General features: G+C 67.4%; 95 protein-coding genes and 1 pseudogene. 45 read left to right on the forward strand and 51 right to left on the reverse strand.

Annotation, left to right across the window (positions count from 1 at the left end):
• Window positions 1-196 precede the first annotated feature (196 nt).
• The 7 genes from AC1Q6P_RS03430 to AC1Q6P_RS03460 form a co-directional block, all read right to left on the reverse strand.
• Entirely contained in the window at window positions 197-1000 is an 804-nt protein-coding gene (locus tag AC1Q6P_RS03430) for a substrate-binding periplasmic protein (protein WP_492663249.1), read from the reverse strand.
• A gap of 199 nt (window positions 1001-1199) precedes the next feature.
• The gene (dacB, locus tag AC1Q6P_RS03435) at window positions 1200-2717 is read right to left on the reverse strand and encodes a D-alanyl-D-alanine carboxypeptidase/D-alanyl-D-alanine endopeptidase (protein ID WP_492663250.1); all 1518 of its coding nucleotides are present in this window, start codon (window positions 2715-2717) and stop codon (window positions 1200-1202) included.
• Between the two features lies 1 nt (window position 2718).
• Window positions 2719-3693 carry an alpha/beta hydrolase gene (locus AC1Q6P_RS03440; RefSeq protein ID WP_492663251.1) on the reverse strand — a complete coding sequence of 325 codons (975 nt, stop codon included), beginning with the start codon at window positions 3691-3693 and terminating at the stop codon, window positions 2719-2721.
• The gene (locus AC1Q6P_RS03445) at window positions 3690-4883 is read right to left on the reverse strand and encodes an amino acid aminotransferase (protein ID WP_492663252.1); all 1194 of its coding nucleotides are present in this window, start codon (window positions 4881-4883) and stop codon (window positions 3690-3692) included. The genes AC1Q6P_RS03440 and AC1Q6P_RS03445 overlap by 4 nt, the downstream gene beginning before the upstream one ends.
• A gap of 129 nt (window positions 4884-5012) precedes the next feature.
• The gene (locus tag AC1Q6P_RS03450; protein ID WP_271007564.1) at window positions 5013-5744 is read right to left on the reverse strand and encodes a substrate-binding periplasmic protein; all 732 of its coding nucleotides are present in this window, start codon (window positions 5742-5744) and stop codon (window positions 5013-5015) included.
• 159 nt (window positions 5745-5903) lie between these two features.
• Window positions 5904-6983, reverse strand: coding sequence for a tRNA preQ1(34) S-adenosylmethionine ribosyltransferase-isomerase QueA (gene queA / locus AC1Q6P_RS03455; RefSeq protein ID WP_492663253.1), 1080 nt, complete (start codon window positions 6981-6983; stop codon window positions 5904-5906).
• Window positions 6984-7140: 157 nt separating this feature from the next.
• Entirely contained in the window at window positions 7141-9507 is a 2367-nt protein-coding gene (locus tag AC1Q6P_RS03460; RefSeq protein ID WP_492663254.1) for a YCF48-related protein, read from the reverse strand.
• A gap of 247 nt (window positions 9508-9754) precedes the next feature.
• Between AC1Q6P_RS03460 and AC1Q6P_RS03465 the strand changes: the two genes are divergently transcribed.
• The 3 genes from AC1Q6P_RS03465 to AC1Q6P_RS03475 all read left to right on the forward strand — a co-directional run bounded on the left by AC1Q6P_RS03465 (window position 9755) and on the right by AC1Q6P_RS03475 (window position 11619).
• Entirely contained in the window at window positions 9755-10150 is a 396-nt protein-coding gene (locus AC1Q6P_RS03465; RefSeq protein WP_492663255.1) for a TraR/DksA family transcriptional regulator, read from the forward strand.
• 180 nt (window positions 10151-10330) lie between these two features.
• A complete protein-coding gene (locus AC1Q6P_RS03470) occupies window positions 10331-10735 on the forward strand; it encodes a hypothetical protein (RefSeq protein WP_492663256.1) in 405 nt (134 codons plus the stop codon).
• Window positions 10736-10845: 110 nt separating this feature from the next.
• Window positions 10846-11619, forward strand: coding sequence for a substrate-binding periplasmic protein (locus tag AC1Q6P_RS03475; protein ID WP_492663257.1), 774 nt, complete (start codon window positions 10846-10848; stop codon window positions 11617-11619).
• A 31-nt stretch (window positions 11620-11650) separates the two neighbouring features.
• Here the strand turns inward: AC1Q6P_RS03475 and AC1Q6P_RS03480 are convergent, their stop codons facing one another.
• The 3 genes from AC1Q6P_RS03480 to AC1Q6P_RS03490 all read right to left on the reverse strand — a co-directional run bounded on the left by AC1Q6P_RS03480 (window position 11651) and on the right by AC1Q6P_RS03490 (window position 14863).
• A complete protein-coding gene (locus AC1Q6P_RS03480; RefSeq protein WP_492663258.1) occupies window positions 11651-12358 on the reverse strand; it encodes an oxygenase MpaB family protein in 708 nt (235 codons plus the stop codon).
• Between the two features lies 1 nt (window position 12359).
• On the reverse strand, window positions 12360-14087 hold the full coding sequence (locus AC1Q6P_RS03485; protein ID WP_492663259.1) for an amidohydrolase: 1728 nt from the start codon (window positions 14085-14087) through the stop codon (window positions 12360-12362).
• Window positions 14088-14173: 86 nt separating this feature from the next.
• Window positions 14174-14863 carry a YitT family protein gene (locus tag AC1Q6P_RS03490; RefSeq protein ID WP_492663260.1) on the reverse strand — a complete coding sequence of 230 codons (690 nt, stop codon included), beginning with the start codon at window positions 14861-14863 and terminating at the stop codon, window positions 14174-14176.
• Between the two features lie 132 nt (window positions 14864-14995).
• Here AC1Q6P_RS03490 and AC1Q6P_RS03495 point away from each other — a divergent pair, with 132 nt between their 5' ends.
• Window positions 14996-16165, forward strand: coding sequence for a diguanylate cyclase domain-containing protein (locus AC1Q6P_RS03495; RefSeq protein ID WP_492663261.1), 1170 nt, complete (start codon window positions 14996-14998; stop codon window positions 16163-16165).
• Here AC1Q6P_RS03495 and AC1Q6P_RS03500 read toward each other — a convergent pair.
• Both AC1Q6P_RS03500 and AC1Q6P_RS03505 read right to left on the reverse strand, forming a co-directional pair.
• The gene (locus AC1Q6P_RS03500; RefSeq protein WP_492663262.1) at window positions 16156-16878 is read right to left on the reverse strand and encodes a class I SAM-dependent methyltransferase; all 723 of its coding nucleotides are present in this window, start codon (window positions 16876-16878) and stop codon (window positions 16156-16158) included. The genes AC1Q6P_RS03495 and AC1Q6P_RS03500 overlap by 10 nt on opposite strands.
• 73 nt (window positions 16879-16951) lie before the next feature.
• Window positions 16952-18331, reverse strand: a complete 1380-nt coding sequence (locus AC1Q6P_RS03505; RefSeq protein WP_492663263.1) for an APC family permease — start codon at window positions 18329-18331, stop codon at window positions 16952-16954.
• 157 nt (window positions 18332-18488) lie between these two features.
• On the opposite strand from AC1Q6P_RS03505, the gene AC1Q6P_RS03510 reads away from it, so the two are divergent.
• The gene (locus AC1Q6P_RS03510) at window positions 18489-19373 is read left to right on the forward strand and encodes a polysaccharide deacetylase family protein (protein ID WP_492663264.1); all 885 of its coding nucleotides are present in this window, start codon (window positions 18489-18491) and stop codon (window positions 19371-19373) included.
• On the opposite strand, the gene AC1Q6P_RS03515 is transcribed toward AC1Q6P_RS03510, so the two are convergent.
• The 3 genes from AC1Q6P_RS03515 to AC1Q6P_RS03525 are packed head-to-tail and all read right to left on the reverse strand — an operon-like array spanning window position 19356 to window position 21146.
• Window positions 19356-19934 (reverse strand): GNAT family N-acetyltransferase, encoded by a 579-nt coding sequence (locus AC1Q6P_RS03515; RefSeq protein WP_492663265.1) that lies wholly within the window; start codon window positions 19932-19934, stop codon window positions 19356-19358. The two genes, AC1Q6P_RS03510 and AC1Q6P_RS03515, sit on opposite strands and share 18 nt — an antisense overlap.
• A 10-nt stretch (window positions 19935-19944) precedes the next feature.
• Window positions 19945-20523: a hypothetical protein gene (locus AC1Q6P_RS03520; RefSeq protein ID WP_492663266.1), complete on the reverse strand. Its 579-nt coding sequence runs from the start codon at window positions 20521-20523 to the stop codon at window positions 19945-19947.
• On the reverse strand, window positions 20520-21146 hold the full coding sequence (locus tag AC1Q6P_RS03525) for a nucleotidyltransferase family protein (protein WP_492663267.1): 627 nt from the start codon (window positions 21144-21146) through the stop codon (window positions 20520-20522). Before AC1Q6P_RS03525 ends, AC1Q6P_RS03520 begins: the two co-directional genes overlap by 4 nt.
• Before the next feature lie 250 nt (window positions 21147-21396).
• Here AC1Q6P_RS03525 and recG point away from each other — a divergent pair, with 250 nt between their 5' ends.
• Window positions 21397-23472 (forward strand): ATP-dependent DNA helicase RecG, encoded by a 2076-nt coding sequence (gene recG, locus AC1Q6P_RS03530; protein ID WP_492663268.1) that lies wholly within the window; start codon window positions 21397-21399, stop codon window positions 23470-23472.
• 56 nt (window positions 23473-23528) lie between these two features.
• Here recG and AC1Q6P_RS03535 read toward each other — a convergent pair whose 3' ends face one another.
• The 3 genes from AC1Q6P_RS03535 to AC1Q6P_RS03545 all read right to left on the reverse strand — a co-directional run bounded on the left by AC1Q6P_RS03535 (window position 23529) and on the right by AC1Q6P_RS03545 (window position 26828).
• A complete protein-coding gene (locus AC1Q6P_RS03535) occupies window positions 23529-23699 on the reverse strand; it encodes a hypothetical protein (RefSeq protein WP_492663269.1) in 171 nt (56 codons plus the stop codon).
• A 310-nt stretch (window positions 23700-24009) separates the two neighbouring features.
• Window positions 24010-25389, reverse strand: a complete 1380-nt coding sequence (locus tag AC1Q6P_RS03540) for an NAD(P)/FAD-dependent oxidoreductase (RefSeq protein WP_492663270.1) — start codon at window positions 25387-25389, stop codon at window positions 24010-24012.
• A 140-nt stretch (window positions 25390-25529) separates the two neighbouring features.
• Window positions 25530-26828, reverse strand: a complete 1299-nt coding sequence (locus tag AC1Q6P_RS03545; protein ID WP_492663271.1) for a cytochrome-c peroxidase — start codon at window positions 26826-26828, stop codon at window positions 25530-25532.
• Between the two features lie 170 nt (window positions 26829-26998).
• On the opposite strand from AC1Q6P_RS03545, the gene AC1Q6P_RS03550 reads away from it, so the two are divergent.
• Entirely contained in the window at window positions 26999-28720 is a 1722-nt protein-coding gene (locus AC1Q6P_RS03550) for an SMP-30/gluconolactonase/LRE family protein (protein ID WP_492663272.1), read from the forward strand.
• Window positions 28721-28842: 122 nt separating this feature from the next.
• On the opposite strand, the gene trhP is transcribed toward AC1Q6P_RS03550, so the two are convergent.
• The 7 genes from trhP to panB all read right to left on the reverse strand — a co-directional run bounded on the left by trhP (window position 28843) and on the right by panB (window position 35476).
• On the reverse strand, window positions 28843-30222 hold the full coding sequence (trhP, locus tag AC1Q6P_RS03555; RefSeq protein WP_492663273.1) for a prephenate-dependent tRNA uridine(34) hydroxylase TrhP: 1380 nt from the start codon (window positions 30220-30222) through the stop codon (window positions 28843-28845).
• Between the two features lie 83 nt (window positions 30223-30305).
• On the reverse strand, window positions 30306-30950 hold the full coding sequence (locus AC1Q6P_RS03560) for an ABC transporter ATP-binding protein (RefSeq protein ID WP_492663274.1): 645 nt from the start codon (window positions 30948-30950) through the stop codon (window positions 30306-30308).
• Window positions 30951-30954: 4 nt separating this feature from the next.
• Window positions 30955-32064, reverse strand: a complete 1110-nt coding sequence (locus AC1Q6P_RS03565) for a hypothetical protein (RefSeq protein WP_492663275.1) — start codon at window positions 32062-32064, stop codon at window positions 30955-30957.
• Window positions 32043-32732: a peptidylprolyl isomerase gene (locus tag AC1Q6P_RS03570; RefSeq protein ID WP_223696624.1), complete on the reverse strand. Its 690-nt coding sequence runs from the start codon at window positions 32730-32732 to the stop codon at window positions 32043-32045. Before AC1Q6P_RS03570 ends, AC1Q6P_RS03565 begins: the two co-directional genes overlap by 22 nt.
• Window positions 32733-32829: 97 nt before the next feature.
• Window positions 32830-33543 (reverse strand): peptidylprolyl isomerase, encoded by a 714-nt coding sequence (locus AC1Q6P_RS03575; protein WP_243392837.1) that lies wholly within the window; start codon window positions 33541-33543, stop codon window positions 32830-32832.
• 261 nt (window positions 33544-33804) lie between these two features.
• A complete protein-coding gene (gene panC / locus AC1Q6P_RS03580; RefSeq protein ID WP_492663276.1) occupies window positions 33805-34638 on the reverse strand; it encodes a pantoate--beta-alanine ligase in 834 nt (277 codons plus the stop codon).
• A 31-nt stretch (window positions 34639-34669) separates the two neighbouring features.
• The gene (gene panB, locus AC1Q6P_RS03585) at window positions 34670-35476 is read right to left on the reverse strand and encodes a 3-methyl-2-oxobutanoate hydroxymethyltransferase (RefSeq protein ID WP_492663277.1); all 807 of its coding nucleotides are present in this window, start codon (window positions 35474-35476) and stop codon (window positions 34670-34672) included.
• 145 nt (window positions 35477-35621) lie between these two features.
• Between panB and AC1Q6P_RS03590 the strand changes: the two genes are divergently transcribed.
• The 8 genes from AC1Q6P_RS03590 to AC1Q6P_RS03625 all read left to right on the forward strand — a co-directional run bounded on the left by AC1Q6P_RS03590 (window position 35622) and on the right by AC1Q6P_RS03625 (window position 47947).
• Entirely contained in the window at window positions 35622-36542 is a 921-nt protein-coding gene (locus tag AC1Q6P_RS03590) for a hydrogen peroxide-inducible genes activator (protein ID WP_102769705.1), read from the forward strand.
• Window positions 36539-39418, forward strand: coding sequence for an ATP-binding protein (locus AC1Q6P_RS03595; RefSeq protein WP_492663278.1), 2880 nt, complete (start codon window positions 36539-36541; stop codon window positions 39416-39418). Before AC1Q6P_RS03590 ends, AC1Q6P_RS03595 begins: the two co-directional genes overlap by 4 nt.
• Window positions 39419-39483: 65 nt before the next feature.
• Window positions 39484-40350: a methylated-DNA--[protein]-cysteine S-methyltransferase gene (locus AC1Q6P_RS03600; protein WP_492663279.1), complete on the forward strand. Its 867-nt coding sequence runs from the start codon at window positions 39484-39486 to the stop codon at window positions 40348-40350.
• A 262-nt stretch (window positions 40351-40612) separates the two neighbouring features.
• Entirely contained in the window at window positions 40613-42775 is a 2163-nt protein-coding gene (gene katG, locus AC1Q6P_RS03605; RefSeq protein WP_492663280.1) for a catalase/peroxidase HPI, read from the forward strand.
• 235 nt (window positions 42776-43010) lie between these two features.
• Window positions 43011-45878 carry a diguanylate cyclase gene (locus tag AC1Q6P_RS03610; protein ID WP_492663281.1) on the forward strand — a complete coding sequence of 956 codons (2868 nt, stop codon included), beginning with the start codon at window positions 43011-43013 and terminating at the stop codon, window positions 45876-45878.
• Window positions 45879-45891: 13 nt separating this feature from the next.
• Complete coding sequence (locus tag AC1Q6P_RS03615; RefSeq protein WP_492663282.1) at window positions 45892-46359, forward strand: hypothetical protein; 468 nt, start codon at window positions 45892-45894, stop codon at window positions 46357-46359.
• A 143-nt stretch (window positions 46360-46502) separates the two neighbouring features.
• Complete coding sequence (locus tag AC1Q6P_RS03620; protein ID WP_271007591.1) at window positions 46503-47012, forward strand: Dps family protein; 510 nt, start codon at window positions 46503-46505, stop codon at window positions 47010-47012.
• 47 nt (window positions 47013-47059) lie between these two features.
• Complete coding sequence (locus AC1Q6P_RS03625; protein WP_492663283.1) at window positions 47060-47947, forward strand: DUF3667 domain-containing protein; 888 nt, start codon at window positions 47060-47062, stop codon at window positions 47945-47947.
• A 55-nt stretch (window positions 47948-48002) separates the two neighbouring features.
• Here the strand turns inward: AC1Q6P_RS03625 and AC1Q6P_RS03630 are convergent, their stop codons facing one another.
• The 3 genes from AC1Q6P_RS03630 to AC1Q6P_RS03640 form a co-directional block, all read right to left on the reverse strand.
• Window positions 48003-49457, reverse strand: a complete 1455-nt coding sequence (locus tag AC1Q6P_RS03630; protein ID WP_492663284.1) for an MBL fold metallo-hydrolase — start codon at window positions 49455-49457, stop codon at window positions 48003-48005.
• 113 nt (window positions 49458-49570) lie between these two features.
• Complete coding sequence (locus AC1Q6P_RS03635) at window positions 49571-49990, reverse strand: tetratricopeptide repeat protein (RefSeq protein WP_492663285.1); 420 nt, start codon at window positions 49988-49990, stop codon at window positions 49571-49573.
• Window positions 49991-49996: 6 nt separating this feature from the next.
• Window positions 49997-51817, reverse strand: a complete 1821-nt coding sequence (locus AC1Q6P_RS03640; RefSeq protein ID WP_223696621.1) for an OPT/YSL family transporter — start codon at window positions 51815-51817, stop codon at window positions 49997-49999.
• 107 nt (window positions 51818-51924) lie between these two features.
• Between AC1Q6P_RS03640 and AC1Q6P_RS03645 the strand changes: the two genes are divergently transcribed.
• On the forward strand, window positions 51925-52587 hold the full coding sequence (locus AC1Q6P_RS03645; protein ID WP_492663286.1) for a type 1 glutamine amidotransferase family protein: 663 nt from the start codon (window positions 51925-51927) through the stop codon (window positions 52585-52587).
• Window positions 52587-53390: a substrate-binding periplasmic protein gene (locus AC1Q6P_RS03650; RefSeq protein ID WP_492663287.1), complete on the forward strand. Its 804-nt coding sequence runs from the start codon at window positions 52587-52589 to the stop codon at window positions 53388-53390. The genes AC1Q6P_RS03645 and AC1Q6P_RS03650 overlap by 1 nt, the downstream gene beginning before the upstream one ends.
• A 27-nt stretch (window positions 53391-53417) precedes the next feature.
• Here the strand turns inward: AC1Q6P_RS03650 and AC1Q6P_RS03655 are convergent, their stop codons facing one another.
• Window positions 53418-55439, reverse strand: a complete 2022-nt coding sequence (locus AC1Q6P_RS03655) for an alpha/beta hydrolase family protein (protein ID WP_492663288.1) — start codon at window positions 55437-55439, stop codon at window positions 53418-53420.
• A gap of 282 nt (window positions 55440-55721) precedes the next feature.
• Here AC1Q6P_RS03655 and AC1Q6P_RS03660 point away from each other — a divergent pair, with 282 nt between their 5' ends.
• The 4 genes from AC1Q6P_RS03660 (at window position 55722) to AC1Q6P_RS03675 (ending at window position 58940) form a co-directional block, all read left to right on the forward strand.
• Entirely contained in the window at window positions 55722-56309 is a 588-nt protein-coding gene (locus AC1Q6P_RS03660) for a TIGR02466 family protein (RefSeq protein ID WP_492663289.1), read from the forward strand.
• A 197-nt stretch (window positions 56310-56506) separates the two neighbouring features.
• Entirely contained in the window at window positions 56507-57100 is a 594-nt protein-coding gene (locus AC1Q6P_RS03665; protein WP_171826581.1) for a hypothetical protein, read from the forward strand.
• Window positions 57097-58203 carry a sensor histidine kinase gene (locus tag AC1Q6P_RS03670; RefSeq protein WP_492663290.1) on the forward strand — a complete coding sequence of 369 codons (1107 nt, stop codon included), beginning with the start codon at window positions 57097-57099 and terminating at the stop codon, window positions 58201-58203. Before AC1Q6P_RS03665 ends, AC1Q6P_RS03670 begins: the two co-directional genes overlap by 4 nt.
• Window positions 58200-58940: a LytR/AlgR family response regulator transcription factor gene (locus AC1Q6P_RS03675; RefSeq protein ID WP_492663291.1), complete on the forward strand. Its 741-nt coding sequence runs from the start codon at window positions 58200-58202 to the stop codon at window positions 58938-58940. Before AC1Q6P_RS03670 ends, AC1Q6P_RS03675 begins: the two co-directional genes overlap by 4 nt.
• Before the next feature lie 33 nt (window positions 58941-58973).
• Here AC1Q6P_RS03675 and AC1Q6P_RS03680 read toward each other — a convergent pair whose 3' ends face one another.
• On the reverse strand, window positions 58974-59483 hold the full coding sequence (locus AC1Q6P_RS03680) for a DUF1203 domain-containing protein (protein WP_492663292.1): 510 nt from the start codon (window positions 59481-59483) through the stop codon (window positions 58974-58976).
• Between the two features lie 166 nt (window positions 59484-59649).
• On the opposite strand from AC1Q6P_RS03680, the gene AC1Q6P_RS03685 reads away from it, so the two are divergent.
• Complete coding sequence (locus tag AC1Q6P_RS03685; RefSeq protein WP_102768946.1) at window positions 59650-60777, forward strand: porin family protein; 1128 nt, start codon at window positions 59650-59652, stop codon at window positions 60775-60777.
• 11 nt (window positions 60778-60788) lie between these two features.
• On the forward strand, window positions 60789-61217 hold the full coding sequence (locus AC1Q6P_RS03690; RefSeq protein ID WP_171826576.1) for a phosphate ABC transporter substrate-binding protein: 429 nt from the start codon (window positions 60789-60791) through the stop codon (window positions 61215-61217).
• A gap of 39 nt (window positions 61218-61256) precedes the next feature.
• On the opposite strand, the gene AC1Q6P_RS03695 is transcribed toward AC1Q6P_RS03690, so the two are convergent.
• Window positions 61257-63158, reverse strand: a complete 1902-nt coding sequence (locus AC1Q6P_RS03695; RefSeq protein ID WP_492663293.1) for a serine hydrolase domain-containing protein — start codon at window positions 63156-63158, stop codon at window positions 61257-61259.
• Window positions 63159-63360: 202 nt separating this feature from the next.
• Between AC1Q6P_RS03695 and AC1Q6P_RS03700 the strand changes: the two genes are divergently transcribed.
• From AC1Q6P_RS03700 to AC1Q6P_RS03710, 3 genes are all read left to right on the forward strand, one after another.
• The gene (locus tag AC1Q6P_RS03700) at window positions 63361-65013 is read left to right on the forward strand and encodes a peptide chain release factor 3 (RefSeq protein WP_102768943.1); all 1653 of its coding nucleotides are present in this window, start codon (window positions 63361-63363) and stop codon (window positions 65011-65013) included.
• Window positions 65014-65368: 355 nt separating this feature from the next.
• The gene (locus AC1Q6P_RS03705) at window positions 65369-65560 is read left to right on the forward strand and encodes a hypothetical protein (RefSeq protein ID WP_102768942.1); all 192 of its coding nucleotides are present in this window, start codon (window positions 65369-65371) and stop codon (window positions 65558-65560) included.
• 140 nt (window positions 65561-65700) lie between these two features.
• Window positions 65701-66339 carry an NAD(P)H-dependent oxidoreductase gene (locus tag AC1Q6P_RS03710; RefSeq protein WP_492663294.1) on the forward strand — a complete coding sequence of 213 codons (639 nt, stop codon included), beginning with the start codon at window positions 65701-65703 and terminating at the stop codon, window positions 66337-66339.
• 21 nt (window positions 66340-66360) lie between these two features.
• Here the strand turns inward: AC1Q6P_RS03710 and AC1Q6P_RS03715 are convergent, their stop codons facing one another.
• Window positions 66361-67179 carry a helix-turn-helix transcriptional regulator gene (locus AC1Q6P_RS03715; protein ID WP_492663295.1) on the reverse strand — a complete coding sequence of 273 codons (819 nt, stop codon included), beginning with the start codon at window positions 67177-67179 and terminating at the stop codon, window positions 66361-66363.
• A gap of 207 nt (window positions 67180-67386) precedes the next feature.
• Between AC1Q6P_RS03715 and AC1Q6P_RS03720 the strand changes: the two genes are divergently transcribed.
• Window positions 67387-68331, forward strand: coding sequence for an amino acid ABC transporter substrate-binding protein (locus AC1Q6P_RS03720; protein WP_492663296.1), 945 nt, complete (start codon window positions 67387-67389; stop codon window positions 68329-68331).
• A 48-nt stretch (window positions 68332-68379) separates the two neighbouring features.
• On the opposite strand, the gene AC1Q6P_RS03725 is transcribed toward AC1Q6P_RS03720, so the two are convergent.
• The 3 genes from AC1Q6P_RS03725 to AC1Q6P_RS03735 all read right to left on the reverse strand — a co-directional run bounded on the left by AC1Q6P_RS03725 (window position 68380) and on the right by AC1Q6P_RS03735 (window position 71787).
• Window positions 68380-69390, reverse strand: a complete 1011-nt coding sequence (locus AC1Q6P_RS03725) for a PEP-CTERM sorting domain-containing protein (RefSeq protein WP_492663297.1) — start codon at window positions 69388-69390, stop codon at window positions 68380-68382.
• Window positions 69391-69459: 69 nt separating this feature from the next.
• A complete protein-coding gene (locus AC1Q6P_RS03730; RefSeq protein WP_492663298.1) occupies window positions 69460-70482 on the reverse strand; it encodes a hypothetical protein in 1023 nt (340 codons plus the stop codon).
• Window positions 70483-70815: 333 nt separating this feature from the next.
• On the reverse strand, window positions 70816-71787 hold the full coding sequence (locus AC1Q6P_RS03735) for an MBL fold metallo-hydrolase (RefSeq protein WP_171826570.1): 972 nt from the start codon (window positions 71785-71787) through the stop codon (window positions 70816-70818).
• A 179-nt stretch (window positions 71788-71966) separates the two neighbouring features.
• On the opposite strand from AC1Q6P_RS03735, the gene AC1Q6P_RS03740 reads away from it, so the two are divergent.
• From AC1Q6P_RS03740 to AC1Q6P_RS03765, 6 genes are all read left to right on the forward strand, one after another.
• Window positions 71967-72347, forward strand: a complete 381-nt coding sequence (locus AC1Q6P_RS03740; protein WP_102768934.1) for a SirB2 family protein — start codon at window positions 71967-71969, stop codon at window positions 72345-72347.
• Between the two features lie 28 nt (window positions 72348-72375).
• Window positions 72376-73362, forward strand: a complete 987-nt coding sequence (locus tag AC1Q6P_RS03745) for a helix-turn-helix transcriptional regulator (RefSeq protein WP_492663299.1) — start codon at window positions 72376-72378, stop codon at window positions 73360-73362.
• A gap of 97 nt (window positions 73363-73459) precedes the next feature.
• A complete protein-coding gene (locus tag AC1Q6P_RS03750; RefSeq protein WP_492663300.1) occupies window positions 73460-74095 on the forward strand; it encodes a hypothetical protein in 636 nt (211 codons plus the stop codon).
• 141 nt (window positions 74096-74236) lie between these two features.
• A complete protein-coding gene (gene gbpA, locus AC1Q6P_RS03755) occupies window positions 74237-75643 on the forward strand; it encodes an N-acetylglucosamine-binding protein GbpA (protein ID WP_492663301.1) in 1407 nt (468 codons plus the stop codon).
• Window positions 75644-75772: 129 nt separating this feature from the next.
• Window positions 75773-77479 carry a phosphoethanolamine transferase gene (locus AC1Q6P_RS03760; RefSeq protein WP_492663302.1) on the forward strand — a complete coding sequence of 569 codons (1707 nt, stop codon included), beginning with the start codon at window positions 75773-75775 and terminating at the stop codon, window positions 77477-77479.
• Complete coding sequence (locus tag AC1Q6P_RS03765; protein ID WP_492663303.1) at window positions 77476-78183, forward strand: phosphatase PAP2 family protein; 708 nt, start codon at window positions 77476-77478, stop codon at window positions 78181-78183. The genes AC1Q6P_RS03760 and AC1Q6P_RS03765 overlap by 4 nt, the downstream gene beginning before the upstream one ends.
• Before the next feature lie 7 nt (window positions 78184-78190).
• On the opposite strand, the gene AC1Q6P_RS03770 is transcribed toward AC1Q6P_RS03765, so the two are convergent.
• Both AC1Q6P_RS03770 and AC1Q6P_RS03775 read right to left on the reverse strand, forming a co-directional pair.
• Entirely contained in the window at window positions 78191-79318 is a 1128-nt protein-coding gene (locus AC1Q6P_RS03770; RefSeq protein WP_492663304.1) for an HD-GYP domain-containing protein, read from the reverse strand.
• A 75-nt stretch (window positions 79319-79393) separates the two neighbouring features.
• Window positions 79394-80308 carry a DMT family transporter gene (locus AC1Q6P_RS03775; RefSeq protein ID WP_492663305.1) on the reverse strand — a complete coding sequence of 305 codons (915 nt, stop codon included), beginning with the start codon at window positions 80306-80308 and terminating at the stop codon, window positions 79394-79396.
• 123 nt (window positions 80309-80431) lie between these two features.
• On the opposite strand from AC1Q6P_RS03775, the gene AC1Q6P_RS03780 reads away from it, so the two are divergent.
• The 3 genes from AC1Q6P_RS03780 (at window position 80432) to AC1Q6P_RS03790 (ending at window position 84658) form a co-directional block, all read left to right on the forward strand.
• On the forward strand, window positions 80432-81388 hold the full coding sequence (locus tag AC1Q6P_RS03780) for a helix-turn-helix transcriptional regulator (protein WP_492663306.1): 957 nt from the start codon (window positions 80432-80434) through the stop codon (window positions 81386-81388).
• Between the two features lie 112 nt (window positions 81389-81500).
• The gene (locus tag AC1Q6P_RS03785; protein ID WP_492663307.1) at window positions 81501-82202 is read left to right on the forward strand and encodes a hypothetical protein; all 702 of its coding nucleotides are present in this window, start codon (window positions 81501-81503) and stop codon (window positions 82200-82202) included.
• Window positions 82203-82615: 413 nt separating this feature from the next.
• Window positions 82616-84658: an alpha/beta hydrolase family protein gene (locus tag AC1Q6P_RS03790; protein ID WP_492663308.1), complete on the forward strand. Its 2043-nt coding sequence runs from the start codon at window positions 82616-82618 to the stop codon at window positions 84656-84658.
• A gap of 59 nt (window positions 84659-84717) precedes the next feature.
• Here the strand turns inward: AC1Q6P_RS03790 and AC1Q6P_RS03795 are convergent.
• Window positions 84718-85178, reverse strand: a pseudogene (locus AC1Q6P_RS03795) (transposase); the annotation flags it as partial.
• A 254-nt stretch (window positions 85179-85432) separates the two neighbouring features.
• Between AC1Q6P_RS03795 and AC1Q6P_RS03800 the strand changes: the two are divergent.
• The 3 genes from AC1Q6P_RS03800 to AC1Q6P_RS03810 all read left to right on the forward strand — a co-directional run bounded on the left by AC1Q6P_RS03800 (window position 85433) and on the right by AC1Q6P_RS03810 (window position 90982).
• On the forward strand, window positions 85433-87904 hold the full coding sequence (locus AC1Q6P_RS03800) for an Ig-like domain-containing protein (protein ID WP_492703056.1): 2472 nt from the start codon (window positions 85433-85435) through the stop codon (window positions 87902-87904).
• Between the two features lie 472 nt (window positions 87905-88376).
• The gene (locus AC1Q6P_RS03805; protein ID WP_492663310.1) at window positions 88377-90038 is read left to right on the forward strand and encodes a hypothetical protein; all 1662 of its coding nucleotides are present in this window, start codon (window positions 88377-88379) and stop codon (window positions 90036-90038) included.
• Window positions 90039-90115: 77 nt separating this feature from the next.
• Window positions 90116-90982: a hypothetical protein gene (locus tag AC1Q6P_RS03810; protein ID WP_492663311.1), complete on the forward strand. Its 867-nt coding sequence runs from the start codon at window positions 90116-90118 to the stop codon at window positions 90980-90982.
• A 116-nt stretch (window positions 90983-91098) separates the two neighbouring features.
• On the opposite strand, the gene AC1Q6P_RS03815 is transcribed toward AC1Q6P_RS03810, so the two are convergent.
• Entirely contained in the window at window positions 91099-91629 is a 531-nt protein-coding gene (locus AC1Q6P_RS03815; RefSeq protein ID WP_492663312.1) for an outer membrane beta-barrel protein, read from the reverse strand.
• 102 nt (window positions 91630-91731) lie between these two features.
• Window positions 91732-92604 (reverse strand): helix-turn-helix domain-containing protein, encoded by an 873-nt coding sequence (locus AC1Q6P_RS03820; protein WP_171826555.1) that lies wholly within the window; start codon window positions 92602-92604, stop codon window positions 91732-91734.
• 107 nt (window positions 92605-92711) lie between these two features.
• Between AC1Q6P_RS03820 and AC1Q6P_RS03825 the strand changes: the two genes are divergently transcribed.
• Window positions 92712-94169, forward strand: coding sequence for a cytochrome P450 (locus tag AC1Q6P_RS03825; protein WP_492663313.1), 1458 nt, complete (start codon window positions 92712-92714; stop codon window positions 94167-94169).
• 33 nt (window positions 94170-94202) lie between these two features.
• Here the strand turns inward: AC1Q6P_RS03825 and AC1Q6P_RS03830 are convergent, their stop codons facing one another.
• The 9 genes from AC1Q6P_RS03830 to AC1Q6P_RS03870 all read right to left on the reverse strand — a co-directional run bounded on the left by AC1Q6P_RS03830 (window position 94203) and on the right by AC1Q6P_RS03870 (window position 102145).
• Window positions 94203-96008 (reverse strand): serine hydrolase, encoded by a 1806-nt coding sequence (locus tag AC1Q6P_RS03830; RefSeq protein WP_492663314.1) that lies wholly within the window; start codon window positions 96006-96008, stop codon window positions 94203-94205.
• A gap of 3 nt (window positions 96009-96011) precedes the next feature.
• Window positions 96012-96488 (reverse strand): hypothetical protein, encoded by a 477-nt coding sequence (locus AC1Q6P_RS03835; protein WP_492663315.1) that lies wholly within the window; start codon window positions 96486-96488, stop codon window positions 96012-96014.
• A gap of 61 nt (window positions 96489-96549) precedes the next feature.
• Window positions 96550-97698, reverse strand: coding sequence for a metallophosphoesterase (locus tag AC1Q6P_RS03840; RefSeq protein ID WP_492663316.1), 1149 nt, complete (start codon window positions 97696-97698; stop codon window positions 96550-96552).
• 192 nt (window positions 97699-97890) lie between these two features.
• Window positions 97891-98445: an HAAS signaling domain-containing protein gene (locus AC1Q6P_RS03845; RefSeq protein ID WP_492663317.1), complete on the reverse strand. Its 555-nt coding sequence runs from the start codon at window positions 98443-98445 to the stop codon at window positions 97891-97893.
• Window position 98446: 1 nt separating this feature from the next.
• On the reverse strand, window positions 98447-98821 hold the full coding sequence (locus AC1Q6P_RS03850) for a PadR family transcriptional regulator (protein ID WP_223696618.1): 375 nt from the start codon (window positions 98819-98821) through the stop codon (window positions 98447-98449).
• Between the two features lie 173 nt (window positions 98822-98994).
• A complete protein-coding gene (locus AC1Q6P_RS03855; RefSeq protein WP_492663318.1) occupies window positions 98995-100419 on the reverse strand; it encodes a GGDEF domain-containing protein in 1425 nt (474 codons plus the stop codon).
• Window positions 100420-100626: 207 nt separating this feature from the next.
• Window positions 100627-100878 (reverse strand): DUF2798 domain-containing protein, encoded by a 252-nt coding sequence (locus AC1Q6P_RS03860; RefSeq protein ID WP_492663319.1) that lies wholly within the window; start codon window positions 100876-100878, stop codon window positions 100627-100629.
• Window positions 100879-100892: 14 nt separating this feature from the next.
• A complete protein-coding gene (locus AC1Q6P_RS03865) occupies window positions 100893-101504 on the reverse strand; it encodes a flavodoxin family protein (RefSeq protein ID WP_492663320.1) in 612 nt (203 codons plus the stop codon).
• 119 nt (window positions 101505-101623) lie between these two features.
• A complete protein-coding gene (locus AC1Q6P_RS03870; protein ID WP_492663321.1) occupies window positions 101624-102145 on the reverse strand; it encodes a DUF2938 family protein in 522 nt (173 codons plus the stop codon).
• Window positions 102146-102251: 106 nt separating this feature from the next.
• On the opposite strand from AC1Q6P_RS03870, the gene AC1Q6P_RS03875 reads away from it, so the two are divergent.
• Window positions 102252-102704 carry a helix-turn-helix domain-containing protein gene (locus AC1Q6P_RS03875; protein ID WP_492663490.1) on the forward strand — a complete coding sequence of 151 codons (453 nt, stop codon included), beginning with the start codon at window positions 102252-102254 and terminating at the stop codon, window positions 102702-102704.
• 6 nt (window positions 102705-102710) lie between these two features.
• Here AC1Q6P_RS03875 and AC1Q6P_RS03880 read toward each other — a convergent pair whose 3' ends face one another.
• On the reverse strand, window positions 102711-103646 hold the full coding sequence (locus AC1Q6P_RS03880; RefSeq protein WP_492663322.1) for an alpha/beta hydrolase: 936 nt from the start codon (window positions 103644-103646) through the stop codon (window positions 102711-102713).
• A gap of 248 nt (window positions 103647-103894) precedes the next feature.
• Here AC1Q6P_RS03880 and AC1Q6P_RS03885 point away from each other — a divergent pair, with 248 nt between their 5' ends.
• Window positions 103895-105178, forward strand: coding sequence for an anthrax toxin-like adenylyl cyclase domain-containing protein (locus tag AC1Q6P_RS03885; protein WP_492663323.1), 1284 nt, complete (start codon window positions 103895-103897; stop codon window positions 105176-105178).
• 45 nt (window positions 105179-105223) lie between these two features.
• On the opposite strand, the gene AC1Q6P_RS03890 is transcribed toward AC1Q6P_RS03885, so the two are convergent.
• Window positions 105224-105982 carry an Lcl domain-containing protein gene (locus AC1Q6P_RS03890; RefSeq protein ID WP_492663324.1) on the reverse strand — a complete coding sequence of 253 codons (759 nt, stop codon included), beginning with the start codon at window positions 105980-105982 and terminating at the stop codon, window positions 105224-105226.
• A gap of 684 nt (window positions 105983-106666) precedes the next feature.
• Here AC1Q6P_RS03890 and AC1Q6P_RS03895 point away from each other — a divergent pair.
• The 3 genes from AC1Q6P_RS03895 (at window position 106667) to AC1Q6P_RS03905 (ending at window position 112249) form a co-directional block, all read left to right on the forward strand.
• Window positions 106667-108925, forward strand: coding sequence for a TonB-dependent receptor (locus tag AC1Q6P_RS03895; RefSeq protein ID WP_492663325.1), 2259 nt, complete (start codon window positions 106667-106669; stop codon window positions 108923-108925).
• Between the two features lie 195 nt (window positions 108926-109120).
• Complete coding sequence (locus AC1Q6P_RS03900) at window positions 109121-110641, forward strand: sigma-54 interaction domain-containing protein (protein ID WP_492663491.1); 1521 nt, start codon at window positions 109121-109123, stop codon at window positions 110639-110641.
• A gap of 357 nt (window positions 110642-110998) precedes the next feature.
• The gene (locus AC1Q6P_RS03905; RefSeq protein ID WP_492663326.1) at window positions 110999-112249 is read left to right on the forward strand and encodes a substrate-binding domain-containing protein; all 1251 of its coding nucleotides are present in this window, start codon (window positions 110999-111001) and stop codon (window positions 112247-112249) included.
• Window positions 112250-112287: the final 38 nt, after the last annotated feature.

Consider the following 112287-nt stretch of genomic DNA (forward strand, 5'->3'; position numbering starts at 1 on the left):
CGCCACTGTTTGACCACAGTGAGCGCAGCGAACGGAGGGAGTTTGGCGCCGCTGAGCCGCGGAGTGAGCAGCGAGGGAAGTCGGCTCTCAGTGCCGACCCGCGAACCATGAGCCTGGCGGCGGGACGAGACACCGCAGCGAGAGCGATCAAGACAGCGGAGGTCCGCAATGTGCCGATGGCTGAACGATGCGACGCTCACTTGGCGCAGGGCGAGGCCGGCAAAGCGTAGGGCCGGATCAGCTCGGCCGTGCGGCCGCGGCGGCAGAGCTCGTCCAGGGCCTTGTTGAAGCGGCGGAACTCGCGTTTGCTGATGCGTTGGCGGCTGAGGCCGAAGCTGTAGCTGAACTGCTTGGCCACGCCGGCGGCTTGCAGGCCGTTGAGGCCGTTCTCGCGCAGCAGCCACAGGGCCACGCTTTCATTCATGAAGGCCAGGCCGTCCTCGCCGTAGCGGCCGCTGACCAGCTTGCGCAGCACGGTCAGGTTGTCGGGCTCCAGCACCAGCTGGGCGGCGTCGGCGCTGGGCAGGGTGTCGATCAGGGCGCGCAGGCTGATGGAGCTGCCCGAGGGGCCGTAGACGCCGATCTGCCGCCCGGTCAGCGAGGCCGCACCGGTGTAGGAGAAGGCCTGGCCAGCCCGTGCAAACAAGGTGTAACGCCCATCAAGCACCGGCGAAGACGCGCGAAACAGCTCGCGTCGCTCCGGCGTATCGAGCAGGGTGAACAAACCATCGGCCTGGCCGCGCTCCGCCATGGCCAGGGCGCGGCGCCAGGGCAAGACCTCGATGCGGCAGCTCCAGCCCAGCTGGATGCAGACCTCCTGCAGCACATCGACCATGGGTCCGGCGGCCTGGCCTGCCTGCATGAAGGTGTAGGGCGGAAAGGCTTCGGTGACAAAGAAGCGAGGCGTCATGGCCCCGCTGTCCTTGCCCGCGGCCCGGGCGCCCGTGGCGGCCAACCCGGCCACCAGCAGCGCCAGGCAGGCGCGGACTGACGTGGTCATCAGCATTTGCATCGACAAGTCCTGCGTTGGGCGGGCGGGTACATGGGGGAAGCACAACTCCTGATCCTGGGCGGCGCCAGCATAGCGCGCCCAGCCCTGCGGCCCGCTGACAGCCGGGCGGACTCGCGCCTGTCAGCGCACAGCCATGGTCACGAAACGAAACAGGCCAGGCCAGGCCAGGCCTCAGGCCGCGGACGGTTCACGGCGATTGCCGCGCCACCCAATCCGCCACGGCGTCCAGCACCGGCCGGCCGCGGCGGCCGGCCTGCTCGTGGTTGACAAAGGCCACCAGCACCCAGGGGCGGCCCTGGCGGTCGGGCACATAGCCGGCCAGGGCCACGGCTTCATTCAAACTGCCGGTCTTGAGGCGGGCGCGGCCCGCGGCCGGGCTGGCCTTGAGGCGGCGGCGCAGGGTGCCGTCCACCCCGGCCAGGGGCAGGCCGCTCTGCAGCTCGGGCGCCAGCGGCAGACGGGCGGCGCGGGCCAGCACGGCGGCCAGCAGCTCGGGCCGGATGCGCTCGCGCCGCGACAGGCCGGAGCCGTTCTCCAGCACCAGGCCCTGTGCGTCCAGGCCTTGCTCGGCCAGCCACTCGCGCACCGCACGGTCCGCCGCAGCCAAGGTCTCCTCGCCGGGGCGGGCGACGGAAGCACCGAGGCGCAGATAGACCAGGCGGGTCAGCGGGTTGTCCGAGCTTTTCAGCGCGCCGCGCAGCAGCTCGCCCAGCGGCCGATCCTGGTGCTGGGCCAGCAGCTGCGCGCCCGCGGGCGTGACGGCCTCTTGCACGGTCGGGCCCAGGCTGCCACCCAGCTCCTCCCAGAGCGAGCGCAGCACCAGGGGCACGAGGGCCTGGCGGTCGACCAGGCTCATGTCCTGGCGCTGCTGGCACTGGCGCGGAAAACTGCCCTGCAGGCGCAGCCGCCAACCCTGGCCCTCGGGTGCAGGCAGCAGCTGCGGGCGACCGAAATCCAGCTCCCAGTCGGCGCAGGGGCGTTCGCTCCAGGCCAGGGCGCTGAGGTCCAGTTGCAGGCCGCGCCAGGCGGGGCTGAGGCGTCCGCGCAGGGTCTGGCCGTCGGACTCCAGGCTCAGGCCGAGCAGATTGCCGTTGAGCAGCAAAGCATCGGGCACCACGTTGTAGGCCGACTCGGGATATTCGTCGAAGGGCGGCAGCGTGGGCTCGGGCCGCGCGGGGCGGAACAGGCTGCGGTCCAGCACCAGGCCGGCCGGCACCTCGCGCACGCCCTGCTCGCGCGCCTGGCGCAGCATCAGCCAGAGGGCGCCCCAGTCCAGCTGGGCATCGGCACCGCCGCGCAGGTAGAGCGGGCCGGCCAGGCGGCCCTCGGCATCGGGCGGGCCCTCGGTCAAAAGCTCGGTGCGGCCGCGTGAGGCGGCGCCCAGGCGATCGAGGGCGACCACGGCAGTCAGTATCTTGATGGATGAGCTGGGCGCCATCGCCTGCTCGGCCTGCCAGCGCAGGGCGGCTGTGCGGCGGTGCATCATCTTGCCGCCGGCTCGCGCGCCTTCATCGGGCAAAGGGAAGGCCACCACGCCCAGCGCCGTGGCGGGCAGGCCGGCCTGCTCGAGCGCAGCCTGCACCGGGGCGGGCAAATCGGTGGTGGCCTGGACAGCCGGGGCGGCCTGGGCCCACGCCGCCCACAGCGCCAGCAGTGCGCTCAGCAGCCAGCCGGCCCGATGGTGGAGCTGGGCGCCGCCGCTCACGTCACTTCAGCGTGCGGACAAACTCCAGCACCTGGGCCACCATGGGCGCATTGGACTGGGGCGACTCGATGTCACCAGCCAGCACATGCTGGTTGGGGCTCTGGCTGTAGTCCACCTCGACCAGGCGCTTGCCTGGGTGGCTGAAGCGCTCAAAAGCCTGGCGTGCGGCCTGCACGTCGATGACCTGGTCGCGCGGCGAGAGCATCATCAGCAAGGGTGCCTTGATGTTCTCGAGCATGCTGTCGCGCACGCGGGCCACCAGGGCCATCATGGGGAACAGGGCCGAGGTCGGGTACTCGTGCGTCCAGTAGCGGGCCTTGGCCGGGCTGTTGGGCGTCCAGCGGCTGGTTTCGCCGTGGATCCAGCGGGCCAGCACCCGGCCCCAGGGCCAGTTGATGACCGAGGCCCAGGCGTTCTTGGGCCCGAAATTGGGCGAGACCATGACCCAGCCGGCCACATCCTTGGCCTCGGGCCGCAAGGCCAGCCAGGCCGACAAGGTGGCGCCGGTCGAGGTGCCCATGACCAGCACACGCTCGCCCAGCTGATGGCCAATGGCCAGGGCTTCCAGCGCGTCGGCCTTCCACTCGCTGACCGTCATCTGGCCCATGGCCGCGCCGGGGCGGCCGTGGCCGGACAGGCGGGCGTAGTAGACATGGCCACCCAGCTCCTTGGCGATCAGCTCGGGCACCGGGGCCAGCTCTTGGCGCGTGGCGCTGAAGCCATGCAGATAGACCACCACCCAGGGCGCGCGCTGGCGGCCGGCCGGGCCCCAGACGATGTGCTTCTCGGCGCCCGGCGTGACGTCGCCCAGGCGCGCCTCGGCGGCGGCCAGGTGGGCGTCGAACTGGTCCAGCCGCGAAGGCAGCGGCGCCACCGTGTCCGGCGGCAACCAGGCTTGGTCGGCGTTGCGCGGCCCCATCAGCAGCACAGCGCCCAGCAGGGCAGCGACAAAGAGGACCGGGCCTTTGGACTTCAAGCCAGCACAGCGGCCATGGCGCTGGCCGTGGCCTCGACATTGCGGTTGTTCAGGCCGGCCACGCACATGCGGCCCGAGCGCACCAGGTAGACGCCGAACTCGTCTTTCAGGCGGTCCACCTGGGCGGCGGTCAGGCCGGTGTAGCTGAACATGCCGCGCTGGGTCAGGAAGTAGTCGAAGTTGCGGCCCGGCAGTTTGGCCGTCAGCACCTCGTACAAGGCGTTGCGCATGGCGTGGATGCGCTCACGCATCTCGGTCACTTCGCCTTCCCAGAGGCTGCGCAGCTGCGGGTCGCTGAGCACGCGGGCGACGATCTGGCCACCGTGCAGCGGCGGGTTGGAGTAGTTGCGGCGGATCATGAACTTCATCTGACCCAGCACCAGGGCGGCCTGGGCCGCATCGGGGCAGACCACGCTGAGCGCGCCGCAGCGCTCGCCGTACAGACTCATGCTCTTGGAGAAGCTGTTGGCCACGAAGAAGGACAGGCCGGCGTCCAGCATGGCGCGGATGGCAAAGGCGTCTTCGTCGATGCCGTCGCCATAGCCCTGGTAGGCCAGGTCCAGGAAGGGCAGCAGCTCGCGCTCTTTCAGCACCGGGATCAGCTCGTCCCACTGCATGGGGCTCAGGTCCACGCCGGTCGGGTTGTGGCAGCAGGCGTGCAGCAGCACCACGCTCTTGGCCGGCAGGGCGCGGATGGCTTCCAGCATGTCCGCAAAGCGCACGCCGCCAGTGGCCGCGTCGTAGTACGGGTAGGTCTTGACCTCGATGCCCGAGCCTTCGAACACCGCGCGGTGGTTGTCCCAGGTCGGGTCGGACACATAGATGGCGCTGGCCGGGAAGTAGCGCTTGATGAAATCGGCGCCGACTTTGAGGCCACCGCTGGAGCCCACGCTCTGGATGGTGACGATGCGGCCTTCGGCGCGGGCCGGGTGGTTTTCACCGAAGAGCAGGCCTTGCACGGCGTTGCGGAAATTGGCCGCGCCTTCCATCGGCAGGTAGGGGCGGGCGCCGGCATCGGCCACCACGGCCAGCTCGGCCTTGCGGACCGAATCCAGCATGGGGATGCGGCCTTCGTCGTCGAAATAGATGCCGATGGACAGATTGATCTTGCCCGGGCGGCTGTCCTTCTGGAACGCCTCGTTGAGGCTCAGGATGGGGTCGCCGGCGTAGGCGTCAACGTGCTTGAACATGGTGGGAGGCTCCGAGCTGAGAAGAATCTGACTCCCCGCATTATCGACCGGCTTGGCCTCAAAACCGGCACCGGGCGAGCGTCCGCAGGTGATTGTCTGCGCGGTCCACAGCCGCGCCCCCAGGGGTGCTCAGCGATAGGCCGCCACCAGACGCTGCCAGCTGCCATCGTCCCGCATGGCCTGAAATGCGTGCTCCAACTGCGCCTGGCGGGCCAGCCAAGGCGAACGGCGCGACAGCACGAGGTAGGCGGTTTCGCCCTCCAGCCGCAGGGCCAGCTTGCGCAGGTCCAGCTGCCGCTGACGCAGCAGGAGGTCGCCCTGGCGTTCGGGTACCACGGCCAGGTCCACGCGGCCCAGGGCCACCATGTCGAGCGCGACGCGGTAGTCGTTGACCTCTTGCAAGCGCAGCCCCGGCAGCGCGTCGAATGCTGCGCCATAGCGCTTGCCGCGGTGGACTGCGATCATTCGCCCTTCCAGATCCGCCAGTCGGCGCAGGGGCGGTGCATCCGGCCGGCCATAAAACACCTTGTCCTCGGCAGGCAAAAGAACCTGGGTGTAGCTCAGAAACCGCTGGCGCTCGGGGGTCAGCAAAGGCCCCAGCATGAGGTCGGCCTCGCCGTTTTCCATCATCTTGAAGGCCCGCGCCGAGGGCACCTCGATGAAACTCACGGGCCAAGCCAGACGCCTCGCCGCCTCGCGCATGAGATCAAAGTAGAGGCCTGAGGGGCCGTCGGCACCGAACACCCGATACGGTGGATCGGCACTGCCGACCACCCGCAAGGCGGACTCCTGCGCCCGCAAACCGCGCCCGCCGGCGCCGCCGAATCCCAGTCCGGCCAGGGCCAGCAGCTGGAGCAGCACGCGTCGACATGCTCGCGGTGAACCGCAAGCGCTGGCATCGCCCCATGAGCGGTCCCGCATCGACAGCCTCCTTGCAGCTCGCAGCACGCTGAAGCTGGATCTTAGACGCCGGCCCGCCACCCGCGGGCCGAACATCATTCAATTCAGTCCGTCATTCACTCAGTCGCCTGCGCGCTGCAGCAGCATGGCATCGCCGTAGCTGAAGAAGCGGTAGCGCTGCGCGATCGCGTGGCGGTAGAGCGCCATCACCCGCCCATGGCCGGCCAGGGCGCTGACCAACATCATCAAGGTGCTCTTGGGCAGGTGGAAATTGGTGACCAGGCTGTCGACCACGCGGAAGTTGAAGCCCGGGGTGATGAAGATCTCGGTCTCGCGCGCCCCGGCCACCAGCTCGCCGCCCTGTGCGGCGGATTCCAGCGCGCGCAATGTGGTCGTGCCCACGGCCACCACCCGGCCGCCGCGCGCCCGGCAGGCGGCCACGGCGGCCACCGTCTCGGCCGGCACCTCGAACCACTCGCTGTGCATCTTGTGCTCGCTCAACTGCTCGACGCGCACCGGCTGGAAGGTGCCGGCGCCCACGTGCAAGGTGACATGGGCCGTGGCCACGCCGCGCTCGCTCATGCGGGCCAGCAGGGCTTCGTCGAAATGCAGGGCGGCAGTCGGCGCGGCCACCGCGCCGGGCTCACGGGCAAACACGGTCTGGTAGCGGCGCACATCGTCGGCCTCGTCGGCATGCTCGATGTAGGGCGGCAGCGGTACATGGCCGTGCTGCTCCAGCAGGGCAAAGGGGTCGCCAGGAAAGCGCAGATGGAACAGGCCGCCATCGGGCCCGCAGCGGCCCAGCACCTCGGCATCAAACGCCCCGTTGAAGCGGATCAGCGCTCCGGGCTTGGGCGATTTGCTGGCCCGCACATGGGCCCAGACCTCCTGCGTGCCGGGCAACACCCGCTCGATCAGCGCCTCGACCGAGCCACCGGTGGCCTTGGCGCCGTACATGCGGGCCTTGATCACCTTGGTGTTGTTGAAGACCAGCAGGTCACCGGGGTTGAGCAGATCGGGCAGCTCGCGGAACACACGGTCCACCGGAACCTCGCCGCGGCCATCGAGCAGGCGCGAGCCGCTGCGCTCGGCCGCCGGATGCTGGGCAATCAGCTCGGGCGGCAACTCGAAATCGAAATCGCTGACGGTGTACTGGGGCGGGACGGAAGAGGCAGACGAAGAAGAAGGAGATGAAGACATGGGATTTGAGGGCCGGACAGACCCGTGCCAAAGACTGCAGAGGAGCCGGATTTTCCCACGCAGGCGCAAGCCCGGCCGCAGCCAGAAAGCACAAAGGCCGGGGCGCCTTGCAGCACCCCGGCCTTGAGCTCGAGCGAGCCGGCTCAGGAAACCCGGCTCAGTTGCCGCCCGATCCGGTGGCCAGCAAAGTGCCTTCAGCGCCGACGATCCAGCCGGTGCGGATGTCCACGATCTGCACCGAGTACAGCGACTTGCGCGTGCCCGAGGCCTGCGGGGTCCAGGTCTTGCCACCGTCGCGGCTCACCAGGATGGTGCCTTGCTCACCGACGATCCAGCCGTTCTTGGCGTCCAGGAACTGGATGTCGAGCAGCGCGGCTTGCGAGGGCACAGGCACCAGCTGCTTGGTCCAGCTCACGCCGGCGTCGTCGGAGCGCAGCACGGTGCCGGCGGCGCCAAGGGCCCAGTAAGTCTTGGCATCCAGGGTGTAGATCTTGTACAGCGTCTCGCCGATACCGGTGTAGCGCTGCGACCAGGTCTTGCCGCCATCGCTGCTCTGGGCAATGCCGCCGCTCGCCCCCACCGCGATCAGGCCGCTCTCACCTTCGACGCGCACATCGTTGGGCACGAAGCTGGGCGAGGTCATGGGCGCAAAGCTGTTGCTGCCATCGCGCGTGATCCAGAACTTGCCGTCGTCGGACCGAGCCCAGCCCTTGCTGTCGTCCGTGAAGGCCATGGTCGTCCACAAGGTGCTTCCAAGGCTCGAGCTCCAGGTTTCGCCCGCGTCGGTGGTCTTGTAGAGACGACGATCCAGGCTCAGCAGGTAGCCGGTCTTGGCGCTGGTGAACTGCAAACGGCCGTAGGCATAGGGATTGAAACTGGCGGCCAGGTCGCTGCGCTTCAGCTTCCAGGTCTTGCCGCCGTCGGCGCTCAGATACAGCTCGCCTCGGACATTGACCAGGGCGCCATTCTTGGCATCGCGGAAAGCCACCGAATGCGGCGAACCGCTGGAACTGCTGTCACCGGGGCGCAGCACCTCCCAAGTGGCACCCTCGTCGAGGCTGATGTAGGAGCCCAGCTGCGCATCGATCAGCATCAAGGCCGCCCCCACCAAACGAAGCTCGGTCGAGTTGTAGAGGCCGATGTTCTTGAGGCTGGCGGGCAGCGACAGCGACTTCCAAGTGCGGCCCAGGTCCTCGCTGACCTTGGGAAGGCCGGCCATCATGGCGTACACCTTCGATCCGACGACGGTCAGATTGCGCAGCGAGTACACCGTGCCGGGCGTGGCGGCGGCCCAGCTGGCTCCACCGTCTTCGGAACGGAAGAGACGCAGTCCGGACTGTGCAATCAGCTTGGTGGCACCGGCATCCAGAGCCCGAACCTGCAGCGAATCGGTCGAACTTTCGAGACCGGTGGCGGCCTGACGCGTCCAGGTCTGGCCGGCATCGTCGCTGCGCCACAGGCTCGAACGGTAGACGTACTGGTAGGTCGTGTAGTCGTAGCGCCCCCAGTCGCGGGCATGGACCAGGACGGTCTTCTCGCCCACCACATTGATGGAGCTGTTGTACCCGTTCAGGTTGGAGCCATCCACGTCCTTCATCTGCAGCACCGCCACCGGCGCGGCCTTGAGGGTGCTGTAGCGGGACACCGTGTCCGAGTTGATGCTCAGGAAAGCCTCGCCACCGGTGCTCACCAATCCGTAGGCGTTGCCGGACGTCCAGCTCTTGCCGGCGTCGGTGCTCAGGTGGTTGATGTTGTAGTCGCTGTACAGCAAGCCGCCCTTGGGCAGAACCGAAAGCCTCTGCACATCAGTGTCACCTTGCCATGGGGCCACGGCAGGCTTCCAGCTGCTGCCGCCATCCGTGGTGCTCAGCAAGGTGCTGTTGGCCCCGCGGACCCAGCCGGTCTTGTCATCGGCAAACACGACTTCGTACAGATCGACATTGACGCCGCTGGGCTGGCGAGTCCAGCTCTTGCCGGCATCGACCGTCTTGAAGATCTCGCCATATGCACCCACGCGCCAACCGGTGGTGGCGTTGGCGAACGTCACCGACTTGTACACATGGCCGGTCGGCCGCGGCGCCTGCCAGCACCAGCCGGTTTCCTGGGCGCCCGTGCACTCCAGGCCGCGCACGGCCGCCTGGTTATTGACCGAGATGGTGGTCTTGACTTCCTTGAACTGGCCCGCCTCGTTGCTGACGCGCAGCTTCACTTCATAGTCGCCCGGCTTAGCAAACTGGTGCTTGGGCGCGGCCTCGGTGCTGGCGGCCGTGCCGTCGCCGAAGTCCCAGCTGTAGGACAGCTTGCTGACTGTGGCGGCGCTGTTGCCGAAGGCGGTGGGCTCGGCGATGTCACCGACCGTGGGGGCGGTGATGCTCAAGGTCTCGGGCACCGGCGTGGGTGGCACCGGCGGGGGCGCCGGGGGTTCCGAACTGCCACCGCCACCGCAGGCGGTCAGCACCAGCGCCAGGCCCGGCGCCAAAGCCCAGCGCGTCACGCGCTCGGCCATGCGAGATGGTTTCACCATGGATTGTTTCCCTCGTTGAGTCGTTGTTCTTGACAAGGCTCCGCAGCGGATGGCCCGCGCGCGCACCTCGGCTCGTTACTACTTTTTACAAACGGGCGCGATGGTACGAGATGCCATGCGCACAGCGACTCCCTCTTTTGGGGGAGTCTGGCCGCCCCGGGGGTCGAAGCCAGGCGCCTGCACATGGCTTGAGCCAGGTCAACACCGCCGGCCTCCAGGCTGCCAAGATGGCATCAAGGAGATCGCCATGACGCCACGCCTCAACGCCACCCAGATTCAACAGCTGCGCGAGGAATTGCTGCGCCGGCAGCGCGAGCTGGAACGTGAACTCGACGGACAGCTGGGCGCGCTGAGCCGGGTCGAACATGCGCGCGAGGCCTTGCTACAGGACGGCGATGGCAACAGCCAGCGTGAGCCGGCGCTGGATGCCAGCCGCGAAGTCGATCTGGCGCGCAGCGACCAGACCCTGCAATCGCTGCGCGAGCTGATCGCCGCCCTGGGGGCACTGGATCACGAGGACTTCGGTCTTTGCCAGGACTGCGGCGAGGCGATTGCGTTCGCCCGCCTCCAGGCCAGCCCCAGCAGCCGGCGCTGCCTGCAGTGCCAAGCCCAGCATGAAGGTGCGCAACCCCATCTGCACTGAAGCAGCGGATGCCCGGCTGCGCCAGGGCCACCAGCCTCGACCAGCCCCCCCAGTGCGCGAGCAGACAGACAGGTCGCCGGAATGCCACCAAGGTCTGCAAGCACCGCTGTACCGCTCGACGTTTTGTTCGCCCCCTTCTTTCTTTTCTCGAAACCCCGTTCATTCACAAGGACCGCAAGCATGAGCTCCACACCCACCTCGCACACCACCACCTTCCACGCCGTCGTCTGGCTCGACCATCAGCAAGCCAAGGTCCTGCAGTTCGACGCCGAGCATGTGCAGGCCGAGAAGATCAAGGCCCACAGCCACCACACCAAGCAACACGGCAGCGCCGTGCGCAGCGAGCATGAGTTCTTCGGCGAAGTCTGCGAGGCGCTGAAAGGCATCGAGGAAGTGCTGGTGGTCGGATCGAGCACCGCACAAAGCGACTTCAAGCACTACGCCGACAAGCACCGCCCGCAGATCGCCAAGCACATCGTGGCCTACGAAACCGTGGACCACCCGACCGAGGCGCAGCTGGTGGCCAAGGCGCGCCAGTTCTTCGTCAGATATGACCGCATGGCCGGCACGCCGTCGCCGATGTGAGCGGCATTCCGGCCGGCCGATGCCCCTAGACTTTGCGCTTTGCAGTACAGGGGCCAAGCACATGGATCCATCGATGGCGTGCCCGTCCGGGCCTTCACGGCTGAGCCGCCATGCGGCGCCGTGAGTGGGCCCTGGCCGGCCTGGCCGCCGGTTTCAGCCCCTGGGCCTTGGCCAAGCCGGGCCTTGCTGGGCCCTTGATGGCGTTCACCGAGCATTTGCCGCCACTGAACTTTCAGGACGCGGCGGGCCAGCCCGCCGGCTTCAGCAGCGAGCTGCTGCAACTGATGGCCGCACAGGCTCAGCTGAGCCTGGACATCCAGGTCCAGCCCTGGCGCCGCGCCGTTCAGGCCGCAGCGGCGCAAAACAACAGCATCCTGTTCTCCCTGACACGCCTGCCCGAGCGCGAGCGGCAGTACCGCTGGGTTGGGCCGATCAGCGAGCGCCGCATCATGGTCTACGGCCTGCGCCAGCGCAAGGACCTGCCGGAGCTCAAGCAGGTCAGCGATCTGCGCCACCTGCAGCAGGGTATGAAGGTGGGCGTGGTGCGAGAGTCCGCCGCGGCACGGCGGCTGCAGGAAGAAGGTTTGCTCGCGGGCGAGACACTGGAGCTGGCGCTCGACGACGGCAGCAATCTGCGCAAGCTGCTGGCGCGCCGCATGGACCTGATGGTGATGCTGGACTGGGCTGCCGCCTGGCAGCTGCACCAGCTGCGGCTGGACTATCGAACCCTGCGCCCTTTGCTGGAGCTGGACACCCGCCACAGCTACTGGTACGGCCTGCATCCAGACAGCGACGATCGCGTGGTGCTCGCCTTGCAGGCGGCGCTCGATCAGCTGCGCCGCGACGGCCGCTATGCGCGGCTGCGCCAGCGTTACTTCAGCTGACGCCCGATTCAGACGGGCTCAGCTCGGCCATTCAAGGCGTGGTCCAGCGCAGCCAGCCGCGCAAGGCCCAAGCCGCCGGCCCTTGCGGCGCCGGCAGCTGCAGCAGCGCCGTCAAAGCCGGGTCCATGCTGACCCGCATCAGCTGCCGGAACAAGGACCGGCTACCGCGCGGCAGGGACAAGGTCACCACCTCCTGCAAACAAGCGGACGCCAGGCGCTGGCCCTCGGGCGTGAAGCGCCAGTGCCGCGCCTCGTAACGCTGCTGAAAGTCCAGCCACTGCGCCGGGCTCAGGCGGACCTCGGGAATGCCCATGGCCTCGCCCACCTGGGCCCAGAAATCCAGCAGCAGGGTCTGCTCGGCCTCGCTCAGCGGCGTGCCGCCGTGGGCGGCGTTCCAGCGCAGGGGCTCCAGCATGAAGAGCGCCAGCACATAGCGGAAATCGTCGGCTTCGGCCCGCACCGGCGCATGGGCGGCGCGCAAGCGCTGCAGCGCCGCCTGGCCTTGCGGCGAGCCCAGGCCATGGCAGATCAGCTCGCGCAAGGTGTTGCGCGTACGGGCCAGGCGCGCCTGGGTGCGCGGCACCAGCTCGCTGTGGCTGTAGAACACCTGCACCAGCTCGCCCACCGCCATGGCCCGGATCAAGGCCAGATAGGTGCCGATGCGGAACATGCGGCGCCGCCGGGCGCCGTAGTACAGCGCCTGGACGGTGGCCGCCTCGGGATGGCGATCCGCGCGCAAGTCAGCGGGCCGCCGGAGCGCGGTAAATGCTGCGGCCGGCCTTGATGGTCTCGCGCACCTGGATGCTGCGCAGCTGGGCCGGCGGCACGGTCAGCGGGTTCTTGGACAGCACCACCAGATCGGCCAGCTTGCCCACCTCCAGCGAGCCCTTGCTCGCCTCCTCGAAATGCTGCCAGGCGGCCCACAAGGTGATGGACTTGAGCGCCACCTCGACCGGCAGGCGCTGGTCCGGGCCCAGGATGTCGCCGCTGCGGGTGCGGCGGTTGACCACCGCGTCGAGGATGGCGATGGCGTCGGGGAAGGCCACCGGCGCATCGTGGTGCTGGGTGAAGATCATCTGGCGGCGCAGCGCCGATTGCGCCGGCGAGATGCGGTCGCCGCGCACCGGGCCCAGGGTCTCGTCGCGGTGCCAATCGCCCCAGTAGTAAGCATGCATGCCGAAGAAACTCGGCGTCACGGCCAGGCGCTTCATGGCGTCCAGCTGGTCCTCGCGCACGGTCTGGGCATGGATCATCACCGTGCGCCGGTCGGCCGCGCCGTACTTGGCCGTGGCTGCGTCGACGGCGCGCAGCATCTGGTCGGACGCCGCATCGCCATTGGTGTGCACCAGCAGCTGCCAGCCCTTGGCATAGGCTTGATCCACCGCCTGCTGGGTGGCCTCATCGCTGAGCGCTGGGTAGCCGCGGTAGTCGTCGGCCTTGCCGGCCGGCGGGTGGTGATAGGGGTGGGTCAGGAAGGCCGTCTTGCCCTGGGGCGAGCCATCGAGGCTCAGCTTGACGCCGCCGATGCGGAAACCGCCCTTGTACTCGCGGCCCCAAAAGCCGCCCGGCTGGTCCATCAGGCCCGCAGTGAAGGGCAAGGTGATGTCGGGGTAGGAGACCAGGTCGATCAGCATCTTGCCGCCTTGCGACAGCGTCACCCAGGTCTTGTTGCTGGCCTCGTCCGAGCGGCCGTCCTGGCCGGTGGTGAAGCCAAATTTGGCGTACAGCTTCTGGCCCTCCAGCAGCATGGCGGCATAGTCCTGCGGCGAGGGCTGGACCAAGCCCATGCCGGCACTGAACCAAGCGGTTTCTTCCAGCACGCCGTTGGGCGTCTTGCCATCGGCCTCGCGCTGGATGTGGCCGCCTTCGGGGTCCTTGGTTTCCGCGTTCAGGCCGGCCAGCTGCAAAGCCTTGCTGTTGAGCACGCCCAGATGCCCGCTCTGATGAATGATGATCACGGGCAAGTCTTTGGACACCGCGTCCAGCTCCTGGCGGGTGGGCGCCCGGCGCTCTTTCAACTGCGCCTCGTCATAGCCGAAGCCAAGGATGATCTTGTGGCTGCGCGCCACCGGGCCCTTGGCGTAATCGCGCAGCAGGCCCTGAATGGCGGCCACGCTGCTGCCCTTGCCATCGGGCGGCGGCAGCAGATTGGCCGACACGGCCTGCAATCCCGTCAGCGAGACATGGCCATGGGCGTCGACAAAGCCCGGCAGCAAGGCCTGACCCTTGAGGTCCACCACCCGGGTCTTGGCGCCTTGCAGGGCGCGCACCTCGGCCTCGCTGCCCACCGCCTGGATGCGGCCGGCACGCACGGCCAGGGCCTGGGCGCTGGGCTGGCCATCGTTCATGGTGACCACATCACCGTGCAGGTAGATGGTGTCGGCCGGCAGCGGCGCTGCGGCTTGCAGGTTCAGGCTGAAGGCCAAAGCGCTCAAGACCAGAGCACGCGGAAGATCGACAGGACGCATGGGCAAGGCTCCCGGGGCAGCGTGCCCCAATCGAGGAAGCGCCAAGAATACTTGAAGGCCGTGACCCCAGCCCGGCCCGCAGCCCGTCAAAGCACGGCGTAACGACCCGGCTTGTGATTGACGGCGATGAAGAGGTTCATCACCACCGCCGCCAACACCGAATAGGCCACGCGGGTCGGGTCCACCACGGTCAGCGCGCACAGCACGATCACGCAGTCGATGCCCATCTGCACCTTGCCGGCCCGCCAGCCTTTGGCATGCTGGAGGTAGAGCGACACGATGGTGGCGCCGCCCAGGCTGGCGCGATGCCGGGCCAGAAACAGGCAGCCCGAACCGAGCAGCAAGCCGCCCAGCACGGCGGCATAGGCCGGGTGCAGGCGCTCGATGGCGAAGAGCTTGGGCGACCACTCGGTCAGTGCCGACAGCCAGGCGATGGCGATGAAGGTCTTGAGTGTGAACTCGCGCCCCATGCGCTGCCAGGCAAACCAGTAAAAGGGGATGTTGATGATGAAGAACAGCTTGCCCAGGCTGATGCCGGTGGCGTAATGCAGCACGAAAGCGGCGCCTGCCGTGCCGCCGGTCAGCAGGCCGACCTGGGCAAACAGGATCAGGGCCAGGGAGACGAAGAGCACGCCGGTGAAGATGGCCTGGGCATCTTCAAACGCGGTGTGGGCATGAATGCTGGGATCGAAATACGGCGCGCTGGCGCGGGACGGGCCGGCGGCGGGAGCCGGCGCGGCAGGAGCGGGAACAACAACTTCTTCTTCGGAACGCATGCGCGCAGTGTGCATGAAGCGCCACAGTGAGGAAAGAGCGCCACGCCCTCCACTGAGGGGCGAGCACATTCCCTCTGCACCTTGGCGAGCTCCGGCGCTAGCATGGCCCGGACCACCCCGAGGAGTGCATCCATGCGCTGGCTGAGAGCCCTGCTTCCCGCCACCCCCACCCAGGCCGCCGAGCTGGACGAGGTCCACGCCGCCCTGATCGAGAACATCTGGCAAGGCGGGCTGTGGATCACCTTGATCGGCGTGCCGGCCTCGCTCACCCGCGCCTTCAGCACCGGCTGGCTGCCCCTCTACAGCCTGTTCCTGGCCATCGGTCTGGGCTACCTGGCGCTGCACTCGCAGCGCCATCGGCTGAGCTGGCGCCTCAAGGGCCTGATCCTCAACAGCATCTTCTGGTGCGTGGGCATGGCGGCCCTGGTGTCACTGGGCTTGCTGGGCACCGGCCTGCTCTGGCTGCTGGTCAGCTGCATGCTGATGGCCCTGATCTACCCGCCCCGGGTCGCCCTGCTCGGCGTGCTGGCCGCGGTGCTGCTGATGAGCGGGGTCGGAGCCGGCTTTTCCAGCGGCATGCTGCGCCTGTCCTTCGACCCGCAGCACTATATGGTCACGCCCAGCGCCTGGCTGGCCACCCTGCTCACCACCATGGCCGTGGTAGCCCTGGTGCTGACGGCCCTGGTCTCCTTCCGCCAAGCCTTGCTGGGCATGCTGGCCGAGTTGCAGCGGCAGCGCGATCTGATCGCCCAGCAAGCCATCCACGACCCCCTGACCGGCCTGCCCAACCTCAGCCTGGCCACCGATCGGCTGAACATGGCGCTGCACGCCGCGGCCCGCAGCCGGGCCCGCGTCGGCCTGCTCTTCATCGACCTGGACGGATTCAAAGACGCCAACGATCGCCACGGCCACGCCGCCGGCGATGCGGTGCTGAAAGAGGTGGCGCGGCGGCTGCAGCAAGCCCTGCGCGCGCGCGACACCGCGGCCCGCATCGGCGGCGATGAGTTTCTCGTGGTGCTGAGTGAGCTGAGCGACGCGCAGGCCGCCACCGCCGTGGCCGAGAAGCTGGTCCAGTCACTGGCCGCCCCCATCGACACGGCCGAGGCCCAGCTGCACATCGGTTGCAGCATCGGCATCAGCCTGTACCCCGACCATGGCGACAACAGCGGCCTGCTGCGCCGACGCGCCGACCTGGCCATGTACACCGTCAAGCGCAACGGAAAAGGCGGCTGCGCCCTGTTCGACGCAGCCTACATGGAGACCAACGCCGCGCCCCGACCCTCAGACCCGGCTCAGACCTGAGGCTTGCGCGCCCGCATGACCCACAAACACTCGGCGCCGAACAGCGCGCTGCCCGGGGCCTGGGCACGCATGGGCCGCAGGCATTCAATGTCAAACGTGGCGCCCCAGAAGCCGCGCAGCTGATCCTCGTCGTAGCCCAGCCCGCCTCCCAAGGTGCCGCGCTCGTAGACCTCGGCATCGCTGAGGCCGCTGCCACCCTCGGGCCGGAAGCAGCACAGCGCCAGCACACCGCCCGGGCGCAGCCAGGCCAGCAGCCGGTCCCGGTACAGCGCGCGCCGATGGGGTGGCAGGTTGTGAAAGCAACCGGAATCACAGACCAGGGCGTAGTGACCCAAGGGCCGCTGCAAATCAAAGACCGAACAGGCCGTCAAAGGCAGTCTGGGCAGGCCGGCCTCTTGGGCGCGCTGGCCCGCCCAGGCGATGGCCTCGCTGGCGTAGTCCACACCCTCGGCGGCGAAGCCGGCCTGGGCCAGGTAGACCGTGTTGCGGCCGTTGCCGCAGCCCAGATCGAGGGCGGGGCCGGGCTGGATGTCTCCGGCCTCCACCCAGGCCGCCAGGCTCTCATCAGGCGCGCGCCCAAAGAAGGGCACCGACCGGCCTGCGCGCCGGGCATAGAACGCATCCCACCATGCGCTCTGGCGCTCGCTGAGCACCTGGTCCAGACGCTCGATTTCGGCTGCAGCCGGGGGCTCAGGAAACAGCAGGTCTTTCATACCCCAAGGCTAAGCCGGCTCTGCACCTGCAGCAGCCCGGTCAAACCCTTTCAAAATCCGTGTGAATTCGATGCTAGGCCGACGCAGGACCACGGCGCCACACCAGCAAGGGCAGGCCCAGGGCCAGGACCAGCAGGCCCACCAGGGCGCCGGCCTTGACGTAGAGCACGCTGGCACCGAACAAATAGAGGCTGCTGGCCGCAAACACCAGGGGCAGCCAGGGATAGAGCGGCACCCGGAAGGGCCGCGGCGCCAGTGGCTCGCGCCGGCGCAGCACGATCAGCGCCAGGGCGCTCAAGCTCATGAAGGCCCAGTAGACGGGCGAGAGGTAGTCCACCAGGGTCGAGAAGCCGTCGCGCGTCAGCGCGCCCATGCCCACCAGGGCCAGGGCCACGGCGCCGGTGGCCAGCACGGCGGCGGTGGGTGTGCCGCGCTGGGGGTCCCAGCGGGCCAGCTGCAGCTCGGCCGCCAGATCCCGGGCGGCGGCGTAGGTGGTGCGCGGGCTGGCGATGAAGATGGCGTTCATCACCGACAGCGCCGTCAGACTGACCAGGGCCACCATCAGGAACTCGCCCGGCGCACCGAAGGCCGCTCGCATCAGATCGGCCGCTGGCGCCTCGCTGCGCGCCAGGCCCTCCAGGCCCAGCACCTGCAGATAGGCCCAGTTGGCCAGCAGGTAGAGGCCGGTGACCAGACCCAGACCCCAAAGCAGGGCACGCACGATGCCGCGCTGCGGGTCGCGCATCTCGGCCGAGAGCGTGGCCGCATCGCTCCAGCCGCCATAGGCCAGGAACACAAAGACCAGGGCCATGCCCCAATCGTGGCGGGTCGCCTGGCCCGGCAAGGCGGGCGCCTGCGCGGCCTGCCCCGCCAGGATCTGGCTGCCGGCACCGAGGGCCAGCGCCAGCAGGGCCACGATCACCACGGCCAGCAGCCCCAGCTGCGTGCCCAGGCCCACTCGCACGCCGCGCAGGTTCAGCACCGTCAGCAGCACGATCAGCCCGGCCGCCAGCGCCGCACTGGCGTGGTGGCCCAACCAAGGGCTGAGATCCAGCACCTGGGCCAGATAGTCGCCAAAGACAAAAGCCAGCAAGGCCATGGAGCCGGTGTGAATGACGGCAAAGCGCGACCAGGCGAACAGAAAGCCCAGGCGGTGCCCATAGGCCCGGCGCAGGAAGTGGTAATCGCCACCGGGGTCGGGGAAAGCCGCCGCCAGCTCGGCAAAACACAGGGCGCCGATGAAGGACAGCAGGCCGCCCAAGCCCCAGGCGGCCAGCAAGGCCGCGTCCCCCGACAAGGCCTGGGCCACCATGGGCGAGGTCTTGAAGATGCCCGCCCCCACCACCATGCCCACACACAAGGCCACGGCGTGGCGGACATCGAGCTGGCGCATCGGCAACGGTGCGCGCAGCTCGGGCGTGTCGACAGAGTTGGCTTGGGGGCGCGGAGTCATGAGAGGAAGGGCGGCGTCCAGGTCAAGGTTTTGCAAAGCGTGAAGGCACGACAAGGCGGCAGGGGCCAGGCCCTGCGTATCATCGCCGCGCTGAGCCCGGCTGCCCGTCGGGTGCGACCCACCCTCCCGCGATCGGATGCGCATGATGATGAAGCCCATGAAGACCCCGTCTCACCAGGCCCTCGTCCCGGCCCGGCTGCGCACCCTGCTGCTGACGGCCTGTTTACTCGGCAGCAGTGCCGGTAGCTGGGCCCAGGCACTCAGCCCGGCTTTCAGCTGGCCCGGCGGCGCCCGGGCGGCGGTCAGCCTGTCCTACGACGACGCCCTGGACAGCCAGCTCGACCACGCCATCCCGGCGCTGAACGCGCTGGGCCTCAAAGCCACTTTCTACCTGACCCTGGCCAGCCCGGTCGTCCGGCAACGCCTGCCGGAATGGCGACGTGCCGCGGCCGCGGGCCATGAACTGGGCAACCACACCCTGTTCCACCCCTGCTCCCGCTCGGCGCCCGGCCGCGATTGGGTGGCGCCGCACCGCAATCTCGACAAGATCAGCGTGGCCCAGATGCTGGAAGAGGTGCAGCTGGCCAATGCCTACTTGCATGCCATCGACGGCCAGACCCAGCGCACCTACACCGCCCCCTGCACGGATCCACTGGCCGGCGGCAAGCCCTACCTCCCAGCCGTGGCGGGGGAGTTTCTGGCCATGAAGACTCGCGTGGGCGGGGTCGTTCCCTCACTGGCCACGCTGGACCTGGCCGATGTGCCCACGGCCGGCCCCGTGGGCAGCAGCGGTGCCGAGCTGATCGCCATCGTCGAGCAGGCCGCCGCTCAGGGCACGCTGGCCAGCCTCACCTTCCACGGCATCGGCGGCGACCATCTGAGTGTCTCCAAGGAAGCCCACCAGGCCTTGCTCCAGCATCTGGCGGCCCACCCGGAACGCTTCTGGGTGGACAGTTTTGTCAACATCGCCCGGCATCTGCGGGCGCAGCGCGCGGGGCTCAAGCCCGAAGCGGCGGCCGGCTCCTCAAGCAGCGGGCGCTGAGAGCGCGTCCGCAGTCCAGACGTACTCCTCGTCGTCGTGCATGACGCCGTCGATGCAGTCGTTGTCATTCAGGATGCGATCGAAAGCGAAGCCAGCCTTTTGCAGCACCCGTGCCGAGGCCAGATTGCCCACGGTCACCGTGCTGACGACGCGCCGCACGCCGCGCTCGCCCAGCGACGCCGTGGTGGCTTGCACCGCCTCGCTGGCATAACCCTGGCCCCAGGCGGGGCGCAGCAGGTAGTAGCCGAGATTGGGTGCGTTCAGCTGCGCATCGATCTCGGCATCCAGCCGACCCAGGCAACGCCCATCGGCCTTGCGCCGCGAGGCCCAGATCGGCCAGGCGAACTGGCCGTCGGGTGAACGTCGGCCCTCCAGCATTCGCCAATGGGCGGCCAGGTCCTCCACGCTTTCGGGCTTGTCCATGGAAATCCAGCGGTAGAGCTCGGGCTCCTGCAAGCCATCAAACAGCTCGGCCGCGTGGGTGGCACGCAGGGGCTCCAGCCACAGGCGGGGGGATTCGATGGGTGCGGCCAGGCGGGCCAGCAGGTCGTCCGAGATCATGAGGGGCCGCTCAAGCCCGATCGCGCAACTGCGCCAAAAGCGCCAACGCCTCGCGCGTGGTGGCCTGCCTCGGGTCCTGCAGCTGCACACGCAAGGCGAGGGCCTCGTGGAAGCGCGATTCCGCCTCGTCGAAGCGCCCCTGCTCCACCAGGCTGCGGCCCCAATGCTGCAGTGCCATGGCACGCAAGCGCGCCCAGCCGCCGGCCTCGCACAAGACCACGGTGCGGGCGAAGATGGGCTCCGCCTCGGCACGCTGGCCCAGGTACTGCAAGGCGGTGGCGTAGGCACACCAGAACCAGCCCAGGGCCTCGTGCAGCACGGGCGAGGCGTGGCTCGCGGCCTCGGCCAGGGCCTCATGCGCCTGCAGAAGTTGCAAGGCTTCGTCCTCGTGGCGGGCCGTGATCAAGAGTCCGGCCAGATCGGCCACCACCTCCAACAAGCTCATCTCATCCACGGCCCCACCGGCCTCGGCACGGGCCTGCAGAAGCGCCAGCTGCTCGCGCAAGGCGGCGAGGCTGCGCGCATGGGCCTCAGGGTCAGGCGCGGTGAAGCGCAGGAACTCGGTCATGGAATGCTGAAGCGGGCTCATTCCGCATCCTCGATCTGCACCCGTGGCCACCGTTGCGCGTACTGCTTCTGCGCGACCCGCTGGCGAAAGGTTCCGACACTGACCCGCGCCGGGTTGCGGCGAATGCGCATGGCAAAAAGGTCGTCCAATCCGTAGGGAGCGATCACGGTCAGCGTATCGTCGACCTCCAGGCGCACGGCCACCGCGGTCGCGAACTCGGGCCAGGAGGCGACCGCGTCCTGAAGCGAGCGCAGCGGTGCCACGGCATGGCCGAAGCAGGACTCGAACCAGAGATGCACATGGGCCTGGTTCGTCAGCTCCCAGGGCAGATCCGGACAGGCGCGCGCCAGGGCCGCCTGATGCCTCGCCTCCAAGCCCGGCGGCTCCTCGGGATCGAAATAGACCAGGTCCACGTCGGCCAGACGCGAAGGCTCGGTGTGGCCATGCAGATGGTCCCAGACCCGATTGCGCAGCGCCCCGGCGCCGATGCACCACTGGGGCAGGCCCAGATCGCGGGCGGCACGGAGCGCCCGCATCAGCCAAGGCGAACTGCGCACGATGGCCTGCAGCTCGTCCTGGCGATCGGGGTGTCTGGCGTTCACCCGGAGCGCCTCATGGCCGAGCGCGCGGCCGCGCTCTTGCAAGCATCCTGGCTGCGGCACATCGGGCTGACGATCTTGCTGATAAACTGGATTTTCATACAGTATTCGAACCGCACGCCGAGCACAGGGGCCCCAGGGCCGAAAGGCAGCCCGTGGCACCGAACGAAAACACCATTATGTTGCCGGTCATGAGCTCCGAAGAGGCTTGATGAACATGCAGATGCCAGCGCCCCGCAGCAGCCCAACGCCCCGGCCGGGTTTCGAACTCTGCCCGCAGGGCAAAATCCCGCCCATGCCTGCTTCGGCCCCTCCTCGTCCCTCGCCTGCCGCTGCCGCCGCCGCCAAGCCCAAGTCCGCGCCGCAGAAGGCCATGGAGAAGCTGGGCCTGTTGCGCGACATCGACCTGGCCCTGCACCTGCCGCTGCGCTACGAGGACGAGACCCAGATCACGCCCATCGGCCGCACGCGCGAAGGCGACACCGTGCAATGCGAAGGCGAGGTGATCGAGTGCCGCATCGAGACGCGCGGCCGGCGCGTGCTGCTGGTGCGGCTGGAAGACGAAACCGGCGATCTGCTGCTGCGCTTCATCCACTTTTACCCCTCGCACCAGAAAAGCATGGCCGTGGGCCAGCGCATCCGCGTGCGCGGCGAGCTGCGCCACGGCTTCTTCGGCCGCGAGATGGTGCACCCGACCTTCAAGGCCGTGCAGCCCGACACCCCGCTGGCCGAGGCGCTGACGCCCGTCTACCCGGCCAGCGCCGGCCTGCCGCAGACCTACCTGCGCCGCGCCATCGCCTCGGGCCTGCAGCGCGCCGATCTGCGCGAGCTGCTGCCCCAGGGCACGGTGCCCAGCAGCCTGCCGCCGCTGCGCGACGCGCTGAACTTTCTGCACCACCCGCCGCCGCAGGCCCGCCTGGGCACACTGGAAGACCACAGCCACCCGGCCTGGCAGCGGCTCAAGTTCGAGGAGCTGCTGGCCCAGCAAATCAGCCAGATGCAGGCCCAGCGCGAGCGCGCCCTGCTGAAGGCACCGGCCCTGCGCGCCAAGCCGGGCGGCCTGGTCGAGCGCCTGCTGGCCGTGCTGCCCTTCGGCCTGACCGGGGCGCAGCAGCGGGTCAGCGAAGAGATCGCGCAAGACCTGGCCCTGGGCCAGCCGATGCACCGCTTGCTGCAAGGCGATGTGGGCTCGGGCAAGACCGTGGTGGCGGCCCTGGCGGCCGCCGTGGCCATCGATGCCGGCTGGCAATGCGCGCTGATGGCGCCGACCGAAATCCTGGCCGAGCAGCATTTCAAGAAGCTGATCGGCTGGCTGGAGCCCCTGGGCCTGCAAGTGGCCTGGCTGACCGGCAGCGTAAAAGGCAAGGCGCGCCAAAAGATGCTGGACGCCGCGGCCAGCGGCGCGGCCCAGCTGGTGATCGGCACCCATGCGGTGATCGAAGACAAGGTCACGTTCGCCCGCCTGGGCCTGGCCATCATTGACGAGCAGCACCGATTCGGCGTGGCGCAGCGCCTGGCTTTGCGGCGCAAGCTCGCTGCGATGGACCTCGAACCCCATATGCTGATGATGAGCGCCACGCCCATCCCGCGGACTTTGGCCATGACCTACTTCGCCGACCTGGCGGTCAGCACGATTGACGAGTTACCCCCGGGCCGCACGCCCATCGTCACCAAGGTCTTCGCCGATGGCAAACGCCAGGACGTGATCGAGAAGATCGCCCAGGAGGTGGCCGGTGGTGCCCAGGTCTACTGGGTCTGCCCGCTGATCGAAGAGAGCGAAGCCCTGGACCTGAACAATGCGACCGAGACCCATGCGGAGCTGGTCGACGCGCTGCCGGGCTTCGAGGTGGGCCTGCTGCATGGCCGCATGCCGCCGGCCGAGAAGGCCGCCGTGATGGCGCGCTTTTCGGGCGGCGAGATGAGCGTGCTGGTCGCCACCACCGTGATCGAGGTCGGCGTGGACGTGCCCAATGCCAGTCTGATGGTGATCGAGCATGCCGAGCGCTTCGGCCTCTCGCAGCTGCACCAGCTGCGCGGCCGGGTGGGCCGCGGGGCGGTGGCCAGCGTCTGCGTGCTGCTCTACACCGGCCCGCTGTCCGACACCGGCAAATCGCGCCTGCGCGCCATGGCCGAAACCAACGACGGCTTCGAGATCGCCCGCCGCGACCTGGACATCCGCGGCCCCGGCGAGTTCATGGGCGCCCGCCAGAGCGGCGCCGAGCTGCTGCGCTTTGCCGACCTGCAGGAAGACTCCCTGCTGCTGCAAGCCGCCCGCCGCCTGGCGCCCCAGCTGCTGGACAAATACCCCGAGGCCGCGCAGCGCCAGGTGGCACGCTGGCTGGGCTCGAAGGCGGAGTTCCTCAAGGCTTGATCGAGGGCGGCGCGCAGCCATGTGGCTGCCGCATTGGCATGTTCGGCCGAACTGACTCAGTCCTTGCTGGCAGCCAGCAGGCAGGCATCGCGCCGCTTGTCGAACACCTCGTTCATCATCAAGAAATCCCGGGTCAATCGGCTGGCGCAATTCCCTGTGCCCCAGCCTGCGGTCTCGTACAGGAACTGCTCGCCCTGCTCGCCGAGGTAGCCCAAGGTGCTCTTCATCTGCCGACTACACACCTCCATCTGGGCCTGATAACTGGTCTGAAGCTCCGCCCGAGACTCGCTTCTGTCGCGTTCGCAGGCAGCCTGGCGAGCGGACTTGGCCCCCGCTTCCTGAGCTTGCACGAGCGAACTCCCCATCCAACAGGCCAGGAGCAGGGCACTGGAAACTCGCTTCACGGCTGCGTTTGAACTTCGCATACACCCCATCCACGTTTCAAGGGCGGCACCATCACCGCCATGTCAGCCAGGATTCTCGGGGACTGAAACGGCCGTGCCGCTTCCGCTGCACATCGCCGTGCGCCCTGCAGATTCAGCCACCGGCCTTCTGCACCGCATCCACTGGCTCCGCCACCACACGCGCATAGCGCTGGAAACTCCAGTAGGCCCAGGCCCAGTCCATCAGCACGACCAGGCGGTTGCGGAAGCCGATCAAAAAGTAGATGTGGACGAACAACCAGAACAGCCAGGCGAAGTAGCCCGAGAACTGAAGGAATCCCAGATCGGCCACGGCCGCCTTGCGGCCGATGGTGGCCAGGGCGCCGTAGTCGCGGTAGCGAAATGCGCCGGGCGCATCGGCCGGCAAGGGCGGCAAAACCTGAGCCTGTGGCGCCTGCAGTGGATGCAGCGATTGCAGGATCTGCGCTGCCGCGTAAGCCCCCATCTGCTTGGCCGCCGGGCTGACGCCGGGCACGGGCTTGAGCGTGCGGCCATCGGACTGCCGGCTTTGGGCGGCGGCCAGGTCGCCGATGACAAAGACTTCCGGATGGCCGGGGATGTTGAGCCGGCCGTCAACGACCACACGACCTGCGCGGTCCAGCGGCACGTCCAGCATGCGGCCCAGGGGCGAGGCGGCCACGCCGGCCGCCCAGACCACGGTGCGGGCGGCGATGCGCTCTGTTGCAGCCACCGCGCCCTCCCCCGTCTGCACCTCCACCCCGCCCGCATCGATGCCAACCACGCGGCAGCCGGTGCGCACCTCGACACCCAGGGCTCGCAGCTGCGCCTCCGCCTTGGCCGAGAGCTCGGGCGGCAAGGCCTGCAGCACCCGCGGTGAACCCTCCAGCAGCAGCACACGGGCGCTGGCCGGGTCGATGCGGCGGAACTCGTTCTTGAGCGTGTGGCGGGCGATCTCGGCCAGGGTACCGGCCATTTCGACCCCGGTGGGGCCGGCGCCGATGACCACAAAGCTCAGGCAGGCGCGCTGCTGCGCCGGGTCGGGTGAACTCTCGGCCTGCTCGAAGGCCTTGAGCACGCGGGCGCGCAGGGCAAAAGCGTCTTGCAGCGTCTTGAGCCCCGGCGCATGGGCGGCCCACTCGTCCCGGCCGAAATAGCTGTGCGTGGCGCCGGCGGCGACGATCAGGTAGTCATAGCCCAGGCTCTGGCCATCGGTCAGGTGGACCTGGCGCTGCTGGCGATCGATGCCGCAGACCTCGGCCATCAGCACGGTCACATTGCGCTGGCCGCGCAGCATGTGGCGGATGGGCGCGGCAATCGAGGGCGCCGACAGGCCGGCCGTGGCCACCTGGTAGAGCAAGGGCTGAAACAGGTGGTGGTTGCTGCGGTCGATCACCGTGATGTCCACCGGCGCGCCGGCCAGGGCGCGGGTGGCGGCGAGGCCGCCAAAGCCGCAACCGATGATCAAGACCCGGGGCCGCGCGGCGGACTGGCCCGTGCTGTTGCTGATGTTCATGCGGCGATTCTGGCTGCCGCGCCGGTTCAGCGGCGGCGCCATACGCAATGCGAATGACTTGCAGCGCTGCCCGGCATGGCGGCCCGCGGCACTCGGCCGATCGATCAAGCCATCAGCTGCTGCCGATCAATTGCAGCCGATCAACTGCAGCCGGGAGAAGGCGGTGTGGCCGGCCCGGTGTAGCCGTCGCTGAGGGTGCGAAGAAAACACAGGATGTCGGCGATGTCGGCATCGCTCATCGTCCGCCGCGGGCCGAAGGGCGCGTTGCGCTCGACATTGGCGTGCAAGTGGAGCGGCAGATCGTCGTAGAGCTGCACCTGGCCGGCCACGCTCGGGTACCACTGCGCCGGGTCGGTGTCGCGGGTGGCGTAAAAGCGCAGCACCTGCTCCAGGCTGGTGAAGCTGCCGTTATGAAAAAACACCGGGCGGTGCTCGACATTGCGCAAGCCCGGGGTTCGGAAGAAGCCACAGGTCTCGTTGCGCCCCTTGACGGCGGCATGGGGTGATTGGCACAGGCCCAGATCGAAGGCCGTCGCATCGGCCGTGCTTTGCAGCGCCCGGTTGCGCGGCACGGCCAGGGCCGCGTAAGCAAAATTGGTGAAATGGATGGGCTGATTGTTCAGGCTGAACGAGGGATGGCAGCTGGCGCAATGGCCGCGCTGGGTGTCGTTGAAGGCACGCAGGCCGCGCGCTTCGGCATTGCTGAACTGCGCCCGCCCCTGCTGCACCCAATCGAACTTGGAGTCGTAGGGGTGGAAGCGCGGATCTTCGATCTGAAAGCTCTGCAGGGCCTGGCTGGCCTGGGTGACCAGGCTGTCGTCGTCCGGGGCCGAGGCGCCGGCGGCCGGCGGAAAGGCGCGGCCGAAGTCACTGGCGTAGGCGGCAGCGCGCAGCTTGCGCGCCAAGGTGGCGGCATCGCCGTTGTCCATCTCGCGCGGATTGAACCAGGGCAGCTTGGCCTGGGCGGCCAGGCTGTCGGCCCGGCCGTCGGCCATCAATCCGCCGCGCAGATCGGCCACCAGGGTTTGCGGCGTGCCGTTGAAGGCCGGCAAGGTCTCCAGATAGCGCAGCGAAGGCGCGGCACGAGTGCCGAACTCCGTCTCGAAGGCGCCACCCACCTGCACCGGCAGCGTGTTCGGCGGCCCGTGGAAGAAGGCCGGGTCGTGGCAGGTGGCGCAGGACATGCGGCCAGAGCCGCTGAGGTTGCGGTCGTGAAAAATCTTCTCGCCCAGCTGGGCCTGCAAGCTCAGGGGCTTGCTGGCGGAGGGCGAAGAGGCCGGCGTGCCGGGGCTGCTGGCCGCCCCGGTCGGTGAGCCCGTCGGCGAAGCTCCACCCCCGCCACCTCCGCCGCAGGCAGACAAGCCCAGCAACAAGACCAGGCTCAACGCCAGCGCGGAGCGCTGCCGAAGCCAGGAGTTGAAGGATTGAGCGGCATGCATGCTGCTGATTGTCGAGCTTAGGCCCCCCAGGGGCTGACTAGGGAATTCACCCGGGGCCAGGTGGCGCATCCCCGCGTCCAATGCCTGTCATGGCCGCTCGGCCTGCGGCAGTGCCGGCCCTTGCCGGGCCTCCGCTCCCTTTTCATCTTGACTTGCCCGCTGCGCCCACCATGACCGACCGCATGCCGAACGACCGCCAGCCCCTGGTCGAGCCCGCCCCCTGCCCTCGCCCGCAGCGGCGCCAGATCCTGCTCGGCGCCAGCCTGGCTGGCCTGCTGCAGGCCTGCGGTGGCGGCGGTGGGGGTGGCGAAGCACCGGTGCCGCCGCCCAGCCCCACGCCCGCACCTCCGGCTCCCACTCCGCCTGCACCCACGCCGCCTGCACCCACGCCACCGGCCCCCACCCCTCCTGCGCCCACACCCCCAGCCCCCAGCCCCGGCAGCGCGCCTTTCTGGGCCAGCTATGGCGGCAACGCCCAGCACCAGGCACAGACGCGCATCGCCACCCAACCCTTGCAGCGCATCGTCTGGAGCACACCGGTGGACCTGGCCCCGCCCTACCGCGCCGGTGGTTTTCTGCTGATCCACTACGGCACGCCGGTGATTTCGGGCGGCAACACGGTGCTGGTGCCGGTCAAGACCACGAGCGTCGGCGATTTCGAGGTGCAGGCACGCAAAGCCAGCGACGGCAGCCTGCTCTGGACCCTGAAAAGCGACTACCTGCTGCCGGCCAGCAGCTGGACGCCGTCTTGGAATATCGCCCTGGACGTCAAGGGCCGCTTGTTCGCCCCGGCGGCCGGCGGCCGGCTGCTGATCCGCGATGGCGTGGACAGCGCCAGCGGCACGGTCCAAACCCTGGCCTTCTACGGCAATGCCGCCTTCGAGGCCGACAGCGCCAACTACCGCGACAAGCTGCGCATCAACACCCCGCTGACCCTGGACGGCCAGGGCACGGTCTTCTTCGGCTTCACCGCCAAGGCCGGCGCGCCGGGTGGCCTGAAGGGCGGCATCGTGCGCCTGGCGGCCGATGGCCAGGCGCTCTGGAAATCGGCCGCCGAGCTCAGCGGCGACGCGGCCATGTTCCAGACCGCCATGAACGCGGCGCCGGCCCTGTCGCTGGACGAGAAGACGCTCTACATCGCCGTCAACAGCGACCCGGCCATCTCCAGCATGCAGACCGGTTACCTGCTGGCCCTGGACGCCAGCACGCTGGCGCTCAAGGCCAAGCAGCGCTTGATCAACCCGGCCACCGATCTGCCGGCCCGCCTCAGCGACAGCGCCACCGCCTCGCCCACCGTGGGCCCCGATGGCGATGTCTTCTACGGCGTGCTGGAGAACACCCGCACCGATCACAACGGCCGCGGCTGGCTCTTGCACTTCAACGCCGATCTGAGCCAGCTCAAGACCCCCGGCTCCTTCGGCTGGGATGACACGCCCTCCATCGTGCCGGCCGGCGCCGTGCCCAGCTATGCCGGCGCCTCCAGCTATCTGCTGCTGGTCAAGTACAACAACTACTACGGCATCGGCAGCGGCGACGGCCAGAACAAGATGGCGGTGCTGGACCCGCAAGCCAGCCAGACCGACCCGATCAATGCAAGCGTCACGGTGATGAAGGAGGTGCTGACCATCGTCGGTCCCACCGCCGATGCCGACACGCCTGGCGGCGTGCGCGAGTGGTGCGTCAACACCGCGGTGATCGATGTCAAAGGCCAATCAGCCCTGGTCAACAACGAGGACGGTGTGCTCTACCGCTGGGACTTCGTCAACAACCGTTTCAGCGAAAGCGTCAAGCTCAACGCTGGCATCGGCCAGGCCTACACGCCCACCGTGGCCGGGCCCGATGGCTTGGTCTACAGCATCAACGGCGCGCAGCTGCACGCCGTCGGCAGATAGGAGCGGCTCACAAAGGCCTTCTGGCGTCGTTGGCCCGGCTGGTCGTACAAACCGTACTGCCTGCGCCGGATCCGCCTAGCCAGAACCGCTTCGCTGGCCTTTGTGAACCGCTCTGACTGGGTTCAAGCAACTTCGCCGGGCGCCAGCAAGCGCGCGATCAGGGCGCCCTGCAGCTCGGCCGGCAGCTGCAGGCTGACCTGCACGCCATTGCCGGCCGCCGCCTGCACCGGCTCGCCCTCGCGGCCGCGCAGGGCCTGCACGGTGATCTCGCGGTTGCCGCTGGGGTGGATGATCTCCAGCCGGTCGCCGACGGCAAAACGGTTCTTCACCTCGATCGCCGCCCAACCATCGGCGCCAATCAGCCCCACCTCGCCGACGAACTGGCTGCGCCGGGCCTTGGAGTGGCCGTCGAGGTAGTTCTGCAAGTCCTGACTGCGGTGGCGCTGGTAGAAGCCGCTGGTGTAGCCACGGTTGGACAGGCCATCCAGCTCGCCCAGCAGGGCCGGGTCGAAAGGCCGGCCGGCCACCGCGTCGTCGATGGCGCGGCGGTAGACCTGGGCGGCGCGCGAGACGTAGTAGCGGCTCTTGGTGCGGCCCTCGATCTTGAGCGAGTCGACGCCAATCTCGACCAGACGCTGCACATGCTCGACCGCACGCAGGTCCTTGGAGTTCATGATGTAAGTCCCATGCTCATCCTCCTGGATGGGCATCAGCTCACCGGGGCGCTGCGATTCTTCGATCAGATACGTGCGATCGGCCAGCGGATGGCGAGCCGTGCCGCCGGCCGCGGCGAAGTCTTGATCGGCCTGCTGCACGGCCTTGTGAAAGTCGAACTGAATCGGCTGCGCCTGGCCGGCTTCGTCCTCGAAGGCGGCGCCTAATTGGTAATCCCAGCGGCAGGCATTGGTGCAGGTGCCCTGGTTGGCGTCGCGGTGGTTGAAGTAGCCCGACAAGAGGCAGCGGCCCGAGTAGGCGATGCACAGGGCGCCGTGGACGAAGACCTCCAGCTCCATGTCCGGGCATTCCTGGCGGATCTGCGCCACCTCGTCCAGGCTCAGCTCGCGCGAGAGGATCACTCGCTTCAATCCCTGCTTCTGCCAGAACTTCACACCGGCGTAGTTGACCGTGTTGGCCTGCACCGAGAGGTGGATGGGCAGCTCGGGCCAGCGCTCGCGCACCATCATGATCAGGCCGGGGTCGGCCATGATCAGGGCGTCGGGCTTCATCGCCACCACCGGCGCCATATCGGCCAGGTAGTTCTTGAGCTTGCCGTTGTGCGGCAGGATGTTGCTGGCAACCAGGAACTTCTTGCCACGCGCATGCGCCTCGGCAATGCCGATCTGCAGGTTCTCGAGCTTGAAATCGTTGTTGCGCGCGCGCAGGGAGTAGCGCGGCTGGCCCGCGTAGACCGCATCGGCGCCGAAATCAAAGGCCGCGCGCATGCGCTCCAGGTCGCCCGCGGGCAGCAGCAGTTCGGGGGCGGCAAGAGGTGGCGTCGTCATGGCGGGGCTCGGTCGGGGCGGAAGGCAGGGGCGCGGCAGTCTAGCCAGCGCCCGCCGCTCCGGCCTTGTCCCAGATCAAGCCTTCAGGCTGAGAGTTCGACGCTGGCGCTCGGCGCCACACCCAGCTCCTCATGGCTGACCAGCAGCAACAGGCGGTCGCGGGCCTCGGCAGCCCGGGCCAGGACCTGGCGCAGATGCGCAAGCGAGGCGGCATCGAGCGCGTTGAGCGGCTCATCCAGCAGCAGCAAGGGCGTGTTCAGCGCCAGGGCCGCCGCCAGCGCGGCCTTGTGCTGCGTGCCGGTGGACAGGCTGCGCAGCGGCTGGCCCAGAAAAGGCTGCAGGCCGAAACCCTCGATGTGCTGCTGCCAGTCCGTCACGTCGGCGCGCGGATACAAGCCACTCAGAAAGCCGAAGTACTCGCTCGGGCTCAGATGCTCAAACGGCGGCGGCTCGGCGCCGACAAAGGCGACCTGGCGCCGGTAATCCAAGGGCTGCCGCAAGAGATCGCAACCCTGCAGCTCGGCGCTGCCGTACTGCGGCGCCAGCGCGCCGGCCAGCAGCTTGAGGCGGGTGGATTTGCCCGTGCCATTGGCGCCGCGCAGCCAGACCAGGCCGGGGCCGAAGTCCTGGCTCCAGAGGTCGACCACGCGCCGCGTCTGGCCGGGGTAGGCAAAGCTCAGGGCGCGGACCTGCAGGCGGAAATCGGTGGGATGAGGAGCGTCGGGCATGGTTTCAGACAATGACTTCACTGGCCAGGGCAACCCAGATGCCCCAACTGAGCAGCCAACGGCCGGCGCGCGCCTCGGGGCTCAGGCTTTCGGGGCGCCAGAGCGCCAAGGCGGGCGCGGCAAGGGCGGCGACAAAGAAAGCAGGCGTGGCGCGCGGCCCCAGCGACCAGGGGCCCTGCGCCAGCAGCAGCACCCAGCTGAGCCAGGCCAGCAGCGCCGGCAGCAAGGCCAGGGCATAGAGGCGCAGCGACCAGGCCTGGGGTGACACAGGCAGCATGGCGCTGGCCGCCTGCAGCGGCGCGTAGCACTGCCGCGCCTGGGCTTGCAGCCGGGCGCAGAAGCCCTGGGTCAGCAAGGTGGAGAAGGCCAGCGCCCAGGCTGCATGAACCGGAAAGTGCCAGGCCGCGACGAGGCAGAGCAGCAAAGCCAGCAGCGCAGCCAGCAATCCATGCAGCACCGGCCGCGCCGGGCCGCGCCACAGCGGCAGCCAGAGCAAGGCGGTCCAGGTCGACACGGCCCGACGGCGCGAGGCCTGTGGCGCTGCATGTGCGCGCCGGGCGGGTGCTCCGGGGCGGCGGCGATGCTGCATCAGGGCCAGCGCGCCCCCGGCCGAGAGCAGCAGGGAGAAGGCAAAGCCCAACAAGGCCTGCAGCCACAAGCCCTGCATCCAGGCCGGGCTGGCCGCTCGCCATGCGGCGAAAGAAATGAGGTTGAGCAGGGCCCAGGGCAGCAGGGCCAAGGCCAGCACGCCCAGATCGGCCCGCCAGATGTCCGTGCGCCGCAGCGGCAGCGCTCGCTCAAACGGAATCCAACGGGCCGGCAGCAAGGCCTCGCGCAAGCCCCAAGCCAGCAGCAAGCCCGGCAGGGCATGGCCCAGCAGCGCGGCCAGGGCCAAGGTGGGCGGTGTGTCGGCCTGCATGGCCCAGAACAGGGGCAAGGCCGGCCAGCCGATCAGGGTGCTGATGAAACTGCCCAGCACGGCGGCCACCACCGCGAGAAAAGCCGCCCAGCGTCGCAGCAGGGCGGCCAGCTCGGCGCGGCTCCATTGCAGGCGCATGCGCACCAGGCTCAGGGCCGCGGGCGGCGAGGGGCTTACTGCAGTCTTTGCACCCAATAGATCAGCACTTCCTGGCGCGGCCGCGAGACATCGGCATCGGCGTAGTAGTAGGTGGGCACGGCATTGATGGCCTCGACCGTGGCCATGCCGGAAATGACCCGCCCGAACACGGCGTAACCAGGTTGGGTCGGGCTCTTGTAGTCATTGCCCGGATTGTCTTTCACATTGATGAAGAACTGGTTGGTGGCGCTGTTGGGCTCGCTGCGCCGCGCCATGGCCAGGGTGCCGGGCAGATTGGCCAGGGTGTTGTTGCTTTCCAGCGGCACCGGCCCATAGGTCGCGCGGCGCTCGTACATGCCGCTTGTGTAGCCGCCGCCTTGGATCACGAAATCGCGCTCAACGCGGTGGAACAAGGTGTTGTTGAAGTGGCCATCGGCCACATAGCGCAGGAAATTGGCCACGGTGGCCGGCGCGTACTCGGTGTAGAGCTCGAAGACGATCTCGCCGCTGCTTGTCAGCATGCAGACGGTGGCGTAGCGGCTTTGGGCCGATTTGGACAGGCCCTCGTTGCTGCAGCTGTTGGTGTTGGGGCGCGGGTTCGGGTTGGGCACCGGCACGGGCACCGGGTCCGGGCGGTAATGGTCGCCATCGCCGCCACCGCCACCGCAGGCGGTCAAGGTCACCAGGGTGGCCACGGCGGCCAGGCGCAAAACAAAAGAGCGCATGAGGCAAGACTCCTGAACAAGGTGCCTGCTCAACGCGCTCGGTCGCAGCGCCGCCGACGGCGCTGACAACTGCTTACCCTTGCGGGTGAAAGTCAGCTCATTTGAGCTGTGTGGCCCAGTAAAGCAGCACTTCGGTCGCCGTCATGTCGGCGCCGGTGTAGAGCTGGGGCTCGGCATTGATGGCGTCCACGGTTTCCTTGCCCGAAATGATGCGGCCGAACACGGCATAGCCGTTCTTGCCGGCCACGGTGGAGCTGTAGTCCAGACTCTTGTTGTCCACGGTGTTGAAGTAGAACTGGCTGGTGGCCGAATCGACCGCGCTGGTGCGGGCCATGGCGATGGTGTATTTCAGATTGGACAGGCCGTTCTGGTTCTCCAGAGCGATGGGCGCCAGCGCGCCGGCCTTGGCCGCGCCGCCGGAGACGAAGCCGCCGCCCTGCGCCACAAAACCCGGCACCACGCGGTGGAAGATGGTGTCCTTGTAGAAGCCGCTCTTCACATAGGCCAGGAAGTTGGCGGTGGTGATGGGCGCCTTGACGGTTTCCAACTCGACCACGATCTCGCCCTTGCTGGTCAGCATGCAGACGGTGGCGGCAGCGGTGCTGGCCTTGGAGGCGGCGATACCGGCGGCGCTGCAGGTGGTGGTCGGCGGGGTGGTGACCGGGTTCGGTTTCGGCTTGGGCGCGGGCGTATCGCCACCGTCAGAACCACCGCCACAGGCGGTCAAGAGAGCCATCAGGCCCAGGCTGGCGGCCGTCAGGGCCGATTTGGCGGACATCAGAGTCGTGGAGGAAGACAGGGAGGTGTTCATCAGGGGCTCGCTTGCGTGCTTGGGTTCAATTCAAAACAGAAAGCTGAAAGGGGGAGAGAAGAGAGAGGGGGAGAGAAAAACAAAAGGGACTGCCTCGAAGCGCTCGCAGTATCCACGCCGCTGCGGCGCAAAAAGCCGAAAACGGGCGACCTGCGAACAGTAGTGGGAAATTATCCCACTCTTCGCACTCACAAAAAAACCGAGGGAACCCGGAGCACGGGCGACCTCGGTCGATGGCCGGGCTTGCGCCTGGCGCGGCCGTCAAAGCTCGAGGTTGTCGATCAGCCGGGTCGTGCCCAACTTGGCCGCGCCCAGGGCGACCAGGGCCTGGCCCTCGCGGGCGGGGCTGAGGTCATGCTGGCAGCGCAGGGTCAGGTAATCGGGCTGCCAGCCGGCATCTCGCAGGCTTTGCAGGGCCTCGGCTTCCAGCGCAGCCAGGTCGCGCGCGCCGGCCTGCCAGCGGGCGATCAGCTCGCGCAGGGTGCGGCTCAGGCGCAGGGCCTCGGTCTTCTCGGCATCGCTGAGGTAGCCGTTGCGGGAGGACAGGGCCAGGCCCTCGGCGCTGCGCGTGGTCTCGCCGGCGCGGATCTCGATCGGCAGCGCCATCTGCGCCACCATGCGGCGCAGCACCATCAGCTGCTGGTAGTCCTTCTTGCCGAACAGGGCCAGGCTGGGCTGGACGATGTTGAAGAGCTTGGCCACCACGGTGCAGACGCCGATGAAAAAGCCCGGGCGGAAATGGCCTTCCAGGATGTCGGCCAGCTCGGCCGGCGGGTGGACCTTGTAGCCCTGCGGCTCGGGGTAGAGCTCGCCCTCGTCGGGCGCGAAGACGAGGTCGCAGCCGGCGCCCTGCAGCAGCTCGGCATCGCGGGCCAGGGTGCGGGGGTAACGGTCAAAGTCCTCGTGCGGCGCGAACTGCAGGCGGTTGACGAAGATGCTGGCCACCACCAGGGCATCAGGGCCCACGGCCGCACGGCCCTGGCGCACCAGATCGAGATGCCCTTCGTGCAAATTGCCCATGGTGGGCACGAAGGCGCGGCGCGGCTGCGCGGCCAGGGCCTGGCGCAACTCGGCGGTGGTGTGGATCACTTGCATGGGGTTCGGGCAAAAAGAGAAAAACGGGGCTTCAGTAGCCGTGCAGATCGTCCTGCGGGAAGGTCTGGGCCTTGACCGCGGCGACGTAGCGCAGCACCGCGTCCTGCACCGAGGCCGCGCCCTGCATGAAATTCTTGACGAAACGCGGGCGGCGGCCCGGGGTCACATCCAGCATGTCGTGCAGCACCAGCACCTGGCCCGAGCAGGCCACGCCGCCACCGATGCCGATGACCGGGATGCCCAGGCTCTGCGTCAGCTCGGCCGCCAGGGCGGAAGGCACCATCTCCAGCACCAGCATCTGCGCGCCGGCCTCGACCAGCTCGCGCGCCTGCTGTTTCATCAGCGCGGCGGCCGCTTCCTCGCGGCCCTGCACCTTGTAGCCGCCCAGCATGGTGGCGGTCTGCGGCGTCAGGCCCAGATGGCCGCAAACCGGGATGCCGCGCTCGACCAGAAAACGCACCACCGGCGCCGTCCAGCCGCCGCCTTCGAGCTTGACCATGTGAGCGCCGGCCTTGACCAGGGCAGCCGCACTCTTCCAGGCCTCCTGGGGTGAGCTTTGGTAGCTGTCGAAGGGCAGATCACCGATCACCCAGGCGCTCTTGCGGCCGCGGGCGACGCAGCGGGTGTGATAGACCATCTCGTCCAGCGAGACCGGCACAGTGCTGCTCTGGCCCTGCAGCACATTGCCCAGGGAATCGCCGACCAGCAGCACGTCCACGCCCGCTTCGTCCAGCAAGGTGGCGAAAGCGGCGTCGTAGCAGGTCAGCATGGCGATCTTGTCGCCGCTGGCATGCATGTCCAGCAGGCGCTGCAAGGTCATGGGTTTGCGCTCGGTCATGGCGGCTCCTCGGGGGCTGTGGGGGCGGAGCCCGCAAAGCCAGGCCCCAATTGGCGCGCAGTGTAGCCGCCTGTATCCGGGTTTGCGCTAGGCTGGGGCTTCCAATCACCGGCACAAGCCGCGGGCTCCAGTTAGGATGGCCTGCATGACCCTGACCGAGTTGCGCTACATCGTTGCCGTGGCCCGCGAACGCCATTTCGGCCGCGCCGCCGAGGCCTGTTTCGTGTCCCAACCCACGCTCAGCGTGGCCATCAAGAAGCTCGAGGAAGAGCTGGACGTGCGCATCTTCGAGCGCGGCGCCAACGAGATCAAGGTGACGCCGCTGGGCGAAGACATCGTGCGCCAGGCCCAGTCGGTGATCGAGCAGGCCAGCGCCATCCACGAGATTGCCAAACGCGGCAAAGACCCCCTGGCCGGCGCCCTGCGCGTGGGCCTGATCTACACCATCGCGCCCTATCTGCTGCCCGAGCTGGTGAAAAACGTCATCGAGCAGTACCCGCAGATGCCGCTGATGCTGCAGGAGAACTTCACCGTCAAGCTGCTGGAGATGCTGCGCACCGGCGAGCTGGACTGCGCCATCATGGCCGAGCCCTTCCCCGACACCGGCCTGGCCGTGGCGCCGCTCTACGACGAAGACTTCATGATCGCCGTGCCGGCCAGCCACCCTTTCGCCGGGCGCGAGTCCGTCTCGGCCGAAGAGCTGAAAAGCGAGACCATGCTGCTGCTCGGCGCCGGCCATTGCTTCCGCGACCATGTGCTCGAGGTCTGCCCCGAGTTCGCCCGTTTCAGCAGCGACGCCGAGGGCATACGCAAGAGTTTTGAAGGCAGCTCGCTGGAAACCATCAAGCACATGGTGGCCTCGGGCATGGGCGTGACCGTGGTGCCGGCGCTCAGCGTGCCCCTGCTGCCGCCCACCCATCTGCGCTTCGTGCCCTTTGCGCCGCCGGTGCCCACGCGCCGCGTGGTGCTGGCCTGGCGCAAGACCTTCACCCGCTACGAGGCCATCGCTGCGCTGCGCAACGCCGTCTACGGCTGCAGCCTGGCGGGGGTGAAGCGCCTGTCATGAGCGAAGCGGCCGCGGCAGCCATCCTCTCGGAGCTGCGGCTCTACGAGCAGGAGGCCGTGCTGGCCGAACTGCGCGCGCAGCTGGAGCAGCCCGCCCTGCCTCCGGCCGAGCGCTGCGCCCTGCGGGTGGCCCTGGCCTGGCATGAGCGTGAGCGCGACACGCCCCAAGCCCTGGCCCGCGCCGAAGCCGCCGAGCAGGCCATGGCCGACACGCCCGAGCTGCCCGAGGCCACACGCGCCGCCCTGCAGCGCCGCCTGCGCCTGACCCGGCTGGACGCGCTGCGCCTCTATGCCCGCTTTGCCGAGGGCCTGTTCGAAGCCCGGCTGCTGCACGCCGAGGCCGAGGCCGCGCAGGACCTGCTGGCCTGTGCCGACAGCGCCTGGCTGCAGTCCCTGCTGCACAGCGGCGCCGGCCAGATGGCCGCCAGCTGCGCCGCGCTGGAGCAGGCCGTGGACTGGGCCGAGCGCTGCGGCGACCGCACCCGCCAGTGGATCTTCGAATGCAGCCTGGCGCGCAGCGCCGGCCTGCAGAACCGCGAGGCCGCCGAGCTGCGCTGGGGCCAGCATTTCCCCAGCGATCTCAGCGGTCTGCATGCCAGCGCAGCGGTGCTGATCGAGCTCTACCAGGGCTACCGCGCCCTGCGTGCACGCGATTTGAAGCTGGCCGTGCGGCGTTTCTCCAGCCTGATCCAGCCGCTGCAGGACGCCGGCTATGTGCGCGAGACCATCAACACCCTGGGCAATCTGGGCAGCGCTTTCAACGATTTGAACGACCCCGAATCGGCGCTGGAGTGGATGGAGCGCGGCCTGCAGATGGCGCGCGCCTCGGGCTGGTCGGCCAGCCTCGGCGGCTGCCTGATGCAGATGGGTGAAACCCTGCGCCGCCTGGGCCGGCTGGAGCTGGCACGCAGCCTGCTCGACGAGGGCACGCAGATCTTTGCGCCGCAGCCCGACTCGCGCAATTACGCGGTCTGCCTGAGCTACCAAGGCCTGCTGGCCCTGGACCTGGGCGAAGGTCACAAGGCGCTGGACTGTTTCAAGGCCTTGCAAGCCCACCCCGGTGGCTACCTCGACCTGCAACGCAATGCCCGGCGCGGCCATGCCCGCGCCCTGCTGCTGCTCGGCGATTGCGAGGCCGCCGAAGCCATGGCGCGCGAGGACCTGGCCGTGGCCGAGCTCAGCGGCGCCGCCGAAGCCGAGGTCGAGCTGCGCATGGTGCTGGCCCAGATCGCCCAGCAATCGCAGGGGGCGGCCGGCCAGGCCCAGGCCGTGCAGCAGCTGGAGCTGGCGCGCGAGCGGGCCAAATCCATCGCCGGCTACAAGGACAGCGCCGAGCTGCTGGAGGCGCTGGCCCTGGCCTACGCCGGCACGGGCCGCTACCGCGAGGCCTTCGAGACCAGCCAGCAGGCCGCCAGCGCGCGCGCCAGCATGCTCAGCCGCAGCTCGGCCGATCGGGTCGAGGCCTTGCAGCTGCATCACCTCAACGAGAACGCCCGCACCGAGTCCCAGCATCTGCAGCAGCTGGCCGAGGCCGAGCGCCAGCGCGCCGCCCTGATGCAGCGCAACAGCAGCACGCTGGAGAAGCTGGGCCAGATCGGCCTGGAGCTGACCCGGCATCTGGACATGGCCTCGATCTTTGCGGCACTGAGCCGCCACATCCCGGCCCTGCTCGATGCGCGCGGCTTCGAGATCTACCTGCTGGACGAGGAGGGCGAGGGCATCAATTCGGTCTTCGGCCTGGAAGACGGCCAGCCCCTGCCGCCCGACCACATCGCCCTCGACAACCCCAGCTCCAACGCCGCCCGCTGCGCGCGCGAGCGGCGCGAGCTGTCCATCCAGCTGGCCGAAGACGGCAGCGACCCCAGCCAGGTGCCCGGCACCATGCGCACGCTCAGCGCCATGTTCGCGCCCCTGCTGATCCAGGAGCGCCTGCTGGGCGTGGTGACCGTGCAGTCGCCCCAGGCCCAGGCCTACGGCGAGCATGAGCGCATGATCTTCCGCTCGCTCAATGCTTTTGCCGCCATCGCCCTGGACAACGCCATCGCCTACCGCCGCCTGCAGCAGGCGCAAAGCCAGCTGGTGGCGCAGGAGAAGCTGGCCGCCCTGGGCGCCCTGGTGGCCGGCATCGCCCACGAGCTGAACACCCCGCTGGGCAACAGCCTGCTGATGGCCAGCACCCTGGACCAGCGCACCCAGGAGATCGAGCGCGCCGCCGCCAGCAAGGAGCTGCGTCGCAGCGAGCTGGAGGCCTATCTGGGCGAAACCCGCTCGGTGGCCCGGCTCATCATGCAGGGCCTGGAAACCGCGGCCGAGCTGATCACCAGCTTCAAGCAGGTGGCCGTGGACCGCACGGCCGAGCAGCGCCGGCTCTTCGACCTGGCCGTGCTCTGCGAGCAGGTCACCGCCACGCTGCAGGCCAGCATCCGCAAGCAAGGCCACAAGCTGGAGCTGGACGTGCCCGAGGGCATCCTGCTCAACAGCTTTCCCGGCCCCCTGGGCCAGGTGCTCAGCAATCTGGTCAACAACGCCATGCTGCACGGCTTCGGCGCCCGCCGCGGCGGCCTGATGCGGCTGAGCGCCCGGCTGCTGAAGGACGGCCGCGCCGAGCTGCGCTTCCGCGACGACGGCGTGGGCATCAGCCCGGCCCATGCCGGGCGCATCTTCGAGCCTTTCTTCACCACCAAATTCGGCCAGGGCGGCAGCGGCCTGGGCCTGTCCATCAGCCACAACATCGTCAGCTCCCTGCTCGGCGGCAGCCTCAGCCTGGACCCCACGCCCGGGCCGGGCTGCTGCTTCGTCCTCTGCCTGCCTTTGCAAGCACCCGAGGCCCAGGGCCCGGCCGCGGCGGACGGCGGTGATGCGGCTGCCGCCATCTGAGCAGGTCAGGGCCGGGGCGCAAGAAGCGGGTGGCCGCCCGCCGCGGCCCCCGGCACACTGAGGCCATGAACCGCCCCCACTACGACCGTGTCCGCCAGGCCCTGGAACAACTGAGCCAGGGCCCCGTGCCCTTGCAAACCCTGGCCGAGGCCGCGGGCATGAGCCAGTTTCATTTCCAGCGCCGCTTTGTCGAGCTGGCCGGTGTCACGCCCAAGGAGTTCGAGCAGGCCCTGGCCCTGGAGCGGGCCAAGGCCAGCCTGCGCGCCGCCGAGCCGGTGCTAGACGCGGCCCTGGCGGCGGGGCTCTCGGGGCCCTCGCGCCTGCACGACCTCTTTCTCAGCGTCGACGGCATGACGCCGGGCCAGTTCAAGCAGGCCGGACAGGGCTTGCAGATGCAGTGGAGCGTGGTGGACAGCCTGCTCGGCCCGGTCTGGCTGGCGGCCAGCGCGCGCGGCCTGCACCAGCTGAGCTTTTTGCAGGACGAATCCCCCGAGGCGCTGGCCGAGGCTGCGGCCCAGCAGCTGCCCCAGGCCGTCTGGCAACGCGATGACAGCGCACTGCGGCCGCTGGCCGAGGAGCTGCAGCGGCGCCTGTCCGGTCTGCAGCCCCGCCAGCCCATCGGCCTGGCGCTCAGCGGCACGCCGCTGCGGCTCAAGGTCTGGCAGGCGCTGCTGCAGATCCCCGAGGGTCAGGTCTTGAGCTACACCCAGCTGGCCCGGCTGGCCGGCGCGCCGCAGGCGGTGCGGGCGGTGGCCAGCTGCGTGGCGGCCAATCCGATCGCCTGCCTGATCCCCTGCCACCGGGTGATCCGCGCCAATGCGGAGTTCGGCGAGTACCGCTGGGGCCCGCAGCGCAAGCGCGCCCTGCTGGGCCTGGAGCTGGCCCGGGCCGACGCGCGGGCCACGGCTGCCGCCGCTTCAGCCCTGGCTTGATGCCGCCGCGTGGCGGCGCGCGCGTCGGCAGGCCCACGCCAGTGCCACCCCAAGATCGCCCATGCAGCGGCGCCAGCGGAACAGCGAAGACCTCCATCCCCGGGACATGGTTCTTCGCCTTCTTCAGCCAATGGACGCGCGCGGGTCAGGGCGAGCAAGGTTTTGCCTATCCACAGGTTAGAACTATTCAATTGGCGAATTTGATAGAGGAAAACTAAAGTCCTTCCATCCCAGCCACCCCCTCACTCAGGAGAGAAGCGCCATGTCCACCGAAAGCAAATGCCCCTTCCACCACGTCGCCGGCGGCGGCACCAGCAACCGCGACTGGTGGCCCAAGCAGGTGCGCGTGGATTTGCTGAACCAGCATTCCGCCAAGTCCAACCCGCTGGGTGAGCAGTTCAATTACGCCGAGGCCTTCCAGAAGCTGGACTACCACGCGCTCAAGGCCGATCTGGTCCAGCTGATGACCGACAGCCAGGATTGGTGGCCGGCCGACTTCGGCCACTACGGCCCGCAGATGGTGCGCATGGCCTGGCACGCGGCCGGCACCTACCGCACCCTGGACGGCCGCGGCGGTGGTGGCCGTGGCCAGCAGCGCTTCGCACCGCTGAACAGCTGGCCCGACAACGTCAACATCGACAAGACGCGCCGCCTGCTCTGGCCCATCAAGCAGAAATACGGGCAGAGCATCTCCTGGGCCGACCTCTTCATCCTGGCCGGCAATGTGGCGCTGGAAAGCATGGGCTTCCGCACCTTTGGCTTTGCCGGCGGCCGCGAGGATGTGTGGGAACCGGATCAGGACGTCAACTTCGGCGCCGAGACAAAGTGGCTGGCCGATGACAAGCGCTTCCACGCCGGCGCCAGCCCGCGTGAACTGGACGCCAACCTGGCCGCCACCCACATGGGCCTGATCTATGTGAACCCGGAAGGCCCGAATGCCAGCGGCGACTACCTGGCCGCGGCCCATGACATCCGCATCACCTTCAACCGGATGGCCATGGACGACGAGGAAATCGTCGCCCTGATCGCCGGCGGCCACACCTTCGGCAAGGCCCACGGCGCTGCCCCCGAGCACCACAAAGGCCCCGAACCCGAAGCCGCCGGCCTCGAGGCCCAGGGCCTGGGCTGGCAGAGCAGTTTCGGCAGCGGCCATGGCAAGGACACCGTGTCCAGCGGCCTGGAAGTGACCTGGACCACCACGCCGGCGCAGTGGAGCAACAACTTCTTCGAAAACCTCTTCAAGTACGAATGGGAGCTGACGCACTCGCCGGCCGGCGCCAAGCAATGGGTGGCCAAGGATGCGCCCGAGATCATTCCGGACGCCCACATCCCGGGCAAGTTCCACAAGCCCACCATGCTGACCACCGACCTGACGCTGCGCTTCGACCCGGCCTTCGGTGCCATCTCCAAGCGCTTCCATGAGAACCCGCAAGCTTTTGCCGAGGCCTTTGCCCGCGCCTGGTACAAGCTGACCCACCGCGACATGGGTCCGAAAGCCCGCTACCTCGGCCCGGAAGTGCCGAAGGAAGACCTGATCTGGCAAGACCCCCTGCCCGCGGCCACGCACCAGCCCACGGCGGCCGATATTGCCGATCTGAAGGCGCGCATCGCGGCTGCAGGCCTGTCGGTGAGCGAGCTGGTCTCGGTGGCCTGGGCCTCGGCCTCGACCTTCCGCGGCAGCGACAAGCGCGGCGGCGCCAACGGTGCCCGCCTGGCCCTGGCGCCGCAGAAAGACTGGGCCGTCAACCAACGCGCCGTGCAGGTGCTGCCGAAGTTGGTCGAGATCCAGAAAGCGGCCGGCACCGCCTCGCTGGCCGATGTGATCGTGCTGGCCGGCGTGGTCGGCGTCGAGCAGGCGGCGCAGGCGGCCGGCGTCAAGGTTGAGGTGCCCTTCGCGCCGGGCCGGGTCGATGCCCGCCAGGACCAGACCGATGTGGAGTCCTTCGCCGTGCTGGAGCCGCTGGCCGATGGTTTCCGCAACTACCGACGCGGCCCGGTCGGCGCGCCGACCGAAGCGCTGCTGATCGACCGTGCCCAGCAGCTGACGCTGACGGCACCGGAGCTGACGGTGCTGATCGGTGGCCTGCGCGTGCTGGGCGCCAACTTCGACGGCGGCACCCAGGGCGTGTTCACCGAGCGCGTCGGCGTGCTCAGCCATGACTTCTTCGTCAATCTGCTCGATATGGGCACGGCCTGGAAGGCCAGCGACGCCAGTGACGAGCGCTTCGAGGGCCGCGACCGTCGGAGCGGCGCGCTGAAGTTCAGCGCCAGCCGCGCCGACCTAGTGTTCGGCTCCAACGCGGTGCTGCGCGCCTACGCCGAGGTCTACGCCAGCGCCGATGGCCAGCAGAAGTTCATCCACGACTTCGTGGCGGCCTGGACCAAGGTGATGAACCTGGACCGCTTCGAGCTCGGCCGCCGCTGAAGCAAGGAGTCAGCCATGGACCTGAAGATGCGCCGAAGCTTGCGCCTGCTGGCCGGACTGGCCATCCATTGCGGCGGCGCCGCCGCCGGCCTGGGCATGCTGCTGCAGTTCACGCACAACCAGCCACATTGAATGAACGCCGTGCCGCGAAAGCGGCATTGATGCACAGCAAGAAGGGCTCGCTTGACCGGCGAGCCCTTCGTTTTGGCCGCTGCAGGCTGACAGAATGCGCGCCATGCATCTGATCCTCACCGACGATGACTTTGCCGAGCTGGAAGCCCGCCTCCATGCGGCCGGCGCAAACGCCTGCCTGCAGGACCGCGTGGCCCTGGCCTGGCATCTGCGCGAGCGACAGACACGGCGCGCGCAACAGCTGGCGGATCAGCTGCTGCGCGAGCTGCAGGATGCCCCAGCCAACCATGCGCTGAACTCCGGCGCCACGGCCGCGGGCCTGCGCCTGCGCTTGCAGCTCTTGCAGGCCGAGTGCTTGTGGCTGTTCGCCGAGCTGGACGCGGCCCAGGCGCAAGCGCGTCAGGTGGTGGAGCTGGCGCGCCAGCAGGGCGAGATGCGGGTGCTGTCCGATGCCCATCTGCTGTTGGCCCAGATCGCTGGCGACCGCTACGACCTGGCCCTGCGCTGCCGCGAGCTCGATGCCGCGGCCAGCGTGGCCGTGGGCTGCGACGACGATTTCCGCCTGGAGTTTGCCCAGCTCTGCCTGGCCCATGCAGCCTTGCGCCAGGATGGCCCGGCCGCCGCCGCGCAGTGGAGCCTGCATGTGCGCGAACGCCTGGCCCAAGCCCTGCACCCGGCGCTGCATGTGCTGTGCAACGAGTTTCTGGCCTTCGAGGCCTTGCAACGCTCGGACTTCCGCACGGTGTTTCAGGCCTGCAGCCACACCGTCACCGAGCTGACCCGCGCCGGCCTGCTGCGCCAGATTGCGTTGACGCTGACGACCATGGGCGTGGCCTTCTCCAACCTCGGCGACGACGCCCAGGCCATGGAATGGATGCAGCGCAGCCTGAGCCGCGCGCGGCCGACCGGCTGGCCGCTGGTGCAGGGCCTGGCTCTGTTGCAGGTGAGCACCGTGCAATGCCGGCTGGGCGAGCTGGAGGCCTCGCAGCAGTCCCTCAACGAAGGCCTGGCCCTGCTGGCACCGCTGCAAAGCTCACGCGCCTACAGCCTGGGTCTGGTGTACCTGGCCGAGCTGCAACGCGACTTGAAGCAGCCCGAAGCCGCCCTGGCCACCGCCCTGCGCCTGGAGGCGCCGGGGCCCATCCCGCGCAGCCTGGACCTGCGCCTCAATGCCATGTGCGTGGCCGCGCTCTGCCTGTCCGAGCTGGGGCGTGCCGAAGAGGCCATGGCCACGGCCGAGAAAGCCCTGGCCCTGGCCCAGCCCAGCCACTTGGCCTATCACCACTGCGAGGCCTTGCGCGTGCTGGCCACCCTGCATGAGCGCCACACCCTGCCACCACCGTCCGGCATGCAGGAGGCCAGCGCCAGCCTGCACTACCTGCGGCGGTCCCTGGCCGTGTACGCGCCCGAGGCCCAGCACAATGTGCCGCCCGCGGTGTTCGACGCCATTGCCAGCGAGTACGCGCGGCTCGGCGATGGCCTGCAGGCCTATCACTACGCCGGGCGGGCGCGCGCGGCCAGCGAAAGCGTGCACAAGCAGGACGTCAGCAAGCGTTTGATGTCCATGGAGGCGCGCTTTCAGGCCGAACGCACGGCAGCCGAGAGCGAGCATCTGCGCCAGCTGGCCGCGGCCTCGGCCGAACGCGCCGAGCTGCTCAGCCAGACCGGCGCGACGCTGGAAAAGCTCAGCCTGATCGGCCAGGAGATCACCGCCCATCTGCAGGAGCAGGCGGTCTACGCCACCCTGGACCGCAATGTCCACGGCCTGCTGACGGCCAACCATTTCGCCGTCTACCTGCTCGACGAGGCGGCTCAGGAACTGCGCCTGGCCTACGGCACCGAGAACGGCCGGCCGATCACGCCTTTTGCCATTCCCTGCGATTCGCCGCAGTCCCAGGCGGCACGTTGCGCCCGCGAGCGCTGTGAGCTGTTCCGCGACATCAGCCCGGACACGCCGCAGCACCTGGCCCCGGGCACGCAGCCGACCCTGAGCTCCATGTTCATGCCCCTGCTGGCCAATGACCGGGTGCTGGGCGTGATGTCCATCCAGTCCAGCCAGGCCTTCGCCTACGCCGACCGCGAGCGCCTGATCTTCCGCAGCCTGGCCGCCTACGGCTCGATCGCGCTGGAAAACACGCGCAACTACCGCCGCCTGGAAAGCACCCTGGGCCATCTGCACCAGGCCCAGGCGGAAGTGCTGGAGAAGAACCAGGAGCTGGAACGCGCCTACCAATCGCTCAAGGACATCAGCCTGACCGACCCGCTGACCGGCCTGCGCAACCGCCGCTTTCTCGAGCAACACCTGGCCGCCGAGGTGGCGCAATGCCTGCGCCTGTATCAGGACTGGCGGCGCCAGCCCGAACGGCCACGCCCGACCGAGTCGGACCTGGTCTTTCTGCTGGTCGACATCGACCACTTCAAGCAGGTCAACGACGACTGGGGCCACCCGGCCGGCGATGCGGTGCTGGTGCAGATGCGCGAGCGCCTGCGCCGCGCCTGCCGCGAATCGGACTATCTGGTGCGCTGGGGCGGTGAGGAGTTCCTGGTCGTGGCGCGCGGCGTGGACGCCGAGGCCGGCCCGCAGTTCGCCGAGCGCATCCGCGCGGCCGTGGCCCAACAGCCCTTTGCCATCGCAGCCGATGCGACCCTGGCCCTGAGCTGCTCGGTCGGCTTCGCCGCCCTGCCCTTCATCCCCAGCCAGGCCGAGCGCCTGGATTGGCAGCAGGTCGTCAGCCTGGCCGACCAGGCCCTCTACATGGCCAAGCGCGCGGGCCGCAACACCTGGGTGGGCCTCAGCGCCAGCGCCGCCTGCGCCGAGCTGGCTGAGCTCGGTGAACTGCTGAGCGCCCCGCAGGCCTGCGTGAGCCGGGGCCTGTTGCGGCAAAGCCGGTCGGGACTGCCGGCGCCTGCGGGCAATCCCGCTGCGCCGCCCGAGCCCGGCGGCCCACAATTCGCCGCTTCAATGCTCTGATCCTGAACCCGTCTTGGACTTCCGTTACGCCTTCTTTCCCATCTGGCGCCAGCAAACCGCGCTGACCACCGCCGGTGTCATGGCCGTGGCCGTGGGCCATGCCCTCGTCACCGGCGAGCCGCTGCGCAAACCCGATCTGCTGCTGAACCTGGCCATGGGCCTGCTGTGCGGGCTCATTGTCAGCATTCCGGTGGCCATCTGCCGCTTCTCCGTCACGTCCGAGGGCCTGCGCAGCTTTGACAGCTGGGGCCGCTGGCGCCGCATCGCCTGGTCCGACATTGCCGCGGTGGAGCCGGCCCGCTACCTGCTGTGGCCGCATCTGCGCCTGCAGGTGGATGGCCAATCCCGCTGGTTCTGGCTGCCGCTCAATCTCAAGGACATGGCGGGACTGCGTGAGGCCGTGATTGCCCAGGCTGGCGCCCGCCACCCGCTGGCGGTGGCCCTGCCTCAAGCGGCGCAGACCGCGCGGCGCGAAAGCTGAGCGAGGGCCGGCTTCTCGGCCGTCGCTTCATGCATGAGGTGCAGCAACACGGCCGCCTTCTGACGGCTCTATAGTGTCCGCAAGCCAGGGCCGCTGAAGCGCCCGGTTTCACCCTTCCCCTTCCTCTCTGAACAGGAGTCGCCATGGCCAAGAAGTCCATCGCCAAGTCCGCTGCCGGCACCAGCATCAACATCGGCATCAGCGAGAAGGACCGTGCTGCCATTGCCGCCGGTCTGTCCAAGTTGCTGGCCGACACCTACACGCTGTACCTGACCACGCACAACTTCCACTGGAATGTGACCGGGCCGATGTTCAACACCCTGCACACCATGTTCATGGCCCAGTACACCGAGCTGTGGAACGCGGTCGACCCGATCGCTGAGCGCATCCGCTCGCTGGGCCATGTGGCGCCGGGCTCCTACGCCCAGTTCGCCCAGCTCAGCAGCCTGCCCGACGCCCCGACCCAACCGCCCAAAGCCCTGGAGATGGTGCGCATCCTGGTGGAGGGCCATGAAGGCGTGGCTCGCACCGCGCGCAGCCTGTTCGCCGCCGTCGACAAAGCCAGCGACGAGCCCAGCGCCGACCTCCTCACCCAACGCCTGACCGTGCATGAACAGACGGCCTGGATGCTCAGGAGTCTGCTGGAGGACTGAGGCCCGGCCGCAGCCAAGCGGGCGCGTGACCCTATGATCGCGCCCCTATGACGACCGCAAACGCCGAACCCGTGGCTGCCGACCCGCGCGGCGACACCTGCCCGAATTGCCAGGAGACCCTGCCCGATCCTCAACCGGCGTATTGCCCGGCCTGCGGTCAGGAGACCGCGCTACGCGTGCCTACGCTGGCGGACTTCGCCAAGGAGTACGGGGGGCACCTGCTGGCGACGGAAGGGGCCTTGTGGCGCACGATGCGCGGCCTGCTTCGCCCCGGCCATTTGACCTTGGCCTACCTGGCCGGGCAAAGGCGGCGCTACCTCACACCGCTGCGTCTGTTCCTGAGCATCTGCCTGCTTTGCGTGGGGCTGGTGCATTGGGTTCGGCCAGCCCATGAGAAACCGACCGATCAAGTGTCCTTCGTCCATGCCAAGATCGGCGTGAAGGACGGGCGCTTCGTTTGCGAAAGCCTGCCTGCCGAGCGTTGTGTCTATTGGCAGCGGCGGATCTCGGCCGACCCCGAGCTGCTGAAGGATCTGGAGCAGGCTCGCAGAAGCAACAACCAGATGACTCGCCAGGCCGTGTTCCTGGCCATGCCGCCGTCCTTGGCGCTGCTCCTGCTGCTGGTGTACTGGCCACGCAAGCAGGCTTTTGGCCTGCACATGGTCGCCTCACTTCATCTGCACAGCTTCATGCTGCCCCTGATCACGGCCCAGGTGCTGCTGGCGCGCTGGTTTCCAGGTGTGGCCTGGATCAGCGGGGGCTCACTGGCGGCCGTGGTGCTGGCCTTCAGCGCGGTGACGCTGCAGCGCATCTACCAGGGCAGGCCATGGCTGACGGGCGTGAAGCTCGCAGGTGTCTGCGTCGCCTACATCTCGGTGTTCGCGCTGTGGACGGGCCTTGCCGCGAACTGGAACCTGCAGCGGATTCTGATGTGAGCCTGTTGCGCATTGCCAGGGCCTGCGCCCACCAACACGGCTGCCAAGGCACCGATCAAGGCGCCCCGAACCCCCGCCCTTGCTGACGAATGCCCTGCGCGCGCAGCGCCAAGGCCTGGCGCAGCTCGGCCAGGGTGCCCGAGCGGCCGTGCACGCCGACGATCCAGGCCGGATCCAGCTTCTGGGCCTGAATCAGGTCCAGCAGCTCCTGGCCCGTGGCGAAGGCCGGAGGCACCGGGCCGAGCTCGGGGATGTAGAACAGATCGCCCTGAAACAAGGCCCGAGACTGGCTGTCGTAGGCGACCACCATATCGCTGGCATGGCGGCTGGCCAGGGGCCAGAGCTGCACGCGGCGGTCGCCCAGATCGAGCGCCTGCGGGCCCTGCAGTTCCTGTACGCGCTCGTCCCAGGCGGCCCAGGCGCTGCCCAGCTGGCGCCGCAAAGCCTGGCGCGCCTCGGGGCCGACCAGCACCTGTGGTGCATCGGCCTGATAGGCCGGCAGCCCGGCGATGTGGTCGCGGTGGGCATGGGAGAGCACCACATGGCTGACCTTGCGCCCGGGCGCCAGCTGTTCGATCAGCGCGCGAACCGAGGCCGCCTCGGCCGGACTGACCGGCGCGTCGAAGACAGCGATGCCCTGGCTGCCGATGCTGAAACTGCTGTGATACCCGCTGCTCAAGCCATCGACCCGGTAGCTGCCGCCACCGAGCGGTGTGGCACGCAGGCCCGCTGCATCGGCGGGCGCGTCGCTGTAGCCGGCCGGCAGGGCGTAGGCCGCCGGCTTGGTGTTGGGCGCCGCCACGGCCTGGACCTGCCAGACCCAGGCCGGCGCCTCGCCACGCTGCTCACTGATGCGGCGCGGCTGCTGCAGCCCGCCGGACAGGGTTTCGTAGTCGCTGTACTCATAGCGCCGACCCGCGCTGCGGGCCCAGAGCACCCGGCCACTGGCACCGTCCACGGCCAGCCGTGCCGGCCGACCGGCAGCGTCCGTGAAGGCCAGACTGCCGTCAGCGGCCGGCTCGCCGCGCACCGCGCTCAAGCGCTGAAGCAGCCAGGCCGGGACCAGAAACTCGTGATCGGCCCAGCGCTCGCGGGCGACCGCAGCCGGCAGGCGAGAAATGGCCAGGCCTTGCCGCCACTTCAGGAGGTCGACCGTGCTGACGCCCTCGGGCAGGCCGAGCTCCAGAAACTGAAACCGGATCGGGCCGGGGTAGACGCTGTCGGTCTCCAGCCGGTAGCGGCCCTGCGGGTCGAGCAGGAGCTGTTGCCGCAGCGGCACGCGCAACACAGCCTCCGCCGGGTTGCGGGCCTGTTCGCCCACCAGGCGTTCGGTCTGCATGTCCAGCTGCAGGGCTTCGCTCACCCGGGGCAGCCGGGCCTGCTGTTCATGGGCCGGCTTCTCCTGGGCCACCACGTGGGCAGGGAAGCTGGCAGCGGCACAGGCGAGCACCAGCACCGTCAGGCTGCCGGGCCGAAGCCGTTTCAGGATGGAAGCGCGGGTGAGATTCATGGACAGAGGCACCGTGTTTCAGCCAGGGACGCCGGAGTGTGTCCAGGCCGGCGTGCCTTGCCAAAAGTCACCGGCGGTGCGTGCCCGCCATGCGCGTCCGAAGACCCGAGCCTTCAAGGGCGTCGAGCGAGCGCCAGGTACTTCGGATCCTCATAACGGAAAGCCTGCTCGCCCGCGCTTTTCAGCACCGCTTGCAGATGCGGCAGTGCCTCGGCCTCCCGGCCCTGCTCCAGCAGGCATTGGCCCAGGCGCAGCTGCGGCAAGGGCTCAGCCCGGGCCGACTCGAAGCTGGCCAGCAAGGCGCCGAAGGTGTCGCCGCTGGCTTCAAAGTCCTCCAGCAGAAACTGCATGTCGGCGATGGAGAACAAGAGGGTCTGCGCCTGCGCATGGGCAGACCAGGGCTCGGGCAGCAGTTCCAGCGCCTGCTCGAACAGGTCCAGCGCGGCCTCGAACTCGCCCTCATCGGCCTGCTCATCGGCGCGCTCGACCAGGGCGCGAACACGCGCCACTTCGGCGGGTGACAGCTCAGCCACGGCCGATCAACCCAGCACCGCCGCCATGCCCGCCAGGCCCAGGCCCAGCGCGGCCAGGGCGTCACCGGCGATCAGGCCACCGCCGACCAGGGAGGTGCTGCTCATGTCATCGGGCAGCTGCTCTTCACCGGCCTTGGGCTTGGGCGCCAGGGTGTTGATGGCACTGGAGATCACGCCGCCGGCGGCAAACCACATCGAGGTGTGCAGATTGACAAAGCCGCCGAAGGACGAGGCGTAGGGGCTGGGCAGCACCACCGCATCGAGCATGAAATCGGTGGCGAAGCCGGCCTTGCTGCCGGCCGCGAAACGCTGGTAGCTCTTGTTGGCCTTGATGATCTTGCGCAGCAGTTCGGTCGCGAAGCCGATCAGCACGCCGATCAGGATGGCTTGCGTCTGGTAGGGCTTGGGCTCGGTCAGGCTGCGCAGGGCACCGACGAATTTGTAGGTCATGGCCGAGGTCCATTGCGCGGGCGCCTGGTCAGCGCTCATCACGGTCTGGTCCAGCTGCAGCACCGGGTAGGCGGTCATGAAGAACTTGGCCACGGCCACGGCCAGCACCGAGCCCAGCAGCAGGCCGGCCACCTGGAAGCGGAACTGCAGGGTCCGGTTGGAGCCCAGGCGCCAGCCGGTGGAGCGGTCCTGCTGCATATCGCCGGCCACGCTGGCCGAGACGAACACCACCATGGCCGCCATCAGGCCCAGCATCGGGTCCTTGAGGCCGATGCTGGCCAGGATCAGCACGGTGACGACAAAGGCGCTGGAGATCGGGTTGGAATCGGTCAGGCCCAGGGAGATGCCGTTGACGATCACGAACAGATAGACCAGGGCCACGGCCAGGATCATGTAACCCAGGGGCTCGTTGAAGAACTGCACGCCGCAGACGATGGTGGCCACGGTCCAGACGCCCACCCAGGCCAGCAGGCGCGGCAGGCTGGCGCGCGGGCCGGTGCGCTGTTCCTCGGGCACGACGATGCGCTCACCCGGCTGGCTCAGGCGGCGGGCGACACGCCAGAAGATCAGGCTCAGGTCCACGATGGCCGCACCCAGGATCAGGCCCAGGGCGATCAAAAAGGCAATCTTGCGGAAGGGCTCACCCTCCTTCAGCCAACCGATGCTGACGAAATAAGGCGCCAAGGCCCAGAAGATGCCACCGCCGACGATGGCCGGAATGCCGACCCGGGCACCGACGATCAGGCCGGCGCCGAAGGTGGAAGCCGACAGCTCGATCGCGCCGAGAAAAGCCAGCTTGGCCGCGCCAATGCCGCCCATCAGGCCTGCCCCCATGCCACCGAACAGGCGCGACACCGATTGCTTGAGCAGCACCGGATCGGTCAATGCGCGCAGGATGTTGGCGACCGCCAGACCCGAGGGAAAGGTCAGCTGCATGCGCTCGACCAGGATGGGCGTGTAGAGCATGCCGATGCCGGCGGCCATCATGCCGATGCACAGCATGTAGGTGACCAGTTGCCAGGCCGGCACTTCAGGCATGCCCATCCAGGCCATGGCCTGGATCAGGGTGCTCATGGCCATCATGCCGGCCACGGACGCGGCCGTGGTCTGGATGTAGTTGGCGCCATGCTTGCCCTCGGCGCCGTAGCCGTAGGTGACCACCGAGCCCAGGATGCCGGCCAGCACCTGGCCGCCGACATAGAAGCCGATGGAGAAGTTCATGAAGGCCGCGGCGATGCCACCCAAGGGGCCCAGCAGCAACATGCCGATGGCGGACAGAAGGGCGTAGTAGCCCCAGCTGCCAACCGGCGGCAACCAGGCCCAGCGGCGGGTGTCGATGGGGACGGCCAGGGGCGGATTCAAGGGAATGGCGGACATGGGTGACAAACCAAAACGGCAACAAAAAAGGGCCCACAAGGAGCCGGAAGCCGGCGCACAAACGCCGGGAGTGGCGCGCAATGTAACCCCGGGTTCACAATCGGGCCATGCGTGAAGTCACCCCCTCCGGTCTGAACGCACCCGGCGCCACGCGGGTGGCCCTGGTCTGCTTCGACGGCTTCCAGGAGCTGGACGCCTTCATCCCCCTGGCCCTGCTCAACCAGCTGCGCCCCCGCGGCTGGAGCGCCGAGCTGTGTGGGCCGGGCACCATGCTCAGCTCCTTGCATGGCCTGCAACAGCCGCTGCAGCGCCCGCTGGAATGGGCCAACGAGGCCGAGGCCGTGCTCTTTGTCGGCGGCCTCTACAACCGCGCCGTGGCCGAGAACTCGGCCTTGCTGGACCGGCTGCAGCTGGACCCCTTGCGCCAGCAACTCGGTGCCTTGGGCTCCGGCAGCCTGCTGTTGGCGCGCCTGGGGCTGCTGGGCGACAGCCCGGCCTGTTGTGATGCCGCCACTCGGCCCTGGCTGCTGGAGGCCGGCGTGCGGGTGCTGGAACAGGAGGCCTTCCATGCCCATGGCCCGGTGGCCACCTGCAGCGGCGGCCTGGCCGCCCCTCTGCTGACCGCCTGGCTGGTGCTGAACACGGCTGGAGAAGCGGCGCTGAGAGAGGCCATCTGGCCCAGCCTGCCGCTGGGCGAGCGAGAGACTCAGCTGACGCAGTTGCTGGCCCAGGTGCGGCGCGGCTCGCAGGGCTTGTGGAGCCGGGACTGATGCGAAGACTGCAACACGTCTTGAAGTTCGGCCTCTGGTTCAGCGCCATGGCCTGTGCGGGGCCGCAGGCCGACGCCGCCCAGGCCACCGCGGCCTCGGCCCCCGCCAAGCCCGCCCTGCGCGTGGCTCACACCGAGGCCATGGCCTACCCTTTGCTCAGCATCAGCCCGCCCAACCGGCTGAGCGGCGGCTTTCTCAAAGACCTGGGCGATCTGATCGCCGCCGAGCTGGGCACCGAGGCCCGGCATCTGCTGGTCGCGCGGCGACGCATGGAGAGCACGGTGATGGGCGGCGAGGCCGACATCGCCTGTTACTACAGCCCGCACTGGATTCCCGTGGCCGGCCCGCATTGGACCGTCCCCGTCGTGCCCCAGGTGGAGCGCGTGGTGTCGCTGGCGGCCCAACCCCTGCCCTTCGACAGCCTGGCCGACCTGCAAGGCAAGCGCATCGCCGTGCTGCTGGGCTACCAATTCCCGCAGCTGCAGGCCGCGTTTGAAAGCGGCCAGGTCACCCGCCTGGACGAGCGCCAGGTCGAGCTGCTGTTCCGCCGCCTGCGCCTGGGCATGGCCGATGCGCTGATCACGTCCGAGGTGGAGATCGCCGGCTACTTCAAACGCTTCCCTGAAGAACGCGAGCGCTTCCACATCAGCCACCGCAGCTTCTCGATCACCGACACGCAATGCCTGGTCTCCCCCGGCTCACCCTGGCGCCTCGCCGCCATCAACGAAGCCCTGAACCGCCTGATCCAGCGCGGCACTGTGGCCCGCCTGGCCCAGCGCTATGGCATGAGCGGTGGGCGCTGAGCCGTCAGGTCTGGGAGGTTCCGGACTTCAGTCGGATTTGAGTTGAAGACGCTCGTCCAGAAAAGCCTGCAGTTCCCTGAACAATTGCAGCCGGTAGGGAAGATGACTGGCCTGATGATCGCCCAGGCGCTGCGTGATGAGCTTGTGCGGCTTACCCGCCGCGGCCAATGCCTTGGCCATCAACACCGAGTGCTGGTATTCAGCCTGGCGATCCTGGGTCCCATGCACCAGCACGACGGGCCGCTTGATACGGCTCACGTGAAGATTGGGCGATGTGTCGATCAACTGCTGACGGTCTTCATCAGGATCACCCACCTGAGCCTTCACCACCTTGCGATAGCCGTGGCGATAGCGAATTTGCTCCTTGGTCATCTCCACAAGATCTGTCACCGGTGCAAAGGCAAAAGCGCCTTGAAACAGCTCAGGCGTTTTGACCAAGCCCATCAATGCCGCGTATCCACCATAGCTAGCACCCACCGCGACGATTCGAGCGGGGTCCGCGATGCCCCGCTTGACGAACTCCTGCACAGCATCTGTCAAATCGTCCTGCATCTCCAGGCCCCAACGGCGCAGCCCTTTTTTCATGAACTCGCTTCCATAGCCGATGGAGCCGCGGAAATTGACCTGCAGCACAGCACAGCCACGGTCGGCCATGAATGCCACCCAGCTGTCGAAGTTCGGGTCATCGGCCGCTTGAGGGCCTCCATGCGGAAAGAGCACCATGGGCAAGCTCTTGCCTTCGGTGACTCCAGGAGGAAGGCTCAGATAGCCGTGAATCTTGAGGCCGTCTCGTGCCAAGTACTCAATCGGCCGCTTGACAGAGATTGCTTTGCCGCGCAACTCGGGGAAAGTCCGGCCGAGCAGAACAAAGCCCGGCTCGTCATCAAATGCCGCCAAAGCATAGGTGCCAGGCTCAGTCGGGCTGTAGCTGTAAACGATGTGCCGGCGACCATCTCGACTGGTCGAGACAATGGTGTTGATCAGCTTCGGAAGCCCCTCCTGAATCTGGTCCATCATGGCTTTGTAGTGCGGATCCCAATAGCGCCGGTAGCCGCGGCCATTCAATGCATAGCGAACACCTACAGGCTCACCTTCTGCGCTGTACACCAACGAGCCATTGAGGTGATGCTGCGGGTCTGAAAAAAACAGCTCCGGCTCAGCGCCCACGCTCGCGATGTCCAATGTAAACACGGCGTCGCGCTCTTCATGCTGCTTGCGCACAAAGAGCTTGTTGGGGTTCTTACCAAAGCCAAGCACCTTGAGCGGTGCCGCGTCAAACACTTTGCTGCGAGCCACTTCCCGCCATGATTTGCCGTCAGGATCGCAGGCAATGGTGAACTCCTCACCCGTCCCGGCATCCCACCCGCTGCCGATACGTACCCGTGCTTGCTGGTCCGTCGTCCAACTATTGATCATCCGGCGAGAATCGGAGAAGTGGTTGCGGTCCGCGGTGTAGACATTCACCTTGAAGACCGCGAGCAAGCCATGCTGGGCCTCAGGCAGCATCATCAAAATGTGTTGCCCATCCTCTTTAAGCATGTCAATCACAAGATCCTGCTGAGAAACCAGGCTCAGCTGTTTTTTCTGCTGCTCGTTGACAGCCTTGACCAGATTGATCATCTGACTGCCATCATGGTTGACAGCAAACAGCCGGGTCTCCATCGTCTCGAAAGATTCGTTGAAGGCCATTTCTCGTTCTGCGGCGAAACGCAAGCTGATCAACAAACGCTCGTTGTTGACCCAGGCAATCCAGTTGATCTGTCGCTCCAAGTTGTTGGTGGACAGCAAGGTACTTATCGCGCCTGGTCCGTCAACAGGTCGCGTTACCAGCACACTGTCTTCTCCACTGTTGATGATCACCGCCAGGCGCTTTCCATCCGGAGAAATGCTGGCCTCCTCCATGAGCGGTCTGCGCGCGAAGTGCTCCAGTGGGAGCCGAGCGGGTTGAACCTCAGCCATTGCCAAACTCGGCAGACCAGCGGCATAGCCGAATGCAGCGGTCATTTTCATAAAGCGCCGACGCGGCGCAAGACAATCTGTTTTCGTCATAGCGAGGCTTTTCCTGTGGAGCAGAGTCTGCCAGTTATGACAACCCCTTCCAGTGAGGACTTACTCGAACTCCAGCTATGAATCCAAAGCGAGATCCAGGCTCATCCTTCAAAAGTCCCTGATCGCCAAGATTTATTCCTTCGGGCCGAAATGCTGTGTCGACCCGGGTTTGCGTGGTCAAGCTCTACGAAGGCATGGCCCTAAGATTCTCCGGTCTCTCCCATCTGCCGCGCCAGTCTTCGCACATGACAGCGGCCTTGACCGACCAGATTCGTCCTGTACATGGAAAAACACAGCTTCAGCTTCTTTCCTACCCTGTTTCACTTGCATCGCCAGGCTCTGCACCCGGACCAACTGCGCGTCATTGAAAATCACTGCCTGCTGGCTGAGGCCCAACCTCACGAAGCGCTGTTTGGAAACACGGCATCATCGTTCTCCCGAGAGGCTCGGCTGGTCGAAACCCTGGAAGCTTCCTACCCCATGCTTCAGGGCATGCGCTCAGGCCTTGAGCGACTGATGCGGGCTTACGGGGAGGAAATGGGCTTCGACGGTCTGCGATTAACCAACTCCTGGTTCAATATTCAACGCCCTGGGAGCCTGCTGAAGCACCATGTGCATCCGGACTCGACGGTGTCAGCCGCACTGTGTATCTCTGCGGACGAGAACAGCAGTGCCCTGCATTTCGAAAATCCCAACCCCATGCTCAACTACCGCGTTCCTGACCGGCGCACTGAGTTCGGCATGGAGATGGTGAAGTTTCATTTGCTCCCGGGAGACCTGGTGTTCTTCCCTTCATGGATTCGGCATGGGTCCGGTTCCATGCCGAATATGTCAGACACGCGCATCGTCATCAGCTTCAACAGCAATTGAGCTGAGCCGGCGCCTGCCCCTCTCCCTCTCACTCCTCACACTTCACGGCTCATGTGCGCCGAGCGACCGCTCGTGCGCGTTGGGGCGGGCTTCGCCGCCTCAGGACCTGACAATGCCGGTCCCCGCCTACGCTTCGTTTCGTTTCCAGGTCTGGAACACCGGTGCAAACTCTTTTTGACGAAGGCGAGCGAGATCCCATGAAAACCACGTCCTCTCAGCTGCGAGCCCTGATCGCGGCGCCCCTGGTGGCCCTGATGGTCACGGCCTTGGCGGCCGATCCCAACCCACTGCCCCAGGGCTGGTTCCGGGCCGGCGATGCGGTCGACTGCCGCAGCACTACCGAGCCCCGCGCAGGCGCCCCCACGCCCAAGGTGTTTCTGCTCGACTGCAAGCGCAATGCGCGCGGCTTTGTCACCGCCATGCAAAGCATCCAGGCACGGGATTACGCCGGCCAGCGCCTGCGCCTGAGTGCCCAGGTCCAAGGCGAGGACCTGTCGCAATGGGGCGGCATCTGGCTGCGCGGCGATGTCGGTCAGGACATCGGCCGCGTTTTTGACAATATGGAGCTGCGCCCGCTCAAGGGCAGCTTCGGTTGGCGCGAGGTCTCGGTCGTGCTGCAGATTCCCAAAGAGGTGGATTCCCTGCATTTCGGCACCATGCTGACCGGCGGCGGGGTCTTGCGCGCCACCCAGTTCAAGCTGGAGATCGTGCCCGACAGCGTGCCCGAAACCCAAGGGCCCAAGGACGCGCTGCTGCTGCCGCGCCAGCCCCAGCACCTCTCACCCCCGTGAGTGCCCGCTCTCCAGCGGCGAGGACGCGCGGGCCCGCTGCTCTGGCTGCACGGGCTCTGCGCGAGGAATTCGGTCGCCCGTCGATCTGGCCCCAGCTGGGCCTGGGCTTGCTGGGCTTCGGTCTCAGCGCAGCCTTCTGGGCCCAGCACGCCTCCTGGTGCCTGGCCCTGAGCCTGTGGGCGGGCTGCGCGCTGAGCCAGTGCTTGTTGAAGGCGCTGAGCCTGCACGCCGATGCCAGCCTGCAGCGCCACGGCTGGGCGCTGGCCCTGCTCCTGTGCGCCCTCGCCGTTCTGTCTGGCGCAGCGGCGGGCTGGCAGCTCGATCTGCTGTTGCGCAGCCAGTTGCTGGATCTGCCCCGCTGGGCCCAGGGCGAGCCGCTGGCGCGCGCCGGCCTGCACCTGGGCTTTGTCGGCCTGCTGTTGGGCCTGCCGCTGCTGCAACGCAGCCGCCGCCTGGCCGGCGAGCAAGACCTGGAGCAGGAGCGCGACCGGGTGCGCGCCGAGCTGCAACTGCTGCAGGCCCAGATCGAGCCGCACTTTCTCTTCAACACCCTGGCCACGCTGCGCGGCCTGGTGCGCCAGCAATCGAACTTGGCCCTGCCCCTGCTGGACCGCACGACGGCCTTTCTGGAGGCGGTGCTGCCCGAGGTGCGCACGGCCGCATCCACCCTGGGCCGCGAGCTGCACATCGTGGAGCAGTATCTGGCCATCATGGCCCTGCGCCTGGGCCCGCGCCTGCGCTACCGCATCGAGGTGGCCCCCGAATTGCACGACCTGCCCCTGCCGCCCCTGCTGCTGCAACCCTTGGTCGAGAACGCCATCGTGCACGGCATCGAGCCCTGCGAAGGCGGTGGCGAGCTGCTGCTGCAAGCGACGCGCAGCAACACCCATCTGCGGCTGCGCGTGTACAACAGCGGCCAGCCGCTGCAAGCCCGCTCGCCCCAGGCCGGCCAAGGCCTGGCCTTGGTCAATCTGCGCCAGCGCCTGCACGCTTTGTACGGGCATGCGGCCGAGTTTCAACTCCAGCCTCTGACCGATGATCGCGCGGGCACCGAGGCCCTCTTGCAACTGCCCCTGGGCCACACCACCCCTGCAGATTCATGACGCCCACCACCACCGCCTTGATCGCCGACGACGAACCGGTGCTGCTCGAAGAGCTGCGCTGCCTGCTGCAAGAGGCCTGGCCCGAGTTGCAGATCGTGGCCAGCGCCAGCAGCGGCAGCGAGGCACGCCGCCTGCTGGACCGCCTACAGCCGGACATCGCCTTTCTCGACATCCGCATGCCCGGCATCGATGGTCTGAGCCTGGCCCGACTGGCCCCACCACAGACCCGGCTGGTCTTTGTCACCGCCCATGCCGAGCACGCGCTGGAAGCCTTTGAACATGCCGCGGTGGACTATCTGCGCAAGCCACTCACGCCGGCCCGGCTGGCGCTGACGGTGCAGCGCTTGCAAACGCGCCTGACGCAGCGCCCGCAGGAGCCCGACGCCGGCACGGTCACGGGCACGGACACGGGCCCGCGCTTCTTGCAAGCCTGGATCGGCAACAGCCTGCGCCTGATCGAGCTGGAGCTGGTGGCCGTGTTGCGCTCCGAGCTGCGCCACACCCGGGTGCAGAGCTTCGACGGCACCACCCTGCTGCTGCGCACGCCTCTGGGCGAGCTTCAGCAAGCGCTGGATCCCGAGCTGTTCTGGCAGGTCCATCGCGGCACGGTGGTCAACGCGCGTGCCATCGAGCGCGTCGAGCGGCGCGAGGACGGCGACCTGCAACTGCATCTGCGCGCTCCAGGCGCAGTGGTGCCGGTGAGCCGCAGCCATCGCGGCCGCTTCAAGGGCATGTAGTGCGCGAATAGGTAGCGCCAAGCGCTCTGCATTTCAGACCCGCTCGATGCGGGCAGCAAAGCAGCCATAGCCGGCAAATCGGGCCAGCACGAAAGCCACCTCGGCACGGGCGAATTGCTGCTGCAACAGAGCTTCGGCCTCGTGGGCCTCGACCACCTGGCCATCGACGATGCGCTCTTGCGCCGAATAGGCGCGCAAGACAAAACGCGGGCCCAGATAGGGTTGCGGGCCTTGCAGCGGCAGGGCGCCCAGCGGCGCCGTCGACTCCGCCGCCGCGGCGCGCACAAACACCGGGCCGAATTCGCGGTACGGCCCGGGCAGCGCAAGCGGGCTGTGGCTGGCCAGGATCAAGGCCTCGCCCGGATGCGCGCGCCGCAGCACATCGCGGCAAGGCTCGCCGCCCTGGGCGATGTGATGTTCCACAGGCTGGCCCAGATCGTCCAGGCCCTGCTCACGCACGCGGCGCAAGAAATCGGCAGCGATCGGTCGCACACGGTAACGCTGGAGGGGTGAGATACAGAAGGTCGTGGGGCTCTGGTTCATGGACTCAGTGTCTGGTTCTACCCGGGCCCTGGCCACCCGATTCTTGCGCGCTGCGGCCCCAACGAGCGCGCCCCGGCTGTGGCGTCGATGGCACGCAGGGCGGCTACCGCACAAATGCAAGCAGTGGCATCATGACCTGACCCCTAGGCAGTATCAGGAGTTCACCATGCGCTTTGCATCACAGGGCCGATCGGCCCTCGCTTGGGTTCTGGTGGGAGGGTGGCTGGCCGGTGCCGGCGCATCGGCGCATGCCGATGAATGGAGCTTCTCAGGCTTCGCCACCTTGGGGATGGGCAAGACCATCTCCGGGGTCAAGCAGGACTATTACGGCTTCAAGTGCCCCTGCTACATCGCCAACTACCCCGACGTCGGCATTTACCGCGACTCCATCTCGCTCAAGCCTGACAGCCGCGCCGGCGTGCAGCTGATCTATCGGCCGAGCGACAGCATCAGCTTCACCGGCCAGCTGACCGGCCATGCCGCCAACGACATGAAGCCCACGCTCGATTGGGCCTATGCCAGCTGGAACCTGAACGAGAGCCTGACCCTGCAGGCCGGCCGCAAGCGCCTGCCCCTGTTTGGCTACTCGGACTTTTTCCATGTCGGCTACGCCTACCCGTGGATCCGGCCGCCGGGCGATCTCTATGGCTGGCAGATCGTGGCCTACAACGGTGCCAATCTGCAGTACCGCCGCAGCATCGGCAGCATCTCCGTGTCCGCCAATGTCTGGGCCGGCAGCGAGTCGGACAAGGACAACCGCATGCTGGGCCAGATCTACTACGGCGACAAGGTCGAGGAGAAGTGGAAAGGCATCTTTGGTGGCTTCGTCGAGCTGAGCAACGACTGGGGCTCGCTGCGCTTCGTGGCCATGAGCAACAAGGTGGATCGCTTTCTTGGCACCGGCGCCGCGCGCAGCGTCAACAAGGATGGGGTGAAACAAAACTTCTACGGCATCACCGCCAATGTGGACCATGGCAACTTCGTGCTGCGCAGCGAGATCAATCGCTTCGTCCGGCCTGATGCCCCGAAAGACATCTACAACGTCTACTTCCTCAGCGCCGGCTACCGCTTTGGTGACTGGCTGCCCATGCTGACCTACTCGCGCTTCAGCGAGGATTTCAAGGACGACCCCACGGCCAACGAAAAGCACAACACCTGGATCGCCACGCTGCGCTGGGACTTCCGGGCCGACAGCGCCTTGAAACTCCAGTACGACGTTTTCAAGGACAAGTCCGCGTTCCCCTTTGTGGGCAACGCCAAGGCCATTGCGATCTCGCTCGACCATGTGTTCTGAGGAGTACGGCCATGAACACGCAATCCAGCACGTTCCCGCAATGCAGCGCTTTGCTGCTGATCGCCTTGGCCACCGGCCCCAGCCAGGCAGAGCCCGTGGTGGTGGTCAATCCGGCCTTGGCCAGCAAGCCCAGCACGGATGAAATCAAGGCCGTCTTCCTGGGCCAGGCCACCACCTTGCCAGGCAGCGGCGCGGTGCAGGTGGGCTTGCCCAAAGAAGGCAAGCTGCGCGAGGATTTTGTGATCGCCTATGTCGGCAAGAACGAGAAACAGTACAAGGCCATCTGGACTCAGCTGATCTTCACCGGCCGCGCCCAGGCGCCCAAGCAGTTCGAAAGCGAAGACGAGCTCAAGAAATGGGTGGCCAGCACGCCCAACGGCGTCGGCATCCTCGACAGCAGCAAGGTGGACGCCAGCGTCAAGGTGCTGCCGACCAAGTAGACGCGGCCTGCGCGGCGATTCAGTACGCCGAGCGGCGCCTCAAGAGCCCTCGGCCGGCAGGCGCGCCAGCGCCTCCTTGGCCGAAGGCAGGTCCGGATTGAGTGTCAGCGCGCGGCGGTAGGCCGCGCGGGCTGCAGCCTTGTCGCCCAGGCTCAGCAAGACCTCGCCCAGGCTGTCCCAGGCATTGGCCGATTCGGGGGCCAGCTCGGTGTTGAGCCGCATCAGCGCCAACGCCGTCGTCTTGCGCCCGCTACCCAGCTCGCGATAGGCCTGATCGTTGAGATAGACCTCGCTGCCGGCTTCGTCGCCCGCTTCTCGCAAGGCCTTGTAGGCCGCCAGGGCCGCGGCCTGCTCGCCAGCGAGCAAGAGCTCGCGCGGTGCGCGCGTGCCCTCGGCCAGGCGCGGCAGCAGCAAGGGCTTGCCAGCACGCTGTTCCAGACGCAGCTGCCATTGCCCCTGCGCATCGGCTTCAAAGCTGCGTGCCTGTTCCTGCTCGCGCTGCAGATAACGCCCTCCGGCCACGGGCACCAGCTCGCTGGCGCCTTCTCCACCTCGCGCCAGAAAGAGCTGGCGGCCTTCGCGGGTGATCTGCATGAACTGCTCACCGTTGACGCGGTAGCGCCCCGGCGCCCGCTCCAGCGCCTCGGCGCTGACCGGCACAGGCTCCAAGGCCTTGACGCCCGGCCAGCGGTACTCGAAAGCCACGGCGCGGCGCAGCTCGTCCATCAGGGCCGGCTGGTTGGCATTGATCATGATGGCCATGCCCACACCGGCGCTCGGGTGGGCCATCAGGCTGGCGCAGAAGCCCTCGTTCCAGCCGCCATGGGCGAAATAGACCTCGCCCTGCTCCTGCGGCAGGCCGAAACCCAGGCCATAGCCACTGCCGGCGCGCGCACTGAGCATGTCCTTGACCAGGGGCACGGGCAGCAGCGCCTTCTTGTCGCCGCGCCAGGCGGCTTGCACGCCCAGCGCAAAGCGGGCCAGATCCTGCGAGGTGGTCCACAGGCCGGCGGCGGCCAGCTCGGGGTAGGTGTTGCGCTGACCGGGCACGGCGCGCCCATCGGGCAGCACGCCGGCGGCCGCGCGCGCCAGCAAGGGCGCAGGCAAAGGCTGGGCAAAGCGGCTCTCGCGCATGCCCAGCGGCCCCAGCACGCGGCGCTGCATCAGCTCGGCGAAAGGCCGACCCTCGGCCTCGCTCATCAAGAGCTGGGCCACGGTATAGCCGCCGCCCGAATAGCGAAAGGCCTGACCCGGCCGCTGGTCAACGCGCACGGCGGCCGAGTTGGCCGGCGGCTTGCCCTCCAGCAAGGTGGGCACATCGGGCACCGCCACCCTGGGGGCATAACCCATGAAACCATGGACCGTCAGGCCGCCGGTGTGGCTGAGCAGATGGTCCAGCGTGACCGGCTGCTGGGCGGTCCATTCGTTGTCGGGGATGCGCCAGGCCTTGAGCCGGGCATTGACCGGCTCCTGCAGCGCCAGCTTGCCGTCGCGAACCTGGGTCAGGGCGCCGAAGGCGGCCACCGGCTTGCTGATCGAGGCGGCCTGGAACAAGGTGTCGGGCCGCACCGGCAGGCTGGCCTCGCGGTCGGCCAGGCCGAAGACGCGGGTCCAGGCCAGGCCATGCCGGTCGATCACGGTGATGCTGAGGCCGGGCACGCCGTAATGCTTCATGCGCGCTTCCAGCGTCCAGGTCGGGTCGCCGACAAAGCTGACCGGTGGCCGCAGGCCGGCCAGCACCCGGGCGATGCGGGCCTCCTGGGCCGAATCGCTGGCCCCAGCAGAAGGTGAGGTGGCCGGTTTGGCGGCTGCCGCCGTCAGGGGCGCTGCCAGCGCGGCACAGGCCAGGGCCAGGAGGGAGCCGCGCCAGGGCTGCGCCCGCGTGGTGGCCCCGCTGGCTGAGGCAGCACGGGAAGAACGGCGCGGGCGAAGTGTCGACATGATGGCGAGCCACGGCAAAGCGGCGGGGGCAAAAAAAAGTTGCCGGCAGGGTAGCCAGACCGACTTGCGCCGTCCAGCCCCGGCCGGACAGGCCGCAGCCCGGGCGGTCTGAGCTGCCGCTGCGGCCGACCGGGGCTTGCGCTGCGATAATCCGCCCCTTTCCCCCTGACCCGTGCAGCCTTTGCGGCTGCGCGCCGCCGCCATGTCCGTTGTCGATCCGCAGCCCGCCTCGTCCCCTGTCCCCTCCCATATTGAGAGCGAGGTCAAGCGCCGGCGCACCTTCGCCATCATTTCCCACCCGGACGCGGGCAAGACCACGCTGACGGAAAAGCTGCTGCTGTTCTCGGGCGCGATCCAGATCGCCGGCTCGGTGAAGGCGCGCAAGGCCTCGCGCCATGCCACCTCGGACTGGATGGAGATCGAGAAGCAGCGCGGCATCTCGGTGGCCTCCTCGGTGATGCAGATGGAATACCGCGACTGCGTGATCAATCTGCTCGACACCCCGGGCCACCAGGACTTCTCGGAAGACACCTACCGCGTGCTGACCGCCGTGGACGCGGCCCTGATGGTGATCGACGCGGCCAACGGCGTGGAGCCTCAGACCCGCCGCCTGCTGCAGGTTTGCCGCGCCCGCAACACGCCCATCCTGACCTTCGTCAACAAGATGGACCGCGAGGTGCAGGAGCCTCTGGCCCTGATGGACGAGATCGAGCGCGAGCTGGGCATGACCGTCGTGCCCTTCACCTGGCCGGTCGGCATGGGCAAGCATTTCCACGGCGTGATGGACCTGCGTGAAGAGCGCATGCGCGTCTTCTCACCCGGAGAGGACCGCGTGGCCGGTGACGAGGAAGTGCTGGAAGGGCTGCACAACCCGGCTTACGCCGAGCGCTTCGGCATGCAGTACGAACAGGCCGAGGGCGAGATCGAGCTGGTGCAGGATGCCGCTGCGGCCTTCGATCACGAGGAGTTCCTGTCCGGCCGCCAGACGCCCATGTTCTTCGGTTCGGCCGTCAACAACTTCGGCGTGCAGGAAATCCTGGACGCCCTGGTGCAGCTGGCCCCGGCGCCGGGCGAGCGCGCCGCCATGCAGCGCGTGGTCAAGCCCGAGGAGCCCAAGTTCACCGGCGTGGTGTTCAAGATCCAAGCCAATATGGACCCGGCCCACCGCGACCGCATCGCCTTCCTGCGCGTGGCCAGCGGCCACTTCGAGCGCGGCATGCGGCTCAAGGTGGTGCGCAGCGGCAAGGAGCTGCGCCCGAACACGGTGGTGAGCTTCCTGTCGCAGCGCCGCGAGCTGCTGGACGAAGCCTTTGCCGGCGACATCATCGGCATCCCCAACCACGGCGTGCTGCAGCTGGGCGACACCATCACCGAAGGCGAGGCCCTGCAGTACACCGGCCTGCCCTTCTTCGCGCCGGAAATGTTCCGCTCGGTCGAAGTGGCCGACCCGCTCAAGACCAAGCAGCTCAAGGCCGGCCTGCAGCAGCTGGGCGAAGAAGGCGCAATCCAGGTCTTCCGCCCCATGGCCGGCAGCGTGCTGCTGCTGGGCGCCGTGGGCCAGCTGCAGTTCGAAGTGGTGGCCCACCGCCTCGAGCACGAATACGGCTGCAAGGCCCGCATCAGCGGCAGCCGCTTCCAGGTGGCCCGCTGGGTCACCTGCGACGACGAGAAAGAGCTCAAGCGCTTCATCGACGCCAACGACCACCGCATGGCCCTGGACGCCGTCGACGCGCCCACCGTGCTGGTCGAGTACGCCCCCGAGCTGCGCGCCATCGAAGCCAACTGGCCCAAGATCAAGTTCCACGCGCTGCGGGAGCACGCCGGCCTCGTCTTCCAGAAACGACTGGAGGGGTAAGTTGGGACAGAGCCGAGGCCCTGCGGCCTTGGCGTCGCCCAACTTACGACAGACCGCGTCCCGCGCGGGCTGGCCGGGGAGAGTCAGGACCGAGTTGGATGCCTGCGCATCCAACGACGCCTGACGAACGCTTTTCACGTCCTGCGTGCAAAGGCCGGGGAGAGCCGGGACCGAGCTTGATGCCTGCGCATCAAGCGACGCCCGGTGAACGCCGTGCACGTCTTGCGTGCAAAGGCCGGGACAAGTTGGGACAAAGCCAAGGCCCTGCGGCCTTGGCGTCGCCAAAACATCCACGCGGCTGTGCTAGCCTGAGCCGAAACATGGCACAGGCCTTCCGGCCCGAGGAGCGGTGGCGATGCAAACCCTGAACGAGATGCTGGCACTCAAGCTGCTCAGCCCCGAGCAGCATTTCGAGATCCTCAGCTGGACCACCCAGGCCAAGACGCCGGAGCGCATCCTGGAGATGCCGCCACATCTGTGGCGCTCGCTGGAACTGGCCAGCGTGCTGCTGGACGGCCAGGGCTGCGGTCTCAACCAGCGCGGCTGAACGCGGCCGCCTGCGGCGCTGCAGCAGCAGACCCGATCCAGCAGGATTCTGATAGCGCGAAGCGGCGGGCGCTGCGCACACTGCGCAGACCTGTTGAACTCTCTTCACGGCACGTCCCCGCGACGCTGCCTCGCGCCACGATGAATCTCCTGCTCGTCACCGCACACCCGGACACCGGGTCTTTCAACTTCGCCATGCGCGAGCGCGCACAAACCGTGGCCCGCCGGCTGGGCCTGGGGCTGCAACACAGCGATCTGTACCAGCAAGGCTTCTCCCCGGTGCCGGGTCGGGCCGATTTCCGCGCCTTTCCCGAGGCTCAGCTCTTGCAGCTGGGTTCGGCCCAGCGCGAGGCCACCCGCCACGGCGGCTTTGCCGCCGACATCGCCGCCGAGCAGGACAAGCTGCGCTGGGCCGACGCGGTGCTGCTGCAGTTTCCACTCTGGTGGAGCAGCTATCCGGCCATGCTCAAAGGCTGGATCGAGCGGGTGCTGAGTCTGGGCTTTGCCTACGGCCCCGACCCGACCCTGGAACCGCGCGCGCTGATCATGGCCTTGACCACCGGCGGTGCCGCCGATGCCGAGGACGCACGCGCGACCGAGGCCCATGTGCGCAGCCAGCTGGCCCAGCCGGTGTTCGGCTACATGGGCTGGGGCGCGCCGCGCCTGCACTTGGTCCATGGCCCGGCCCGCATGAACGAGTCCGAGCGTGTGCGGGCCTTGCAGCACTACGAGCAATGGCTGGAAGCCGAACTGCAGACCCTGCGCGCCAGCGCGCGCTGATCGGCAGATGACGTGCGCCGCTCAAGCCGGCTGCAGACTGGAAGGCACGCGCCCGAACTCGCGGCGGAAGCTGCTGCTGAAATGGCTGTGCGACGCAAAGCCGCAATCCAACGCCAGCTCAGTCAGCTGGCCGCGTCGCTCGGGCAGCTGGGCCAGCGCGGCCCGCAGACGCAAGCGCTGCAGATGACCATGGATGCTCTGCCCGGTGTGCTGACGAAACACCCGAGCGGCATGAAAGGCCGAGGCGCCGCAGGCGCGGGCCAGCGACTCCAGGCTCAGCGGCTGCGCAAAGTCCATCGCCATGCGCTCACGCAGCGCTTCGACCAAATCTTCCTGCCGACGCTGGCTGCGGCGCGCAGGCGCCCGCTCCGCAGCGGCTGGGCGCTGCAAGCGCAGGATGAGGGCCAGCACACGCCAGCCGGCCTCGTCCCGTGCCAGGGCATCGGGCGCTGCGCCCAAGGCATGCACGGCCAGGGCCAGCTCGGGGCTGCTGGGCAGCAGGCCGCTGACCAGATCAGGCGCCCAGGCCTGCAAGAGCGGGGCCGGCAGTTGCAGGCAACGGCTGCGGCGCCGCTGTGCCGTGGGTGAGGCCAGTTCAAAGCCCTCGCCCGCGGCCAGCAAAAACACCTGGCTGGGGTCGATGACGCGCGGCCGAGCGCCGGCCAGGCGCCGCAGGTCCATGCCCTCGAGCATGAACTCGATCTGGAAGCGCGGCAGCTGTTCCTCGCGCCAGGCACTGACCCGGCCCGAGCAGTGCCATTCACTCCAGCCCAGACGCGCCTGATCCTCGGGCATGACCTGGCCCAGGTCTTCGCTCCAATCGGGAAATCTTGCCGCCATGCTGCTCTTGATGTCACCGAGCCGCCGCCCGTGGCCGGCATGCTAGCAGTACGGGGTTTGAACCTGGCGCCGCTCTGTTATGGTTTGAGCTCACGCACGATGGGCGGACAGAACCTGAGTCTGGCCTGCCCGTGACCCCACCACCCCGCCTGGGTTCCGCCGCCTTCGGGCCGGATCAGGACATCGTCGCCGCACAGCCTCCACACCATGCCAAGCAATCGCATCTCCTGCCCCCAGCCCCTGCGGCGCAAGACCAGGCCCTTGCCGCTGATCCTCGGCGCCATGACTGCCGCGGCTCTCACCCTGCCGGCACAGGCCGGCCAAGGCAGCCTGGACAGCATCCGCAGCAGCGGCGAGCTGGTGATCGGCTACCGCGCCGATGCCGTGCCCTTTTCCTACGACCTGCCCGGGGGCAAGCAACCGGTCGGTTATGCCATCGAGATCTGCAAGCAGATCGCCGAGGCGATGAAGAAGGAGCTCAAGCTCAAGGAGCTGACCCTGCGCTACAAGGCGGTGGACAGCAAGCAACGCTTCCCGGCCGTGGCCGAGGGCCAGGTGGACCTGGAATGCGCCAACACCACCAACAATCGCGAGCGCCGCGACAAGCTGGGCATGGCCTTCACCATCCCGCACTACATCGCCGGCACGCGCATGCTGGTGCGCAAGGATTCCAATATCGAACGGGTGGAAGACCTGGGCGGCAAACGCGTCATCACGACCAAGGGCACGACTTCGGCGCCGCTGATCAAGAGCAAGAGTCAGGACCTGGGCCTCAAGCTGACCCTGCTCGAGTGCGACGACGACCAGCAATGCTTCAACGCCGTGGACAAGCGCCAGGCCGATGCCTATCTGATGGACGACATCCTGCTCTACAGCTTCCGCGCCAGCGCGCCCAAGCCCGAGGATTTCGCCGTGGTCGGCAAGCTGCTGTCCATCGAGCCGCTGTCACTGATGATGAGCAAGAAGGACCCGGCGCTGAAGAAGTTTGTCGACGCCGAGATGGGCCGTCTGATCCGCGGCGGCGAGGTGGCCAAGCTCTACAAGCAGTGGTTCGAGTCGCCGATCCCGCCCAAGAATGCCAACCTCAATGTGCCGATGAACTACCTGATGCGGGATTCGCTCAAGTTCCCGACCGACCAGGTCGGGGACTGAACGAAGCCAGCGGCGGCCTCCCGGTCGCCGCTGCCTGCGGCCGAGGGCTCAGCGCTCCTGCTTGCGCATACTGCGGCGCCACTTGAGGCCGCCGATGGCCAGCAGGCCGAGACCGAGCAAGGCCGCGCGGCCCGGTTCGGGTACCGGGGTGGTGATCACCGGCAAGGCCTGGCCGGGATCGAAGCTGAGGCTGGTGCCTTCGGCCACGCGAATGGCATCGATGGCCAGGCTGTGCGAGAAATCTGCGACACCGCCGTTCTCGGCCGCGGTAAAGAGGAAAAGGTGAAACTGCAGGTAGTAACTGCCGCACAACGGTGAGACCACACCCGCGGGGCAATCGTACCGGGTCGAATCGGCCGTGACACTGAAGTGCTGGTCCACCTCGGCGCTGCGGTTCAGGCTGTTGGTCTGCACGCCCACGGTCTGCAGATTGCGCTGCGCCGTTGTGGGCCAGTGCGCCAGTTGGTTCAGCAGAGCCTCGCCCTCCAGGTTCGGGTCGATGCCGATGTTGGCAAACAGACGCTGATAGCCACCTTCGTTGACATCACTGGGCGAGCCCAGGCCATAGGCTGCCACCACGGCGCGCGAAGGATCGGCGCCGGTGGCGGCGCGGTCGCCCAAGGTCTGCAGACTGCCCGTCAGATGCAGGTCCAGCGTCACCGGGGCGGCATTGCTCAAGAACGCGGAGAAGCTGATCATGGAGTAGCCATGAGCCAGGCTGATCGTGGCGTCCGGGTCCAGCGCCTGGAACGCGCCGCTGAAGCTGCCGATGCGGCCGGCGGCCACGGAGTTGCGGGCCTCGGCCGAACGGCCGTCCAGGGTCAGTCGAGCCTGGCTGTCTTCGGCCAGCAGCCCGTCACCGTAAATGTGACGATGGAAATCGTTCTGCAACCGGCCATCGATCAGGGCCACGGCCGAGGTCTTGCTCTCCATCACATACCAGCGATTGAGCTCAGGCGTGCCGCTCGCCAGCACGCTGCTGGCGGCCAGAGCCAGGACGCTGGCCACCAGCGCTTGGGGGCGGAAAGAGGGGCGATTCAGTACTTCGGAAACAGTCATGGGGGAGGCAGTCAAAGAAACGAAAAATCAGTCATCCATCCGAGCAGCAATGTGAACGCAAGGCCGGCCTCAGGGCGCGACCGGCGAACGCTCGAAGCGACGGCCCAGCAAGGCCGACCAGCCCCGTGCCAGCAGACCGCCGGCCCCACGCGGCTCAGGCTCGCGCAGCGCGTGCACGGGCAGCTCGGCGCCGGGCTCAAAACTCAGGGCGCAGTCCTCGGGCAGGTGCAGCGCCTCCAGGCTCAAACCCGGTGAAAAATCGGCCACGGCGCCGTTCTGTGCTTCGGCAAACAAAAACAACTCGAAGCTCAGGCGGTGGCGGCCGTGAAGCGCTGGGTCCACACCGTCCTCGGGGCCAAGGCAATGGCTGTCAGCCTGCACCGACAGCTGCTGCTCGATCACCAGATCCTGCATGTGCGCGCTGGCGCGGGCACCAAAGGTCTGCAGCTGGGGCTGGCTGCTGCAGGGCCAGGCGCGCAGCTGATCCAGCAAGGCCTCGCCCTCCAGCTCATGCCCCAGACCCAGCTGGCGGAACAAGCGGGCACGCCCGGCTTGCTCGCCATCGGCCGTGGAGCCCAGGGCAAAGGCCGCCACTGCGGCCCGCGAAGGCAAGGGCAGCACCCCCGAGCGCGGACCGCTGACACGCAAAGTGCCGCTCAAATGCAGATCCAGCACGGCCGAGACCGGGCGCTTGAAATCAATGCAGAAACTGAGGCTGCTGTGGCTGTGCCCCTGGCTGAGGCTGAGACCAGGATCGGCAGCCTGCTGCGCGGAGGCATAGCAGCCAGCATGATGAGGCGCCACGGTGGCAAAGCTCAACACCGAACGACCTTCGCCAGCCACCGAAGCCTCGCTGTCCAGGGCCAGCCCGCTTTCAGAGAAATCGGCCCGATCCTGCTCGCTGAGGGCCGCGCTGTCGATCGCAGCGGCCGCCTGGGTGTGGCTGTGCTGCGGCTGCCAGCGCTGCCAGGCCGCCTGAGCCGACAAAGGCATCCAACGCACACCGGCACGACGCGCCAGCTGACGCAAGGACAAGCCCGGCTGCGGCCAGGCCGACCGGGCACCCGCAGCCAGGGCTGCAGGGGCAGACATCAAAAACTGCTCGGCGGCGGACAGGGCCATGACGACAACAACTCCCGGGCTCGTTCGAAGCCGGGGCCGGGCGTCCGCCCATCAAGAGCAGGGCCTGAACAGGGCCAATCCAGAATCGAAACCGACAACAAGGACAACACGCAAGGTTCACGCCCGCGGCGAACGGCCTTCAGGCACGGTCACCGGAGCACTCCTACACACGGCACAGAAGCACCGCGAAACCGCCGGCATTCTGTGCGAGGCCCCGCGCCGTTCGTGAATTACTTACGCTTTGTTTCCTCGTCGTCCCTAGAACTTGGGGGGAGGGCGGCCCTGCGCCTCCCCGGTTCAAGTTCAGGGCTTGCTGCTGTAGTTGGTGGGTACCCAGATGTAGCCCTTGCCATCGGCGCGCAAGCGGCCAATGCCGGGGAAGGCCACATGGGCCACACCGACGTAATAGCCATGCTTGGCGGCATCGGCGTAGGCTTTCTCGCGCTGCGGGCGGGCGGCCTTGGAGTCGCTGTCGAACTGGATGGTCACCGAAGGGTCCGGAAACTGCACCGCGGCCACATGCATCAGATCGCCCCAGATGGCCAGCTTCTGGCCCTTACTCTCGGCCACGTACACCGTGTGGCCGGGCGTGTGGCCGTAGGTGGACACCGCGCGGACGCCGGGCACCAGTTCCACACCTTGGACCGAGCCCTCGAAGGGCTTGAAGCGACCGGCCTCCTGGTAGGGCTTGATCGACATCATGGCACCCTTGAAACCGCCTTGCGCGGCCTCGGGGGCCTTGGCCATATTGGCCTCGCTGAGCCAGTGGTCGGCCTCGCGCTGGTCGATGCGCACCACAGCGTTGGGAAATGCGGGCTTGCCCTCGCTGAGCAGGCCGCCGACATGGTCACCGTGCAGATGGGTGATGTAGACCTCGTCGACCTGCTCGGGCTGGTAGCCGGCCGCCTTGAGATGGCCGAGCAGCTTGCCCAGGGTGGGGCCGAACAGGCTGGCGGCGCCGGTGTCGACCAGCACCAGTTTGCTGCCGGTGTTGATCAGATAGCCATTGACCGAGGTCTCCAACGGCACGCCGAGGTAGGCATGCTGCAAGGCACGCGCCACCTGGCCCGGCTTGGCGCCGGTGAGCAGCTTGTCCATGGGCAGGTCGACGGTGCCGTCGTTCAGGGCCGTGACTTCGAAATCCCCCAGCATCATGCGGTAGTAGCCCGGCGCCTGGGTTTTGACCTGGGGCGCGGCAGCCTCGGCGCTGAGCGGGAGGGCGCCAGCCAGCAGGGCGGCGGCCAAGGCAAGACTCGTGCGGACATGTGAGGACATGGGGTGTTTCCTTGAGCTGAAGAGGACGCGAAGGGTCTGGCGGTGCCAGGTCTTGCGCAGCATAGCAAGCCGGCCCGCCCCCCGTCTGACGCGGGTGACAATGCCCGAGAACGCCAGACTTCTTGACAACAGCCTGCCGTCGGACGAAGCTGGCCGCGCGAACGCCAAAGACCCACACCATGTATTCCTTCGACCTGCAGATGAGCGAGATCCATGTGCTGCTGGCCTGGTGCAGCGTGGCGCTGTTTCTGGTGCGCGGCCTGGCCTTCCAGCTGGGCGGTCAGTGGGCGCTGGACAGCCGCTTGAGCGTGCTGGTCTTCGGCATCGATCTGCTGATGACCATCACGGGCCTGAGCCTCTGGGTGCTGCTGTTCATGAACCCCTTTCTGCGCGACAGCTGGCTGCTGGCCAAGCTGATCGCTCTGGTGGTCTACACAGTCTGCGCGCACTGGGCCATGGGCCAGGGCGAGTTCCGCAGCCTGGGCTATCTGCTGGCCCTGCTGGCCCTGGCCTATATGCTGGGCTGCTCGATCACGCGCAGCCCCTGGCTGGGGCTGTGAGCCTTGGCCACGGCGCCGGCCTGAGTCCATGCAATCCAGCCGCCTGCTGGCCATCCTGCTGCGCCTGCAGGCCCAGGGCCGGGTCAGCGCGCAGGCGCTGGCCGAGGCGCTGGAGGTGTCGGTGCGCACCGTCTACCGCGACATCGACGCGCTCAGCGCCGCCGGCGTGCCCGTCTATGCCGAGAAGGGCCGGCGCGGCGGTTTTGTGCTGCGCGAGGGTTACCGCACCCGGCTGACCGGCCTGGACCGGCCCGAGGCCGAAACCCTGTTCTTCGCCGGTGCGCCCTTTGCCGCCGAGCAGCTGGGCCTGGGCGCGGTGCTGGAGACCACGCGGCTCAAGCTGCTGGCCGCCATGCCCGAGGCCATGCAGCAGGACGCCCAGCGCGTGGCCTCGCGCTTTCACCTCGACCCGGTGGCCTGGTTCCAGGGCCCGGAGGCGCAAGGCCTGCTGCCCGAGCTGGCCACGGCGGTGTGGACCGGGCGCATGCTGCAGCTGCACTACCGGCGCTGGCAGGGCGAGGTCGAGCGCCGTGTGGCACCCCTGGGCCTGGTGCTCAAGGCCGGGCTTTGGTACCTGGTGGCGGCGGCGGGCGGCCAGGTGCGCAGCTACCGCGTCAGCGCGATTCTGGCGATGACGGTGGAAGACGAACTGGCGCCGGCCCTGCCCGGCTTTGAGCTGCAGCGCTACTGGCAGCAGTTCTGCGCCGACTACGAAGCCCGCATGGCCAGTGGCCGGGCCCGCGTGCGGGTGCACCCCGAAGCGCTGCGGCGCCTGTCTGAGCTGAGCCTGGCCGTGGCCCGGGCCGTGGCCGACGCGACACCACCGGCCGCGGCCGAGGCCTGGTGGGAGTTGGAGATCCCGATCGAATCCATCCCGGCCGCCGTGGGCGAGCTGCTGCGCCTGGGCCCCCAGGTGCAAGCCCTGGAGCCACCCGAGCTGCGGCAGGCCCTGGCCGAGGCGGTGCAGCGCTTGCAGGCGATTTACCCGCCGAGGGTCAATTCTGAAAATAGCTGACACGCCTTGTCAGTTTTTGGCGCCGAGACTGAAGGTGTCGGTCGGCGCCGTCGCCCACAGCGCGCTGGCCTCCATCCATGAACTTCAGGAGACCACCATGACCCTGCCTCGAACTCAGCTCCCCAGCGCGACCCGCCACCCCGCACCGCATGAGCTGCAACGCCGACATCTGCTGCAGCTGGGCGCAAGCCTGGCAGCCGCCGGCAGCGGCAGCAGCGCGATGGCCAGCGCCAGCAGCGCCGGCCGCCCGGATCAGGGCGGCAGCCCCAAGCCGCCCTCGCCCACCGGCCGCCCCGGCGATTTCGACTTCCTGCGCGGCGAATGGCGCATCCAGAACCGCCAGCTCGACAAGCACGGCGTCTGGCAGCAGTTCGAGGGCGAGGCCTCGGTCTACGCCATCCTGGCCGGCATTGGCAGCGTCGAGGAGCTGCGCATCCCCTCGCGCCAGTTCAGCGGCATGGGCCTGCGCCTGCTCGATGTCGAGCGCAAGCTCTGGGCCGACCACTGGGTCAATGCCCGAAGCGGCGTGCTGACACCGCCCCCGGCCTGGGGCAGCTTTGTCGACGGCGTGGGCATCTGGGACAGCCAGGAGCAGGACGGCGACTCCCTCATCATCGACCGCGGCATCTGGGACCAGATCACGCCGCAAAGCTGCCGCTGGACACAGACCCGCTCGCGCGATGGCGGGCGCAGCTGGCAGGACAACTGGGTCATGCACTGGCAACGCCGCTGAACACATCGCCTCACCGGCGTACACCGGCGGTTTCATAAGTTACTGCAAACCAATATAAAACCAGATAAACCCCAATCCAAAACCACTTGTGCGCGATGTGCGCACTGCGCAGAATCGTCCGACCCCAACAAGGAGGACGTTATGCGCATCAGAACCCTCGCTCTGGGCCTGCTGGCCGCCACTCTGCCGGCCCTGGCCACCGCCCACGGTTACATCAGCGCGCCCGAGTCGCGCAGCCTGCTCTGCAGCAAGGGCGGCAACAGCAATTGCGGCCCCATCCAGTACGAGCCGCAAAGCCTGGAAGGCCCCTCGGGCTACCCGTCCGGCGGGCCGGCCGATGGTCGGCTTGCCAGCGCCGGCCTGACCCAGTTCGGCAGCATGGACGAACAGACCAGCACCCGCTGGACCAAACGCGCCATCAAGGCCGGTGCCCAGACCTTCTCCTGGACTTTCACCGCCAACCATGCCACGCGCAACTGGCGCTACTACATCACCCGCGCTGACTGGAACCCCAACACCAAGCTCAGCCGGGCCTCCTTCGAGACCCAACCCTTCTGCACGGTGGACGGCGGCAACAGACAGCCGCCCAAGACCGTCAACCACACGTGCACCGTGCCGGCGCGCAGCGGCTACCAGATCATCCTGGGTGTCTGGGAGATTGCCGACACGCCCAACAGCTTCTACAACATGGTGGACGTCAGCTTCGACGGCACGCCGCCCGTCACCACCTGGAACCCCAAGGGCACCATCTACCCCTCGGTGGACCTGGCCGCCGGTGACAAGGTCGCCACCCGGGTGTTCGACACCAAGGGCGAGCGCCCCGAGTTCCAGACCCGCATCACCATCGCCAATGCCACGGATGGCCAGCGCAACACCTGGCCCTTCCTGCTGGCCAGCCGCATCAATGCCGAGCAAAGCCAGCTCAAGGCCGGCCAGAAGGCTGCCGACGGCAGCATCAGCCCGGCCTATGGCCAGAACGAGGTCTTTGTGCGCAGCGACAGCGGGCTCGACCGGGTGGAGATCCAGATCGACAAGGCGCCGCCGCCCAATGTCGACCTGCTGGTCAACGGCGTGGCCGCCGAGTACACCGCGCCGACCAGCGGGCCGCTGAACCTCAGCTTCAGCGTGACCGCCGTGGGCGAGCTGGACGTGACCGCCACCTTGTTTGACGCCGCCGGCAACAGCAAGGCCCAGGCCAGTGTCTCGCTGAACAACAGCGGCCAGACCCTGAACCTGGCGCTCAACCCCGCCACGGCCGGCGCCTACAACCTGGTGGTCAAGGGCAGCCCCAAGGCCGGCGGCAATGTGCTGCAGAAGACCTATGCCATCACCGTCAAGCCGGCCGGCACGAGCACCTACGACTATGTGTTCCCGAACAGCCTGGCCAGCTACAAGGGCGGCACCAAGGTGCTGCAGCCCAAGAACGGCAAGGTCTACGAGTGCAAGCCCTTCCCCTACGAGGGCTGGTGCCGGCAGTGGAGCAGCAATGCCACCGCCTACGAGCCCGGCGTGGGCGCCCACTGGAGCGATGCCTGGATCGCGCGCTGATCACGCCCGTCAGCGCTGAGCCTCAGGCTGCCGCCTGAAGGTGCTGAAATCTGCCCCCGTCCTGCCGAAATGGTGGGGCGGGGGCAAGTCCTTAAGGGCGGCTTCATCGGCATCGGTTCCAATGTGGGGATGATCGCCTTTGCCTCCTCCCGGACCTCCGCTCCCCCCCCCGCACGACCTCGCTTCACGCTGGCCCTCAGCGTCGAACAGCTGCTGCTGATTTCCAGCCTGTTCTGGCTGTTCAGCGCCAACCGATTGTTCTTTGCCGCGGCGCTCAAGGACCGCCTCGCCAGCGACGCCAGCAGCTGGGGCTTCGGCCTGGCCATCGGCGTGATGGTGCTGGCCCTGCATGTCTTTCTGGTCGGCCTGGTGGCCCACCGCTGGACCATCAAGCCGGTGCTCAGCGTGCTGCTGATCGGCACCGCCTGCGCCACCTTCTACATGCAGACCTACGGCGTCTACCTCGACCCGACCATGCTGCGCAACACCTTGCGCACCGACCCGGCCGAGGCCTCGGAGCTGCTCTCCCTGCGCATGGCCGGCCATGTGCTGCTCTGGGCCGGCCTGCCCCTGCTGGCGCTGTGGCGGGTGGAGATCGTGCGCCGCCGCAGCTGGCAACGTGCGCTGGGGGTGCGCCTGGGCGTGCTGCTGCTGGCCCTGGCCACGGCGGTGGCGGCCATCATGGCGGTGTTCCAGCCCTTCTCCTCGCTGATGCGCAACAACAAGGAGATCCGCTACCTGATCACCCCGGCCAACTACATCTGGTCCCTGGGCTCGGTGATCGCGCAAGACCTGAAAGGTGCGGCCAAGCCGCGCCAGCCTCTGGGCCTGGACGCGAAACCGGGCGCGCAGATGAGCGCCCGCGCCAAGCCCCTGGTGCTGGTGCTGGTGGTGGGTGAAACCGCACGCGCGGCCAACTGGGGCCTGAACGGCTATGCCCGCCAGACCACGCCGCAGCTGGCACAAGTGCCGGAACTGATCAGCCTGCCGCCGGTCGAGGCCTGCGGCACCAACACCGAGACCTCCCTGCCCTGCATGTTCGCGCCCATCAGCCGGCGCGATTACGACGAAGCCCGCATCCGCGGCAGCGAGTCTCTGCTGCACCTGCTGGCCCGCGCCGGCGTGCAAGTGCACTGGCGCGACAACCAGAGCGGCTGCAAAGGCGTCTGCGACGGCCTGCCCAATGACTTTGTCGATGACCAGAACGCCCCCGGCCTGTGCGACGGCAAGCGCTGCCTGGACGAGGGCCTGATCGCCGACCTGGACGCCCGCCTGGCGGCGGCCAAGAGCCAATCCGCCTCCACCCACCTCTGGGTCATGCATCAGCTGGGCAACCATGGTCCGTCCTATTTCCGTCGCTACCCCGAGGCCTTCGAGCGCTTCAAGCCGGCCTGCCAGAAGGACGATCTGCGCCTGTGCAGCAAGGAAGAGATCGTCAACGCCTACGACAACGCCCTGCTCTACACCGACCATCTGCTGGCCGAGCTGGTCAAGAAGCTCAAGGCGCGCTCGGACGAGGTGGACACGGCCCTGATCTACGTCTCCGACCATGGCGAATCGCTGGGCGAAAACGGTCTGTTCCTGCATGGCATCCCCTACGCCATCGCCCCCAAGCAGCAGACGCAGGTGCCCATGCTGATGTGGGCCAGCCCGGGCTTCGGTGCCAATGCCGGCCTGGACATGGCCTGCCTGCGCCAGCGCGCCTTGCAAGCCGAGCCGGCACCTCGCCATGACCACCTCTTCCACACCGTGATGGGCCTGCTCGATGTGCACAGCAGCGTCTTCGCCCCTGAATGGAACCTGGCCCAGAACTGCAAGATCGGGGCGGCGAAATGAGCGCCGCGGGTCAGAACGCCAGCGCCCCGGCCTGGCGCCGGGATCTGCTCCTCACCCTGCTCGCCCTGGCCTTGCTGGCCTGCTGGGAATGGAGCGGCCTGGACCTGAGCATCTCGCGCCTCTACGGCGATGCCAGCGGCTTTCGCTGGCGTGAGGCCTGGCTGACCGCCGGCCTGGGCCACCAGGGCGGGCGCAACCTGGCCTGGCTGATCTTCATCGGCCTGATCGTCGACGCCGTCCGGCCCTGGATCGCCCGCCCGGGCCGCTCGGCCCTGCCCAGTCCGGCCGCTGCTGAGCGGCGCTACTGGCTGTGGATCAGCCTGGCCTGTCTGATTGCCATCCCCGCGCTCAAGCAGGTCAGCCAGACCAGCTGCCCCTGGGATCTGCAGGAGTTCGGCGGCAGCGCGCCCTATGTGCCGCATTGGCTGCTGGGTGTGAAGGACGGCGGCGGCGGCCACTGCTTCCCCTCGGGCCATGCGATTGCGGCCTTTGCCTTCTTCAGCCAGTTCTTCCTCTGGCGCCAGGAACGCCCGGCCATCGCCCGGCTCTGGCTGGCCGGCGTGCTGGTCTTCGGCACCTTGTTCGGCTGGGCCCAGCTGGCGCGTGGCGCCCATTATGTGAGCCACACCATGTGGTCGGCCTGGATCTGCTGGGCGATCTGCGTGGCGGCTGCGGCCTGGCGGGCGCGCCGCTCGCAGGCCTGACAAGGCTTCAGTCCGCCAGACGGCGGCGGATGTCGGCGCGCGCGACCTCGGCCGCGGCCAGGGCGGCGACACAGTCGGCATCCAGCCGCCCCGCCGCCACCTCGCGCTGCAGCTCGGCCAGGCAGTCGGCCTCGCTCCAACGCGGCTTGTAGGGCCGCTCGGTGGAGAGCGCGTCGTAGACATCGGCCACGGCAATGATGCGAGAGACCAGCGGAATCTCCGCCAGGCGCAGTCCCAGGGGATAGCCCGAGCCATCGCCGCGCTCATGGTGGCCGCCCACCACCTCGCGCATGACCTGGGCCGCCGGGTCGCCTTGCAGGCCCAGATCGGCCACCATGTGCTCGACCAGATCGAGGCCGATCTGCACATGGCGCTTCATGTGGGCAAATTCCTCGGCGTCCAGCCGGCCCGGCTTGAGCAGGATGCGATCAGGGATGCCGACCTTGCCGATGTCGTGCAAGGGCGCGAACAGGTGCACGTACTCGACCTGCTCGTCGCTGAGGCCATGGCTGGGCGCCAGCGCCTTGGCGATCAGGCGCGCGTAAGCCGCCATGCGCTCAAGGTGGCGGCCGGTCTCGACATCGCGGATGCGGGCCAGGCCGGTGGCGATGTCCACCGCACCCACCAAGGTGTTCACCGCCGCCAGGCGCAGCAGATAGAGCTGGCTGACGATGTCGGCAAAGATGTCCAGAAAGCCCGTGACCTCGGGTCCGAAGGCGTTCGCCTCCTTGGCATCGAAGAACAGAAACGCCGCCAGCTCATGGCCGCTGAAGATGGGCAGGGTGTAGCTGCTGCGGTACTGCTGCTCACGCAGCCAGGCCGTGTGGGCGCTGGGGTGGGCAAAGCTGGCCTCGATGTCCTGCACCACCCGTGTGCGGCGCTCGTTCTTCAGCTGCAGCAGCGAGGGCACGTCGGCCAGCACCGCCTCATAACGCTGCAGCGCCTCGCCATCCTCGTTGCTGCTGGCAAAGGTCTTGAGCGCATCGCTGACCGGGTCGTACAGCGCCAGCGCCATGCGGCCGATGGCTGGAAAACGCGCCTGGATGATGCTGTGCAGGCTGCGCAAACGCCCGGCCAGGCCGGACTTCTCGACTTCCAGCTGGTGCAGGGCCCAGGTGGACGGTGGCAGGTTCATATCGGGCTCTCCCGGGCCGTCTGCCTCCCAGGTCAGCGGCCGCCTGCGACCATCCTAGCCCGCCTTGCCCCGGGCTCAAGCCGCGGATTGACGGGGATTTGCGGCCGAAATGGGCGGAGGCGGCGCCTTTTTGCGGAACACCAACACATTGCCCGCCATCACGCAAGCCAGGCCCAGCAGGGCCGGCAGCGTCCAGCGGTAGCCCTCGAACAGCGCCGAGACATTGAGCGCCACCACCGGGAAGAGCACCGTGCTGTAAGCCGCCCGCTCGGGGCCGAGGCGGCCAACCAGGGTCAGGTAGGCGGTGAAGCCGATCACCGAGCCCGGGATCGCCAAGTAGAGCAGCGCACTGCTGTAGCGCCAGCCCGGCTCGTAAGCGAAGGGCACGCCTTGCAGCAGGCAGTAGCTGAGCAGCAGCAGGGTGCCGACCAGCATGCCCCAGGCGTTCGTCTGCGCCGGCTTCAGGCCCTGGCCCTGCAGAGCGGCTGACAGCAGATTGCCGGTCGAAAAACACAGCGTGCCACCCAGGGCCCAGGCCAGGCCTTGCAAGGTGCTGGCACTGGCGCCATGGGCGCTGATCTCGGGCCAGAACAGCAGCAGCAAGCCGCCCAGGCCCAGCGCGCCGCCGGCCAGCACCTGGGGCGCCAGGCGCCGGCCATGGACCAGGCGGCCCAGCAGCGCATTCCAGAGTGTGGAGCTGGAGAACACCACCGCCACCAGGCCGCTGTGGATCAGGGCGCTGGCATTGAGGAAGCAGACGAAGTTGAAGCAGAACAGGCACAGGCCCTGGCCCAGCACCCACAGGCCCGCTCGGCCGCGCGGCCGCTGCAGCTGGCCACGCCAGGCCAGCCAGGCGAACAGGATCAGCGCCGCCAGGGCAAAGCGGTAGGCGATCGACAGCGGGATGGGCACCACGCCCAGCTGCCACTTCAGGGCGATCCAGGTCGTGCCCCAGATCAGCACCACCAGGGCGTACAGAATGGCATTCACAAACACAGCTCCTCGGAATCAGGGCTGCAGCATGCCGGCCCCGCCCTGCCGGAGATTGCACAATCCTGCGCTTTTTGCGCGCCGGCTGGGCCGCGGCAGCCCGGCGGCGCTGAAAATCCGGCCATGTCCACGGCCTCCGCACTGCCCAGCCCCGCCGCCAGCGCCGCCCCAGCACCCCAGGTGTTCGCGGTGCTGAGCCAGTCGCGCGCGCAGCTGGAGCGCCAGGCGGACCTGGGCGGTGCCCTGCGCCTGGCCCAGTGGCGCAACCGTGAAGATCACACCGGCTACGAGCGCCCCGGCCACCACACCCTGTCGGTTTACCTGCACGGCGGCCAGGATGTGCGCGTGGTCGGCGAGCGCAGCCCGCTGGACGCGCCGCATGGCGAGCCGGGTACGTTTTGCATCCTGCCTGCCGAGCATGAATCGCAGTGGCAGATTGCCGGCCCGCTGCGCTTTGTGCACCTGTATCTGTCCGACAGCGCCTGGGCCCAGCGCATCGTCCGCCTGCTCGACGCCGAGCCGCGCGCTTACACCCTGGCCCCGCGCATCTTCGGCCAGGACCCGGCCCTGGCCCGCTGGGGCCGCCAGGTCAGCGCGCTCGACTGGGGCGACACCGCGCAGCGCTTGCAGGCACACGAGCTCAGCGAAGCCGCGCTGGACCACCTGGTGCTGATGGCCGCCCAGCCCCATGCACGAGAACGCGCCCTGCACCTGGCCAAGGGCGGCCTGGCCCCGGCCGCACGCCGCCGCGTGCTGGACCAGATCGAGGCGCAATTGGCCGCCGGCCAGACCGAGGGCCTGAGCCTGGCCGAACTGGCGGCCGAGGCGAACCTGTCCGAGTTCCACTTCGCGCGCATGTTCCGCCACAGCCTGGGCTGCAGCGTGCACGGCTGGATCAGCCAGCGCCGCAGTGCCCGCGCCCTGGCCCTGCTGCGCGAACGCCCCAGCCTGAGCCTGACCCAGGTCGCCGCCCACTGCGGCTACGCCAGCGCCAGCCACCTGAGCCGCAGCCTGAGGGCGGATCTGGGGGCGACGGCGGGGGAGTGGCGGCGGGCAGCCCCGGTAGCGTCTTCGGCCTGATGCCGGGAGACATGCTGGCGCATGCTGATCGTTGAAGGAACGTCGAGGCTCGGTGGCCGCGGCCCCAAGAGATTCGGCGCTTCACCCAAATTCCCCTCCTGGATGTACTCACATGAAACAACCCATCCGCAATCGGCAAGCCGGCCACTCGCCAAGCCGCCGCGCACTGGTCGTCACAAGCCTGGCCCTGATTCTTATCGGGATGGCCACGCAGGCCCGTGCGGCCACCAGAGGCGGTGGTGAGATCCACGCCAGCGTCGACGCTTATGCCAGAGCCTGCTTCCAGGGCTCTGAAGTCCAGCACTTGTCCACCGACGAAGGATCTCCATCCTTGCATCGCGTTTTCGGCATTGCACTCGGGCAGGAAGGCCGTGGCCGCCAGGCCTTGATCTTTGTGCTGGAACGCGTCCCTGGCAGCGGGGGCCTGCGGGAACTTGCACGATCCCAGCCCTTCGATTTTTCCGACGCCAGCGGCCGAACCGACTTCGAAATCATCGAGGCCCAGTCGGAGCGCCGCTTTTCGCTGCAGATCAACGCCAGGTCGGCCTGCGGCGTCCATGTCACGATCTACCGCTTCGCGCAGCATGAGAAGGGCACTTGGGTGCTGGCCGGGATGGACACCCGCCAACCCCGCTGTGGCGAGAACGGTGATCTGGAACTGGCAGCCACGAGCTCGACCAATTTCCTGACCGGAAGACGCGTCGACCAGGCCTACCGCAACGACAGGCCGACAAGATCCAGCAGCCGCCAGCTGAGCTTCCCCTCATTCCCTTTGGCCGAGTTCGAACCATTCGATAGCCGGCACCACCCTTGAGGTGCAAGCGGCGCACCGGGACACTTCACAAGACGAAACGGTCTTACACCCACTGCAGTCACGTAAGCATGCATCCCCAAAAGCCCACCCGACACCTGCCTACCAGCACCTGTCATGCGCGCTGTCGCACACGCGTGGAGTGTGGGGGACGACGCCGGCGCAGCGACGAAAGCCGTGGGTCGACACCAGTGATGCCCTGCCCCTCAGCGTGGATGCCCAGGCTTGCTGAGAGCATCGACAACTTGAAGGCGATGCAGCCAAATCCCATGGCTTTCGGTCTTTCTTCCCTCAGACCTCAAAACTTCTGACTAGCTGCCATACCGACCACCGGAAGAACTCAATGCCAAGGGAAAGCCCCAATCTGAATAGCTCTGCATAATTCATTACTTGCAGCGTATTGTTAGGAAGAAGCGATGAGGCGTCGTTCTTGTTTACAGCTGGGCAGTGTTTTTGTTTCCTTAGCGCTTTCACCCGCGCGCAAGGTGTGCGCTGCCAACGCCACCTCTCGGCAGCCCTTGCCCTTGAATTACTTTGCAAGGCGCCCACTGCTCGAACAAGTCATTGTCTCCCCCGACGGCAAGCTGATTGCGGCCATTACGAACAACAACAACGAATCGGTCATCGTCACCCGGCCTGTAGGTGGCGACACGTTCACTGAGTTGGTCGGCTCAAACAACTTGGAGTACTCGATCAACTGGATCCATTGGGTCAACAACGAACGCCTCGTTTTCAGCGCCAGCTACCCCTCCAACCGGGATCCCGGTTTGATCGGGCGTTTCAACACCACCGAGTCGCGTCTGCACGCCATCAATGCCGATGGAAGCGGTTTGCTCAATCTCATAAAGACTCGGGGTGCAGGCGCAAAAGACTTGTACTGGGCAATCAAGCAAGACAACGTCATCGACTGGTTGCCGGAAGATGGACAGCACATCCTGCTGACGTTGCCATCCAGTGTCCGCCACATCGAACCCTCGGTCTTCAAGGTGAATGTCTATACGGCTGAGCGTTCAACGTATGGCGACGCCAAAGAGTGGGTCTTTGATTGGATGACCGACCAGGCACACAAGGTTCGTATCGGGATCGGCTCGACCGAATCAGGCGAGCGCACCGTATGGGTCTGCGACCCCTCTGGAAAGAACTGGCGCTTGCTGAACAAAGCGAGCTTCTTTGATGCCGGCTACTGGTATCCCATGGGCTTCGGGCTGGATCCGAACATTCTCTATGTCAACGGGCTGAGTGATGGCTTGGCATCCGTCTTCACCTTGGACTTGCGGCAGGCCGAGGCCGAGCCGACTCTCAAACTGTCACACCCGCGCTATGAGCTCAGAGGGCGACTGATTCACGACCGCAAGGGAGAAGCGATCGGTATCCGAGTATCAGCACTCGGGGACTCATCCGCTTTTTACTGGGACGATCGCTACAAGCAGCTGCAGAAGCGCATCGATGCCTCGCTGCCTGGGCGATTCAACGAGGTCTACAGCAACTCTCATGATGAAAAGACGCATGTCCTCATCTCCGACGAGCCCGGCCGACCCGCTCAAACCTATCTGGTGCTCCTTGACGAAGACCTCAAGCTAAGGAAGCTGGCAGAGTCCTACCCCGAACTCAATGGCCAAGCGCTTGGGCAAAGACGCAGCATTCAAGTGAAGGCACGAGACGGGCTGGAGCTCCACGGCTATCTCACCTGGCCTCCCGGGCTTGAGGCTTCGCCGCTCAGCCGCATTCCGCTGATTGTTCTGCCTCACGGCGGGCCGCAAGCTGCCGATGGACCTGAATTCGACAGTTGGGCCGCCTTCCTCGCTGACCGGGGCTATCTTGTCATGCAACTCAATTTTCGAGGCTCCTCCGGCTACGGCCGCAAGCACCTAGAGGCAGGCTGGCGCCGCTGGGGGCTGGAGATGCAGGAAGATCTCGAGGACGGCGTGGCGGACTTGGTCAAACGAGGTTGGGCTGATCCACGTCGCGTTGGTATTGTCGGCGCCAGCTATGGCGGTTATGCCGCCTTGATGGGCTTGGTCAAAACGCCTCACCTCTACCGTTGCGGTTTTGCATTCGCCCCCGTCACCGATCTGTATGACTGGGCAGAGGAACATGGTCGGCGCACCCAACGGGAAACCATGGCCCGCCTGGTCGGCGACTACCGCACTGAACGACAACGGCTCCTCGACGTGTCACCTTGCATGCAGGCGAGCAAAATCAAATCGCCAGTGATGCTGATACACGGCACACATGACCGCCAAGTTGAGTACCAGCACTCAAAGAAGATGGCCGAGGCATTGGCATCTGCGAACAAGACGTATGAGTTCATCACCCAACAACGCGGCGACCACCATTTGAGCCACTTCGCCTACAGGCAACAGCTGCTGATGGCACTGGAGGACTTCCTGGCAAGGCATATGGGCGCCTCCGAATCCGGGGCCGAATCCCGGCTCGATCACTCAGTGGCAAGCAGATGAGATGACTCGCCCCCTCCCGCAGCAGTGAGCATGTCCAGCGTCAGCTTGCGATACCCTTACACGCCTCCGCTCTCCAGCCAGGCTTGCTTGAGCAAACCCGTCAGGCGCAGGTCGTCCTTTGCCCTCGGGCTTTGCGGCTCGGCCTTCCACGCCTAATAGCCGCTGGGGTGCACCTGCATCACCTTGCACATGCGTCGCACGCTGTGCTGCTGCTCGTGCCGCTTGATGAACGCGTACTTCACCCGGATTGCTTGGCAAAGTACGCTGCGGCCTTTTTCAGGGTGTCGCGCTCCTCGGTCACGCGCGGCAGTTCGGCCTTCAAGCGGCGCAACTCCTCGGCCTGCGTTGCCTGGGCCTGCCGTTCAGGCTTGGCCACGCCGTAAGCTTTGATCCACTTATACAGGCTGTGTTGGCTGACGCCGATCCGGGCCGACGCGTCGGCCACCTTGTGGCCACGTTCCATGATCTGCTTGACCGCCTCGATCTTGAATTCTTCGGGGTAGGGTTGGTTGGTCTTCATGGCACCTCCTATTGAGCCTCAGTTTGAGGCTCGAAGGTGTCTACTGAATCCGGGGCGATTCAGACTGGTGTGCGCGCCACTGCAGACCTCAGAAGCCAGGACAACAGATGCTGACCCCAGGGCTTTCCCTCCCCCGCACTTCAGGGCCTGAGGTTTCTCCGGCCGCCCACTCTCACCTCACAAGCCCGCCACAGCGGTGGGCAGCCTTTCAGGCATGGGCCCATGCCGAGCCTTGTTTGTGAGTTGAGCTGCACATGCATCCGAAACTGTCGCCCCGTCTTTCTCATCGTCCTCTCACGGCCCCGCCGCGACCGGCCCGCCTGGGCCTGCCGGCAGCGCTGGCGCCGCTACCGCTGCTGTTGCTTTCCGCCTGTGGCGGCGGTGGTGGCGAGAGCCCCGCGCCTGCCCCAGCGCCCGCGCCGATTGCCCTATCCCTGAGCGCCGACGAAGCCAGCCTGCCCTGGAACAAGGCGTTTGTGCTCAAGCCCCTGGCCAATGACAGTGCCAGCAAGGGCAGCCTGAGCCTGGCGGCGGTGGGCACCCCCAGCCATGGCACGGTGAAGATCGTCGGCAACGAGCTGGAGTACACGCCGGTGGCCGGTTATGTGGGCCCTGACAGCTTCAGCTACACCGCCCAGGCCGAGGACGGCGGCAAGGCCAGCATCAACATCAACCTCAAGGTGCAGGCGGCGCTGACCCTGCAAGGCTTGGTCAGCGACGGGCCGATCGCGAATGCGCAGGTCAGCGCCAGCGTGGGTGGCAAGAGCTTCAGCGCCACGGCCGATGGCAATGGCGCCTATCGCCTGACCGTGCTCAGTGACAGCGTCAGCGAGGCAATCCAGCTCAGCGCCAGCGGCGCCGGAGCGCAAAGCCATGTCAGGCTGAGCAGCAGCCTGGGCGACCTGGCCAGCCTGGCCAAGCTGGCGGACAAGGACGGGGTGCTGGGTGCGAGCCAGGCCGCCGGCACCACGATCAGCCACTACAGCACAGCGCTGCAGGTCTTGATGCGCGAGGCCAACCAGAACCAGCTGCCCACCACCCTGGCCCAGATCAAGAGCCTGAGCCGCCAGGTCTCGGGCGAGCGCCTGCAGGACATGGCCCTGGCCATCAAGCTGGTGGTGGACAAGGGCGCCGCCCTGCCCGCCGGCATTGCCGACACCGCCGCCCTGGTCGGCCAGGCCTCTGGCGCCGTGAGCGCTTTCCTCAACCAGCAATCCAGCAGCAACAGCAGCGCGTATCAGGCAGCGCTGCGCGAGGTCAGCGCAGGCGAGGGCCTTGGTGCCGCCGCGCCAAGCTTTGCGCCCAGCCAGGCCTTCCGCCTGGTGCAATCGGTGCAGACGCTGAACACCTCGGGAGGCTTCGTCATCGACTTCCAGCCGGACGGCAAGGCGCGCGTACTCAACAGCCAGTTCGGTGAATCGGCCAGCTGGGTTGCCGATGCCGAGGGCGTCACGCTGACGCTGGACCAGCCCTACGGCCGCACCAGCGTCACCAGCGAGCTCGACCCCGGCACCGGCCAGCAGGTGCAAGTGCAGCTGCGCTACGAGGTCACCGGCCTGCGCTTTCGCCAGCTGACCGGTGACCTCGACGGCGGCACCCAGGCGCTGAGCCTGCGCACCCGCGAGAAGGTGCTCAGCGGCCCGCAAGCGGGCCAGATCCGCAAGGAACAGTGGACGGCCTCAGGCCTGGTCAAGGCCAGCGATGCCAAACAGCTGACGCCGCTGGCTGGGGGCTTCCAAGTGGGCGAGCGCATCGCCGGCGTGCAGTCCATCGACGATGGCCATGGCGCCGACATCCTCGAATTCACCGGCGCCGACACCGCCCGCCTGCTGCGCAGCGGCACGCAGTTCAAATGGCACCTCAGCGAGGGCCGATTCATCCTCAGCACGCCGGTGTTCGAACGCAGCTATGCCGAGCTGGCCAATGACGACAGCCTGGGCATGAAGTACCTGATCGCCGTGGACACCCAGGACGGCGCCACGCGGCGCGCCCATGAAGTGGCAGCCGTGGGCGTGGAAGGCCAGGTCTTCAGCGACAGCCCCTGGATCTACAGCCGCTGGCAGCATGGCTTTGCGCCCGAAATTTCCTTCGAGATCGGCAGCCGCGGGGTGGGCAACCAGGTGCAGCGCAACCCGGACGGCAGCGAAACCCGCTTCCCGCTGAGCTGGAGCCTCACGGCGGACGGCGCCCTGCGCCTGCAGCGCGGCAGCACGGTGCGCGAGTGGAAGCTGCTGCAGAACCGCCAGGGCCGCATGGTCGTGCTGGAAGGAGTGGGCAGCACCGCGCGGGTGAGCGGCTGGCGCGTCAACGTCTACACCAGCAATATGGCGCCGGCCGGCCCCGGCAGCAACTTGCTGATCGGCAGCGATGGCGAGAGCTACCCCCTGCGCGTCAACCTGACGCTCAGCAGCACCGGCCAGCTGACCGGCGGCGGCTATGACTTCCACAAGCTCAAGGGCACGCAGACGCCCTGCACCTTCAGCGGCGACATCAGCTGCATCGGCGCCAGCAACAGCTTTGGCCCGGCCACGCAAAGCGGCCCGCTGAACAAGAACGGCAGCAACGCCGATGTGACGCTGAACATGGCGGCCGATTCCTACGGCTACAGCTTCAACGGCCGGGTGCAGGGCATGGTGTGGAGCGGAACCTGGACCAAGGTGGCCACGCCCAACTCCAGCCTGACCGGCTCAGGCAGCTTCAGCGTCAACCTGATCCTCGGCCCTTGACCCACTGCGCATGAGCCTCGGCCCCCCGGCGCCCTGCCCCCTTGACGCCTGGTAGGCAGCCGCAAGACCTGACCCCCGTGCTTTCCCGCCCCCGCACTTCAGGGGCTGAGCTTTTGGCGGCTTGTGACTCTCACCTCACAAGCCTGCCACAGCGGCGGGCAACCTTCCAGGCATGGGCCCATGCCGCAAAGCCACGCTAGATATGAAGCACCCGACCAAGCCCACACAAAGCTCGCTGAGCACAAGCTGCCCTCGACCCGCCGCGAGGCCGCTGCCGCACCGGGCTGCGGCAAGAAGGGAGCGCACAGCGGCTTGGACCGCTGGGCTGGCGGCAGCCTCGCTGCTGTGTCTGCTGTCCGCTTGCGGCGGAGGCGGAGGGAGCGGCGACAGTGCCTCGCCCACACCCGCTCCGGTCCCCTCGCCCTCGCCTGCACCCGCACCGGCACCCACGCCGGTGCCGGTCAAGACCGGCGTGTTCACGGACTCTGCCGTGCAGGGCCTGGAGGTGTGGGTCGATGGCGCCAAGGTCGGCGTCACCGATGCGCAAGGTCAGTTCAGCTACCCCGAGGGCAAGACCGTCAGCTTCAAGATCGGCGCGTTGACGCTGGGCAGCTCCAGCGCCCCCGCCGTCGTCACTCCGGCGGACCTGAGCACCGACCCGGCTGCAGTCCAGAACATCCTGGTGGCCCTGCAGTCGCTGGACAGCGATCGCAACCCCGCCAACGGCATCACCATCGCGGCCGACACTGCCGCCAAGCTGGTGAGCGCCGCCGATCTGTCCAAGCCAGGCAGCAGCTTGAGCAGCAGCCTCAGCAAAGACCTGCCGGCACTCACCCTGGTTTCCAACAGCGCCGCGCTGACCCATTTCTGGAGCCAGGCCTCGAGCCTGAACGCCAACCCGCTGGTGCTGATCGCCACCGACACCCTGACCGGCTTCTGGCAGATGCCCTGCGATGGTCAGGGCCGGCTCCGGGTGTGGGACATCCAGAAGGTCAGCGCCAATCGCGTGCAGTTCGCGCGCTCCATCGTGCGTGAGCACAGCGATGCCAACTGCAGCAGCACGAGCTTTCTCGAGCGAACCGACAGCAACAACCATCCGCGAGACTTCGCCACGGTGATGGGCGCCAGCCGCGCCGCCGACGGCACGATCACGCTCCAGGGCCTGGCCCTGAACAGCGCCGACCAGCCCGGCAGCTTCAGCGCCACCCTGTCGGCCGACGGCCGCAGCGTCAAAGGCATCGACCCCGACGGCCACGCCTTCTCCCTCACACGCTTGAGCAGCTTTGCCTTCCCCAGCGGCGGCGGCTCCAGCGCCCCGGCCGCCCTGCCTGCCGTGGGTACCTTGTCGGTCAACGGGGGCGAGAGCTACCCGCTGCGCGTCAGCTTCAGCCTGGATGCCCAAGGCCTCATCAGCGGCGGCGCCTACGACTTTCACAAGGTCAAGGGCAGCCTGCAAGCGCTCTGCACCTACGGCGCGGCCAATGCCGAGAACTGCGTGGGCGCATCCAGCCGCATCACCCAGAGCTCACAGCACGGCATGTTCACTGCGCAAGGTGCAAGCACGCCCACCCTGCTGATGACCGGTCCGGACGCCCAGGGCTACACCTTCAGCGGCATGCTGAGCGGCCTGAGCTGGACCGGCACCTGGGCCAAGGTCGCCACCGCCACATCCAGCGGCACCGGTGCGGGCAGCTTTGCCGTGCCCGTGTTGTTCGGCGACGGCAATGTGCCCGGGCAAGCGCCCGGCTCCAGCTGGAGCGGCCCGCCGGCCGACAACCCGGCCGCCCTGCGCGTCTGGCTGGCCCTGGATGCCGCCGGCAAGATCGAGGTGAAGAGCAACAAAAGCCGCTACTCGACCCACTTTGACAAGACCAGCAACACCGTCTGCACGCCCAGCGAGGCCAACAAGCTCACGTGCAACGGCCGCAGCGATGTGTTCCTGATCGCCCAGGTCGGCGGCCCGCTCAGCGCTTCCGGCACCGCCACGCCAACCGCGCTGCAGCTGATCGATGGCAACGGCTCGGTCTGGACCGGCACCGTCACAGGCAAGACCTGGGCGGGCGTCTGGACCTCGGCGCCGGGTGTGCTGCCGGCACTGACGGCCAACTTCAGCGTCGAGCTGCAGTTCGAATAGACGCGTCGGCGTCTCGGTCCGGGGCAGGCCAAGGCGGGGGCCTAAAATTCGCGGCGCCTCGCCACTCCCGCTCCCTCATGTCTGCATCCTCCATCCTCGATTTCGCCGGTCGCCGCTGGCGCGTGCGCCGGCCCAAGCCTTTCGTGCTGGTGATCGAGGGCCTGGAGCCCGAGGCCGCGGATGCGGCGATCGCGCCCAGCGACTATCTGCACGAGATCCTGTTGCAGCCCGAATGGCGCGAGCCCTTTTTCCAGCTGGCCGATGCCACCGGCCTGGTCGTATGCCTGAACCTGGACAGCCGGCACCCGAGCTACCGCGATGTGCGCGGCCGCTCCAGCAAGGGCCGGCTGAGCCAGGGCGAGTACTACCACCACGACGGCTGCTCGGGCCCGACCAAGCCGCGTTTTGTCGAGATCCGCTGCCCTTATCAGCCGCAGACCCGCTCCATCGCCACCGCCGTGGCGCCTCACCATGCCGTGGTGTCGGCCATGGTGCTGGCCTTGTCCGCAGAGCTGAAAGCGGCGCCGGCGCTGCAGGCGCTGATGCAGGGCCGCGATCTCTCGCCGGCCGCCGTGCAAGCCATGAGCTATGAAGCGCTGGACCAGCTGCAAGGCCAGATCACCCGCACCGTGCGCCGCAAGCTCGACGCCGAAGGCGCACGCGCCTACTTCCGCGAGGTCGATCGCCTGGCCGACGCTTACTTCGAACCCTGGCAGCTGGGCGAGAGCCGCATCATCGCCAATGCCAACGCCGGCGTGACCATGCAGCACCGCCGTGCCTACCAAGCGCTCCATGCCGGCGGCGTGGCCAACGGCCATCTGGTCAAACGCTGGCCCAACGAAGAGCTGCCCCTGCCGGGCCAGGCCCTGGACACGGCCTTGCTGGCGTCCTTCTGCAGCGAGGAAGACGGCAGCTGTTGGCGAGGTGAGCAGGTGAATGGGTGAATCGTGAGTCGTGAATGGGCGGCGCAGCCGCGTGTGGTTCACCCGCTCACCTGTTCACCCAAAGATTCACCCCTCACCCGGCCAAACTCCGCCTCCTGCTCGACACGCCGGCGCACTCAGATGGCGTAATTGAGCCCCAGGCTGTACTGGCTCACGGTCGCCCGGGCTTGGCCCAAGCTGTAGCTGATGGGCTGGTCGCCCTGGTGATTGAGTTCAAAGCGAGCGCTCCACTGAGGGCTGAATTGATAGCTCAAGCCGGCACCCACCAGCAGCTGGCTCCTGCTCAGCGAGCTCTTGGACGAAGCGGCGGATGCCTCCAAGGTGTTGCGCCCGTAGCCGATGCGGCCAAAGAGGTGGGCGTGCTGGCTGACCGGCAAGATGCCCAGTACCGAGGCTTTCAAGGCACCGGCTCGGTAACTCGTTCCATCCAGACTCCAGTTGCCCAGTCGTTGCGCCTTCAGTTCGACGGCAAGGTACTCGTTGAACCGGTAGCCGAGGGTGGCACCAAAGCTGCTTGTGGTCTCAGATTGCTGATTCAGTTCAAGTTTGCTGGACCCAAAATCTCCGCCAAGGTAAGTTGATACTTCGGCGGCTGACACTCCCCCGCAGATCATGGCCATTGCAGCCATGGCGATTGCTTTCTTCATTCGTTTTACTTCTCGATGACAAATGCCTCCCCGTGAGGCCGCCGCATGCTAGCAGCGGGTTATTACCAATCCGTCATACCCCCAAAAGGGTGTGCGCTGAACTCAGGCCCAGATCCGATACGGCCAGAACGCCTCTTCCTCGTCGATGCGCCGGCGCAGTTCCTCGGGGCTGAAGCCGGTGACGCGGCGGGTCTCGCGGCAGAGGTGGGCCTGGTCGGTGTAGCCGGCGTCCTGGGCCAGGGCGCTCCACACCACCTCGCCGGCCTCCATCTCGCGGCGCACCTGGAAGAAAGTGGCCTCGGCCCGGCTGATGCCGCGCAGGGCGCGCAGGCTCTGGCCGCTCCATTGCTTGATGCGCCGCTCCATCTGGCGCAGGCTGGCGCCATGGCCGCCGGCGATGGCGCGCAGGGCCAGGTGTTGCATCCAGTCGCGGTAGCGGCCGCGCTCGGGGGCGGCCGTCCGCTCCTGCTGCAGCGCCCGCCAGCGCGGCAGGAAAAAGGCCTCCAGCAGCGCCATGCATTCCTGCTCGTCGCGCGCGGCCAGCATCTGGGTGTTGAGCTGGCGCCAGTCCTCGCCCGGCAGCAGCTGCTCGATCGCCACATAACGATCCAGCAAGGCGGACAGATCCAGGCCGGTCAGCACGTGCAAGGCCTCGGGTTGCAAGGCCACCATGAAGCTGCGTACACCGCCGTCCGAGCGGAAATGCACCGGCCGGCTGCGCGGGCCGCCGAGCAGAGCGCGGTGTTCGATGGGCAGCAGCGCGCCACCCTCCAGCACCTCCCAGCCGCCACCCTGCAGGGTCCAAGTCAGGCCGCACAGCGGGGTGGCGGCGAAGTGACTCTCGCGCTGTGCCTCGCTGAGCGTGCCGCTCGCCCGCGTGGTGTCGCGCCACAGGCAGGCCCGCAGGCAGCCGGACAGGGCCAGGCTGGGCACCAGCAGGAGGGCAACGGTGTCGGGGTGGCGATCGGCGGACATGGCGGAAGTGTAGGCAGGCGCGGGACAAGCTCGCGCGGCCGGAAGCGCTGGGCCCAGACGGTGGCACCCTGCCGAGTCGATGGCGCTCTGCGCACAAGCCCAGGGCCATGTCGAATTCGTTCAAGACGGGGGTGTGCCGCCAGCGCATCATGCGCGCCATGGACAAGTGCAAGCAGCCCGAAACTTCTTTTGCGGCCACCCAGGCCGCCCAGGCCACTTCCACATCAAGCGCGGCGCGGCCGCCCGGCCCGGCCGGCATCGGTTTTCAGCAGATGCGCGCCATGCGCCGGGACTATCTCGGCACGGTGCGAGGCTGGCACCAGCGCTGGGGCGATGTGGTGCAGCAGCGCCTGATGGTCTACCGCGACTACAGCTTTCTGCACCCCGAGCATGTGCGCGAGCTGCTGGTGGCCTCGCACGAGCAGCTGATCCGCTGGCCGCGCGCGACCGAGATCTTTGCCTCGGCCCATGGCCAGAGCGTGCTGGTGGCTGAAGGAAGTGCCTGGAAGCGCCAGCGCCAGATGCTGCAGCCGGGCTTTGCGCCCAAGCGGGTGGACGCCCTGCTGCCGCTGATGGTGGCGGCCGGACAGCAGGCCCTGCAGCGCTGGGAAGGTGCCGGCCGCGAGGCCTTCGGTTTCGAAGCCGCCATGACCCAGCTGACCATGGAGGTGATTCTGCGCAGCCTGTTCTCACGCAGCGACGAGGCCCAGGGCCGCGCTGCCGCCGAGGCCGTGCATGTGCTCAGCGTGGTGGCCATGGGCGAGTTCTACTGGCCCGTCAGCAGCCCCCTGTGGGCGCCCTGGAAAGCACCCAAGCGGCGTGCCCTGGCGACGCTGGATGGCTTCATCCGCCGCGAGCTGGCGCGCCGCCGCGAGGACGACATGCCGCACGACGACCTGCTGGACATGATGATCCGGGCCCGCGACCCCGAGGGCCGCGGCTTTGACGAAGGCGGCCTGCGCGACGAATGCATGACCACCTTTCTGGCCGGCCACGAAACCACGGCCGCCGCGCTCACCTGGTGGGGCTGGTGCATGGCCAGCCATCCGCAGGAGCAGCAGGCGATTGCCGAGGAGCTGGACCGGGTGCTTGCCGGGCGCGCGCCCACGGCGGCCGATCTGCCCCAGCTGCCGCGTTTGAGCCGCAGCATCAAGGAGACCTTGCGCCTCTACCCGCCCGGCGCCGCCCTGCTCACGCGCATTGCCAGCACGCCGGTGCGCGTGGCCGGCTTCGAAATCCCGCCCGAGGCCATGATCCGCCTGACCCCGGCGCTGACGCAGCGCGACCCGCGCTGGTTCCAGGAGCCCGAGGCCTTCCGCCCCGAGCGCTTCGATCCCGGCAGCGGCCACGGCGAGATCCCGCGCGGCGCCTACCTGCCCTTCGGCGCCGGCCCGCGCGTCTGCCTGGGCAGCCATTTCGCCACGACCGAGATGATGGTGATCGGCGCCCTGATCCTGCAGCACCACCGCTTGGCACCGGTGCCGGATCTGCCGCCGCCCACGCCGCGCCTGGACATCACCCTGCGGCCCAGCCAGGCCTTGCAGCTGCGGCTGGAGCGGCGCTGAATGCGAGCAGCCCTGCGGCCCTGATGCCCTCGATCACTTGCGGGTCGCCCATGAGCTGCTGCCGGGTCGCGCGATCTCGGCTTGATTGAACAGGCCATCCTTGCCGGGCTTGAATTCAATGCTGAAGCCGCTCAAGCCCTGCAGCTCAAAGCGATACCCGCGCACCGGCTGCAGGACGTAGCGCGGGCGGCCCGCCATCTCCGCATACAGCGCGTCGTCCTGCAAGCCAATGCTGAACTCGCGCTGGCCGTCGAACACGAAGGTGCCGGTGAGCTTCTTCAGGAATGCCGGATCTCTCAGATGCGCTTCCTTCTTGCGCTGGAACACGACGTCCTTGACGGCCGGCTCCAGCGCCATCTGCAGCGCCCCAGGCTCGCCATCGCGGTCCGTGAGGAACTGCAAGCGCTGCTTGGCCAGCACCGCATCTTCCCCTGCATCGGCGGACTCACCGACAAAGCTGTCGTGGTGCCAATGCACCAGATTTGCACCATTGCCGTTCAGGCTCATGTGCAAGCCACCCGCTCGTTCGGTGATGGAGACCGTGCCGTAAGCCGGATGCTCATAATCTCCAAGGTAAGCAGACAGTGGATGGCTCGCCTGGGTGCCGGCTTTGCGAACGCCTGGGGCTTGGGGAGATCCCTTTTTCTTTTCGAGCTTTTGTGCGGCGCGCGCTTGCAGAGCTTGCGCGCTGCCGTCACGCACCTCCAGCTTCAGCAGGCGATCCACCGCATTGCGGGCAATAAACTCGCGCACCGGCGAACCCTCAAGATTGCTGAGCACAGCAACGCCGACGCCAGCCTGCGGCAGCCACATCACCATCGCGGAGAAGCCGTCGATCTTGCCGCCATGATGCAGGCGCAAATGCCCGCGATACACGTCACTGAACCAGCCGGGTGTGTAGCCGCGTTCGATCACATCCGGGCTGCTTTCGGCACTGGTGCTGATGTGGGCTTGCTGCAGCGCGTTGATGCTGGCGGCGCTCAGCACTTGCCGGCCTTCAAACCGCCCCTTGTTCAGATGCAGGCGCAGCCAGGCTGCCATTTCATTCGCCGACGTGATGAGACCCCCGGCCGGATTCATGGCATCCAGCGCGCGAAACGCCACTTGCTGCGGCTCACCGTTTTTGGCAAGACGGTAAGGCTGCGAGAAATCGGCATCCTCGCGGGTCTGTTCGACACTGAAGTTGCTGCGCCTCATGCCGAGCGGCTGCAGCAGGCGCTGGGTGACATGGGATTCCCAGGACTGCCCGCTCACACGCTCCGTCAGATGACCCGCGACCATGAACAGCAGGTTGTTGTACTGGAATGCCGCGCGCAGATCCTTGCTGGGCTCCAGGTACTGCAAACGATGCAGCAAGTCTTGGCGCGAGCGCTGGGCGTTGTACCAAAGCGCGTCATGCCGCGGCAGTCCGCTGCGATGGGTGACCAGGTCCAGCGGGGTCAGCCGCTCGCTCGCCACCCGGTCATGCAGCTTGAACTCCGGCAGCCAGCGCTGCACCGGCTGATCCCAGGCGAGCTTGCCTTCTTCCACCAAACCAGCCATCAGCGCCGTCGTGAACGCCTTGCTGGCGCTGCCGATGGGCATCAAGGTGTCGGCCGTCATGGGCAGGCGCCGCGCCACGTCGCGCCAGCCAAAGCCCTTGGCGTACAGGGTTTGATCGCCTTGGACGATCACGACCGCCACGCCCGGAACTTGCCAGTCCTGGCGGATTTTCTCCACGTCCTGCTCAAAGCCGGCCAAGGCACTCGGTACGGTGGTGGGTGCGGAGGCGTTCGTCCCACTGGGCGCAGCGCCAATCAGGGCCAGACTCAAGGCCCATACGAGATGCTTGCTTGCCATGGCCTACTCGCGCGAGGTGTCGGAGGTGCCGGCCGGGGCCAGCTCCGTCACCCGTGTGGAGGCCTGGCTATCGGCTGCACCGAGGTCCTGCTTCAGCTCGAAGGGCATCTTGGCCGGCCCCTGAGAAAACTCACCCTTCACCGTCCGGCCGGCTGCATCGAAACGCCCGATGAAGGTCGGGTTTCCTTTCACGTCCGCGATGCTGAAGCGCAGGTCTTGGCCTTCGATCTGTATGTCCTTGAGGGACAGGTCTTTGGCGCCCTGCTGAGGAATGGCGATGCTGCCTTGCCATTGCGCGTTGACCTGCTGCAGACGCAGTTCGACCCTGAGTTCCTTCTGGTTCGGCAGCGTCACCGCCCCTTTCCATGAGCTCGTCGTTGGGAACGCAGCCTGCACGGCTGCGTCTGGGGTGGCTTGCGGCGAAGCCTGGGCCAGGATCGGCTGGGCACCAATCAGCAGGGCGCTCAGCGCCAGGGTCAATTTCAGTGGGTTCATGAGTGGCTCCGTGAAAAGAGGGCTTGAGAATGAGTCGCGGACAGATTCACAGGGGCTGACGCTCACCGTCGTCATGTACACGCCAGGCTTGGTCCGCTTCCAGCCACAAGGCCTGAGAGCGGCGCGCAGGAAGAGTCCAGCGGTAGTCCAGTGGATGCCGCACGTCGACGGCGTAGACCTTGCCGTCAAACAAGGTTTTGATGTTCCACACCGGGGTGTGGCCGACAGCGATCGCTCGGGCCTGGAACTTGTTCAGAAGCTTTTCAACATCGTCCTGACGCAGGTCACCTTCGAAGTAGCCGCGGTACCAGGCGACGCCTTTCGAGGTGTCACTCAGCACATCCCCCCGTGATGCGGCCTTCTTCGGATAGAACATCTGCCGGTACTGCTGACGAACCTGGGCATTGATGTCTTCCAGCGTGTAGGGCAGCTCGGCCAGGATCGGATGCAAGCCTCCGTGTGCAAACAAGACCCCGTTGATCAGCTCGACGCTGTTCTTGCTCATCAGCCATTGGCCGATGAAGGACTGGTCACCCAACAACTCGTGCTGCTGCTTGCCGAGCATGCCGGCGATGTTGACGTACTTCTTGTGGGCCGCCTGAAAATTGCCTTGCAGGTTCTTGATCTCGTGGTTGCCGAGGATGTAGTGAACACGGCCACCGTGCCGAGCCGCCGCTTGCTCGAGCTTGTAGATCAGCCACAGCACTTGCGTTGTCGAGGCGCCGCGGTCCACAAAGTCACCGATCAGCACCAGATGGCCACGGCCAAACTTCCAATCCAGATTGGCATCGATGACCTGCGCTGCGATCAGCAAATCGCGAAAGGTCTTGTAGTTCCCCTCGATGTCTGACACCGCCAACACCGGTGCCCCGTCCTGATAGCGCACGGGCGGTGAGACAAAGCCCGCTGCGGGCTCCGGCGGCTCCACATGGACGGTGAATCGGCTGTTGTCGAGCGGGAACAGCACGTCGATTGCAAAGGGCCCATGCCGCGGATGGCTTTCTTCTTCCACATGAAAGCCCTCGTCACGGCTGCCACGCAGGGTTTTCTGCACCCAGCGATCGCCCTCCAGAAACACATGCGGGCCTTCATCGCCCACTTTGTAGGCCGTCATGTTGTCGCCGAGATGGACATCGGCGCCATGCCAGATGCCGACTGCGGCCGCAAGGCTTGCTAGCGCCAAGCCCACGGCCATGAAGTGCCATATCCAGGTCCAGAGTTTTTTTCATGCGGATTCCTCGTTTCTGGCTTGCTCCGCCTTTTTTGCGGGCGAGCGAAACCCCAACGGCCATGCCCGGCCGCCGATTCGTTCAGTGCAGTGGCTGAAGCAGGGTCCGAGTGATTCAGGCGGAGCGTCCTGCCGGCCAGGAGGGTGGCCTTACGCCGTCTACATCAGCCCGCGTCGCAGAACGCGCATCACCCGCCGGGTCAGTTCGGCACAGCCCAATGCCAATGCCAGCGCCACAGGCAGCAGCCACCAGCCCAGCAGTTCCGGCTCCGCCGGAGGCTGAGCGGCCCAAGCCACCACAATGGATTGGCCACCGGCCACCGACCAGACGCCTGTGGAGTCGGGCGACCAGAGCTTGGCCAGCGCCAGAAAGAGCAAGCCGGCCGCGATGGAGTAACCGAAAACACCCATAGACCAATACAGGCTGCGGCTGACACCCTGTTTGACCCGCCTCAGCACACGGAAGCCGGCCGGAGGTGGCGTGCCCTGACGCAGATGTTCGATGTACTGGGCGGCAAGTGCTTGCGGCGGGCCGAATCCCTCCAGCAGCGCCGCCAGATCGAGCGCCTCGCCGCGCTCTTCGGCGTTGTCCACCACCTCGTGTAGATGGCCCTCGATTTCCCGGATGACTTCGTCCGCATCGGCTTTGTCGAGGCTGTGGAGATGCCCGGCCAAGGCACGGACATAGGCTCGGATCGGTTGACGGGAGATCATGTCAAGTTCCTTTTCTTGGATCTGCGGCCGGCGTGGGCGTCGTCAGCAAGGCGTTGATGTCGGCCACCGACTGTTGCCAAGCGGCAGCGAGGGTCTGGAGTCGCTGTTCACCTTTGGCGGTGAGCTGGTAGTACTTGCGCGGGCGGGTGGAGCCTTCCTGAATCCAGTCGGCGCTGACCAGCTCGTCGCGTTTGAGGCGATCGAGCAGGGGATACAACGTGCCTTCGGTGATGGCCGTGGTGGGGAACTGCTGCAGATGTCGCAGCAGCGCGAGTCCATAGACCGGCGGACCGCGCAAAGCGGCAAGGATCACCAGCTCCAGCGCACCTTTGCGGATCTGGATCTGCCATTTGTCCTGGGAGTCTTCGTTTTCCATGGCTTTACCTTGTTCAACAACATACCTTGCAGTGCAATGTATGCGGCAAAACATAAACCGTCAAGAACCTGGCGCTGAACCGGATTCAGAAGCTCGTCTGGATCTCAAGCAGGGCCGTCGCGGCCTCGGTCAAGGCCTTGCAGCTGCGGCTGGAGCGGCGCTGAGCCCCGCCCTCAGGGGTCCTCGGCGCTGACCGCGCAATTGCGCCCCGCCGCCTTGGCGCGGTAGAGGGCCTGGTCGGCGCGGTCGATCAGGCGCTGGTAATCGGGGTGGCCGTCGTGGCTGGCCACACCCAGGCTGACCGTCATGTTCAGCTGTTGCTGGTGACCCAGGGCCACCGGTTCGGCCTGCACAGCCAGGCGGATCTTCTCGGCCACTTGCAGGGCCTGGACGGCGTCCAACTCGACGCACAGAACCAAAAACTCCTCGCCACCGTAGCGGAACAAGAAGTCGCCGCTGCGGATGTTGTCCACCAGCACATTGGCCAGTTGCTGCAGCAGGCGATCACCGGCTTCGTGGCCGTGCTGGTCGTTGACGCGCTTGAAGTGGTCGACATCGAGCAAGATGACCGAGAAGGACTGGCCGGTGTTGCGACACAGCTCCACCTCGCGCGACAGGATGGCCGAGAGAAAGCGGCGGTTGAGCAGCTGGGTCAGCGCATCGCGGCCGCCTTCGAGATGAACAAACTGGTCGAACAAGGCATCGGTCAGGTAGCGGGTCTGCTCCAGCTCGGCCAGCACCGCCGCCACCTGCTGGCGCAGGGACAGCAAGGTGCCATGCTTGAGCTCGGCCAGGCACAGCGGCAGCATCACCTGATCGATGCGGTCCAGCGATTCGATGATGCTGTTCAGCTCGCTGCTGTGCACGAACAGGGCGCTGGCCTTGTGCCGCACCCACAGGCCGAAAGAGCATTGGCCGATGCGCGCCAGCTCGTGCCCCAGCTGGCCTGTCATCATGGCGTGCAAAAAGCGGTTCTCCCAATCGAACAGGGCGTTGCGCTGGCGCTCGCGCTCCAGCGACATATTCATGGTCGCGGCATGGCTGCGGTAGGCCTCGTCAGTGCGCACGGCGGCGTCGTTGGCGCTGCCGTACTGGGCGCTCATCAGCTCCACGGCCAGGTCGATCAAGCCATGGGCCGTCAGGGCCGCACGGGCGGCCAGGTGGCGGTCCTCGCAGCTCTGGTTCAGCAGGGCCAGCAGGCCGACCTTGATCCGGCGCGCGCCGCGCATCACCAGCTCCACCCGCACGCGCACCCGGGCGTGGACGATGCCGATCTGGCGTTGGCGGGCCAGGCATTCGTCGAGACGTTCGCCGTCCCACAGGCCCAGCAGCTCGATCAGCCAGCGCTGCATGGAGGCATGCAGGCGCTGCTCTACCGCTTCATGGCTGAGGAAGGCGCGTGCCTCGCCGTCCTCCAGCATGGCGGCATAGAACTGATCGGCCAGGCTGACCGCATGAGCCTGGACCACGCGCCGCAGCAAGGCCCGCTCTTCCGGGGGCGTCTCCGTCAACAGGGCCTGCCACTGCGCACGCAAGGCGGCCTGGGCGGCCGACGCCGTTTCAAGGGCCGGGGCAGCGCGCAGTGCGTGCACTGGCACATGTTCTTGTTCTTTTCCGGACTGCATCAGACACCACTTCCCATCGACGGCCAAAGACGCCGCGATGCGCTGCCCGGTGCGGGCCCCGCCCATCGCGGTCAGGCCAGCATGCGCCGCGCCCCGAGGAAACTCAAGCCGGGTTGCTCCGGAGTGTGGCTGGCGACGGACTGGGGCATGGGCCCTGGGCGGGTGGGCCCAGGCCGGCCCTCAATCGCCGGCCGGCGGCAGCAGGGCCTGCACCAGGCGCCGGGTCAGCGGCGCCAGCAGCAGCACGGCCGGAAAGGCCAACAGCCAAGCCGGCCACCAGGCCCCGAACCAGGCGGATGCAAAGCCCGGCCCCAAGCCCTGTGCGCGCCAGTTGGCCACGCCGGACACCAGCAAGGACATCAGGCCGGAAAGGATCAAGCCGAACAGCGGGCCGGCCAGTGGATGGGCAGGCCGAGCGTCAGCCTGGGGCATGCGGGGCGCCATGCTCAGGCCGCCTGCTCGGTCAACTGCACGGCCTCTGGCGCGGCCCCCACGCGCAGCAAGCTGCGCGCGAAGTGGGCACCGAAGAGGTGGGCGGTCTTGAGGTCACCTGGCACAAAGGCGTCGGCCGCGGCGCCGTGGCCGGCCTGAGCCATCAGGCCCGACCAGGAGCCCAGGCGGTTGGCCGCCTGCTCGTAGGGCACGCCGGTGTGCTGCTCGGGCAGGATGGGGTTGCCCACCCAGAGCATGCCGTGCTGCATGCAGAAGACGATCAGCGACAGCAGGGTGGACTGCTTGTCCCCCGCCGGCAGGGAGGACACCGTGAAGCCGGCAGCCAGGCGACCGCGCAAGGCCTGCTGCCGCCACAGGCGGCCGGTGGCATCCATGAAGGACTTGAACACCCCGGACACGCCGCCGAGATAGGTGGGGGAGCCGAGGACGAGGCCATCGTAGGCGGTCAGTGCCTCGGGCTGCCGGATCAGGTCTTCGGCGCGCAGCAGCAGGGCCTGCACGCCCGGAACGCTTTCGACGCCTTGCAAGATGTGGCGGGCGATGTGCTCGGTGTGGCCGTGGGCACTGTGATAGACGATGGCCAGGCGGGTGAGTTGTTGGGACATGACGATGGGCTCCAGTGAGAAGGGCTGCTGCGGCAGAGAGGAACAGGGCTCCGCCGGCCCCGGCCGCAGAGCGGGGCACAGCGGGAGCAAAGGCATCAGGGCGTGCTCGGGCTTCGCCCTCAGCCCGACAGCTGGCGCAGCGCCAGGGCCGTGAGGTAGAGCCCGAAACCGAAGACCAGGTGGTTGAGCAGGCTGCGCAGGCAGCTCTGTAGCGGCGTGGCGGTCTTGCGGGCGAACAGGCCGCCACCCCAGGCGGGCTGCATCAGGCCCAGCGGCAGCAGCACCGTGGCCAGGCCGAAACCCAGGGCCGGGCCCAGGCTGGGCTGCTGCAGCCAGGCCAGGCCCTGCCAGGCCAGCAGGCCGGCGCCGAAAGCCAGGCCCACGGCGTAATGCAGCAGCCAGCCCAGGGCAAGCTCATGGCGCAGCGGCTGGGCACGCGCAATGGCCGCGTGCACAAAGCGGCCGCTCGCCATGTGGCCGACCCAGCGGCCGATCAGACCGAAGCTGGCGGTAGGAACGCCAAGCTGGGTCTTCAGAACCCAAAGCCAGACATCGAACAAAGCGGTGGCGCCCAGGCCCAGCAAGGCCGCGGCCAGCCAGGGCGAGAGGCTGAGAAGAGGGGGGTGGAGATCGTTGGACATGGTGTCGGGCTCCGGTTTGGCTTGACTTGAGAGGACGCTTTCAGTCACTATAGAAGTTGAAGTCAACTTCAAGTCAAGCGGAAAAATGGAAGCCATGCCAGAGGCCCTGGACATTGCCGAGGTGGCCAGGCGAAGCGGCGTCGCGGCCTCGGCCCTGCGCTATTACGAGCGGCGCGGCCTGATCCGTTCGCTGGGCGCCGCCGACGGAGAAAGCCAGCGGCGCAAGTTCGCGGCCACGGTGCTGGACCAGCTCGCCCTGATCGCCCTAGGCCAGGCGGCCGGCTTTTCCCTGGACGAGATCGGCACCATGCTGACCGGCGCCGCACCGGGCAGCGCCCAGATCGACCGCGGCCTGCTGGCCGCCAAAGCCGACGAACTGGACCGCACCATCCTGCAGCTGCAGGCCATGAGCGCCGGTCTGCGCCATGCCGCCGCCTGCCCGGCGCCCAGCCATGCGCAATGCCCCTCCTTCCAGCGCCTGCTGAAAGCCGCGGCCAGCAAGGCCCTGGAACGGCGCCTCAAGCCGGCCAGGACCGGCGCGCCGCGACGCCCCCGCTGAGCGCGCTCAGCGCGCGCCCGGGCGCGGCGCGTAGAAATGCGCAAACGCGTTCAGCGTGGCCGGGTGCAGGATGCTGCCGTGGTTCTCCTGCGGCAGGTACTCGAAGCGCAGCTTCAGCTGCGGCGTGGCGCCAACGGTCTGCTTGCGCAGGATCGCGGCCAAGGCGCGCGCATCGCGCTCCATGGCCGGGCCCTCCTTGCCCACAGCCAGGTAAACCTGCACGGGCTCAGCGCGCGGGCCCTGCTGGCTCAGCCAGCGCGGCGCCTGCTTGAGCAGGGACTCGTTGTCCCACCAGAGGCTGGGGCTCATGATGACGTAGCGGTTGAAGAGCTCCGGCCGCTTGAGCAGCACCTCGGTGGCCAGCAAGCCGGCCAAGGACTGCCCGATCAGCATGCGATCGGCGCTGACACGGAAGTTCTGCGCCACAAAGGGCTGAACCTCGCTGGCCAGGTGGCGGATGAAGGCCTCGGAACCGCCGGCGTTCTTGTAGGCATCGCTGTAGGCATGCATCCACTTGGGCCAGACAAAGCCCGGCGAGGCCTTGAAGGTCATGTCGCGCTTGCGGTCGGTGTTGGCGATGCCCACCAGAATGGCCGGCGGCAGGCGCTCCACCCAGGGAAAGCTGGCGAACTGCACGGCGCCGGCCATGTGGGTGAAGTCTTCCTGCTGGCCGCCATCGAGCAGATAGATCACCGGGTAGCGCTGCTCCGGGTGCTCGGCATAGCCCTCGGGCAACATGATGTTGAGCACCCGCGTCTCGTTCAAGACCTGGGAGTGCAAGGCATAGGTCTGGGCGATGACGTAGGGCTGGCTGGCAGGTGCAGCCTGGGCCTCACGCTCGGTGGGGCGTTCCGCCGGCGCGGCCGCACCGGCCGTGCCCGGTGCGAGCAAGGCCAGCGCGAGCCACCCCGCGCAGAGAGGGCCTGGGTTCCACATCGTCATTGCACTGTCTCCTTTGGCTGGGTTGGGTCCGGGCAGCTGCGGCCGGTGAGGCCGCCCCACGGTCGCAGGGGCGCCGCGGCAAAATTCCCGCGCCGCGAAGCGATGCGCCCCCATGGCTTGAACGTAGAGTTCCGGCTCTCGTCTTGTTGAATGCACACCGGGCCAGATTTTGGCCCCTTGCTGCAGAGCTGCTGGAGTTTGCGATGTTGGTCGGTCTGAACGCTTCTTTCGCCCATGACCAAAATGGCATGACGCTGAACGATATGGAGGCCGCCAAGCGGGTGGCGACCCGGCTCAACGAGGTCATCATCTTCCGCTCGACCGGGCCCTGGTCCAAACGCTGGCTGGAGCGCGGCTACCCGAGCAAGAACTTCCATGTCAAAGGCAAGAGCTCCGACTGGGGCCCGCATGCCGGCCTGGTGCCCTACAACGGCCTCTACAGCAAGGTCGGCTACGACCCGGAGAAAGCCTTGCGTGGCACGCAGGCCAATGACGACGGCCTGGACTCCCGCTTTGCCATCAAACGACCGCTGCTGTTGAGCCTGGCGCAGATCGAAGAGCAGCTGACCCGCGCCGAGGGCCGGCCGGCCCGCACCGCCATCGACGTTCGCACCCCGATCCCTGGCAGCCGCGACTTCCTGCTGACGGCTCGCCGCAGCGGTGACGGCAAGCCCGTGGTCTTCCGCGCTTTTGCCATCGGCCAGTCCGACCAGTACGAAATCCGCGTCTACCCACCCGTGGGTCTGGCCAACACCAACAGCTTCATGATCCTGGACAAAGACCCGCAAGGCCTGCGCGCCGAGGTGTTTGAGGTGATGTGTTCCAACGAGATGGGCGCTGGCCAGCCCATGACGGGGGACTACGACTTGTTCGCCGTCTGCCCCAGCTGGGGCCAGTACGGCAGCCGGGCCGAGGCCGACATCATCAAGCCTGGGATCCAGCTGCAGGACGGCACCCTGCACAAGGGCGTGGCCTTCCGCGCCGGCCAGGGCATGGACAACGTCCTGGACCCCAGCCTGCACACACAGAGCCGCGCAGGCGACTTCCATCTGCGCCGCAATGCGGCCCTGCACAGCCTGCGCGATGGGATTTCGGCCGAGAAGTTCCAGAACTATTTCGGCGTCAGCGATCGCTCCGAGCACGCCGATATGGGCAATCTGACGCCGCGCATCCTGCGCTGCATCAACCAGCTCAATGTGGCCATGGGCGCCGTCGGCGAACAAGCACCGATGCGCCGCGTGCACCACAACGCCGAATCCCATCGCAATCGTGCTTTCGGTGCCTTGAGCGCCCATGACATGCTCACCGTCAAGCCAGGCGAGAGCTATGGCGACGGCTTCCCCCTCACCGTCTTCCAACCCAGCAGCCTGTACAGCGGCAACGCCGCCGCCGACGAGCGCATCCAGGTGGCCCGCTACCGCGACGTCTGCACCCTGGAATCGCTGACCGAGTTCGAGGCCTACGCCGCCGCGCTCAAGGAATCGGGCTTTTATGTGCCCAAGAACTGGATCTGGGCGCGGGCAGCAGCCTGAATCAGTCGACCGGGGCAGGTGGCGTAGCCCCGCTCCGACCTACGCTCAGCGTGCGCCCGTCTTGCGCCGCACCACGGCCGCCAGCGCCAGCAGGCCGCCGAACATCAGCAGCGCGCCTTTCGGCTCGGGCACCGGCTGCGCCAGCACATCGCCGTCACGCACGGCCAGGGCCGAGTACTGCTGGTCCTTGCTTTGGTAGTACTGATTGCCGTAGTAGGCATAGAAGTACCAGGCCTGGTTCGAACGATTCGGCACTTCGGTGCCGGACCAGAACACATAGGTCGACAGGCCGGTGAAGGGGCCAAAGTTCTTCTCTTCCCAACCCGGCTGGATGACGCAGGCATCGTTGCCGGCGGCCGTGGGCGTGCAATAGCCCTTGTTGCCCAGGGTCACGTAATAGAGGTGGCCCATTTCCGAGGCCTTGCCCCAGCCCTGTCCGGTGGCGGCCACGCCGTAGTCGGTGCTGCCGTTGTTGCTGTTGCCATACCGGAAAGCCTTGCCGTTGACCGGCGTGACCTTGGGCAAGCGCCAGTTGTTGAAACCGTACAGCGATTGGCTGTTGAGCTGGGCGATCCAGCTCTGCGCACCATCCCAACTCAGCCGGCCATCGGGATCGAAACTGCGCACAGCACCGAAGTCGGCCAGCCAGCTGATGTTCAGCTCGGTGTCGTAATAGGCCTCGAAACCGGCCTTGGCCGGATCCAGGTCTCGGCCCTGCAGCGCCGCTTGTGCGCTCGGCAACGCGGCCACGGCCAGACCCAACGCCAGGCCCAAACCGGCCAGCGATCGCTTGTTCGTCTTCATTTTCCTTGACTCCCTCTTCATGGCCTCGGCACCCCCTGGTGCGAGCCGTACTCATGGACCCTTGTTCCGTGGCGTGAGCCACAGGATCTTGTTGTCGCTGGCGGAATTGTAGAAGGCCGGCATTTGGGGTTTGTGAAGGCCGAGGCACGCTAACAGGGGGGCGCCACGACGCGCCGATCGTCCAGACATCAGTCACTGCCTACTCTTCAGACAAATCAGCGCATATCGCTGACTGAAAATCAGACGAATACCCGGGCGTACACGGCTGTTTGCGCAAAACAACACGCTCTACGCCGCGTTTGCGCCCCTGCCCTCGCCCCGCTCGGCCCCAAAACCATGCGCCGCACCGCCCATCCGGGAGCCGAAAGCGCCTGCGGCCTAGTGGTTTGCACCAGTCTGGGTCGCACCTGGGCATCGCGGGCACAGCTATTGCAGAAGCCGGAGGTCGCTGCGTGCGCGGGTTCGACCGGCCCATCCAGAAGAGATGGCAGCCCAGGTCGAGCCAGGCCAGCTGCGCCACGCCAAGCGCCAGAAAGAGCACGGCGGCCAGCCAGTCTGCAGCAGGCAGCAGGCAGCAGGCAGCAGGCAGCAGGCAGCAGGCAGCAGGCAGCAACGAGCCGACAGAACATCAAGCAAGCCAGCAAACAAGCAAGCAAACCAACAAGCCACCCCGGAGACAAACCGATGCGCTTCACCCCACGCCCCACCGCCCGGACGAACCCCGCCCGCCTCTCACCGCTGAGCCTGGCCCTGGCTGCGCTGTTCGCGCTGCCGCTAAGCAGCCAGGCGCAAACCAGCGGCACCGCGGCCGCCCAGCCCGCCGCCAGCGCCGACGAGAGCAACGCCGCCAAAGCGGCCACGGCCGAGGCCACGGGCGGCACCAACAAGCTCGAAGCCGTGAAGGTGACCGCACGCCGCCGCGAGGAAAGCCTGCGCGATGTGCCGGTGGCGGTGACCGCCCTCAGCGCCACCGCGCTGGAAGCGCTGAACGTGAAGAACCTCGGCGACCTGCAAGGCCAGGTGCCCAACCTGACCGTGTACGCCGCGCGCGGCAGCAACTCCACCATCACCACCTTCATCCGCGGCGTCGGCCAGGCCGACCCGCTCTGGGGTGTGGACCCGGGCGTGGGCATCTATCTGGACGATGTCTATATGGCGCGGCCGCAGGGCGCGCTGCTGGAAGTGTTCGATGTGCAGCGCATCGAAGTGCTGCGCGGCCCGCAGGGCACGCTCTACGGCAAGAACACCATCGGCGGCGCCATCAAATACGTGTCGCGCCCGCTGGGCACGGCGACCGAAGGCTCGCTGAGCTTCTCGACCGGCAACTACGGCCAGGCCAATTTCAAAGGCTCGGTCGGTGGCTCGGCGGCCGACGGCCAGATCCGCGCCCGCTTCGCCGTGGCCAGCCTGAACCGCGAAGGCTATGGCAAGAACCTGACCGATGGCAGCGATGTCAGCAACCAGGACACCACGGCCGCTCGCGCCACCGTGGGCTACTTCGCCAAGGACCTGCCGCTGACCGTGGTCTTCAGCGCCGACCGGGCGCTCGATGACTCGAACATGCGAGGCTTCAAGCGCCTGAATGCCAACCCGCCGGTGGAAAGCAATTACGACATCGCCACCGGCATGGCCAACAAGAACAGCACCGACACGCGCGGCCACTCGCTGACGGCGACGCTCAACCTGTCCAACGCATGGACGGCCAAGTTCGTCCACGCCAATCGCCGCGGCCTGACCAACACCGGCATCGATTTCGACGGCCTGCCCGCCAAGACCGCCGATGTGTTGGCCCGTTATGCCGACAAGCAGACCAGCAACGAATTGCAGTTCAGCTACGACAGTGGCAGCGGGCATGCCGGTGTGCTGGGCCTCTACCAGTTCGACGGCGAGGCCGGCGGCACGGTGCTGAACAACTTCTTCAACCTGCTTTTCGGCAGCACCAACGGCACCGTCTATACCAAGGGCAAGGCCGTCTACGGAGACTGGAGCTGGCGCCTGAGCCCGAGCTTCAGCCTCAGCACCGGCTTGCGCTACACCAAGGAAAGCAAGCACGCGCGCGTGCTGAACCAGGGCTTCAAGGACGCCACCTTCAGCCAGGTGACCGGCGTGACGGCGGACTTTGACAAGACCCGCGAGGTCAGCAGCACCGCGCCCAAGCTCTCGCTGGACTACAAGCTCAGCGGCACGACGAACCTCTACGCCAGCGCCTCGCGCGGCTTCAAGTCGGGCGGCTACAACGTGCGCGCCCAGGCCGTGGCGGTGCCGCGCTCGGCCGAACCCTTCAACGACGAAACCCTGGATTCGCTGGAGCTGGGCGCCAAGACCGTGCTCGACGGCGGCCGCCTGGAGATCAACAGCGCCGTCTTCCACAACAAGTACAAGAACGTGCAGCTGTCCATCTTCACGTCCTACATCGCGGCCAACGGCACGCCCAGCTTCTTCGGCGACTTCACCAACGCCGGCAAGGCCACGGTGCAGGGCGCGGAAGTGGAATTCGCCTGGCGGCCCGACTCGGCCTGGTCGCTCAGCGGCAATATGGCTTACGTGAATGCCAAGTACGACGAATACATCGACCGCGGCGTCAATGTGGCGGCCGACAAGAAGTTCAGCAACACGCCGAAGTTCCAGGGCGCTCTGAACATCGAGTACCGCACCGGCGTGCCCCTGGGCGGCGTGCTCAAGACCCGGCTGGGCCTGAACTACCGCACCAAGGTCTACCCGACCACCGACCTCAGCGAGGTGATCGCGCAGAACGCCTACGGCCTGATCTCGGCCGGCCTGATCTGGGAGAAGACCGAGCGCCTGAGTTTCTCGCTGCAAGGCAGCAATCTGGCCAACAAGGCCTACCGCACGGACGGCTACAACATCCCCTCGCTGACGGTGCTGAGCGGCTTCTACGGTGCGCCGCGGACCATCACGGCGGGCGTCGGCTACAGGTTCTAAACACGCCGATGCGCCGCGGCCTGTCACAGGCCGCTGGCCGAGCGGGGGTGCCGGACGGGGCTGCTACATTGACGCAGGCCCGTCGATCGGGCCCTCGCTTTTTCCGTTTTTTCTTGGCCTCTGCCTCACTGTCCTGTGCCCGCCTCCAGCCTCCTGATCCCCGAACTGCCCGCCGATGCCGACGGCGTGCTGCGCATGGCTGCGCAGTCCTTGTTCGATGTGCTGGCCCAGGCCACCGAGGGCATGATGGTGGTGGACCGCTCGCACCGCATCGTCTGGATCAGCGAGGGCTACAAGCGCTTTCTGCCGGCCCTGGGTTTTGGTGACGAGACGGAGTTCGTCGGCCGGCCGGTCGAGGAGGTGGTGCCCAACACCTTGATCCCGCAAGTGATCGCCTCGGGCAAGCCGATGCTGATCGACCTGCTGACCAACCGGGCCGGCACCTTTCTGGTGACCCGCCTGCCCTTGCGTAACGAGGCCGGTGAAGTGATTGGCGCGCTCGGCCTGGTGCTGCTGGACCACCCCGAAACCACCATGCAGCCGCTGATCTCCAAGTTCGGCCGGCTGCAGCAGGAGCTGGACGACACCCGCCGCCAGCTGGCCGCGGAGCAGAGCAAGAACCGCCGCTCCAAGCACACCATCGCCAGCTTCATCGGCAGCAGCGCCCCGGCGCTGGAAGTCAAGCGCCAGGCCCGCCGCGCCGCGCTGACCAGCTCCACCGTGCTGCTGCTGGGCGAAACCGGCACCGGCAAGGAGCTGCTGGCCCATGCCATCCATGCCGCCTCGCGGCGCGCGCACAAGCCCCTGGTCAGCATCAATATCGCCGCCGTGCCCGACACCTTGCTGGAGGCCGAGTTCTTCGGCGTGGCCCCCGGCGCCTACACCGGCGCCGACCGCAAGGGCCGCGAGGGCAAGTTCAAGCTGGCCGACGGCGGCACGCTCTTCCTGGACGAAATCGGCGACATGCCGACCACCCTGCAAAGCAAGCTGCTGCGCGTGCTGCAGGAGCAGGAAGTGGAGCCGCTGGGCAGCAACACCGTGATCCCGGTCGATGTGCGCGTGATCGCCGCGACAAGCCGCGACCTCGGCGCCATGGTGGCGGCCGGCGAGTTCCGGGCCGACCTGTACTACCGGCTCAATGTCCTGCCGATTCGCGTGCCCGCCCTGCGTGAACGGCGGGAAGACATCGAGGCCCTGGTCGAAGCACTGGGTGAAGACATCGCCCGGCGCAGCGGCATGCCGCAAAAGCTGCTCAGCACCGGCGCCCTCGATTGGCTGCAACAGCAACGCTGGCCGGGCAATATCCGCGAACTGCGCAATGTGCTGGAACAAGCCAGCTTGATGAGCGATGAGTTGCAGCTCAACGAACACAGCTTTACGGCGGCCATGCCGAGCCCTGTGAACGCGGACGAAGCCAATGCCTTGCCGAAGCTGCTGCCGAGCAGCTTGTCGGCCATCCAGCCCCAAGAGTCAACGCACGAGCCCGCAGCGCCAACCAGCGGCCCGGCCACTGCGGTCAGCCTCGACACCTTGCGCCCTCTGCCCGAACGCATCGAGGCCGTGGAACGCGATGCGATCGCCGAGGCCCTGCGCCTGACCGGCGGCAACCGCATGGCCACGGCCCGCCTGCTGCAGATCTCGCGCGCCTCGCTCTACGAGCGCCTGGCCCGCTGGCCGGATCTGATGGCGACCCATGCCGAAGGCAGTCCGAGCTGAGGCATCGTCCGTCTGAATTTCAGGCAATGCCTGATTTCAAGACATCACCGAGCACCGATTGTCCGGCTTCCACACAGTGCGCTGGGGCCCACCCACAGGAGCGATGTCAGGACCCGGCCCCAAACACCCCGTCATCGGGTGCCGCAGGGCCTGTCTTCTCGGGGTTTGCACCAGTTTGGTGAGGCTACAGCCCCAGCCGGCACAAGCTTTGCGTACGCTGCAAGCCAACAAGAGCCACGCACACGACGGTGGACAGCTTCTGCGCTGGAGCGATCCAACCGAAGCGCCGCCACCGTCCACGCCGCCCCGACCACCACGCATGCCGACGCGCGATCGGCTCACGGAGACAAGCAGACCATGAAGCAGACTCAGCAGCAGACCTCGACGGCCCGGCGGCGCAGCGCGCTCGCCCTGTGCACTCAACTTGCCGCAAGCGGCCTGCTGGGCCTGCTCGGGCTGGCACCCAGCCTCAGCCATGCCCAGGCCGGCGCTGGCAAGGAGGTTCGCGTTGCCCTGATCTACAGCAAGACCGGCCCGCTGGAGGCCTACGGCAAGCAGACCCAGACCGGCTTCATGATGGGCCTGGACTACGCCACCGGCGGCACCATGACCGTCGGCGGCAAGAAGATCGTGGTGATCGAGAAGGACGACCAGGGCAAGCCCGATGTGGGAAAGAACCTGCTGGCCACGGCCTATGGTGACGACAAGGCCGATTTGGCCGTGGGCCCCACCGCCTCGGGCGTGGCCCTGGCCATGCTGCCGGTGGCCGAGGAGTACAAAAAGATCCTGCTGGTCGAGCCGGCCGTGGCCGACTCCATCACCGGCGACAAGTGGAACAAATACATCTTCCGCACCGGCCGCAACTCCTCGCAAGACGCGATCTCCAATGCCGTGGCACTGGACAAAGCCGGCGTCACGATTGCCACGCTGGCGCAGGACTACGCCTTCGGCCGCGACGGCGTGAAGGCGTTTCGTGATGCGATCAAGAAGGCCCGCATCGTCCACGAGGAATACCTGCCCACGACGACCACCGATTTCACCGCCGGTGCCCAGCGCCTGATCGACAAGCTCAAGAACGAGCCCGGCCGCAAGGTCGTCTTCATCCTCTGGGCCGGCGCCGGCAACCCCTTCAAGATCGCTGACCTGGACTTGAAGCGTTATGGCATCGAGATCGCCACCGGCGGCAACATCCTGCCGGCCATGACGGCCTACAAGCAGTTCCCCGGCATGGAAGGCGCTGCGTACTACTACTTCGGCATCCCCAAGAACCCGGTCAACGAGTGGCTGGTCGCCAACCACTACAAGCAGTTCAAGACGCCGCCCGACTTCTTCACCGCCGGCGGCATGACGGCCGCCATCGCCGTGGTGGAGGCGCTCAAGAAGACCGGCGGCGACACCAGCACCAATAAGCTGATCAAGACCATGGAAGGCATGAGTTTTGAAACGCCCAAGGGGAAGATGACCTTCCGCCCCGAGGATCATCAGGCGATGCAGGCGATGTATCACTTCAAGATCAAGGTGGATCCGGCGTTTGCTTGGGGTGTGCCGGAGTTGGTGCGCGAAATCAAGGCAGAAGAGATGAATGTGCCGATTCGGAATCAGCGGTGATAGGTTGTTAGGTTGATTCGATTGGAGCGCCGGATGCT

This window comes from Roseateles sp. GW835-FHT13E02 (genome assembly GCF_058794035.1).

What these genes read in the sequence shown, in the direction of transcription:
- AC1Q6P_RS03430 (WP_492663249.1), bottom strand. Translation starts at nt 1,000, where the DNA reads ATGACCACGTCAGTCCGCGCCTGCCTGGCGCTGCTGGTGGCCGGGTTG.
- AC1Q6P_RS03445 (WP_492663252.1), bottom strand. Translation starts at nt 4,883, where the DNA reads ATGTTCAAGCACGTTGACGCCTACGCCGGCGACCCCATCCTGAGCCTC.
- queA (WP_492663253.1), bottom strand. Translation starts at nt 6,983, where the DNA reads ATGTCTTCATCTCCTTCTTCTTCGTCTGCCTCTTCCGTCCCGCCCCAG.
- AC1Q6P_RS03460 (WP_492663254.1), bottom strand. Translation starts at nt 9,507, where the DNA reads ATGGTGAAACCATCTCGCATGGCCGAGCGCGTGACGCGCTGGGCTTTG.
- AC1Q6P_RS03465 (WP_492663255.1), top strand. Translation starts at nt 9,755, where the DNA reads ATGACGCCACGCCTCAACGCCACCCAGATTCAACAGCTGCGCGAGGAA.
- AC1Q6P_RS03470 (WP_492663256.1), top strand. Translation starts at nt 10,331, where the DNA reads ATGAGCTCCACACCCACCTCGCACACCACCACCTTCCACGCCGTCGTC.
- AC1Q6P_RS03475 (WP_492663257.1), top strand. Translation starts at nt 10,846, where the DNA reads ATGCGGCGCCGTGAGTGGGCCCTGGCCGGCCTGGCCGCCGGTTTCAGC.
- AC1Q6P_RS03485 (WP_492663259.1), bottom strand. Translation starts at nt 14,087, where the DNA reads ATGCGTCCTGTCGATCTTCCGCGTGCTCTGGTCTTGAGCGCTTTGGCC.
- AC1Q6P_RS03490 (WP_492663260.1), bottom strand. Translation starts at nt 14,863, where the DNA reads ATGCGTTCCGAAGAAGAAGTTGTTGTTCCCGCTCCTGCCGCGCCGGCT.
- AC1Q6P_RS03495 (WP_492663261.1), top strand. Translation starts at nt 14,996, where the DNA reads ATGCGCTGGCTGAGAGCCCTGCTTCCCGCCACCCCCACCCAGGCCGCC.
- AC1Q6P_RS03500 (WP_492663262.1), bottom strand. Translation starts at nt 16,878, where the DNA reads ATGAAAGACCTGCTGTTTCCTGAGCCCCCGGCTGCAGCCGAAATCGAG.
- AC1Q6P_RS03505 (WP_492663263.1), bottom strand. Translation starts at nt 18,331, where the DNA reads ATGACTCCGCGCCCCCAAGCCAACTCTGTCGACACGCCCGAGCTGCGC.
- AC1Q6P_RS03510 (WP_492663264.1), top strand. Translation starts at nt 18,489, where the DNA reads ATGAAGACCCCGTCTCACCAGGCCCTCGTCCCGGCCCGGCTGCGCACC.
- AC1Q6P_RS03515 (WP_492663265.1), bottom strand. Translation starts at nt 19,934, where the DNA reads ATGATCTCGGACGACCTGCTGGCCCGCCTGGCCGCACCCATCGAATCC.
- AC1Q6P_RS03520 (WP_492663266.1), bottom strand. Translation starts at nt 20,523, where the DNA reads ATGAGCCCGCTTCAGCATTCCATGACCGAGTTCCTGCGCTTCACCGCG.
- recG (WP_492663268.1), top strand. Translation starts at nt 21,397, where the DNA reads ATGCCTGCTTCGGCCCCTCCTCGTCCCTCGCCTGCCGCTGCCGCCGCC.
- AC1Q6P_RS03535 (WP_492663269.1), bottom strand. Translation starts at nt 23,699, where the DNA reads ATGAAGAGCACCTTGGGCTACCTCGGCGAGCAGGGCGAGCAGTTCCTG.
- AC1Q6P_RS03540 (WP_492663270.1), bottom strand. Translation starts at nt 25,389, where the DNA reads ATGAACATCAGCAACAGCACGGGCCAGTCCGCCGCGCGGCCCCGGGTC.
- AC1Q6P_RS03545 (WP_492663271.1), bottom strand. Translation starts at nt 26,828, where the DNA reads ATGCATGCCGCTCAATCCTTCAACTCCTGGCTTCGGCAGCGCTCCGCG.
- AC1Q6P_RS03550 (WP_492663272.1), top strand. Translation starts at nt 26,999, where the DNA reads ATGACCGACCGCATGCCGAACGACCGCCAGCCCCTGGTCGAGCCCGCC.
- trhP (WP_492663273.1), bottom strand. Translation starts at nt 30,222, where the DNA reads ATGACGACGCCACCTCTTGCCGCCCCCGAACTGCTGCTGCCCGCGGGC.
- AC1Q6P_RS03560 (WP_492663274.1), bottom strand. Translation starts at nt 30,950, where the DNA reads ATGCCCGACGCTCCTCATCCCACCGATTTCCGCCTGCAGGTCCGCGCC.
- AC1Q6P_RS03570 (WP_223696624.1), bottom strand. Translation starts at nt 32,732, where the DNA reads ATGCGCTCTTTTGTTTTGCGCCTGGCCGCCGTGGCCACCCTGGTGACC.
- AC1Q6P_RS03575 (WP_243392837.1), bottom strand. Translation starts at nt 33,543, where the DNA reads ATGAACACCTCCCTGTCTTCCTCCACGACTCTGATGTCCGCCAAATCG.
- panC (WP_492663276.1), bottom strand. Translation starts at nt 34,638, where the DNA reads ATGCAAGTGATCCACACCACCGCCGAGTTGCGCCAGGCCCTGGCCGCG.
- panB (WP_492663277.1), bottom strand. Translation starts at nt 35,476, where the DNA reads ATGACCGAGCGCAAACCCATGACCTTGCAGCGCCTGCTGGACATGCAT.
- AC1Q6P_RS03590 (WP_102769705.1), top strand. Translation starts at nt 35,622, where the DNA reads ATGACCCTGACCGAGTTGCGCTACATCGTTGCCGTGGCCCGCGAACGC.
- AC1Q6P_RS03595 (WP_492663278.1), top strand. Translation starts at nt 36,539, where the DNA reads ATGAGCGAAGCGGCCGCGGCAGCCATCCTCTCGGAGCTGCGGCTCTAC.
- AC1Q6P_RS03600 (WP_492663279.1), top strand. Translation starts at nt 39,484, where the DNA reads ATGAACCGCCCCCACTACGACCGTGTCCGCCAGGCCCTGGAACAACTG.
- katG (WP_492663280.1), top strand. Translation starts at nt 40,613, where the DNA reads ATGTCCACCGAAAGCAAATGCCCCTTCCACCACGTCGCCGGCGGCGGC.
- AC1Q6P_RS03610 (WP_492663281.1), top strand. Translation starts at nt 43,011, where the DNA reads ATGCATCTGATCCTCACCGACGATGACTTTGCCGAGCTGGAAGCCCGC.
- AC1Q6P_RS03620 (WP_271007591.1), top strand. Translation starts at nt 46,503, where the DNA reads ATGGCCAAGAAGTCCATCGCCAAGTCCGCTGCCGGCACCAGCATCAAC.
- AC1Q6P_RS03625 (WP_492663283.1), top strand. Translation starts at nt 47,060, where the DNA reads ATGACGACCGCAAACGCCGAACCCGTGGCTGCCGACCCGCGCGGCGAC.
- AC1Q6P_RS03630 (WP_492663284.1), bottom strand. Translation starts at nt 49,457, where the DNA reads ATGAATCTCACCCGCGCTTCCATCCTGAAACGGCTTCGGCCCGGCAGC.
- AC1Q6P_RS03640 (WP_223696621.1), bottom strand. Translation starts at nt 51,817, where the DNA reads ATGTCCGCCATTCCCTTGAATCCGCCCCTGGCCGTCCCCATCGACACC.
- AC1Q6P_RS03645 (WP_492663286.1), top strand. Translation starts at nt 51,925, where the DNA reads ATGCGTGAAGTCACCCCCTCCGGTCTGAACGCACCCGGCGCCACGCGG.
- AC1Q6P_RS03650 (WP_492663287.1), top strand. Translation starts at nt 52,587, where the DNA reads ATGCGAAGACTGCAACACGTCTTGAAGTTCGGCCTCTGGTTCAGCGCC.
- AC1Q6P_RS03655 (WP_492663288.1), bottom strand. Translation starts at nt 55,439, where the DNA reads ATGACGAAAACAGATTGTCTTGCGCCGCGTCGGCGCTTTATGAAAATG.
- AC1Q6P_RS03660 (WP_492663289.1), top strand. Translation starts at nt 55,722, where the DNA reads ATGGAAAAACACAGCTTCAGCTTCTTTCCTACCCTGTTTCACTTGCAT.
- AC1Q6P_RS03665 (WP_171826581.1), top strand. Translation starts at nt 56,507, where the DNA reads ATGAAAACCACGTCCTCTCAGCTGCGAGCCCTGATCGCGGCGCCCCTG.
- AC1Q6P_RS03675 (WP_492663291.1), top strand. Translation starts at nt 58,200, where the DNA reads ATGACGCCCACCACCACCGCCTTGATCGCCGACGACGAACCGGTGCTG.
- AC1Q6P_RS03680 (WP_492663292.1), bottom strand. Translation starts at nt 59,483, where the DNA reads ATGAACCAGAGCCCCACGACCTTCTGTATCTCACCCCTCCAGCGTTAC.
- AC1Q6P_RS03685 (WP_102768946.1), top strand. Translation starts at nt 59,650, where the DNA reads ATGCGCTTTGCATCACAGGGCCGATCGGCCCTCGCTTGGGTTCTGGTG.
- AC1Q6P_RS03690 (WP_171826576.1), top strand. Translation starts at nt 60,789, where the DNA reads ATGAACACGCAATCCAGCACGTTCCCGCAATGCAGCGCTTTGCTGCTG.
- AC1Q6P_RS03695 (WP_492663293.1), bottom strand. Translation starts at nt 63,158, where the DNA reads ATGTCGACACTTCGCCCGCGCCGTTCTTCCCGTGCTGCCTCAGCCAGC.
- AC1Q6P_RS03700 (WP_102768943.1), top strand. Translation starts at nt 63,361, where the DNA reads ATGTCCGTTGTCGATCCGCAGCCCGCCTCGTCCCCTGTCCCCTCCCAT.
- AC1Q6P_RS03705 (WP_102768942.1), top strand. Translation starts at nt 65,369, where the DNA reads ATGCAAACCCTGAACGAGATGCTGGCACTCAAGCTGCTCAGCCCCGAG.
- AC1Q6P_RS03710 (WP_492663294.1), top strand. Translation starts at nt 65,701, where the DNA reads ATGAATCTCCTGCTCGTCACCGCACACCCGGACACCGGGTCTTTCAAC.
- AC1Q6P_RS03715 (WP_492663295.1), bottom strand. Translation starts at nt 67,179, where the DNA reads ATGGCGGCAAGATTTCCCGATTGGAGCGAAGACCTGGGCCAGGTCATG.
- AC1Q6P_RS03720 (WP_492663296.1), top strand. Translation starts at nt 67,387, where the DNA reads ATGCCAAGCAATCGCATCTCCTGCCCCCAGCCCCTGCGGCGCAAGACC.
- AC1Q6P_RS03725 (WP_492663297.1), bottom strand. Translation starts at nt 69,390, where the DNA reads ATGACTGTTTCCGAAGTACTGAATCGCCCCTCTTTCCGCCCCCAAGCG.
- AC1Q6P_RS03730 (WP_492663298.1), bottom strand. Translation starts at nt 70,482, where the DNA reads ATGTCTGCCCCTGCAGCCCTGGCTGCGGGTGCCCGGTCGGCCTGGCCG.
- AC1Q6P_RS03735 (WP_171826570.1), bottom strand. Translation starts at nt 71,787, where the DNA reads ATGTCCTCACATGTCCGCACGAGTCTTGCCTTGGCCGCCGCCCTGCTG.
- AC1Q6P_RS03740 (WP_102768934.1), top strand. Translation starts at nt 71,967, where the DNA reads ATGTATTCCTTCGACCTGCAGATGAGCGAGATCCATGTGCTGCTGGCC.
- AC1Q6P_RS03745 (WP_492663299.1), top strand. Translation starts at nt 72,376, where the DNA reads ATGCAATCCAGCCGCCTGCTGGCCATCCTGCTGCGCCTGCAGGCCCAG.
- AC1Q6P_RS03750 (WP_492663300.1), top strand. Translation starts at nt 73,460, where the DNA reads ATGACCCTGCCTCGAACTCAGCTCCCCAGCGCGACCCGCCACCCCGCA.
- gbpA (WP_492663301.1), top strand. Translation starts at nt 74,237, where the DNA reads ATGCGCATCAGAACCCTCGCTCTGGGCCTGCTGGCCGCCACTCTGCCG.
- AC1Q6P_RS03760 (WP_492663302.1), top strand. Translation starts at nt 75,773, where the DNA reads ATGATCGCCTTTGCCTCCTCCCGGACCTCCGCTCCCCCCCCCGCACGA.
- AC1Q6P_RS03765 (WP_492663303.1), top strand. Translation starts at nt 77,476, where the DNA reads ATGAGCGCCGCGGGTCAGAACGCCAGCGCCCCGGCCTGGCGCCGGGAT.
- AC1Q6P_RS03770 (WP_492663304.1), bottom strand. Translation starts at nt 79,318, where the DNA reads ATGAACCTGCCACCGTCCACCTGGGCCCTGCACCAGCTGGAAGTCGAG.
- AC1Q6P_RS03780 (WP_492663306.1), top strand. Translation starts at nt 80,432, where the DNA reads ATGTCCACGGCCTCCGCACTGCCCAGCCCCGCCGCCAGCGCCGCCCCA.
- AC1Q6P_RS03785 (WP_492663307.1), top strand. Translation starts at nt 81,501, where the DNA reads ATGAAACAACCCATCCGCAATCGGCAAGCCGGCCACTCGCCAAGCCGC.
- AC1Q6P_RS03790 (WP_492663308.1), top strand. Translation starts at nt 82,616, where the DNA reads ATGAGGCGTCGTTCTTGTTTACAGCTGGGCAGTGTTTTTGTTTCCTTA.
- AC1Q6P_RS03800 (WP_492703056.1), top strand. Translation starts at nt 85,433, where the DNA reads ATGCATCCGAAACTGTCGCCCCGTCTTTCTCATCGTCCTCTCACGGCC.
- AC1Q6P_RS03810 (WP_492663311.1), top strand. Translation starts at nt 90,116, where the DNA reads ATGTCTGCATCCTCCATCCTCGATTTCGCCGGTCGCCGCTGGCGCGTG.
- AC1Q6P_RS03815 (WP_492663312.1), bottom strand. Translation starts at nt 91,629, where the DNA reads ATGAAGAAAGCAATCGCCATGGCTGCAATGGCCATGATCTGCGGGGGA.
- AC1Q6P_RS03820 (WP_171826555.1), bottom strand. Translation starts at nt 92,604, where the DNA reads ATGTCCGCCGATCGCCACCCCGACACCGTTGCCCTCCTGCTGGTGCCC.
- AC1Q6P_RS03825 (WP_492663313.1), top strand. Translation starts at nt 92,712, where the DNA reads ATGTCGAATTCGTTCAAGACGGGGGTGTGCCGCCAGCGCATCATGCGC.
- AC1Q6P_RS03830 (WP_492663314.1), bottom strand. Translation starts at nt 96,008, where the DNA reads ATGGCAAGCAAGCATCTCGTATGGGCCTTGAGTCTGGCCCTGATTGGC.
- AC1Q6P_RS03840 (WP_492663316.1), bottom strand. Translation starts at nt 97,698, where the DNA reads ATGGCCGTGGGCTTGGCGCTAGCAAGCCTTGCGGCCGCAGTCGGCATC.
- AC1Q6P_RS03845 (WP_492663317.1), bottom strand. Translation starts at nt 98,445, where the DNA reads ATGATCTCCCGTCAACCGATCCGAGCCTATGTCCGTGCCTTGGCCGGG.
- AC1Q6P_RS03850 (WP_223696618.1), bottom strand. Translation starts at nt 98,821, where the DNA reads ATGGAAAACGAAGACTCCCAGGACAAATGGCAGATCCAGATCCGCAAA.
- AC1Q6P_RS03860 (WP_492663319.1), bottom strand. Translation starts at nt 100,878, where the DNA reads ATGCCCCAGGCTGACGCTCGGCCTGCCCATCCACTGGCCGGCCCGCTG.
- AC1Q6P_RS03865 (WP_492663320.1), bottom strand. Translation starts at nt 101,504, where the DNA reads ATGTCCCAACAACTCACCCGCCTGGCCATCGTCTATCACAGTGCCCAC.
- AC1Q6P_RS03870 (WP_492663321.1), bottom strand. Translation starts at nt 102,145, where the DNA reads ATGTCCAACGATCTCCACCCCCCTCTTCTCAGCCTCTCGCCCTGGCTG.
- AC1Q6P_RS03880 (WP_492663322.1), bottom strand. Translation starts at nt 103,646, where the DNA reads ATGACGATGTGGAACCCAGGCCCTCTCTGCGCGGGGTGGCTCGCGCTG.
- AC1Q6P_RS03885 (WP_492663323.1), top strand. Translation starts at nt 103,895, where the DNA reads ATGACGCTGAACGATATGGAGGCCGCCAAGCGGGTGGCGACCCGGCTC.
- AC1Q6P_RS03890 (WP_492663324.1), bottom strand. Translation starts at nt 105,982, where the DNA reads ATGAAGACGAACAAGCGATCGCTGGCCGGTTTGGGCCTGGCGTTGGGT.
- AC1Q6P_RS03895 (WP_492663325.1), top strand. Translation starts at nt 106,667, where the DNA reads ATGCGCTTCACCCCACGCCCCACCGCCCGGACGAACCCCGCCCGCCTC.
- AC1Q6P_RS03900 (WP_492663491.1), top strand. Translation starts at nt 109,121, where the DNA reads ATGGCTGCGCAGTCCTTGTTCGATGTGCTGGCCCAGGCCACCGAGGGC.
- AC1Q6P_RS03905 (WP_492663326.1), top strand. Translation starts at nt 110,999, where the DNA reads ATGAAGCAGACTCAGCAGCAGACCTCGACGGCCCGGCGGCGCAGCGCG.